The sequence below is a fragment of the Aquimarina atlantica genome (assembly GCF_000626715.1).
GTDB classification, from domain to species: Bacteria; Bacteroidota; Bacteroidia; order Flavobacteriales; family Flavobacteriaceae; genus Aquimarina; species Aquimarina atlantica.
This window is the reverse complement of record NZ_AQRA01000005.1, coordinates 403,701-516,440: the sequence shown is the minus strand read 5'-3', so window position 1 is coordinate 516,440 and position 112,740 is coordinate 403,701. Positions and strand designations below refer to the sequence as shown.

Below are 112,740 nucleotides of genomic sequence, written 5' to 3'. Positions count from 1 at the left end.
TTATTATAAAATAACTCAATACGCGCTGTCAATCAATATGTCTATGAACTTTTGTAATCAATAAAGCAATCTTCATCGCTATCAATTATAGATCGTAAATCAAGGAATCGAACCTCAAAAATGTTACCTAAAACACCCTAAACCATTACTACTATTTTTATGAACTATGCTTTGTTTTGCTAAGCGGGTGCAAATATACAACCCTTTTTATTTCTACAAAGCTTTTTTTAATTTATTTTTTAGAAAAAATTAAAACTAAATAAAACCTCAATCAACACACAAAACAAAACCCCGTTTTGAGGGCGCAAACATACAACCCTTTTTTATTCTGACAAGAATTTTTATACAAAGTTTTTTAAAATCTTTCCCTAAACAAAAATCAAAAAAATTAACTCTCAATGAACTCTCAAAACAGCATCCCGTTTTGCGGGTGCAAACATACAACCCTTTTTCTTTCTAACAACAAAATTTAGTAACTATTTTGAAACTTTTTTTTAACAATCTGATATCATAAACTTTACACATAAATAAAAACAATAAACAACAACACAACTCCTAATACAAACCACCCCAAAAAGTATCACAACATAAATAAAAACATACTTTTTAATTATCTCTGAAACATAATATTTATACGATCTAATTCTTTATTTTAAATATCAACAAAGAATTACATTATCTACATTTTATTTAATAGAGTTGCACTTAGATATAATCCTATCCCGAAAATAGTATGAGCAAGCAAGCTTTTTATTCTACCTGTTGCTGGATTTGGTATATCTGATAATGCAATTCCTAATCCAAATGCAGGCTGCATAATAAAAAAAGGAGCGACAATAGTAACAAGGCCAATTAAAATCGCTGGTTGAAGAGTTGGATTAGTTAGCCAATCTTTACTACAAACAAACACCAATAAAAATGCAAATGATATTCCTATTATATAATGTGACAACCAACCTATGATCAATTCATTTTTTAATGAGGGTGAATTAAAAATTTTATCATGAAAGAATTTTCCTTTGGGTATATAACCAACCCAACGACCAAGAAGACTATAATCAAGTGATTTTATTTTAAACAAACTTAATATAAATGACCAAATGTCCATTGCAAATGTAGCACCAACACCAATAATTATTGTTTTTAATATCCAATTCATTTCATGCCTGTTTTCTTGATTAGCTTACAACGATAAAGAGAGGTAACAAAAGTATTATTAACACTCACAAAATTAGGCTCCATATAGGAAACTCTAGTAGGACAAAATTGTGATTTACCAGGACTTATCTAAAATTATGTCTAAACACTTTGGGTGAACACCCCATATGTTTTTTAAAGAATCTGATAAAATAAGATGTATCATCATATCCTAAATCATAAGCTATACTGCTTACTTGATTAGATGTAGCCAAAAGATACCTTTTGGCTTCTAAAATTATATGTTCATTAATTAATTCTGAACATGTTTTATCTAATGTAGATTTAGTGATAGCATTAAGTTGATATAAAGAAAGATTCATCATTTCTGCGTATTGAGCAGCTCGTTTACAGGTAATGCTATGTGTTTCTAAAAGCTCTAAAAATTCTTCGAGTCGTTCTTGTGAATATGGTGTACCGTTATTATTATTATTATTATGATCTTTTCCTATTTTTCGACTAAGTTCAGTAAGCAATATACTTAGGTTAGCATTAATGACTTCCTGATATCCCTCATCTTTATTTGTAAATTCCTGAAAAATCGCTTCTAAAACAGATATTGGTTTTTTAAAATCCTCGTTATCAAACCGATAGTAATTCAAATTACTTATTTTTCTTAACAATTCTACCTTTGCCCTATCATGAGCAACATAAGAATTGGCATTAAAATTAAGTAAATATCCAGTGCTTTCCTTATTTAATGTAAGCTGATGTACCTGACCCGGACGAAGAACAAATATCGAATGCGCACAAACATCATAAGGAACAAAATCTATCTCATGAAAACCCGAGCCTTGCCCTAACGCAAGTAAAAAGAAAAAATCATGCCTGTGAAGATTTTGGATCATCCGTTTTCCACTCAACATCTTCTCAACATTTTTAATTGCGAAAATAGATTCGTTTGAGTTTGCATTACCTTTTCTTACCGGAATCTCTTGCATTATATGACTTTAAGATTTTAGTTCAACAGGTCTTTTTGAAAATTATATTATTTTTCTACTAACCTATATTTATACATGAGAGTAAGAAAATCTCATACTAAATTAAATGTTATACAACCTTTCTTACTCCCCTGCACAAAAGCTTTATATCAGAAAAGCACATTAGTACTTTTTCGCATCACTAAGATAACTAAACCAACACAACGTAGTTCTGTTTATTTCCCTAATTTATTCCAGATTTTCTTAAACTCTTCTAAATTATCTGAAATTAGATCTTCGTTTGCCATTAGAATCTGCCCTATGTTTGTTTTGGGATCAAACATCATAAAAGCAGATACTCCCAGATCTGAACCGGTATGACCTATTTTACCAGATTTAAAATACGCCATAAAAAGACCAGTATTAGGCTCTCCTAAGCTAATATTTTGAACCTTGTTCTTTTCGTTAAAATTCTTAGCATATAACTCTCTCCATGATTTTTTAGTGAGCAACGTACTGTTTCCATTATATCCTTTTATAAGCTCAATTAAGTAAAGCGATAGGTCTTCTATGTTTGTTTTTAAGCTTCCATCTGGATATGTGACACAAGAATAAGGTTGTATAGCCTTATCTTTTTCATCGTATAATATACTATGCAGCGTACTGTCTATATCTCTATAAAACCAACCAGTATTATTCATGTTTAGTGGTTTGAATATATGGTCTTCGGCAAATTCATTAAAAGGTTTATCACTAACTTTTTCTATGATATAAGCCGCTAATGCTGCTCCAATATTCGAATATTCATATTCCACACCTGCTTTCTTTTTCGAGAAACTTTTCTTTACACTCTTTGTATTATGACTAAGATGTTCATATAAGTATGCTTTTAGAGGTGTCTTTGGAGAAAGCTCATAGGCGTATGCAGATTCATATATTTTTTTATTATCTATAATTCCGGAGGTATGGGTTGCCAGATGTCGTAATGTAATGATGTTCGAATCATCGACATGTGGATTAACAATCTTAAAATCCAGATACTCATTAATATCTTTATCTAAATCAAGTAATCCTTTCTCTTTAGCTATCATTAAGGAAATCCCAATAACAGTTTTACTCACCGATCCAATAGGTTGAATTGTATTTTTTGAATACTTCTTCTTTTTTTCTGTATTGGCTAATCCAAATGTTTCAATTTTTAGGACTTTATCCTCATTAACTACAGCAGTGGCATAGCCTGTAAATTTTCTGTCTTGAGATATACAATTCTGGATACTTAAAAAAATAATTAAAATAAAAGTAAAATAAGATTTCATAGTTATTGTTTTTTTGATTGATATTGATTTTAAGATTATGCTTTTCTTAAGCATATATCACACACAAACACCTTAGTTTTCAGGCTTTTTTATCTTGTATTGCCTATTTGTATTATCTATGTATACTAAACAGTCTTTAAAAAAACCTATTCCGATTCTTGGTTGACTAGATACATTAATTGTTGTTTTCACATTTTCAAATTCTATTGTTTCTAAGGTAATAAGAGGTACTATGCCTTTTTTTTCTGTTATCGTCTGAAGTCCACCAATAGTATATCGCTCTCTTTGGCTGTCTTTAAAATTATACATATCCAAAAGCTTCTTAGCCAGTTTAGAGTTCTTAGGTAAGTTAAAATCAGATGAAGATCCAAAGTCTACAAGTACTTTATGGGTATTACCGTTAATAGAGATTAATACGTAAGGAGCACCATCTTCTCTTATTATTTTTATAGATTGAAAAGAATCATCAGACATGTCTTTATCAGAAACTTCGATGATCTTATTCGGATAGTCAATGAGCCAGTTTCCTTTTGATATTATAGATTGCCCAATAAGTCCTCCAAAATTAGGAATTTGCTCTTTTAAACCTTTTAAATCTGCATTTACACCATAAGTGTCGACAAAATTTACATTTCCAATTTTCATAGATTTAGTTATTTCACTTCCCATTTTCATTTTGCGTTTGCTTGCTCCACTGTACATTCCTTTTTTACCTATTATTGCATCTCTTTGAATTAGGTTATAATCTGCACCAGTATCGAAGAGAAAATTCTTTTTAACCCCATTAATTTGAAACGGCAATACTATTACAGATTTTACTGTAGTAAATTTGGTTTTATAATAAAATCCTTCGGGCAAAACATTTCCTTTTCTTTGCTTGTAATGTATAGAGCAGGCCGAAATCGAAAAAGAAAAAACAACAAACCATATCACCTTGGTAATTTTCATGTCTAGTAATTTATATTAGACACAAATGAATATGAAAATGAAGATTCAAACGCCCCAATGCTTCTATTGGCACCTATTTTTAAAGTGTTTCTTGAAGTGAGGATTTAAATTGAGAAGGGGATAAACCAGTTTCTTTTTTAAATATTCGATTGAAGCTGGTCTTGGATTTAAAGCCAGATTCGTATGCAATACCCAGAAGTGTGATATTGTTATACTCTGGTGATTTTATTTTTTCTTTGACAGAAGCTACGCGATACTTATTCACATAGTCATAAAATGTAGTCTTTAAATATTGATTTAAAAATGCTGAAAGTTTTTTATCAGAAATTGAAATAGCATTTGCCAATGTACTTAAGGTAAGATCTTCGTCTAAATATTTTTTATCAATAGACATCACATGTTCTAGTGACAATTTCAATGTATTCAATTCTTCATCACTTATACCAGATAAATACTCATTCTTTTTGTCTTCTTTATCTTCTTTATCTTTTTTTTCTGGTGTGTTAATCAAGAAATCTGGTAGTAAAATTTTTGACTGCTTAACTCCATAATACCCTAAGTACACGATCAACACAATTACTGAGATTAATGTTAAATACGAGGTTTCAAAATTTAGTTCTCTAATAGTAGACTCATACAAAGTAAATATCACATCCAAACATGAAATCACCAGTACACCAATAAGCATTCGTTTTACCCAACCAAAATCATTTTCAGAAATGTTTGAAAAATTGAGTTTCATTACATTTTTATATCTATTAAATAATTTTAATGAATATAGTGTGTAGAAAATAAAATACAACATCAACAAAATACCAAATAGATCTCCATGATCATTGATCACTTTTAAATAGTTAAACACAAACTCTTTCTTAATGATCGAGATCAGAAAAGGAATTGACACACATAGTAAATAGAGTATCGTAGGAACAAAATGAATGTAGTACTTCCTTATTAGTTTTGTTTTATTTTCAAATAGAGATTTGATATAAACAAATATCAAAGGCCCGGTAAAAAACTCAATAATTTCATTAAACACAAAAGTGCTTAGAAATAAAAATTTTAATTTATGAATTTGTGCATATCCATGAATAATGTAAAATAGGGTTATAGAAAAAAATAAAAGAAGTAATCGCTGCGGTGTTTCTTTGGTTTTAGATTTTATTAATAACAGAAGTATAATAGTATTGATAACAATTCCTGTGGTTAAAAAAAAGGTAATTACTAAATTCATAAACTAAAAATGCTGTAAATTATCTCTAATTATGTAGCGAGTATTGGGGTATTTTACAAGTAAACCAAAATAACAATATCAATATCTTTTCTATTAAATTCACTTTCTGCCTATGATTATAATGTTTTAATCATTTGTTCATATTCTTCTATCTTTGATTGTAATCTCTTGTTCAAATACTCATTTTTATTCTTAAGATGAGACGAAATTAATTTAGCTTCTTCGCAGTACTTAATTATTTTGTTTTTAGTCCAATGTTCTGGTGGGGTTTGAAGATTTGTGATTCGATCTGCTATTTTAACAATGCCAACTTCTTTTTGCAATTTATTTATACGAATCAAGCTATCCATCATTTTTTCTTCTTTGGATGGCAACTCTTCATTTTTTGTTAGCGCTTGTACTGCTTTAGCAATAGGTTCCCCAAATATTTGTTTGATTTCTTCGACACTTGTATCTGTATCTTCAATTGTATCATGTAGAATTGCTGTTTGTATGGCAAAATCAATATCAAATGAAGGGTCAAAATTATACCCAAATAATACTTCCATAGCTACATTTGAAATATGCAAAAGATAGTTAGCATTTGTTCCAGGAACTTTTTGTTTGCTATGTTTTTCTCCAGCGAATTTGATTGCTTTTTGATATAATTCTTGTGTCATCGTAGTTTTATCATATGCATAGTGCTTTCATAAATGAAAAGTAGTAGTTTTTCACACACTAATTCTATTTTTATGTTTATTTTCTTTGTCCCTTAAAAACATTACTAATATCTACCCAATGCACTTCTCCTTTAGTTACCCCTTTCCATCCACTCTTCGGAGGGTTACTGTATCTTTTTGAAAAGAAAAAATACTTGCCGTCTGGTGACATATATGGGCAGAAATAAATCCAATCTTTCTTTAGCGGCTCACCAATATCAAAATGAACCGGAGTTTGCCATTTGTTATTTTCTTTAAATGATATTGCAAAGCCATTCTCATCTGTATATGTGTTTCCGGTAATCAAATAACTTTCATCAGGAGAAACATAGGTGCCACGTTGGCCTTCTTCAGAATTCACTTCAGAACCAACATTCATTGGAGTATCGAATTTTCCTTCTCCTAGATATTGAGCTCTATAAATATCTCCTTTACCAAGACCACCAGGGCGATTTGATGTGAAATATATACTTCCATCTGCGACAACTACCGGATACGATTCTACATACTTTTCTGTTGATACGGGATATCCAACCTTTGAAGCGATTTGCCATTTACCATCAATTTTTTGACTTCTATATATGTCTGGCTTACCTTTTTTTAAACGATCTTTGGGGCTAACACCAAGAAAATACATGGTATTGCCATCTTGTGTTATTGATGGATCGATGGCAACAGATTCGCTTTCTTTATCGGTATACATTTGTATTGGTTGTGGTGCAGTCCACTTACCATTAACAAAATCAGAATGATGTATAATAAAACTACCATCGATAATTCTTGTAAAAAACATTTCGGTAAACGAAGCATTAAATACTGTATTAATTTCTATCGCATCTGTATTTACAAAAGAAGGAGCAAACAGTTTGGGAGTAACTCCTGGTAGTTCTTCATCTATATATGGGTTATTTGAGTTCCTTGTTTCGCAACCTTGCAAAACAAAAACGAATGCGATCATTAATAAGAAATAATACCTTCTATTCATATTCTCTGGCTTAAATAATTGTTAACGGTCTTTGTATATGGTTGGTTGTGCAAGTTAGGACTAAATTAGAAAAAGAAAACGAACCAAAGGTAAATCTGTGAAGTTTTCTTGGCGAGTACAAAATGGATAATTAACTATACCTGTTTTAGTTTGCATGTTTGATTTCAATATTCATTCAGGAAGAATTTCTTATACATGGTACGACTTAATGATACTATTTCTCCGCTCATTAATTCTAAACCATATTTTCCTCCACCATGTTTAAGCACTTTATTGATTTTAGATTTTTCAACAATATATGAACGATGAACTTTAATAAAACTATCAGGAAGTATTTTTGTAAGTTTTTCTAAATTTTTGTCGTGTAGAAAGCGACGTTTATCAACCGTATATATTTCTGAATAGTTCCCCGAAGCTTTAATGCATTCGATATCCTCAATATTAATTAAACTAATTGCTTTTTTGGATTTGACGGCTAAACATTTTAGTCTTTCGCGATGTACGCCATTACTATTAAGAAATCTGTTAACAGCAATCTTGAATCGTTTTTCTAAAATAGGTTTGCTTATAAAGTCTAAAACACCAAAGTCAAAAGCTATAGATGCTTTTTCTCTATTTGCAGTAATTATAATAGTTTGGAAAGATGATGACGCAACTAATTTAAGAAGTTTAAAACCATCTTCACCGTTTAAGTTAAGATCTAAAAATAGTAAATCATATACTTCCTCGGTAATACAATACTTTGCGTCCTCTAAAGTATGTGATATTTTAACTTTGCAGCCTACTATATACTTTTTTGCTAAATCAGAAATGCGGTCAGCAACAAGAGTGACATCTTCTACAATTAGGACTCTCATACATTATGTTTTATTTCAATAACGGATTCCCAACCATTTTTAATTTTATTCGAATGCAGTTTCCATTTTCCGGGATAACATTCTTCTAATCTAGCTTCTACATATTTTAGCCCTGTCCCAGAAGTAGTCATCATATCTATTTTTTCTATAGTACTATCATTAAAAAGACGATACAATATCGAGCTTGATGTTTCTTGCTTACTTAATTCAAAGTTAGCATCTTGATTACCCGAATATCCATGAGTAATTCCATTTTCTACTAGAGTATGAATAATTATTGGGGGAATCATTTCATCACCAATAATCCCGTTTACTTTCATCTTATAACTAGCTTTTTGTTGAATGCTCATAATTCTAAGATGCGCTTTACATATTTCAATTTCTTGATGTATAGGAACAAGTTTCTTTTTACCCATTATAGATAATAAATGAAACTCTTCTGATAACGCTTCGATCATTTTACTTGCGGTTTCAGGCTCTTTTGATATCAATTGTTGTAATGACATTAAAGAGTTTATTATAAAATGAGGCAAAATACGCTTTTGTAAAAATTGGTATTCAAGACGTTCTAATTTAAGTTTTGCTTCATTAAGAGACTTTGTTTTATGCAATATCCCCTTTGCCGAAATAAAAATCATAACCAGAGCAAAAATAATCATGCCGAGATTATCTAACTTATACACTAAAGATGTAATGATAAAATTGCTATATACAAAAGCGTAACTTTCAATACTATTACTATCATCCAGATAATTCAAAAGAAATAAAACAAATAGTGATATTGTAATAATAGCTCTGTTCTTCACTTTTTTCGACGAGGCAAGTAAACTCATAACAAAAGGTAAAAAGCTAAGAGTAACTGCAATATTTGTGTTAGTCGAAGCAGCAATAACATAAACTATAATGAAAGCTAGAATTGAAAGAAAAAGAGTTTTCTTTTGATATTCATATTCAAAGTATAAAACAAAAAGTAAAATGAAATAAGTGATATGTTCTAGCCCACTTCTAAGGGTGTAACTATGTATAAAAGAAGTAGATGAAACAAAACCGTTCCAATACAGCACTTCATACGCAACTAATACACTATTAATCAAAAATAAAAGAGCTAACAGAAGAAAAACCTTTTTCTTATTTAGAGAAAAATACAGCACTACGTTTATAAGTAAGAAGAAAATGAATATTCCAAAAAATAAAATAGGTGCTGTTGTCATTACAGCTGTGTGTTTTTGAAATGCTTCTAAACTACCGATAGACACATCTCTAAAATTTGTATTTGTTTTATTTTTATAGTTAGTAAATTCTATTTCAATTTTGTTATATCCATTTACCAGGTAATCTTTTGGAATTCTTTTTTTTACTAAGTTTTTACCTCCAATTTTTGCTTGAGAAGTATTTTCAACTCTTCCATTTCTAAAAAGTAATTTGTCATTTAAATATAGATTTACAGCATTAATATTAGTACGAAACTGCATCCAAATATCACCATTGTTTATCGTCTCTTCTGTAACTTTAAAATCCAGAGTCACATACCAAAGCCCTTCTTCTTTACTTACGTGCTCATAAATACCTTTGGCATTTAGTTTATCTGCAAGAAATTGCTTTGTATTTCCTTTATATAAAGTAGCTATATCAAATGTGCTTAAATCTATAACATTGCCAGAATATTCGGGAATATTATTGATTGTCTGCATGTTTAAAAGAAAACTTATGATTAGCAGTAATTTCATTTTTACTTAAAAGTCTTATTTATGATAAAGATACTTCTTCTATATTTATATATTATTTCACTTAATCCACCAACAAGAAGCGAGTAACAATCATATCAAATCGGCCTCCTAAAAAAGTAGTTTGTATTGGATGTATTGTTGGAAAATCAATCGAATTTGATGCTCCAGAGACAGTTAACGAACCATCGGCTCCTATAGCAAGACCTTCGAATATATCCTGACCTTTTCCGCCGATTAAAGCAGAATAACGAAGAAACGATCCGTTTGGATCAAGCATAGCTATAAATGCATCATCTTCACCTTGCAGATTATTTTCTTGATGATTAACTATAGGGAAATTTTTGGAAGCTGTACTACCCACAATAAACACATAACCTTTCTCGTTGACTGCAAGATTTCTGGGGTCTTCGTCTTTCTCCCCACCTAAATACGTCGAATATACAACCTCTCTTTTATGTAGATTTAGTTTAGTGATAAAGGCATCTCTCGCTCCTCCAAAATCAGTTTGAAACGCCTTTGTAGTTGTTGGGTAGTCTACAGAATTTGTAAACCCCATCACGAATACATTACCCGAAGAGTCAAGATCAATGCTGTAAAGTCGTTCGGTTCCTTTCCCTCCCAAATAACTGGCAAAGTTAATGACTGATCTAGTTGAGTCAATTACAGCTAAAAAAGCATCGTCTTCTCCTTTATTTTCACTTTGTATAGCATTTTTAACAGGAAAGTTAAGTGAATTCGTTGTACCGGCAATATAGAGTTGTCCCATACTGTCTAACTTGATTGAGAAGCCAATATCGTCACCGGATCCCCCCAGATAAGTTGATGTCAACATTTTTCCATTAGGATCAAGGGTAGTAATAAAAGCATCTATTCCTCCATTCGATTTTGGCTGTAATGCTCCTTTTGAAGTAGGAAAATCTTTAGACTTAGTCCTACCAACAACATGAATATTACCCTGCTGATCAATACCTATACCTCTACCATCTTCATCTTTATTACCTCCTAGAAAAGTTGACCAAACGACTTCACCTTTGGGATTAATTTTAACAACAAAAGCATCGCTCTTTCCTCCAAAATTGGGTTGAAATCCATTAGAATTTATTGGAAAATCAGACGAATATGTAGTTCCTACAGCATAGATATTTCCTATAGAATCTGATATGAGTCCCTGGATAGCATCCCATTTTGACCCTCCAAGTTTAGTTAAGTAGATAACCTCTGTTCCTTTTTTGTTTAGTTTCACAACAAAAGCATCCATTCCTCCACTAAGGGTGTATGGGTGTCGATGAGCTCCTGGTAAATCTGCAGAACTTGAGTGGCAACCAAGATAGGTGTTTCCTTCAGAATCAACGGCAACAACATCGGCGTCATCGGTTCCGTTGCTCCCATAATATGTTGAATAAAGAGTTGAAGTTGACAGTTCTTGACTATACAACTCATCTTCTACAAAAATTAAGAAAATGACGATTGTAATTAATAGTTTTTTCATAACATGATTTTATTTTAAAATCAAAATTAATTACAAAGCACCCTTCTGTATAAAGGTAAATGATGAAATGCACGAGGATCGTGTGAATATCATATGAGATTATTCTATAAAAAAGGTATTAAATTCTGGATAGTTCCATCAATCAGATTATATACTCTACCATACTATAACGCTTATTTTTTTTGATCAGTTCCCAATCACTACTAGTATTCCGATTAGTAAAAGAACTATCCATCCCGGGTGTTTTCCTTTAGTACCTACTAAAACCAAAAGAGACGTCAGGAACATGGTGTATATGATGGACTGTATTATAAAGTCAATACTAGTTGATTTCAGCTCATTGTATTCTATCGAAATTTTGATCAATATCGCACCAATACACCAGCCAAATACTGAAGCTAAATGCCAGGTTGCCCATAATATCCTTAAATGCCTTCCTTTTAATGCTTCGCTTTTTTTTGAAGGAACTAAGTTTCCTTTATTTCTTTTGCTATTAAAAATCAAATATTCTCCAAGAATGGAATGAACAATCCCCAAAAGAAAACACAGGATTCCTGCTATACATAAATACGTATTCATTACTTATTTTTTAGTAAACTCATCTTAAGTTCTTTGTTTGTTCTTTATTTCCCTATTAAAATATGATATTCTGTTGGTATTTTAATTCCTCTATATCCATTTGTTAATCCATAAAATAATACCAGCGTTACTATTACACCAAGTACAAGTATTAAAACAGATTGTTTTTTAGGGGTAAGCCCTAATACGTTATTTTCAATTTTGGCATAATGAATGGCCGAAATGTGGCCAAAAAATGAAAGTATAGCAAGCGCATAATAGGGTATAAAAAATAGATTTATCGGAAAAGTATTCAACCCTGCTACTCCAAAATAAATATTAGTATCTAAATCTAAAAAAAATCTACCTGTGAATACTGCACCAAGATGAAATACAAAGAAAATAGCCATATATAATCCGCTCCATAGCTGTAATTTTTCAAAAAAGCCGGTGGTGTTTTTCCTTCTTCTTAAAAATAGTCGTACTCCAGAAAAAATTTGAATAAACACTGCTATTAATAAAAGAGTTTCGGCAAAAATATTTCTATATACCAATCGAAATTTATCCATTAATCGGATGTGTTCCTCTACTCCAAAAAGACTATAGCTATGGTTAAATAAGTGAAAACTTATAAAAATTGCAATTATGATCCCTGAGGTATAATGAATTCGTTTCATTATTTTTTATACAAAGGTCAATCTAAATTACAACGTATCATTTGATTTATATCAAATTCGGTTTTAGGATTTTATTGGCTACTCATGCATGGCTATAATTTGTTAGTATTAGTTTAGTTTTTCAATCTTATCTAACATTTTTAGTGCATTCTTATTATCTGGATTTAGCCTTAACGATTCTTCATAGCTCTGTTGAGCAAGTTTGTATTGCTTATTCATAAAATATGCTTCACCTAAACTATCAAATGCATTTGCCGAATTGGGGTACTCTTTTGTGTAAAACTTAAAAATAGAAAGTGCTTTATCAATTTTATTATCAAGAAGGTAATGGTATCCCACTGTATTTAATGCTCTTTCAAAATTAATCTCTTTGTTATCAGCTTTTATCTGATTGTATTTTTTTAAGGCATCATCATAGTTATTCAAAATAAATTCTAATCGAATATCTTCATTTAACATTCTTTCTTTTCTAATTAAACTAGAATCTACTAACCCCGAAACATAAGTAATAACATTACTTATTACGGGTCTACTCTTAAACCCATTAGACAAAATAATAATTGTTAAGTCATGATCTACAAATTTCATAAATGCACTAACTCCACCGCCTGGAAAACCATAGTATTTTTTATTCTCCGGGCCAAATATACCCCAGCTATAGCCAAATAAGTCATCTGAGTTCTGAAAATTAAATGGCGTTATCATTTGAGCTTTGGTCTCTGATGTAATGAGTGTATTATCATCGAGTTTTTTATTCCAATTTATCAAGCTTTCCAGGTTTGTATTAAGACCATTGCCTGCCAAAGATCTTTCCCCAGCTTCAAATGAACTTATTTCATAAGCATTATGTTTTTTATTAAATTGATATTTAGGCACCCTGTTAGGAATAACCAATAAGCTATTAGAGGCATAAACAACCTTATTATCTTCACTGTTAAACTGATTTTCTTTAACAAATTTCTCAAATTCTTTGCCAGTTACTTTTTCGACAACTAATTTCAAAAACCAGAAGTTAGTTTGATTGTACGAATATTTACTCCCTTTTTCAAATTGTATCGATTTCTTTGTTACTATTTCTAACACCTGATCATCAGATAATTGAACCTGATTCTCAATATCCTTATATTCTGGAAGTCCTGAGGAATGAGACAGAAGGTGTTTTATTTTTATTTCATTCCATGTGTCTGGTAAATTGTCTATGAAATTATTAATATCATCATCAAGAGACAGCTTACCGCTTTCTATTAATTGAAATATTGCAACAGAAGTAATCAACTTGGATGTAGAATAAACTCTAAACAAAGTGCTATCGGTTACAGGAACTTTGTGAGCGAGATTGGCGAAGCCATAATTTTTTTTATGAATTATTTGCCCATTTTGAATTACTGCTATAGCCATTCCAGGAATTTCATCTGCCTGAATTAGATGAGTTATATAATCATCTATTTTCTTATTATAATTTGAAGTTTCTTTTTCGGGGTTTCTTTTCTTTGAGCAAGAAAAGGTAAATAGTACAGTAAGCAAGAGCCCTGTAAAAATTATGGTTCTTGTATTCATGATTTTCTTTTTTTGATTGATGATGAATTGTTGTGTAATGGGTCTAAAATGGGATATTTTTGTTACAAAATATTTACCATTCTCTAACTTTTCCTTGATGCCAAAAATTCCCACTTTTTGGTTTTTGATTCAATAAATCTCTGATATCGTTGGCAACTTCGATAGGTTTTCTTGATGCGTCATTTCCTCCCATATCAGTTTGAGTCCATCCTGGGTCAAGAGATGAAACAATCATATTTTGTTTCTCAAGTCTTTTAGCGAGTAATTTTGTGTACATATTTAAAGCTGACTTTGACATTTTATAATGTGGTTGAAATTCATCAAAGTTCTTTTCACTAAAAGAACCCCAATCAGATGTAATGTTTATTATTTGTCCATCTTTCTCAAAATTTGGAATCAGCTTTTCGGTTAGCTCAATGGTTCCGAAGAGATTTACATTAAATGTCTGTTTTAATTGCTCAATGTTAATTATTGCATCATTCCAATTTTCAAGTAAAATTCCAGCATTATTAATAAGAAAATCAATTTTAAGGTTTCTAATCTTATCAACAAAATCGTTTATCGATTTACTTTCTGAAAGGTCTAATGGGTAACATTCAAAATTTGATTTAGAAATCGAACAATTTCCAGAAGTTGAAGTACCAATAATTTCAAAATTTGGATCGTCTTTTAATAACTCTGCAGTCGCTAATCCAATTCCTCTGCTACATCCTGTTATTATACCTGTTTTCATTTTTGATTAAATTAGTTTTTGTTGTGATATCCTATTTTTTTTCCAAATTCGTAACTAGTTCTGGTTTTTCATACCTCCGATTGTAAATCCAATAGACAGTCCTAAATAGCCACTATTAACTGTTCCTATGATTTGGCCACTTGGTAGTTCTATACCTGCTTTTGGTATGAGATTATATTCTAATCCAAGTCTTGTCTTACCAAATTCAATTCCTCCTCTTAACAGAAAACCTATCTGGTTATTAACACTTCCTTCTAATGCATCTGCAGAGCCGATTGGGGAAACATCTATGTAACTCAACAAATAATATCCTAGGCCTAAACCTATATAAGGACGAAAATTATTTTCATTTAAATAATAATCGAAAGTCGGCACAAATGAAATGACAGCATTATCAGATTGATCATCAATATTAAATTGAGTACTATCCTTGTTTTCAAATTTTTGAGAATTTAATGCAACCCCAAATCTTAATCCGATAACCATATTTTCTGAAATCTTAATTTTGGGTTCAACATTAAGTAATAATTCTAAATTTCCAGATTTCGAAAATAGGAGAACCCCAGGTTCTATCCGAAAAGTTATATTACTCTTTTCTTGAGCATTTAGATTGAATAAACAGAAGACTAATGTTATAAGTACTAACTCTTTCTTAAGCATAAACTAACTCATTGGTTTTGTAACAATTTAAGTTAAAAACGTTTGTTAAATTAAGTTATTGAGTAGCCGTTTATCATATAGTTATAACTTATGTTTTTAATTCATAACAACTAACTCCTGATAATCAACATCATTACTATTTTCTAAATTTATAGTTATACTTTCTCCGGTTTCGATATTAACGCTAAGAATACTGTTTTCTACAATCCCTAAAATATTTTTTTCTGAACTATCAAAAATCAAATCTTCATAATAGGTCGAACTAATATTTAGATCAGCAACAATGGTTTCTCCTCCGGTTTGTTTGTCTATTTTTATGATTTGCTTAATATAATTATTAGGGTCTGTATAGTTTCGTTTGTAAGCATATAAATTACCATTATCATCTAAAACTATTTCTTGATAATCAATACCACTGCTATTTTCCAAATTTATGATTGTGCTTTGCCCGGTTTCGGTATTGACACTAAGAATACTGTTTTCTACAATCCCTAAAATATTTTTTTCTGAACTATCAAAAACTAAACTTTCATAATAGGTTGAATTAATATTTAGATCAGCAACAATGGTTTCTCCTCCAGTTTGCTTGTCTATTTTTACGATTTGCTTGATATAATTATTAGGATCTGCATAGTTTCGTTTATAAGCATACAAATTACCGTTATCATCTAAAACTATTTCTTGATAATCAATACCACTGCTATTTTCCAAATTTATGGTTGTGCTTTGTCCGGTTTCGGTATTGACACTAAGAATACTATTTTCTACAATCCCCAAAATATTTTTCTCTGAATTATCAAAAACTAAACTTTCATAGTAGGTCGAATTAATATCTAGATCGGTAACAATGGTTTCGCTTCCAGTTTGTTTGTCTATTTTTATGATTTGCTTGATATAATTATTAGGGTCTGAATAGTTTCGTTTATAGGCGTATACGTTTGAAGTAGTATTAATTAAAATACTCCCTATAATTTCTGTTTTATTATTGTGGGTTAAGGTGATGTCACCCGAAATAGCTTTTTCCGGTACTTCTAGTTTAAGATAATTACTATTTATTTCAATTATCTTAGCAATTTCGTTATCGGTAAAAGTTACTATATAAGTCTCGCTAGTTAAAAATCCATTACCATTGATTGTTAAAATATCTCCAACCCCAGCAGTAGTTTGTGAGGCTATGGCAATATTAGTCGGAAATTCATTTTGTTGTGGTTCTGTAGAATCATCACTTGAGCAGGAAAATACAATTGTCAAAATTGTCAATAAACTTAAAAATTTTCTCATTCTTTGTTTCTGTTTAAATGTATAACAACGTTTTACACTATGTGTCAAAGCACGATAAAATGTTACCCTGGTTTTTGATTTATCTTTTTGATGTCATGATATAGTTAGTTCTTCATATTTACCAGTCCAAAGTTCTTGTCGAGAATAGCTAAAAAAGGATAATCCGATTTTCATGTTTAATACTTTTCAACATGTAAGGATTATGATTTTAGAAAAGTAGTCAAATGCATCACAATGGTGTTACATGTGTAATAATACATACCGGTTCGTATTTATGTATAAATATTTAGTTTTACAAATGCTGTGCAAAAGATATTTGGTTACAAAAAGAAATTCCAAACCAAACCGAAACGCAATACAGCATCACGTGTAGCATATCCTGGTGCAGAAAACTCGTTGTTTTGTCTAAAGGCTTCACCAAAATTTTCGACTTTAAAAAAGATTCTTGTCTGCCGTACTTTAGCATTAAAAAAGATATCAAACTGAGGGTAGCCACCAATTTCTTCGGTATTTTGAACATAAAACTCAGACAATACAGGGTCGTATGCATCAGCTTTATAGCTTGTAAAGTATTTAAAGGTGACTCCTGTTTGCAAATACAATGCTTTTTTAAACCAGTGATCGTGATAATACAAACTGTTTCTGGTGGTAATCTCGGGTACATTATATATTTGATCACCTCCCTCTACGTTTTGGTACATTACTGTATTATCAAGACCTAGTTTCCAGTACTTAAGTCCTTGCGAGAGTTTTACCTTCAGTACATCAATACTTTCTGAAGCTTGTAGGGGCACAATTGCAGAATTAGCATTCTTTGTAAAATAGGTATATTTACTAATTGTAGCATAGCTTGCTTCTACTTCTACTATTTTTCTGGCTTTGATATTAACCTGTATTTTTTTGGTTTCGGTGTTATCAAAATTATTTTGCCAGTTATAGTTTACATAATCACTTTGATAGAGTAAAAAATTATAGTTGGGAGCAACAGATGTAGAACTTATTTTGGCCTGGATACCATATTTCTCATTAAGGTCATACCCTGCACCTGCATTAAAATAATTTCCTGTAAAATCACCAGAGACAATGGTCATTCCATCGGCAAATAGCTTAAATCCTTTATAGGTATTCTTATACTCCCCACCAACAGAATATATATCTCCTTTAATACGATTTGTTATGTTTATTTGAGCACCAGAACTGTTTACCTGATTTACAATTGTATTATACCCATAATTATAATTAGAGCTCCCTCCCAATATACGCAGGTTCCCCAACCACTTATTGGTAAAACCTACAAACACCTGATTGCTAAAATCTTCTAAGGCTACATTATCAGAAATATTTGTAGCTACATAGGACTCCCCCAAGAGATTATTGGGAGCAACTGCTGCCTGATCATATTTAAATCTTTTATCTGTAAGATCCATAATATGTCCTACAGACAACGCGGTAGAAGAACTATCTGTTTTTTTAAGTATTGCGTATTCGTGATTTAGATAAAATCGTTTTCCGAGCAATATACTTTCGGCATTTTGAAAATTAACAGACACCGAGCCCCGATCTGCAAATTTATCATCTTGTCCAACAAAATCGCCTGTACCCAAATACTGATTTAACCCTTCTTCCGATAATCCTCCGTTTTCTTCATTAAGTAAATCTTGTGAAACAAAATGTGTGCGTACTTTATATCGTTCATTTTTGGTCGAATAACTAGCCGTAGCTCTAAAATTACCTGTACTCGTTAAGGCATGTTGGTATTTTCCCAAAGATCGTACACCTTTATAAGCGATCGAAAGATTGAGTCTTGGCGAGGTATTTACTGTAAAAAAAGCATCTAATTGCTGTCCTTGTTCGAAGGTAGTTCTAAAATACAGCTCGGTAAGCGGAGTCGGCACATGATAATATCTGATATCTTCGGCTTCCATAAAATTGAAATGCCTGGCTCTGGCTCCCATAAGTGGTAATATATGGTCTCGCTCTTCTCGCTTTGCCAAACTATTATAGGTTTGCCCAACATTATGAATAGGAAGCAACTCAAAATCATCTCTACGCAGATAATTAAACTTATAATCCTTTTGTATTGTTAATGTTGTATCCTGATACGTTGTATCATTTTTTATCGTAATGATCTTATAGTCTGTAACCGGAGGTTTCTTTTTTTTAGTCTTTGGTTGTCTTAACGATTTTCTGGGTTCTTGAGATCCATCTGCGTTAGAAGCATCACCTATTCTCTCCTGGTCTCTTTGTGCCCAGACCATCGAAACCGATAACAGTGCAACTATAAATATTATGTTTTTTCTCATTAGAATGCTAAACTGTGGCAAAAATATACTTTTTTAACGAAAGTAAATGACACTCATTGTTTGTTTAATTTAACTTTTTAATCAATTTATAAAAATAGTTTTCTGGTATTCTATGCATACTGTATCTTCGTAATATGCTTACATTACAATTAAACCCAGACATTCTCGAATGTGGTACCGATGAGGCAGGGCGAGGATGCCTGGCAGGTCCGGTCACAGCAGCTGCGGTAATCTTACCCGACGATTTCAATAATTCGATTCTTAATGATTCTAAACAACTTACCGAAGCCAAAAGAAATCAACTAAAACCTATAATAGAAGACTCCTCTTTGACCTATGGTGTTACACATATCTTTATGGAAGAGATTGATGAGATCAATATTTTAAATGCTTCTATTCTGGCTATGCAAAGATCAATCGAGCAATTAAAACCTCAACCAGAACACATCATTGTAGATGGAAATAGGTTTAAACCATATCATAATATACCCTATACTTGCGTTATAAAGGGAGACGGAAAATATTTAAATATTGCAGCCGCCTCGGTATTGGCAAAAACATATCGTGATGAGTTTATGGAAAAAATACATGAAGAGTATCCTATGTACAACTGGAAAAAGAATAAAGGATACCCAACAGTAGAGCATCGTGATGCGATTCGAAAATATGGGATTACCAAATATCACAGGAAAAGCTTTAGGTTATTACCAGAACAACTTACACTAGACCTTAAATAATTATATCTTTGAAAAGATAAAAAAAGAATTTAACAAACAGATGGAAATAAACTTTAGGTCAAAAGAAGAGAGTAATCAAATACAAAGAGATAGATTTTTAGAGTTATCCCCTGCCAATAGAATTTATTCTTTTATTGAATTGGCTTATATTTTTAATAGTTTCCCTTCTCATTCAAAAAAAAATGAAAAAGGAAATAATTTTGTAATTAACCTTTAAGATGGATAGTATAACTCAATGGAAAGAAAAAATAGATACTTTTATAAAGCTATCTAACAAACATAATGTTAGAATGATTATGGTTGGAGGTGGTGCAGTTAATTTTCATGGTTATCAGAGGCATTCTGCAGATGTTGATTTTTGGATAGATGTTACTCAACAAAACTTAAATGGTTTGATTAGGGTTTTTAGAGAAATGGGATATGAAATTAATGACTTCCCAGATGATGTTAAGGAACAAAGGCAGAATATTTCTATCAAATTTTCACCTGTTGATATAGACCTTGAATTGATAACTAATTTCTCTTCTGATAAAACTTTTGAAGAAGCATATAAGGATAGTGAATCTGTAGTCATAAATAATAATGAATTCTTAAAGTGGAATGTAATCTCTTATGAAGATTTGATCAACAGTAAAATTAAGGCTCAGAGACCAAAGGATTTGCTTGATGTTCAGCAATTACAAGAAATCAAAAAAGACATAGAAAAACGTAAAGGTGAAAAATGAATTTTAGATACCTTAAGTTAAATAAATTATTAAATTAGACTTTATATTTTGCAAACCAGGAAATTGAACTTTTTTATTTTGATAACCAAATTAAAGAATACAAAACGCATTGGCATAATGAAAAAGATAGCGGCTGTTCTTCTAATTTTTATAGCTATTTCTTGTGAGGACACCTCAAAAAAATCAAATTCTTTATTGGATCACATCCCAAGAGATACTCAAATTATTATAAAAATTAATGACCTTGAAGGTGCTGCCAGTAAATTAAGGGATAATAATTTTATCAAAAACAATAACCAAATTGCTTTTGTTGAATATTTCAAAAATTTATCTATCCTGGATCAAACTCATCAGACAGAAAGCATATTATGCTTCTCTCCATTAGGAAAAAACGATTATGAATACACTTATATTTCAAAATTCGACCCTGCAGTAATCAATACCGATTCGCTAAATACAAAACAGATCGAAACAATAAATTATTCTGAGAATACTATTTATAAGGTGACATCAAAGGGAAAATCGTTTTTTGCTACCCGACAGGATAGCCTGCTTATTGCCTCTTCTTCTCAATTACTGATCGAGAATGCAATACGAATGCAAGCTGCTCCGATTCCTATTGATAAAGATTTACAAAAAGTATATGAAGTGTCTGGTACCGAAAATACCTTATCTGTACTTGTTAATGGGAAAAAACTACAAAACATCCACAATGCATTACTGCCTAATACAGATCTCGAAAGCTTACAAAATTTTAGCGGTTGGATATCTGCTGATGCCACTATAGGACAGGATGCAATGTATCTGGATGGTATTGCTATAGAAAAAGATTCATTATCCAGTACCATTGGGATTTTTGATAATACTATTGCCCAGGAAAATGAAATTTCAAAAGTGACACCTGTTACTGCAAAAGGATTTATCTCTTATACTTATGATGACTTTGATATATTGAAAAAAAATCTATCTGTTGCGCAGGATAGAGAATTAGAAGATATTCCAGGGGATCTAGACGATATATTATCGGGTGTTTCTGAGATCGGTATGATCTTTCTAGAAAAAGAAAATATATTAGTTCTAAATTCTCTAAACCCCGAAACGGCCCAGGAAAGTCTGGCAGGAGATAAAATAGATACTTATAGAAATATACCTATATACAGTTATAAAAGCTCCTCTGCTTTTTCGCAAATCCTTACTCCTTTGGTAAACGATTTTGACGCCAAGTTTTATTTTGTTCGGGATGATTTTATCATTTTTGGGTCTTCTACCGCAGCTCTTAAAGATATTATTGCTAATATCCTAAATCAAACTCTACTCTATGATCAAGAGTATTACAAAGCCACTGTAAAAGATTTATCCGACGAATCTTCGATATTAATAGCGGGTACGATCAAAAACATAAAAGAATACATTTCTGAAAATGTTGAAGAAGAATATTCGTCGCAATGGGAAGCACTTAAGGATAAAGGATATCAAGTAGGAATAGTACAGATTATAAAAGAAAACGATTTTGCTCATGTGCATAGTATCCTACAAAAAAGTAGAGCTAAAGGTGCAGCTACATCTGTTACACAAACCGCATCAACTACTCTGGAGAATAAAGTATTAACCAGACCTGTTCTTGTTAAAAACCACAGAACCAAAGGTATGGATGTGGCAGTACAGGATATCGAAAACAACGTATATTTAATTTCTGATAAAGGTGCCATTTTCTGGAAAAAACAAGTCGATGGTGAAATACTAGGCGATATTCAACAAATCGATATCTACAAAAACGGCAGATACCAACTATTATTTAACACTGCCAATACCCTATACCTCGTTGATCGCGATGGAAAAGATGTAAAACCATACCCTAAAACATTTGAAAAACCAATTACACAACCACTTGCGTTATTTGATTATGACAAAAGCAAGCGTTACCGCATTGTTATTACCCAGGGCAATGAAATCAAAATGTTTGATGCAGAGGCAAAAGCTGTAACTGGTTTTAGGTTTAAAAATACTGAAACAGATCTTATTTTACCGCCAAAACATATCAGGATAGGAACTAAAGATTATATTTTACTTTCTGAAAAAAATGGAACATTAACTATCCTGGATCGAATAGGTAAACCGCGAGTTAATGTAAAAGAAAAAGTTGATTTTTCTAAAAACGAATGGTACCAGTATCTCAACAAATTTACCTCTACTACCAAAAGTGGAAAATTAATTCAAGTACAAAACGATGGTAATGCTGTAGAGCAAAACCTAAGTTTGCATGAGGATAATAGAATGGTAGCTACCAATAAAACTCTGGTTACTTTTTCTGAAAATAAGCTTACTATAAAAGGTAAAACCCTTGAACTTGATTTTGGAGTGTATACAGAACCTAAACTTTATTTTATTAATAATAAGATCTATATTACTATCACTGATATACAAGCCAAAAAAGTATACTTATATGATAGCAATGCTGAGCTATTTCCTAATTTCCCGGTATATGGTAACTCTGTATTAAGTTTAGGGAATATGGATAAGGATCCTAATCTCGAATTTGTAGTTCAGGGAGAAGAAAATGGAGTACTCATCTATCAAATAAATTAATCCATTGTTAAAAAACATCGATAAAAGAAAACCCGAAATTTAGATTTCGGGTTTTCTTTTACTAGAATTCAATTTACACATAACTCTATAATACAGAGTGTTTTCTCACTTCCCTCCTTACTGTTTTAAGAAAATACGTTTATATATTTTTTTTAACATTAATTTAAGATTTTGAGATGGTTATTATTATTTTATGTTAAATGTTATTTTACAAGTACTAAATTTCATGATTAGGAGTTGTACAGCCAACGACTATAGATTTACTAACACAAACCAAACTCAATTATGAAAACAAGTATTTTTAACAAAATACTGGTACTCTCGTTCTTATTCGCGAGTATTAGTGTTAATGCGCAGCTATGGAGTCCCGTATCGCCTGCTAAAGCACAAGCCAAATCCAAAGAGCTTAGAAAAACAACTCCAACACAGTATCAACTATTTAACTTAAACACTACAGCGTTGAAATCTATTTTGCAACGTACACCATCAAGAGTACAACAAAAAAGTTCTGGTGTTGTAATCCAACTCCCTACTGCAAAAGGAGTATTACAAAAATTTAGAATCCTCGAAGCTTCTGTTCTTGAAGAAGGGCTCGCAAAGCGATTTCCAAGTATCCAATCTTTTGTTGGCTACGGGATTGATGATCCTACATCTATTGCCAGATTTAGTTTTTCTAAAGTTGGTTTACACGCCATGATAACTTCTGGAAATCATTCGACTATCTATATTGATCCGTATACAAAAGATAAAACGAGTTATATCTGTTATGCTAAAGCAGATCTACCCGCTGACCCTAATAGTTTTGAGTGCCTGGTTGAAGAAAATGTTAAATCAAACTTTTCTAATCAGCAATTCAATGCTTTAAGAAATGCTAATGACGGTAAGCTAAGAACTTTTAGATTAGCTATCGCATGTACCGGAGAATATTCTCAATTTCATATTAACAATCAGGGAGTTAGCTCTGGCGCCTCTGATCAGGTAAAAAAAGAAGCTGTACTTTCTGCCGTAAATACTACTATGACTCGAGTAAATGGTATTTTTGAAAGAGACCTTGCTCTTACCATGGTATTAGTAAATAATAATACAGATATCATTTTTTTAGATGCTAATACTGATAATTTAAGTAACAGTAACGCCAATGCATTAATTAATGAAAGTCAGACTGTTTGTGACAATGTTATTGGTTTTAACAATTATGACATCGGACATGCATTTAGTACCGGAGGAGGAGGATTGGCACAGCTTAGATCTCCATGTACCAACTCTAAAGCACGAGGAATCACAGGAAGTGGTCGTCCTATCGGGGATGCATATGATGTAGATTATGTTGCTCATGAAATGGGGCATCAATTCGGCGGAAATCATACTCAAAACAATAGCTGCCAGAGATCTAATGCATCTGTAGAGCCAGGAAGTGCTTCTACGATTATGGGATATGCTGGTATTTGTTCTCCAAACGTACAAAACAATAGTGATGCTTATTTTCATGCGATTAGCATCCAGGAAATGTGGCAGAATATTTCGCAAGGAAACAGTACATGCGGTGCTCAAAGCAATACTGGTAATGCTGCCCCTACTGCTAATGCAGGACAGGATTATACGATTCCTGCCTCAACACCATTTGTACTAAAAGGTAATGGATCCGATGCTAATTCGGGAAACAATCTTACATATTGCTGGGAGCAAATGGATGCACAACCGGCAACTATGCCACCTGTTGCCACTTCGACCAACGGACCTGCTTTTAGATCTTTGACTCCAACTGCTTCGCCCGACAGATATATGCCGGCATTACCAACAGTTATTTCGGGGCAAACCTCTTCTACATGGGAGGTTGTTCCTTCTGTAAGCAGAACAATGAACTTTAGACTTACAGTAAGAGATAATGCATCTGGTGGAGCGAGCACTGCCAGTGACGATACAAAAATAACCGTTGCCGGTGCAGCAGGACCTTTTGTTGTTAATGCTCCTAACACCAATGTTAACTGGGCTTCGGGATCAACGCAAACCGTTACCTGGGATGTTGCAGGAACAACTGGTAATGGTATTAATGCTGCCAATGTAGATATTTTACTATCTACCGATGGAGGAAATACATACACAACAACAATTGCCTCGGCAGTACCTAATGATGGTTCTCATAGCATCACTGTACCAAATGCGGTAGGAACGCAAAACAGAATAATGGTTAGAGGATCCGGACATATTTTCTATGATATTTCTAATGCCAATTTTGAAATCTCTGGAGGAAGTGGTGGAGATACACAAGCCCCTACAACTCCAGATGGTTTAGCTGCTTCGAATATCACACAAACTACGGTTGATCTTAACTGGAACGCCGCAACAGATAATGTAGGAGTTACAGGATATGATATTTACCAAGGAAATAGTGTAATTACAACAGTAACCTCTACTTCATACCAGGTTACAGGATTATCGGCTAATACATCATATAGTTTTAGAGTAAAAGCAAAAGATGCAGCAGGTAATGAATCTAATTTCAGTAACACTGCCAATGCTACTACGCTTTCGCAACCAGATACTCAAGCACCAACAGCTCCCGCTAATTTAGCAGCTTCTAATATTACAAAGACCACGGTTGATCTTTCCTGGGATGCTTCTACCGATAATGTAGGAGTTAGCGGATATGATGTTTATAGAGGGACTACAGTCATCTCTACAGTTACGACTACTTCTTATCAAGCAACTGGATTATCACCAGATACTGCCTATAGCTTTAGCGTAAAGGCAAAAGATGCTTCTGGTAACGAATCTAATGCCAGTAATACTGTAAATATTACAACTCTTCCGGATACAGGAGGTTCTTCTTGTACTGCAGAGATCTCATCATTCCCATATACCGAAGGGTTCGAAAATACTCTTGGAGCTTGGAAACAGGCAACGGGAGATGATTTTGATTGGGCTGTAGATGCTAACGGAACTCCATCCAGAAACACTGGACCTTCTAGCGCTTCACAAGGCACTTATTATGTGTATATGGAATCGTCTACACCTAATTATCCTACTAAAAGAGCAATTCTTAATTCTCCTTGTTTTGATTTAACGGGTCAGACAAAAGCTAATTTCTCATTTAAGTATCACATGTATGGTGCTTCGACTATGGGTAGCCTGGCATTAGAAGCCAGTAATGATAACGGTGCTACATGGACTTCAGTTTGGTCTAAATCAGGAAATCAAGGAAACTCATGGCAATCGGCAACTGTAGACTTAAGTACGTACTTAGGTGGCACAGTACAATTACGTTTTAATGGAGTTACAGGTAATACCTGGCAAGGTGATATGGCTATAGATGATGTGAGTTTAAGCGAAGGAGGGTCACAAACTACCTGTACTGATGTTGTATTAACGCTTAATTTTGACAATTACCCAGAAGAAACCAGCTGGCAAATTACAGATAGCAATAGCCAGGTTGTAGCATCAGGAGGAACTTATGGCTCTCAACCCGATGGATCAACACTAACAATTACAGAGTGCTTAGAACCAGGAACCTATACGTTTACACTTAATGATTCGTATGGCGATGGTATCTGCTGTGCCTATGGTAATGGATCCTATACGCTTACTTCAGAAGGAACTACAATCGCTTCTGGAGGGTCTTTTGGATCTTCTGAAGCAACAACATTTACAATCGGCAGTCCTTCTGCAAGATCATTAGTAACCGTAGATGGTACAACAACTACAAAACAAGTAGAAATATCTGCATTCCCTAATCCTGTAGGAAAAGATCGTTTACTACATGTGATCGTTTCTAAAAAAGATACCTCTTATGAAATTGTAAGTATTCTTGGAAAAATCGTAATGAAAGGTAAGTTAGTTCAAAAAACAATTAATACCAGTGCATTACCATCGGGATTATATATCCTGAAACTTAACCCGGGAGGTAAAGGTAAATACAAATCTTTTCAATTTGTACAAGAGTAAATATTCGATAATAGTTAATTATGGTAAGCGATGCATTGAGAAATGCATCGCTTACTTTTTTAAGTTAAACCTGATTAAAGTTTTATTTTTTCTTTAATGTTGAAGATTTTATGAGAAACCTCGGGTATACTAAACGATATATCAATATTGATGTTTTCTTTTGATTTTTGAAGCGTCAAATTCCCATGTTTTATTTTGTAATATCCTGCCTCTCCTCTACAAAAACAATGTTTCCCAAAAAGTAACTGTACTTGCCCTAATGCCTCCCCTTTTATATTTAGAGTTTCTATAGCTTTATTGATTTCAAAATGTATGGTTTCAGAATAATCCCCATCTGCAGTACCTTCTGGCCCTTTGATTAAAAATTCAAATTCGACAACTACCCCTTCTCCTTTTTCGATAACAGGATAATAGCTATCTGCGGTATCTTTTTTTAGCACCAGCGAAGAGTTTTTATGAAGTTTTACAGTACAGTTTCCGCTTTCAGGACAATACCCTTCTTTATTTTGAGGTTCTGAAACTATCGCAATTTCTTTTGAAGAATCGACTGTATTTTGAGTTTTGCATGCGCATACCAGCATAAGAACACTAAGAAAAGTATATACCTTCATTTGTTTATAATTTTAATCATTTCTTTTATACAAAAGATCAGATTGCTATTTTGAAGGGAATTAAACTTTTTTCAATAATTCGAAAATGTTTCTTTTTTCTACCTAGATTTTTCACTTCAATCAAAAAAAATTAAATCACCTCTGCATATAAAACCCAGGATTAACTTTTTTAGTATGAAATAAGCTATAGAATGTAGTTAATATAATCTAGCTCGGGATTAAATTTCGGCCTTTTGCTGTATGAATTCAGCTTCAAAAAGAGTTGTAAAATGTTTTAGCAACTTTGCTTTAACCTCGTCAATATCTACATGATCCACTCCTAATTCGACATGTAAGGATGTAACGGTTTTGTCTTTTATTCCACAAGGGATAATATGATCAAAATACCCCAGGTTGGCATTAATATTTAAGGCAAAGCCATGCATGGTAACCCAACGACTGGCCCGAACTCCCATAGCGCAGATTTTACGGGCAAACGGAGTGCCCACATCAATCCATACTCCAGTTTCACCTTCGCTTCTTGTGGCATTAATATCATACTCTGCCAAAGTAAGAATCACCATTTCTTCCAGAAAACGAAGATACTTATGGATATCAGTAAAGAAATTATCAAGATCAAGAATTGGATACCCTACAATCTGCCCGGGGCCATGATAGGTGATATCTCCTCCTCTATTAATTTTATAAAATGTGGCTTCTTTTTCTTTTAATTGTTCTTCTGATAATAACAAATTGCTAATATCACCACTTTTACCCAACGTATATACATGTGGGTGTTCTACAAAAAGAAAGTGATTTGGTGTACTAAGCCCTGCATCTTCTCTTCGATTTTTTATTTTTATATCTAAAATCTCTTTAAAAAGAGTTTCCTGATACTCCCAGGTTTCTTTATAATCTTTACGGCCAATATCCTGGAGTTGAATTTTTTTATTCATAGTTCACAAAGATACGTCATAAAAAAAAGTGAAATAATATTTTTTTTAATTTTCGAGCTCGACTTCGACATCTAATATCTTAGGGTTTTCCATAAACTCGATAAACCCGACTTCGAGTATAAAACTTTTCATATCTAAGCTAAATGTGGCTTTATCAGATGACATTTTCACTATTTTTCTCGGAAAAGTATACTTTAATTTATATTTAGAGCTCGCCAAAAACATTCGGGTCTTCTCTAAGCTATCCATGCTTTTTTTAACCTTCTCGGCATCAATAATCTCTGTAATCCTACTAAACTTATTGTTTTTAAAACTATAGCTTACTTTGGTTCCTCCTTCTTCCGATGTTAATGTTTCGAGAGGATCAAACGTACTCCCATTTCCCGGAGTCTTATTATTCTTACCCTCGATAACCATAGCGGTTTTAAAATCACTAAATATATCACCTAACTCAGAAACATCTTTAAAGTCTTTGTACATATCCATATTCATTTCTTTAGCTTCAGAATTGACCACGATATGCATTTCAAAATCTTTTAGCCTTTTCAGTCGTTCCTGCATTTCTTTTGATAATTTTGAAATACTATCCTTATGCTCCTCTAAAAAGTCATTAAAAACCAGTAGCGAGTCTATTTTTTCTTTCTTTTCTGCAACCTGTCCTTCGCCCATCTTCATAAGCTCTGATCCATCAAAGTTTATGGTTATTTTTCCTGTTCCATCTTCATTCAAATTCAAATGCTCTGAAAATTGACATCCTACCATAAGTAAAGATGATACCATAGTTAACACATAAAGGCTAAATCTTTTCATATATTTTATTATTTATTCGAACTAGAGTACCAATGCTAACACATCTATTTTCATTAAGATTATCGATAGTACCTAGCTAGCGTTTCCTTACACTTTTGATTTATGATGTAAAAGTAAATTAAATATTATAAACTATACTCTAGAATAGATAATAGCTGTACTTATTACTTTATATAGTATCTATACTATTCATTTTTAACTTCCTCAAAACCTTTTTTACTGACATTTACTTCTAATTCTTCATGTTCTACAGGGGTTTCAGAAAAGCTTTGTTGTTCTGAATGGGCTTTAAATTGAATCTGAAGAGTAGCATTTCCATTATACTCAAGTGAATCAATTATAATTCTATCTCCTAAAAAATAAGAATCAATTTGTTTAATTGTTTTATCCTCATAATTTAAAACAAACATGCCTATATAATTAAAAATACCCGAACCTTGATTTGAAACTTTGAAAGGGATCATGAAATATTGTTCGTTTTTAGAAGATTGATTTAAGGTTGTTATTTTTAAATAATCGATAACAACTTCTCCCCGTTCTTCTCCATCCACATAAACACCTTTTACCACATGTAAAGAATCTGTATCAACTTCTGAAATCTTACATTTAGCATTTGTTTCAGGAATTGTAATAACCCAATCATTAGACGTTTTTAAACTAAACAATTTTAATAAAACGTCAGATTGCGAGGATGTGTCTTCATTCTTACAACTTTGTACTATAGCAACTACCACAATAAGGATAACTACCCTACCTACTTTAGCTATTCTTTCTTTGACCATATTGTATTTATTATTTTATTTATTGACATCCTGTAGTACCCACTCAAGCTCTTTATCTATCCCTTTTTCAGATTCGATATAAACATCTGGCTTAATCCCAAAACCATCGGGTTCTACCGTATGAGGAGCATTTATTTTCATCAATCCTACTCTCATATTTATCTTAGAATTAGGAAGCTCTACATAGGCAAAAAATCCTGCAATAGTACCGTTATATGCCCCGCCTGTTTCTTCTCCTACAAAAGTGGCACGTTTGGTTGCTTTTAGATGAGTAGATAAAATACTACTTGCAGAAAAGCTTTCTCCATCTATTAAAACATAAAGCTTACCGGTATACGAATTTGATTTTGGTGTTCTAAGTTTGCTATACTTAAATTTAAAATAAGGGTCTCCTTTTTCTTTTTTAACTTTAAAAAACTGGTATGTTGTTAATACCGGAGAGAATAGGATAGCTCCTGTTTTTCCGATCCAGGATTTGGTATGAAAAAGCGGATATAAGAAGCTCGACCGTTTCGTCATTTTTGCCTTTTCGATAAACACATATTCTTTATCGGTCAAATACGAATAGAGTTCTTCTATTTCTGCTAATCTACCTCCCAAATTTCCTCTTAAATCTATAATAAGATTTTTACTACTTGCAGAATCTATTTTTGAGAAACTTTCTTTATAAAAATCTTTATAATTTCCATTCGTAAAACTTCTTATTTTCATATAAGCAATAGCAGCAGTGGTATCTGATGTGATAAACTTAAAATTTCTATTGTATTCTTTTTTATACGCATCAAAACCATATTTATTATGCTGTTTACGTATCTCTTTATTCTTTTTTCTGGCTATTTTTTTATTTGATTTACTTTTCTTTTCTACAGGAATGGTGATAGTGTCTTTTTTTATCTGTTTTTTCTTTTTGCTATACCCTGCATGTATATAACGAGAATAAATACTATCTCCTGTTTTTAGCTTTACTAGTATACTATCTTTTTGTTGATGTGTTCTGGTATAGAATATTCCAAAACCATGACCAATATACTTTGGGATAAATGTTTTATTATAACCATCCCCTGTATGTAATCTTTGAAAAGATACCAATAAATCACTTGTTTTTTGATCATCTACACTCAATACCTCAGAACCCACCACGAGAGTATCATTTTTTTCATAATCCTTTTCGACATATACCTTATTATCTTCACCATAAAAAGCTAATGATTTAAAAGGGTAGCTCCTTTTGCCCTTTACTTTTTTTTCTTTTCTTGTTTGCTTTTTATACGGAGGATAAATTGCAGTATGCCCCTGTCGTATACTCGCAACTACCGGAGCTAATTGTTTATAAAATGTAATACTAGATACAGGTTGTTGTATGCTTTTCTTTAATCTATCTATTTTTTTGTCTAATGAATCCTTACTAATATACCAGTACAAATCCGGATGTAGTTTTTGTAATTTACGATATGCAAAATCTATATCATCACGTATTTCTTCTGGGCTATGAAGTTCGCTGATTTGTTGATTATAATTTTTTACCGAAGAGCAGGCTGTTAACAAGAGGACGAACACGTATAAAAATAACTTTCTAATCATAAAGATTTGATTTTGGATCCGAAAGTGTACCACTAAATGTATGCCACAATTATTGTAGTTATGTATTAATCACAATTATCCTGTTTTTATAACGTGTCGATTAGCTTTCTGTAGAAAAATCAGAAGTGCTTTTTATCATTTTGGATTATTAAGTATAACCAATGCTGCTATCACTCCAGGTACCCAACCGCAAATAGTTAACAACAATACTATTACGACAGACCCACAACCTTTATCCAGTATTGATAACGGTGGAAAAAAAATAGCTAATATAACTCTCCAGATACTCATAGTTTGTAATGTAAAATAAATTAAATGTTATACTTATAAGTAGATGACAATTTTATTATGTTACAATATTACTATAAAATTAATTTCTATATTTTTAACCTGGCTTGAAAATTAAAAATAAATAAAACGAACAATACCAAATGTCAAATAGGTTTAAATGCATAAAATTACCATTTCTAATACTATACTTTAGTGTATTGATTTGCCCTAAAATACTTTTGGCACAATATGAATTTTCTGGCTATGTCGACAAAAAAAACTGGTCGGGAGATATTTACTTATCATTGATAGAGGATTACAGAAAGTTATCAGGAGTCTATCCCGAGCAGATTATTCAGAAAACGGTAAGTGACTCTATGGGTTATTTTAGCTTTTCGGGAGATAACCTTCCTTTACAAAATCATATGTATCGAATTCATATCGAAGGGTGTTCTGAAAATGAAAAAAAGCCAATTCATTTTAATGGGTTTTGCCCTTATAGTAAAGAAATCTTATTTATTGCCAATAATACAGATACGCTTACCTTGCCCTTTTCTTTTGATAATGAAATGTTTTGTAAAATTGTTTCGAATAATGAAAAAAGTAATGCTTTTATTAAAGTCGACTCTATTATTGATGAAATGCGTTTTGCCTTTGCTTCGTATAGAAGCGAAGCCAATCGTAAGATCAATGAAAAAAAGTGGTTTACTACATTACAACGTTTTGTAAAAAATCAAAACGAACCCCTTACAGAGCTTTATGTTTATGCTTTTTTATCCGACAAATCCAACAATCTGTATGCGCACTATCTCGAAGATTTAAAACAAAACACATATTATGATAATCTATTAGAACGATTACAAAAAAAATATCCCAATAGTACATATACCAAACAATATGAAACAGAATTAGCTTCAGACAAATTTATAATCAGTCCCAAAGAAGTTTCATATAAAAATTGGTGGTTATGGATAGTATTAGCATGTGCTATAGCGCTTAACATTTTTCAATTTCTCTACTATCGAAAAAAGATAAATGCGTCTCATAATAGTTCAGAAAAAAATCTTACACAACAAGAGCAAAAAGTATTAGATCTTATTCTTGATGACAAGACCAATAAAGAGATTGCTTCTACTATGTTTGTAAGTATTAGCACTATAAAAACTCATATTAACAATCTGTATAAAAAACTTGAAGTGAGTTCGAGAGACGAAGTTAAATCCCTGTATATCAAGAAATAACAAAAAATCCACCCGGGGTCTAGTCCTCTTTTCAAACCTGTTTTTATTGATTTTATTCCTTTATGTTTTGATTTTTGATAATCTAATCCAAATCAAAATAAATGTATAAAATATCTGTAAAGACAATTCTTATTTCAACACTCTCTATTGTATCACTATATACTCTAAAAGCACAAACCAGTTCTGTGCAAATTCTTCAAACCACGAGATTACCAAAGGATACAACCATAACCAAAACGTTAATTAAATCATTTGATGGATTTCTTAGCTTAAAAGAGAAACCTAATAACCAAAATACATTTGTCTTACCGCAAAATCTTTTGGCAACCTCGGCATTACTAGATGAGCTAAAAGATATAGAAAAGAGTAACAAATTTAAAGATGACAATTTTTATAAATGCTATGTAAATAATATTCTCAAACTTAATGATACCGAATATTTAATTCAATTTTATTATATGGGTACACATCAAAACAAGCCCATTTTAAGAGCTAACTATAGTATACTTGCGCAAAAGAGAAATCATCAATTTTATTTCTATTCTCCACTACATCAAAATACAGTATCATGGCAAACAAAAACAATAGGAAATAACACCTTTTATTTTAAAAACAATTTTGAAATCTCTAAAGCACTGGCATATACTTCAAAAATTGCAGAATATGATAGCATACTAAATATTCCTAAACAGTCCACCAAATTATATTGTGCCGAAAATTTTAATGAGGTACTAAGATTAGTGGGTGTAGATTTCAAAGTAGATTATAATGGATACAGTCATAATACACTTATTGCCAATGAAAATACTACTAATCTAATTATCGATGGTGTTCTAGCTTCTAACCCTGAAGGTTTTGATCCACATGATCTATGGCACAGCAGATTACGAAAAATACTTCCTGCAGAAAAAACATACAAACCAGTCGATGAAGGTTGCGCTTTCTTATTTGGTGGCAGCTGGGGATATAGTTGGGAAGAAATTCTTCAAAAATTCAAACGATTTATAGCTTTAAACCCAGATGCCGACTGGATAACCCTTTATAACGAAGGTAAAAATTATGGAGACGAAATTAATAAGGCTTTGAGAGTGGATTATACCCTTAATGCTTTATTGGTAAAAAAAATAAACGCAGAAAAAGGCTTTTCTCCTATCCTCAAATTACTGAGTTGCGGTAAAAAAAATGAAGATTATTTTCCTGTATTGGAAGAAGTAACCGGTATAACCAAAAATAATTTTAATCAAAATATAGCTAAACTGATTAAACAGATTAAATAATTGTAGATAGTACTATCTACAACACTACAAAAGAATTAAACCGAGAAGAATAATACCTCTTCTCAACAAATAATGTTTTTAACCCTTTTAAATAATTAAAAAATCGAAATCATGAAAAAAGAATTCCTAATCTTAGCTAGCCTACTAGTAATGGCTGTAGTATCTTGTAAGGATGATGCTACCAAAAAGATAAACGTAGAAAACGTAGCCGTTTCTGAAAGTCGAGATGCAAAAATCTCAGATTTTCCGGTAATGGATTTTGCCGAAACCAATCACAATTTCGGAACTATTAACGAAGGTGATATTGTAGAACACAAATTTACTTTTACCAATACCGGTAAAGCGCCACTAGTTATTATTAGTGCCAAAGGTAGTTGCGGTTGTACTGTATCTAAATGGCCAAAAGAACCAATAGCTCCGGGAGCTACAGGAGATATGATGGTTACCTTTAACTCTAATGGTAAACCCAATCTGCAAAACAAGCAGGTAACGATTACGGCAAACACCGAAAAAGGTAAAGAAATACTTAAAATCAAAGCTATGGTTACTCCCAGAGCTAAGGCCGTAAGCGGGGCTCCGATAAGCAAATAATCACTCTATACAGAAATCGCTTATACAACTCGAAATCAACCAACTCTTAATAAGAGGAGCTATGGTTACACTCGGGTTTAACCCAAAACGATGAAGCTTTCTGAAAAAATAGAATTTTAATGTCTGACTGAACTTGTCGAAGTTTTTATACTATTAATAAGCAATACATCTTCGACAGGCTCAGACTGACAATTCATTTTCAAACAATCTCATCATTTACATCTTATTTCCACTAATTTAAACCCAACGCAATGAAAACAATTGTATGTCCTATCATAGCTATGATCTTATCCATAATGACACTTTCTGCTCAATCTTTTAATCATGAGATCAAAACAGAGGGAAGTTCTCCTATGCTTCTTGGTAAGATCAATAATCAGGGATTAGCACAAGCTCCTTATAACGAGTGGTTTTCAAAAAATTATAAAGAATATGTCCCGAAACAAAGCAGTATAGATTCGTTAGCAACACAACTCCCCTCCTATACGATTACTCTTTTTATGGGTACCTGGTGTGGAGACAGCAAACGTGAGGTTCCTCGTATGTATAAAATATTAGAAGAAAGTAATTTTCCTCTGGATCGACTTACTGTTGTTGCTGTAGACCGAAGTCGGGAAGCCTATAAACAAAGTCCGGGAGGAGAACACGAAGGGTTGAATATACACCGGGTGCCTACTCTGATTTTTTATAAAGACGGAAAAGAGATCAATCGTATTGTAGAATCTCCCAGAAAAACACTGGAAGAAGATATGCTTTCTATACTCTCTAAAAACTACACTCCAAAATATAGCTCGGTAATGCTAATGGATGATGTCCTTACCAAAAAAGGAACATCTTATATCGCTAAGAACACCAAAAAACTAATCAAACAATTTAAAGATAAGACCCAGAGTTTATACGAATTAAACACCTATGCCAATGTTCTTTTCTATGCGGGTAAGCAAAAAGAAGCTATAGCAATATTAGACTTTAATACTGCATTGTTTCCAAAGGAAGCGAATACTTATGTAAGTCTAGCCAATACATATCTTTACCTTAAGGATACTACCAACGCAATCAAATACTACCAAAAATCATTAGAATTTGAAGATAATAAAGAAATACAGGATAAAATTAAAGAACTAAATTCGATACCAAATTAATTTGGGTTATCAATTCAGTACCATCTGATGAGTTTATATTTTTTATCCAAAAACCGCTTTGGATTACGTTTTTTTTAAAGTCATAAAATTGAGGTCAAAAGTTTTTAATCAGACCTTTCTTTAAATTCTTCAAATAGGCTATTTTTGTGCCTTTAAAATGACGAATTTATGCAATTATCAGAACAAGAACTTGTAAGAAGAGAGAAATTAAGCGCATTACGCAATCTAGGTATCGATCCGTATCCGGCTGCATTGTATCCGGTTGACTATACCTCGAAACAGATAAAGAACAAGTTCGAAGAAGGTAAAAAGGTGATTATTGCAGGTAGATTAATGTCTAGAAGAATACAGGGTAAAGCTTCTTTTGCAGAATTACAAGATGCCGATGGTCGCATACAAGTTTATTTTAACAGAGACGAGATTTGCCCAGGTGAGGATAAACTCTTGTATAACGAAGTTTATAAAAAGCTATTAGACATAGGTGATTTTATTGGTATCGAAGGAGAGCTTTTTACTACTCAGGTGGGTGAAAAGACCGTATTGGTTAAAAACTTTACGCTATTAAGTAAATCTTTAAAACCTCTTCCTCTTCCAAAAACAGATAAAGAAGGAAATACTTTTGATGAATTTAATGATCCAGAGTTAAGATATCGCCAACGTTATGCTGATCTGGTGGTAAATCCAAAAGTTAGAGATACATTTATTAAACGTACACAGATTGTAAATACCATTCGTAATTTTTATAACGAAATGGGCTTTTTAGAGGTCGAAACTCCTATTCTTCAGCCTATACCAGGAGGTGCAGCAGCACGCCCGTTTATAACGCATCACAATGCTCTGGATATTCCATTATACCTTCGTGTTGCCAACGAACTGTATCTAAAACGTCTTATTGTAGGAGGTTTTGATGGGGTGTATGAGTTTGCAAAGGATTTTAGAAATGAAGGTATGGATCGTACTCACAATCCAGAATTTACCGTAATGGAAATGTATGCTGCTTATAAAGACTACCATTGGATGATGGATACGACAGAGAAGTTATTAGAAAAAGTAGCCATCGCACTTCACGGAACTCCCGAAGCCCAATTTGGAGATAACGTCATTAACTATAAAGCGCCTTATAAGCGTATTGGTATTCTTGATGCGATAAAAGAACATACAGGATACGACCTTTATAAAAAGAGCGAAGCCGAAGTTCGTGAAGCAGCTAAGGCACTGGGTCTTGAAGTTGATGAAACTATGGGGATCGGAAAAATGATAGATGAAATTTTTGGAGAAAAGTGTGAAGCCAATTATATCCAACCTACGTTTATTATCGATTATCCTGTAGAGATGAGTCCGCTTACCAAAAAACACCGTTCTAAAGAAGGCCTCACAGAACGTTTTGAGCTTATGGTAAATGGTAAAGAATTGGCAAACGCCTATACAGAGCTTAATGATCCTATCGATCAACGCGAACGCTTTGAAGATCAACTCAAATTATCTGAAAAAGGTGATGACGAAGCTATGTTTATCGACCAGGACTTTTTACGTGCTCTCGAGTATGGTATGCCTCCAACCTCGGGGATTGGGATAGGTATTGATCGATTGGCTATGTTTATGACCAATAACCAATCTATACAGGAAGTACTATTTTTCCCTCAAATGCGTCCAGAGAAAAAGCAAGTAGAACTTAATGATAATGAAAAAGCCATCTTTGAGATTCTTAAAAAAGAAAAAAGTATGGATTTGTCAGAACTTAAAAGTGCTACAGGCTTAAGTAACAAAGGCTGGGATAAAGGTATCAAAGGACTTTCTAAATTAGGATTAACCAAAGTTACCAAGACCGATGATGCCCTAATCATAGAGGTTACCGAATAGACAAAAAACAAGGGTCCTTGTTTCATAATAAAGCGTTAACATTTTTTTAACTATATTTGCGGCTATTTATTTAAAATAACCTCAACTATTATGAAACAAGGATTACTAACATCTATTACCCTATTGTTTTGTCTAATTTCGTTTGCACAAAGTGCAGATTTGGATAAAGAAAACTTTAAAGTTTCTTATGTAAAATTGCCTACAAAGCCCATTCTGGACGATACCAAAAGAACATATTCTACGAATCATAGGGGAATTTCAATTTCTGGATTCTCGAAAGTAAAGTCTGAAGGAACATTAGATTATAATTACACGTTTAACGGTACAGAAATAGGAGAAGTCAATATCAATAAAAACAAAATTGAGAAAAAGGACAAAGAAGGAAAAGTTATTTCTGTAAGCTACGAATATATGGTAGTTGTTACCTATTCATCTTCTGCTTCTTTATCATTTAACAATGCAGAAACTGCAGAAAATTTCCAAAAAACATATTCAGAAAGTACCACCTATAAGAGTAGTACTTTTGGCAGCTATACCAAAGCAAAAGATTATTACAACAATAATCGACATAACTTAAGAAACAAGTATAGAACTGCTCATAAGAACACAATTATAAGCAATATCAATAGCTATGCAAATCGTGCATATGGATACATTCCTTATACAACCGAATATGAATATTTATGGATTTTAGGCTCGAAAAAGCATCCAGAATTTCAAAAACACCACGAAGCATTTGATAAGGTAAAAGCTTCATTTGATAAAATCAAATACGATGAACCTATCGATGAGATCAAAAAAGAGATGGAGCCTATTATCGAATATTTTAATAGTGTAATCCCAAACTATCCTGGTGATAAACGTAAAATAAGAAAGGTACGCTATGCCAGTTATTATAACATCGCAAATTTATACTACTATCTAGAGATGCCTGAGAAAGTAAAAGAGTACGCTCAGAAAATCATCGATAATAATTATGATAAAAAAGATGGTAAATATTTTATCAAAAAGGCAGATCAGCTTATCAAATCTTTAGAAACTAATAAAACAAATACTCGGCATATGAAAGTACTTACCGAGGATTTAAGTAATGTTTCAGAAGAGGAAGAGCAAGAAGAAAGCGAGACTGCAGATATAGAATTAAATAAAGCATATTTGATTACCAAAGAAAATGATACTACACTGGTGGATATCAAGTCCAGTGATATTGCTTCAATCGGATATAAGCTAAAAACCGTAGAGTATGACCAAAACGGTACTCCGATAGGAAGCAGAGTAAAAAGTGCAAAAAAATGTAAAGAACTTGTCTTTGTCGATGGGCTTCATTACAGAAATATTAAGTTTAAAGAATCTTCTATTAAGTCTGGAGCTGTAGATGCCGGGCAAATGGTATTAGGTGGGGCTACAGATAAGCTTTGTAAAGTACTTTTTGAATCTGATAAGATTAATTTATATCTATTTAACGAATCTGAGTTGGTGATTCTTCCTGCCGGAAGTGAAAAAGGAAAATCAACTATGGGTGCTGGTTTTGTTTTTGGTTTTAAAAAGAACCTTACCAAATATGCTGAAGGTTGCCCAACAGTAATCGAAAAAGTAGCTAATAAAGAGTACAAGAATAATCAGGAAAGTTTATTGAAGTTTTGTAAAGAACTTACCAAATGTAGTTCGACACCGACCCAGGACGGAAACTAATTGTAAAGACAAATACTGTAAAAGATAAAAAACGCAACCTTACCGGTTGCGTTTTCCCCTCAAACAATTTCGATTATACGAGAATTTCCCAGTTGTCTTCGAACATACTTTTCTAACAATGCAATAATGACATCCTAGTACACCCGGGCAATCCTTGCCGAAAATGTTATCCTTACGTATTCTCCACTTTAAAGATTTGGATACCACAGATCATCAATATCCAAAATCAAATAATTCCCTTTCAATCATTTTTATGAACAGCAAAGGTATCTATACATTTATGTATGAATGTTATCTATATATTAAATAACCTTATAATTTTTACGTTTATACCGTAGTATTTTAGATTTGCAATATATAAATATTCCTAAAACTCACAAAACCTTGAAGTTTTATAATAATCAATTATATTTGAATATCTAAACACAAATCAGATGCCTTTTATAACAGACGAAGAATTACAGGGTTTTAAAGACCAGATAGAAAAAGCCGAAGAGTCTAAACGTGCTGTAGATTATGCACGTAACAAAGCTGTAAAAGACGAAAAAGAAAACTCTCGAAAGTTTAAGATCGCAACCATCATACTAGGTATCATTGCATTACTAGGCGTTGCAGGAACTGTGTATTTCATGAATTTTAATACTCCAGAAAACATGATTACCCAGAAAAAACACAAATCCGAAATGACTACACGGGATACCAAAATCGCTGAGCTAACAGAAACGGTTAAAAACCTATCCATGAATCAGGAGTTAGATTCAAATAGTACTGGAGTAGGAAATGGTCGTTCCTTGCAAGATGAATTGGTATATGCTGTACAAATCGGAGCTTTTGAAAGTATCGATTTGTCTATGTATTCTGAGAATTTTGTGAATTTCAGACAAATTAAAAGCGGAGGATTTAATAAGTATGCTTTAGGAAATTTTGAAACGCTTAATGAAGCCAAAAAATTTCGTAGAGAATTGGTACGACTCGGATTTAGAAATGCTTTTATCGCTTCATATCAAAACGGAGAACGACTACAGATCGAAGAGGCCTGGTAATTACAGGTTTTAATATAACAGATACCCCGGCGTGAAAATGCCAGGGTATCCCCATCAAAACTAACTAACCAACTCAATGCAACAACTATACATGTACTACAATATATCTTTTACCTGATCTCTTGTAGTATACTCCTTTACAGGTATAATACTTTACCCCTCTTACTTTTACCGTTTTATATCCTCTAGGCAAGGTAGTCACCCGTACTCCGGCAGGAACGCTAACTCGTTTATACACTCTATTCTTTTTTATATACCATACACCCCCGCTTCTGTAATAGTTTACATTTTTATGTACTATAATTTTAGGGCGATGTACTTTGGCAACTACAACTCCTCGTGCCGGACGCACTTGTACCGTAGTAGCACAAGACGTCATTAAAAATCCAAACAATACAACCGGCACCACTATTTTCATTATACTTTTCATATCCTTACTATTTTGATTTCTAATTATAAGACTTCAGGATTACTAAAAGGTTTAATGGCGATATATTAAAAATTTGTGTTGGATATAATTTTTCACTTTACTTAACCTTTCATTTTACTTCTTACGATTTACCGATTATCTAGCAAGTGAATTCAACTTTTTATGTTTTTGTTTCTTTCGATAAAACCCGAATCGAAAACCTACAGCTTCAGCATAAACAAAGCTTTGTAAGATAATATCATACTCTATCGGAGCATTTAAAGTTCTCATAATATCGATAACACGGTAGAGTTTGGTTTTTGAGATCTCTAAACTAGACGCAAAATCTTCTGGGGTTCCAGTAGCTTGTAGACGAATGAGCTGATCCATCCGTTCCATAATTTTAATCTGTTTAATAATGATATTCATAATTTGTTTTCTCTTTGAGGTTATACTTTATTACAACTTTTAATGTTTAGATTTACTTAACTATCAACGATAATTATTGACTTCTAAAGACAGATTGTTTAAAGTCAAACACTTTTTGATTTGTAGAAAGGCTAGACTTTAAATCTAGATTGCACTTATCATTCTACATATTCCTGTATTGGTATCCCTTCGATAATTACATCTTTTAAAACCGATGCGCCATCCTTAATATATACCAGGGCATAGACATCATCTTTTTTATTATTTCTATTCATATCTCTATAGGCTTTTTCTGCATCGTATGCTTTGGTTTCTTCCATATAAAATCTATCAAACGGGAGTTCGAACATGATTTTATTGTTGTACGTATTCGTTACTTTGGCCATAACATAATCGCCACCAATATCAAGAGACTCCTTGCTTACTCCAGCAACTTTTGCAAAGCCTTCATCATCATTTTCTATATACACTCGTACCTTATCTCCATACACATAAGTAGTATCTGATGTTGCAAAAGAGTCCATTTCAAACTGAAGCCTAATATATTTTCCTCTAAACGGATCTGTAGGATCAATCGGCATGGTTTTAAATTTATAAGCTGTACCCGAAATCAGGATATCCTCCTTATCAAAAATCATCTTTAGCGGAGTACCAATTTGTACTACGGCCAGGATTACAAATACTATAAAATAAATCGGTTTCATCTGTTCTTTTTTTATTGTTTTTAATATCTCTTGTCACACTGAGCCCTTCGATAGACTCAGACTAACAATTAAAAGCCTAATTAAATAGACATTACATTATTTATGTTAGAGTATATCATCAAATTACTTCTTAATACGTTGTTGTTTTTTTAGCATGATATAATTGGTTAAAAAGAATCCTGCTCCTACCATCACAAATAAAATTCCTCTAACAACAAAGCTCATTCCGGTATCAAAAAACCTGCAAATGATCAGAATCGAAATGATCAATAATCCATAGTTAAGGATCCCGAAGTTAAATTTATCTGCTCCGATCTTTATGGCAGACATGCCCAGGGCAAACACTAATGCATTCATTAAGACAACCGGTAAAACGCCCGTATCCTGCAGTAAGAAATACACCAATAAGAAGATCACAAAAGCCACCTGAAACAGATTAACAGCTCGTATTCCCTTTTTTATAATGGCATATCCCAACACAGAGATACTCAATACGACTATTACTACTGTTGTATAAAGCTCCTGGGTATCATAAGTAAATGTATCCGGGAGTTCGTCCCATATCCAACGAAACGAAAAGATCATTAGTGATACCACAGTCCCTAGTGAGCCAATGATCAAAAAACCATTTCTAAGTGTTCGTAACTCTTTAAATACAGGAAGTCTCCCTATCGTATATAAGAAGCCAAACATAGTGATATACATCACAAAACCAAGATCTTCGCTACGACCGATAAATGCACTTAATGCAATTGCGATACTTACCGGTAAAATCCAGGTAAAAATAGTAACCGTATTACTGGTCGTATTTGTTGTGATAAGCCTGTAGTAATATGGTAGCATAGCTCCTATAAACGCAATATACAACCAGGGAGTTTCTGTATTTCTATAGTTCCATAATCCAACCTCTACAGCGTAGTATGTACTTAATAGTATAGTAAGTAAAGCTACCGCATGTGATCGTAACAGGTATACCAATGGCAAACAAAGGATAATCCAGGTAAGCAAAAAAGAACCTAATTCTCCCGGGATGTTATAGATCTGGCTTACCAGTGCCATACAGGCTCCCACTGCAAAAAAGAGAAAAGTCCCCGAAGCCTCTTTCCAGGTGATGCTTTTATCTTTTAGTATTGAAAACCCTGTCAAGATCTGCCCCAATAACAGAGGTCCAAATGCTAAGATTGTTTTTGTTAATCTCGAAAAATCATCCCAATTGTGTGCCAGCATTAAAATAATACCAGACCCCACTAATAACGCTCCAAAAATCCCAAAGATCATAAATAGCTTATTTGGCTTTCCTACATCTTTGGTAGCATAATATTGCTCTATTTTATCTGCCAACTCGGGAGAAATGATCTTATCCCCTACCAGTGTTTGCAGCTCTTTATTAAATTTTGAACTCATAATACATGATTATTAATTAAAAGTGCTTGATATAATTATAGATTTGTCTACAGCGTACTTAAGAAGAAGCTTCCGATAGTAATAAAAGTGCTGGTAATTAATAAAACAACACTAAACAGAGTAAAAACACGAATCCTTTTTTGTTTTATTAGAAAGAGTATATCAAATAGCAAAAACACTATTTGACCAATTAGAAAAGGAATAGTGAGTAACTCTCTAAATACACCTACCAAAACAAAATCTATTGTAAACAAATTAACTAGATATAGTGCTACAAAATATGATACGATCACAAGATTAATAATGGTCAATCTCTTTTCATTCAATAGTACATTCATCGTAGGTAAATTTTGTGATTAATTATAAATAATTAAGTAGTCTATTTTAATAAAAAGACAGCCGCAGCCACACGGCTGTCTTCTTTAATCATCAAAACAAGAGACCTCAAGCCCCCCTAAGGCCCCTTCTTTTGATTTCACTTTGTTAACCTTTTATATCGAAGTGCTAATGCACAATTCGGGCAATGTCGTTTAGTTAAGCTTTTAATTGTCAGTCTGAGCCCTTCGATAGACTCAGGATAAACCTGTCGAAGACATTTGAAAACATACTTTTGAAAAGCATTTCGACAAGCTCAATGTGACATAAATTTTTAAACTTTATCCTTAACTTAACGTCATTGATAATTCGGGTTTAATTACTCTTCGCTGTTTTCGATAAACTTTTTATCTCTGGTATTCTTCTGTACCGCAATGGCAGCAAATAAACTTAAGGTAAAAGACATCCCATAAAACCCTTTTTCACTAAGCTCCAGGTCGGCATTCCATAAACCGATAATCAGCAATAAAATAGAGGTAAGCGTGGTAAACCAACTAATCCCGTAATAGATATCGGTAACAGGGATCCCCTCTAGCCTGTCTCTAACACTTTTTTGTACAGATACCGCAGAGAACAATCCAAATAGCAGGATGGTAAAGTAGTATCCTTTTTCGTTAAGTACCATCCCTGCATTCCATAATCCGGTGCAATACGATATCATTCCTATAAATAGTGCAGACCATGATGCCGATATAAAAGCCGGCGTTGGCTTTTGGTCATATACTTTGTTTTCTTTCTTTTCTACATTTTCGATTACGGTATCCTCGGATACATCGTTACTAAATTTGTAATTCATAATTATTGTATTTTGATGATTCAATAAAAATTCAATTGTTCATTCGAACAGGACAAATGTGCGATGATATGCCTTGATATAAAATTCGATTTATCAAAAAAACTTACGATACATTTATGTTAATAATCTAATCATTTCAATATTCATAGTATCTTTATCAAAATTATACTTACGATACAATGCATGTTATTTCTTCTATAATCCACACCTTATCTGACGAATCGAAGCGAAATTTCATTGCGATATTGCGGCAAAAGAATAAAAGAAACGATACCAAAAACATACAGTTGTTTAAGCTTTTGGATACCACATCAATGGTTAAAGACCTCGATATCCAGATTTATGGCAAAAGAGCCAAGGGTGCGTATCACGCCCTATGTAAAAGACTGCATGACACGCTCATTGATTTTATTGCTGCCAAAAGTTTTGAGGAAGAAACTTCAGAAGAGATGGAAACTCTTAAGCTCCTTAGAGCCAGCAGGAGTTTCTTTGAGCAAAAACAATATAAAATTGCTTTTAAGACCATTGCCAAAGCAGAGCAAAAGGCCAAAACTTATGCACTTTTCAGTATTCTAAACGAGATTTATTACACCCAGATCCAATATGCTCATCTTAATCGTGGGATAGCAATAGAGACATTATTTGCTAATTTCAGGAGTAATAAAAAATCACTACAGCAAGAAGAAAACCTAAACCTGTTTTATGCCACCGTACAGCACGAACTCATGAAACAACGAAGAGATGCTGTACCGATTATAAAAAACACCTTATCCAAATTCGGGTTATCGATTACACAAGACCTTACGTTTCGATCCTTATTTAAGATCCTTGAGATTACAAACCAAACGGCTCATATCACCAGGGATTATCGTGCTATACTGCCTTTTGTAGAAGAAGTCTATACACAGATAGACACCAAAGAAGATGTAATCGACAAACACCTTTTTTACCATATCCAAATCTTGTATTATGTAGCCAATTCTTATTTTAGAAGTAAAGAGTTTACCACCTCGCAGCAGTACCTGGTCCTTATGCACGAGCAGATGAAAAAACACCAGGACAAGTATTACAAGCGGTTTTTTCCGCAATACACCTTACTACACTCGCTTAATCTTAACTATACAGGCCGGGCAAAAGATGCTATTATGATCTTAGATACTTTTGATTATGAGAAATACAAAGACCAGATTGCCTATATCCTGGATCTTAAGCTAAGTCATATCGTATATTATTTTCAGCAACAACAGTGTAAAGAAGCCCTGGGTATTCTTAATGATTTTTATCATAGTGATCACTGGTATACCGAAAAAGCGGGACTTGCCTGGGTAATTAAGAAAAACCTGATCGAGATCCTGTTGCGTATAGAGTTGGATCATATCGATATTGTAGAATCCAGGGTCAACAGTTTTAAAAAGAAACACGGCACTTATCTTAAGAGCAATAAAGAAACGCGGGCATCAGAATTCTTAAAACTAGCGATTACCTACTACCATAAACCAGAGGTCGCCACTACGGCAGCATTTAAGGATAAGATGTATACCACACTCACCACTCCTACCCCCCAGGACGAAGATATTTTTGATATGAGTTTTTATGCCTGGATAAAGACCAAAGTCGAAGGCACCCCATTATACGAAACCACTTTAGAACTGGTACATCAACGATCCTAAACTTTTTTTAACTTCCTCGCTTACTACGTTGTTACCCTTCCTGTACCCTTCGACTACGCTCAGGGTACGTGAAGAGTGCATGTTTTGATGATTCATATCCGTACCCTGAACCATATCGTACCCTGAGCGTAGCCGAAGGGTACGCCTAACACCTAAAACCTCAAACCTGATACCCGATACCTCACACCCCAAACCCAAAACCTAGATCCTATACAAAAAACTTTCTCATCCACCATGTGGTTTCCCGTAACCGTAATAAAAAAGGTAGCAGTAGTTTTAGGGGGTTAAAAAATACAAACGTTTACACATATTTAAACCCGTTTGTTAGCCACAATTAGACAAAATGAAGATAGAAAGTATAGAAATAGAGAACTATAGAAGTATTGAAAGTTTAGTAATACCGATTACTAAAATCTCTAATAAAAAATGTCAAATATTTTTAGGTAAGAATGAATCGGGTAAAAGCAATATTCTCAAAGCAATCTCTTTACTGAATGAGGATGCTAATTTTGACTATCAAACAGACTGTAACAAAAAAGCAAAGAAAAAAGAAGAGTCCATACAAATAAGTCTCAATTTAAAATTTGACAATTTTGAACATTACAGAAAGCAATTTGACAATTTTGGAATACCCAAAGTTTTACACTCGAGAATTAATCCTTACAAAATTCAAAGACACACAAAAATAAACTCTGATAATGACAGAAAAGATTATCTACATATATGGATAAATGATGACAAGGAGTTCTCTAAATATGTTTATAATAGTTCAGATTCTTCATTTCACTTAATAACCGATAAGTATAAAGAGAAAGAATCTTTGACAAAGGATAATATTAAGTCACTTTTAGGTCCTACATATACTCTATTAACGAAATCAAAGATTGAATCTCACTTAGAAGAAAAAATGTTGGACAATGTGACTCACAATACACCAATGCCTATAATTTGGAGACCTTCAAGTGAATTTCTTGTCAATAAATCCATAGACTTAAATGCTTTTTCCACTAATCCAAGTACATCATTACCGTTAAGGAATATTTTTAATATTTCAGGGATAACTGATATAGAGAAAAGGATTGATTTAATAAAAGATGACATCGAAGAAAGAGCACAATTAAAACAAGAACTTTCTACTTCAATTACAAACTACATAAACGAAAGATGGCCTGAACACAAGATTAATATCTTTATAGAAATAGAAAATATGTTGTGTTCAGTTATGGTCGAGGACAAGGATGATACACTTCCCAAATATAAAATGGAACAAAGAAGTGAAGGTTTTCAACAGTTTATTTCTATACTTCTAAATTTATCTATTGAAAGCAATACCGAAAAAATTAAAAACAAGATTATTCTATTAGATGAACCTGAAATTCATCTGCATCCAAGTGGTGTCAAATATTTGAGAGAAGAATTATTGAAAATTGCATTATCAAATATAGTTTTTATAGCATCCCATTCAATTTATATGGTTGATAAGCTAAATTTAGATAGACACTTCAAAGTATCAAAAGAGAAGTCTTTAACATCAATAAAACAAATTGAAAAAGACAACCCTTATGAAGAAGAGGTCATATATGAAGCTTTGGGAACTTCTGTATATGAACATATCCAGCCTAATATGCTAATTTTTGAAGGAAAAACTGATAAGGATTTGTTTGATGGATTTCTAAAGAAATATCAGAGAGATATAAAACCTGTAAGAATAGGGACTTTATCAGCTGATGGAGTAGAAAAAATATCAACTTATGTGAAATTTATGGAAGGACGCCTTGTTAAAGGTTTTGTAGTTGTGGACTCTGATTCTGATGGGGTAAGAATTAAGGAGCAAGTAAAAAAAGAAAGCAAGTCTTTTAACACTAAAAACACTTTTGAAATTAATGACATTTCTAAAACAAATAAAGCTTCAACACTTGAAGATTTGTACCCTATTAACTACATTATTTCGGAAATAAGTAAAAACTATAATGTTGAAATAGAATTGGACGATAAAAAGCCAGTAATAAAACAAATTGAAACCAAAAATAAAAACCTACAAGGAAAGATAAATGTAAAGGAATTAAAGGGAATATTGGTAAACGGAATACTTAGTGATATTAGTAAACTAAATAAAGAAGATGCAAAAAATAAATATAAAGCTTATCACGACTTCATAGTTAATCTGAATGAAAAACTGAAAAGTTAGTGAGTTCAAATCTACTACTAATACACGAGACCGTGAACAAGCTGAAAAAACTACAGAACTATGATTGGACATACCGAGTCTTTTAAAAACCTGAAAAAGGAACAACAACGCATTCTTGATTTCACAGTTTTAGTTTGCTATGCTGTTCCGAATTTAAAAAAGTCTATAAAAGGGTTTAAAGAAAAAGTTCCGAATTATGAAAAGCTTGCTAATCCAGATTATTTCAAAGAAACAGCTGATATTGGAAGACTTGAATCTCTTTCAGGTAAATACAAAGAAAATTTATCTAAATATACTTTATTAAGTGCTTTTAGCTTTTTTGAATCTTATTTTAGAGATGTTGTAAATGAGTTAATTGAATTTCATGGAGGGAAATCTGAATTTATAGAAACTGTGAAAAATAGACATCGTACTTTTTTACAAAACCAGAATAGTACAATTATAGAAAGTAAAAAGAAATTAAACGAACCACTAAAAAAGATAAAGTGGGAAAAGTACCAAAAACATATCAAGATTTTAGACGATGAACCTAATTACAGACATCCAAGTGAGTTGTTAGCAACTTACGGATTAAAGTATTTCATTGAATCTGTGGTTGGAAATGGATTTAAGAGTGTTATGATTCCCGAAATTTTAGAATACGGTTTAGGATTAGATATGTCCGAAAAAGTAAATAAACATCCTGATTTAATTGATAAAAATTTAAAAGAAACATTTGACATAATGCGTGATTTAAGGAATTCTATTGGGCATGGAAATCCTCACTCAATCGGGTTTGAAAAAGTAATGGATTTGATAAGATTTTTACGCCATTTTTCATTAAAAATTGACGAGCATTTAACCAATAATTTCTTTATTTTAGAGAGGTCAAGATAAAATTGTCGTTTGGTCCAATTGGTAAGACGCTTGTAAGCATTGTGGATTGATAAATTTACAATGCGTACAAGAGATGGAGTTCGAGTCTTCAACGACAACAATAAATAAAGCCAGCTCATAATAATGTATCCTATAACCAACTACTTGTTCTCACCTGAAAGTGCGGATTTGCACCTTAAACCATACAATACCCAATACAAATAAAAACACCTTGTCAACTTTTTGTATGACAAGAATGTGGTGTGATTGACTGATATTTGTTTTGTCATAAAAACAGATACCATGCACCAAAACAATGAGCAGCTTATCATCGATTTGATACAACAAGATCTAAAACATTGCCAATTAGTATACGGCTTAGCGCAATTGGGATTAGAGGGATCAAATACACACCATCTAGAGATCTTAGAGATCATTTACCAGCTTATGCATATCCCCAGTGAGAAAAAAAACGACTACCTGGCCGAGACCTATGCCGCTTTTATGAGTATGGCTACCGATTATGACATCACCCCCCTGGGAGAATCCCTACGCCCCCTGGCAAAACAGTGTTATCATCGGTTAAAATATCTTATAGAATTGGTGTGATTGTACCCTTCGAGAATCTATTATGTTATCGTTTTCAAATGCATCTCGATACACGCTCGTTCCTCACGCACTCGATATGACGTAGCGTATTAGCCCGTCAGTTCGAGTGGTTTTTCGTAATGTAATGGAGAAAAATTGTACTTCGACAGGGCCTGTCCTGAGTTTATCGAAGGGCTCAGCAGGACTATCGAGAACTCATCATATTATCGTCTTTAAAAATGGATCCCAGCCTTTAGTTTATCCTGAGCTGGGCCGAAGGGCTGGGATGACAAGTTGTGATGTACCCTGAGGTGTAATACTAAACTGTCGAAGTGTACCCTTCGAGTGCCTCAGGGTACGTGAGTACGTGTTTTTTTTTACTCATACCGCACCCTGAGGTGTAATACTAAACTGTCGAAGCGTACCCTGAGCGTAGTCGAAGGGCACAACCTTAACAAAATCAAAAAGTTAGCTAAACCTTTCTTAAAAAAATCTCAGTTCCGAAAAATGAAACTGGGGTACTATATTCTTGTGTTATAAATATTTATAAACCATAAAATATAGTAAACATGGCATTAGAAAATTTAATTAGTGTAACCTTTACAGAAGACGAATTAAACAAATTAACCCAGGGGATCGATACCATAAAAGAGGTGTTGTTGGGTAAAACGGTAAATCTTACTCCCGAGCAACGGGCACAATACGGGCGTATCGCCAATCAAAACAAACTTATCGTAGATAAAGCCAAAAACTATATGGAGCAGCATCCTAGCTGGATCCCCAATTTTTTGGATAAAGAAGAGTTTGATCGCGATTATAGTACCCGCCAACAGATAGAAACTCACGTACAGTTATTAGAAAACCTATCCCAGCAATTGGTAGATACCAAAACCCTATTAGACTATGATAATTACTCTAATGCATTAAGTTTTTATCGTATGATGCGTTTTCTGGCTGGCGAGAACGAACCCGGTGCCAAATCGGTGTACCAGGATATGAAAGTCCTTTTTAAAAAAAATGGAGGAATCACACCCGATACACCCGACACAGAACTATAAATCGATATCCACATCGTATCAAAACTGCACCAGCCAGAAGGCTGGTGCTTTTGTTTTTATAGTAGTTACCCCTTATCGGGATGCTTCTATCCCTTAAAGACACGCTTCGAAGCGTTACCGAAGTCCTTCGAAGACTCCCTTTATGGCCTCGAGCCCCAAAACATATCACTTTTATCCCTACTGCCAAGCCCTCTAGGCCATACAATATCAGCTCGAACCCTGATCGTATCACTTCGAAGGGTCATCATCACCCTTCGAAGCGTTAAAATATCAGCTCGAACTACCTTTTGATAGGGTACCCCCCATATCGATAAGGGGGTACCCCCTTGGTAGAGGTTGTGTTGTTACCAAAATAAAAGTAACTTTATCGACATCAATCAACATTTTATGAGAAACCAAATTATATTAGTAGCTTGTTCTTTTATTTTTATAACCTGCAACAAAAACGAAACCACCCCAACCCTATCAAAACCCAAAGAGATCAAAAAAATAGAAGGAGCTTGGAAAATGGTGTATGGAGAGATTAGAGAAGGAGATTCTGTAAAAATTAAAGATATGACTGTATCAGATTTTATAAAAATCATCGGTAAGGATCATTTTGCATTTTTTAATCAAAATCATACCAACCCAGATGATTTTTATGGAGGCGGAGGCACATATACCCTGGAAGGAAATACCTATACAGAAACATTACAATATTGTGCGGTAGAAGCTGTAAGAGGTCACAAATTTCCGTTTACCATAGAAATAAAAGGAGATACTCTTATTCAATATGGGCTGGAAGAGGTAAAAAAAGCCAACATAAAAAGGTATATTGTAGAAAAATATATTAGAAAGAATAAATAGTATACTCTTTTTTGGGGTCAATTACAGGCTCTATAACCCGACAGCATGATAACTTTGGATGAGTAAACTACTATACACATACTATTTATTATAATCAATGTAACTAATAGATTAAAGATGGATAAAGCATTACAAACTATGATTGACAACATTCCTGAAAAAACAGGTAAGTCATTAGAAGAATGGAAAGCTATTCTTAAAGAAAAGTCCTTTGCTAAACATTCTGAAGGGGTTAAGTTTTTAAAGGCAGAACATAATGTGACGCATGGATTTGCTAATACCATTGTGACTTTATCCAAACAAGAAAATAACTCTCCTGATGATTTAGTAGACGCTCAATATAAAGGGAAAGAAAATCTGATTCCAATTTATAAGAAACTAATTGATTATGTTACATCATTAGGCTCTGATGTAACCATTACACCAAAAAAAGGAAGTGTTAGTATTATTAGAAAAAGACAATTCGTTCTAATTAAGCCGGCGACTAAAACAAGAATTGACTTAGGGTTTAAACTAAAAGACAAACCAACTACAAATAGGCTTGAAAACTCAGGGCCATTCGGAACAATGTGCACGCATAGAGTTCGGCTATCCGAAGAATCAGAAATTGACAAAGAATTAAAATCCTGGATTTCTGAGGCTTATGAAAAATCAATATAACTAGGTATAACTACAAAATATAACCCTAACTCGATAAGGCGGATTTGCAATCCGTGTAATACAATCTAGCATCTAAATAAAAAACCTTAGCACTTCAATGATATCGCAAAAATCTCCTACCCCCATACATTACCATTGCTATATCAAAAAGATAATAGTAGTTTTGGGTGAGTAAACAATTATAAACTCTTATAAATAGGTATATGTATATACTATTGTTGTAATACATTCTAAAAACTGAACATCATATGAATTCAAAAAAAGAGATAGTCAGCCTCATTCATGATGAATTTGGAAAAGAAGAATTTTTAGTATCCAAGGCCAACTACAATTTGATTGAAGTAGAATCTGACTTATGGGAATTCACTATTTATTTTGAGACTAAAGACTCACTAAGTAGAGTTTCTGAACTTGAAGAAGCAATATCGGAACCTAATCCTCATTTTGAAGCTACCGCATTATTGGATAAATCTTCTTTAAATCTTAACGAAGGAGCAGTGATTGAACAAGTTGAATCTTGGGATGAAAATCGGGAAGAAAACCTTTCTAATGTTTATTACTTTGAACATGCCAGTCTGGAAAATTTAAAAGTTGAAATATTGAAATCTGATACTGAGTTTATTGAAGCCCTAATTTCTGGTCGAACTTTGATTAATGGTTCAAATGGGAACAAACCGGACGCAACTGTTAAAACGACACCTATCACTTTTAAAAAGGACAAAAACTTAGAACGAAGCGTAATGTAAACGCATTTTACATTAAATATTATATAAGCAAGAAGAAAAATAGATGGAAATACTAATAATTACCGGACCTCCTTATTCTGGAAAAGGAACACAATGCGAAATTTTAAATAAGCAATTAGATTTTAAGCATATTTCGACTGGAGACCGATGTCGATTTGAAAAAGAAAGCGGAACAGAAATCGGAAAAATAATGTCTGAATATGAAGAAAAGGGAGATTTGGTTCCTGATTCTATAATGAAAGAGTTGTTTGGACAAATCCTTGATGAAAATAAAGCTAATGCAGGAATAATTCTAGACGGCTATCCCAGAACAGATGCTCAGGTTGATGATCTAATTGAATTGGTTGATCAAAAAAATATGGAAATTGGAAAAGTTTTAAATATCGATGTTCCGAAATCCGAACTTTTAAACAGAGCCAGGAAAAGAGCAGAAACATCGGACAGAAAAGATGATAAAGATCCTAAAATTCATATAAAACGAATAGAGGTTTTTGAAGATTCTACAAGACCCGCTATTGAATATATGAAATCAAAACTTGAGGTCAAGACTTTTGACGGACTTGGATCAATTGACGAAATAACCGAACGAATAAAAGCAAGTTTATAACACGATATAACAATCGTACATATACCAATGTTAGTAAACATTTGAGAATGAAGTTTACGATTAATATATTATTCCTTTTCATCTTTACGTTTTCGTTTTCACAAAATCAAATTACGTATGAAAAAACTCTTTCTGACATCAAGAAATCTTCTAAGGTTTTATGTACAAATTTGATAATCCCAAATAATGATTTTTCAATAGGAATCTATACAAAGGAATGGGAAGTTGAAGATTTGACAATAGAACAGTGTGGAGATATAAAAACGGATTCAATAAAGAGCTCGAAAATTATTGAAATTTTGAGTTCAGGAAAACTATTGGATAAGTTGTATTTGAATATGGAAAATAATAAATATGAAAGTATAAATTCGTCTGACAAATTTGAGTGGAATAAAGCAAATCTGATTGTTGAACTTAACTTCACTCATAACTGGAATAGTGCTAATAAAGTTTATATTCCAATAAATAACAAAACACAAACCCGACAGCGCGGATTTGCAATCCGTGTAATACAACACTCAATGCCTACATAAAAAACCTTAGCACTTCAATGATATCCCAAAAAATCTCCTACCCTATACAGTATCATTGCTATATCAAAAAGATAATAGTAGCTTTGGGTGAGTAAATAAATAAACTGCTTATAAACCCGACAGCGCGGATTTGCAATCCGTGCAATACAACACTCTACGTCTAAATAAAGACCTCAGCACTTCAATGATATAGGAAAAAACCTCCTACCCTATACAGTATCATTGCTATATTAAAAAGATAATGGTAGCTTTGGGTGAGTAAATAAATAAACTGCTTATAAACAACGACAAACAGGTATATATGTACAAGGATGCATATACCAGTATGGTGTATAATTATGATCAAAATGAAAAGAAAATACCCGTTTTTTGCTTTTTGCATTGTAATATTGATCGCCATAGGATGTGCAAAAAAAGAAGTAAACAATATGCAAATAGATCATATTATACTGGCTATAAATGACCTGGATTTGGGTATTAAGCAATTCGAGGAATTAACCGGGGTAAAAGCTATATACGGAGGAGGGCACCCAAACAGTTATACTCATAATGCTATAGTGCCCATGAACGATATGATCTATATTGAAATCCTGGCCCCAAAGAAGGAATTAGACACAATCCCCGAGTTTTTTAAAAATATGGATGTTTTAAAACCTATTGGTTTTGCAATAGCTACTGATACGATAGAATTTCTGGAAAAAACAGTAGTAGACTCCCAATTTGAAACCAAAGGAATTGAAAACTGGTCAAGAAATAAGCCCAGCGGAGAGGAATTGAAATGGAAGTTATTACGGATAACTAATCCAGGGTTAAACATTAATCCCTTCTTTATAAGTTGGTCTGATAAAACAACGCATCCTTCGATTCAAAAGAATACGCTTTGTGTTTTAAAAGAATTTCAAATTAAAACTCCGCATAAGAAAGATATAACAGACATTTTATTGAAAAACAAATCAACGATTCCATTCATGAAAATAGAAGACAGTGATACCATACAACTCAAATTGACCATTACAACCCCAAAAGGAGAAGTAACCTTTAAATAACTATTTGCAATTGCTACTAAATTACTCTAAAAGAATTCGTTATAATTTTGTTATCTTAGTGACTTATCAAAGCGTTTCCTACAGAAAATTTTGTAACACCCCATATACTAGACATTAGCTGCAATTTGTGCTTCACTATAGTTAATTTTCAAACTTAATCTTAAATTATGAAGATAAACAAATTACAATTTTCAATAGATATTAAGGCAGAAAAAACCAAGATATGGGAAGCACTATGGAACGATAGTTCCTATCGTGACTGGACTAGTGTATTTTTTGAAGGTTCTTATGCCATTACTGATAATTGGAAAGAAGGTAGTAAAGTATTATTCCTTTCTCCTGATCAAAGTGGTATCTACAGCATCATCGAAACACATATTCCGAATAAAATCATGAGGTTTAAGCATATCGGAAATGTCGTAAAAGGAAAGGAACAACCCGTTGATGATGAAACAAAAGCATGGTCGGGCGCTACAGAAATTTATACCCTTACTGGTGAAACAGACAGTATTACCCTTAATGTTGAAATAGATGTCCTTGATGAGCATCTGGATTTTATGAAAACTACATTTCCAAAAGCACTAGAAAAGGTAAAGGATAACTGTAGTTAACAACCTACATAATTCATTGCAAATAGTGTAATACATCTCGTTCTGTACGTCAAGATGTATACACACTCAAAAGCATACCACTTAATCTTAAGAAAATATCTTTATGTACCCTGAGCCCTTCGATAAACCTGTCCTGAGTTTATCGAAGGGTACAACACGGACACAATCCTAATAAAATCGAAAAAGTAGATTTGAAAGCACTTCGACAAGCTCAGTGTGACAAATTATAGTGCACCCTGAGGTGTCATACAGGCCTTGTCGAAGTGCTCTCGAAGGGTACAGTATAGTACATCAGTCGAGTCATTACAGTATCCTTATCCTGTTATTCTGCACTTCATCCGAAATTAAAAGAAAAGATCATACCAGAATAGAATGCATAAAAGAAAGATAAGTACCTTAGTAATAATTCATACCCTCATTATTAACATCAACACTAGAATAAACAACATGAAAAAACTAATTTCAGAATTTATCGGAACCTTATGGTTAGTATTAGGTGGGTGTGGAAGTGCTGTATTAGCAGCGGCATACCCAGAGTTAGGGATAGGATTTGCAGGAGTTGCTCTTGCATTTGGTTTAACCGTTGTAACCATGGCTTATGCCATAGGGCATATTTCGGGTTGCCATCTTAATCCTGCAGTATCTATTGGGTTATGGGTAGGCGGTCGTTTTGATAAAAAAGAACTGCTTCCTTATATCGTTGCCCAGGTATTGGGTGGTATTGCTGGTGCAGGGATTTTATACCTTATTGCTACAGGAAAATCAGGATTCGAAATCGGTGGATTTGCTGCCAATGGATATGAGGACCATTCTCCCGGTGGCTATTCTATGCTTGCAGCATTAGTAACCGAAATCGTAATGACATTTATGTTCTTGATTATTATTTTGGGCGCTACACATTCTAAAGCTCCTAAAGGTTTTGCTGGCCTTGCCATAGGATTAGGGCTAACCCTTATTCACCTTATAAGTATACCGGTAACCAACACTTCGGTAAATCCTGCCAGAAGTACAAGCCAGGCATTATTTGCAGGAGGTTGGGCAATAGAGCAACTATGGTTATTTTGGGTAGCCCCTATCATAGGAGCTATTTTTGCCGGATTGGTATACAAGTTTATTTCTCCCGAAGAAGCATAATAAAAAACACCATAAACCTATAATACAACCCTTGCATGATGATTCGTGCAAGGGTTTATTATGATAGGTGTGGCTCAATCCCAAAGGAATATCTTTCACGTACCCTTCGCCTGTCCAGAGCCCTTCGATAAACTCAGGACAGGTTTATCGAAGGGCTCACGGTACATACTCGTTAGTTTAGATGATGTAATGTGCTATAACTTATCCTGTCATTCCGGATTTGATCCAGAATTCAGAATCGCGCATTTCAAAAAGTGGATCCCAGATCAAGTCTGGGGTGACAAGTTGTGCCGTACCCTTCGATAACCTCAGGCTACGGTATGGATAAACCGAAGGGTTCAACAGAGCCATCGAGAAGCTATCTTTCTGATACCATGAGGTTTCCCGTAAGTTTTTTACAAATGGTAGTTGTACTTTTATAAAAGAAATACTGAGATACTGTTACACTAATAGCTTTATCCAATCACATGTAAAACATCCTATTTAGCTAATCACAACTAATAACTTGTAAAATGGGCTACGAAAAAAAAATAAAAACAATAGAACACTTTGAAGGGCATGATAACGAAATTAACATCAAAGGAATACTTATTTTAGTTCTTAACATATTCATTATTGTTAGCATCATAACCCTTATAGGCGAATTAGCAACACTAGTTTCTCCATTACATCTTTCTCCGCTTAAAGTAGTCACTAGTTTAATACTTCTTTTTTCGATTTTTTCGATACTCATTACGGTGTATACCATAACTCCATATTTAAATTCTTCTAAAAAATCTTTTTTGTTTTTTAACAACATCCCAAATAGCCATAAAAAAGAGGAGACAACACAAGATATCAAAAGTCAAATCAATGATTTGGAAAAAGGTTTAAAACGAAAACATCAAGTCGTTAAAATGGCATTACTTATTAATATTATTCAACTGCTTTTTCTAACCTACATCACCTATATCACTGTATTGTAAATACCACACTCTGGATAGTACGAGAAAAAAGTGTTGGATTATAGCTATAAGTACGTAATACAAACAAGTATAAAAGGTATATTTACTATATACAAGTTCTATTAAATACATGAAAATACTCCTAACAGGTGCTACAGGCTACATCGGTAAACGAATGCTTCCTTTATTAGTAAATAAAGGATATCATGTGGTATGTTGCGTAAGAGACACCTCTAGATTTCATCCTCCCCAATCACTGAACTCGAGTATTTCTGTACTAGAAATTGACTTGTTAGATGCTCCCTCGCTTTCAAAAATTCCTGTTGATATTGATGTAGCTTATTACCTGGTACACTCGATGTCGACATCAGACAATTACAAGTCATTAGAACAGAAATCCGCTGTCAATTTTAGAAATGCGCTATCCAATACAACAGTCAAACAAGTAATATACTTAAGCGGTATCGTTAATGAGTCTAACCTATCTAAACATCTGTTATCAAGAAAAACTGTTGAGGAAGAATTAGGAAAAGGGAATTATAACCTAACGTGTTTTAGGGCTGGAATCATTGTTGGATCTGGCAGTGCATCTTTCGAGATCATGCGTGATCTGGTAGAAAAGCTTCCTATAATGATTACGCCCAAATGGCTCCTTACCAAATGCCAACCTATAGGCATAGCAGATGTACAACGTTTTTTAATCGAATGTATCCTTAAAGAAGAAACGTATAACAGGAATTTTGATATTGGTTGCGATGATATTCTATCGTATAAAGAAATGCTACTTGGCTTTGCAAAAGTTCGAAATTTAAAAAGAAGAATCTGGACAATCCCTGTAATGACCCCGAGACTATCTTCTTATTGGTTATATTTTGTAACCTCTACTTCTTACAAACTGGCCAGGTCCCTGGTCGATAGTATGAAAGTTGAAGTTGTATGTAGAGATCACGAAATCAATACTCTACTAAACATACATCCCATATCTTATGAGGAAGCGCTATTAAGAGCATTTGATAAGATTAAAAATAAAGAGATCATTTCTAGCTGGAAAGATTCGTATTCTAGTAGCGAGATAACCAGTAACATATCAGAATTTATTGCGGTTCCAGAATATGGATGTTTTAAAGATAAGCGTATTCGACAAACTGAAAACTACGAATCATCACTAGAGAAAATCTGGAGTATCGGGGGTGAAAATGGATGGTATTATGGCAACTGGCTTTGGAGAATCCGTGGTTTTTTAGACAAATTATTTGGAGGAGTCGGATTGAGAAGAGGTCGCACTAATCCATCTACTATATCTGTTGGCGACTCATTAGATTTCTGGCGGGTGCTTTATGCAAATAAACAAGAAGGGAGATTATTACTTTTTGCAGAAATGAAACTCCCAGGAGAAGCGTGGCTCGAATTTAAAATAGTTGGTAACGATGTGATACAAACGGCTACATTTAGACCTTTAGGTTTGGCTGGCAGACTATACTGGTATGCGGTATACCCGTTTCATGGGTTTATTTTCACAGGGTTGATTAACAAAATAAGTAGCTATAACAAAACCTAACGAACCCAACACCTCTCTATATACAAAAAACTTTCTCCTCCTATTATGTGCCTTACTCGCTAGTGATCATATTCATGTCTCTTCCTAATAGCGTAATCAGAACAAAAGGATGAAAAGCATAAAATATTTACTATTTTAGTTATTAGCCATTAAAAATTACAATAGATGAAAAGATATATACCGCTACTACTTAGCGTTTTTTGTTTTTTGAATCAATCCTGTCAAATAACAGAAAATAAATTAACAGAAGCTCAAATACAAGAAATTACAAAATCGGCTACCGATGTAGTTAAAGAGGTATTCGAATATTCGAACAATATGGATTTTGAGGCAGGTCTAATTCATTATTCTGAAGCCGATAATTCGTATTTTATAACCGATGGAATAATCCATTCTTTAAATGATCTTAGAAAATCATATCGAGCAATTGGTCCTCAGGTTGAAGTTCTACATAATACCATTGAAAGTTGGAATACCAAGGTTTTATCAAAAGATGTAGTAACATTTACACTTCCGGTACGTTTAACATTAAAACTTAAAGGAATACCAGAATACACAGGAAAACTTATTTGGACGGCAACGGTACAAAAACAAAACGACAAATGGATGATAGTACAAAGCCATGAATCCTGGTTGAACTGTGCCGAAGTCACTGCTGCATTGACGCCTACAACTCATGAGTAAGCTAACTGTCAATATTCCTGCATATCAATAAAAAGATAAAAACATCACTGACATAAAATATTTACTATTTTAGTTACACACAAAATGTCTATGGCTAAACATATTTTAATATTAGGTATTCTTTTTTTGATAGTTTCCTGTAAACAAACAAAAGAAAAATCATTCGAAAAGCAATCTAAATCCTCAAAATTTGCCGAGAATCCTGATGATATAAAATTAATTACAAGCGATATTGATCTTTTTTGGGAATCTTACGATAAACTACTTAAAGACACCATAAATAATAGTTTCGAGGCATATCTAAGAAATGGAAGTATTGGACTTAAAGATTTTGTTCCCGATAGAATAGAGAGTGCCGAAAAATTAAAGGAACTGGTTTTATCAGAAAAACAATATTACAGCAATATCAGATCATCATCATACAAAATTCTTAACTTCAAAAAACAAATTATCGCTTCATGCTATGCTTTAGAATATGTATATCCCGAGGCCGTGTTTCCTCCTGTATACTTTTTAATAGGAAGAACAACATCTGGCGGTACTGCTAGCAAAAATGGTCTTATGATCGCCTTAGAAGTCTATTCTGATGGTAATTTCACAACAGATTACGGAAGACCATCATTAGATATTGAAATAATGCCAAATATTGTTATTCACGAACTCATTCATTTTCTTCAAAAAGATAATCCCAAAGATGAAACACTATTAAAACATTGTATCAGGGAAGGAACGGCAGATTTTATTGCAGAACTTGTTTCTGGAGAAAAAACGAGGTTAGCAAATGGTCCCGATGTATATCCATACGGAGAAAAAAATGAGCAGGAATTATGGATTGAATTCAATAATTCTCGTAACTCCAAAGAGTTATCTCCTTGGTTATATAGCCAAACACCCGATGGGCGACCTCAGAATTTGGGATATTGGATGGGCTATAAAATAGTAGAGGCATATTATCAAAAGTCAAATGATAAAAAGAAAGCCTTGCTAGATATATTGAATATTGATAATTATGATCAATTCCTTGAACAATCAGAATATTCTAAAAAATTCGAATAAAACAGTGCTTTACAATATCTAGAAAAAACATCAAAACTTCACTTATTCGTCAACGATACGTCCCATAATCATATACTTCAAAAATGGGTAGTAATATGATTTCGTACTAAAAAGATAAAAGCATAAAATATTTACTATTTTAGTTACTTACCGATACAAGAAATATAGTTACTCTAGCACTATACTAATTGTTGTACATTATGAAATAAATGAATCGAAAAAGAATAATAACTATTGTAATACTATTACTGGGAATTAAAATATAAAAAGGAAATTGATGCTCTAATTGAAATAAAACAACGTGAGTGGAGTAAAAAAGTGAAGTAAAACGTATTTTATACTTAATGTCGTAGTCAACATAAAATGACCGGTAGCAAAACAAAGAACTCATCAAAAATAAAAGTACTAATCAATGGCCGATAACTCAACGTATATCCTTATGAATGGTACTACAACAAAATCATAACCTGGATGTTAACCACAAACAGAAGCAACAATAATGGCAGAAGAAAAACCGAGACTTGCAAGATTAACAGCAATCATAACCCAATTACAATCAAAACGGATCGTAACTGCAAAAGATATCGCTAACAGACACCATGTAAGTATCCGAACGGTTTATCGGGATATTCGAACTCTGGTACAATCAGGAATCCCCATCGTGACAGAAGAAGGAAAAGGTTATTCGATAATGGAAGGTTATAAGCTTCCCCCCGTGATGTTTACCGAAGAAGAATCTAATGCTTTAGTTACAGCAGAACAATTAATTTTGAAAAACAAAGACCATTCATTGGCAGAACAATACCAGAGTGCAATTACCAAAATCAGGTCTATTCTTCGATTTAATCAAAAAGACAAATCAGAACTTCTTGCCCAGCGAATACAAGTTAGAAATAACAAAAATAACCAAACAACGAGTAGTTATTTAATTCAATTACAATCTCATATTGCCAACTTCCAAATCGTGCAAATCGATTATTTTTCATTAGACCACAAAAAAACACGGAGACTAATAGAACCCTTTGCATTGTATACGACTAACGACAATTGGATTTTAATAGCTTTTTGTAAAAAACGAAATGATTTTAGGGCTTTTCGTCTTGATAGAATTCAAAACTTGTGCAGCACACAAGAAAGGTTTGAGCCACACAAAATAACGTTGGAACAATATTTTGAAGAATGTCGAAAAAAATGGTAGACACCCCTGACATACCTTTGACATACGGCTAATCTAAATTTGTATCATATAAAAAATAAAAAGATGCAAACCATAAAAATTGAACCGTTTAAACTCATTGGAATTGAAATTAGAACCACAAATGAAAACCAGCAAGCTTCTAAAGACATTGCTGACTTGTGGCAACATTTTTTGGGAGATCATATTTTAGAGAAAATTCCAAACAAAGAAGATAACACCATCTATTCACTCTATACCGAGTATGAAAGCGACCACACAAAACCTTATACCACCATTCTTGGTTGTAAAGTGACAAGTCTTGAAAAAATTCCTGAAGGTATGGTCGGAAAATCATTTGATGGCGGAACATACATAAAATCTTCTGCTAAAGGTGATTTGATGAAAGGACTGATTGTTAATCATTGGAGTAAAATTTGGGAAATGGATTTAGACAGAGTCTATACAGCCGATTTTGAGGTTTTTGGAGAAAAAGCTCAAAACTCTTCTGATGCAGAAATAGACTTTTATGTTGCAATAAAAGAATAGATCATGAGGAGATTGGCACTAAAAATAAACCCAAAAGTCAAAGAAGTTTTTGAAAACTACCCTAATACAATTAGGCCCAAGATGCAGTTCTTAAAAAAATTGGTAATAGAAACAGCAGAAGAAACAGAAGGTATAGACGAAATGGAAATAACACTAAAATGGGGCGAACCCAGTTTTGTAACCAAAAATGGAAGTACGTTACGAATAGATTGGAAAGAAAAAACACCTAACCAGTATGCCATGTATTTTCAATGCACAAGTAGATTAGTAGATACATTCAGGTTGATTTTTGATCACAAATTTCGGTACGAAGGTAAAAGGGCAATTGTTTTTCAGTTACATGAAAAAATCCCTATTTTAGAATTGAAGAAGTGTATAAAAGCTTCTTTACGGTATCATAATGTAAAACACGAAATGACACTAGGAATTTAAAAGTCGATATCTATATATGATAAAGTCGTAACGCCTATCCGTCGAAAAAGTTTTAAAATGAGCTCAACAGTATATTGATTAAAGACAAAAGAAAATATGAAAATTAGATGTTCTTGTAATGCTATAATAGTTGATCAAACCGACTACTTAAAAAATAAAGGTTATGTTATTTCGGATACCCAATGGTTTGATTTTTGGGATGCTATAGATGCGGCTATTGAAAAATCAGGAGAATCTAAAAAGGATAAGGAAGAAGCCTGCATGCAGTTGAGAAAACTGCATGTATTTAAAACATCCTGGGAATGTACTAATTGCGGAGCACTATTTATAAATGGAAGAGATAATGAACTAAAAACATATGCTCCGGATTCTAAAGAGTATAACGGAATATTAGATAAAATATAATGGGTAGTAATAATCTATATAACTTGTTGTGCATTTTGATATTTTTGAATCTCAAATTCGTCAATTCGAGTGCATCGATACTTCGGCATGGCTCAGTACAGGCCGGAGAAGTGTGTTTGAAAACCTGAACTATAGTTAAAAAAATTGATACAATGTAGTTACAATAACCCCTTTATGATTTTTTAAAGTAATTGATACTAATTGTTTTTCTTCTTTTACCTTAGTATTAAATGGCGGTGCTAAAATATTTAAACCACTTTGTTTTTTTAGTCTAATCCCTTGTCCCGAAATAATATCTGCATTAGGCACAAAATCGCCTTCAGGTAAATGCTCTGTTAAAATAACATATTTAAAATCAGTTAGCTTATTCACTACTCTTTGCACTTCTGTATTTGATAGATGTTGTAGCACTTGTCTTACTATAGCGCAATCCCCAGAGGGTAAATCATCTACTGCAATATCCAGGCAATGAAATTCTAAATTTTCTGCTTTAAAATTTTCTTTATTATATGATATAAGATCTGTTACTATATCTACCGCAACATATCGCTTCGTATGCTTTACCAATTCCTTTCCTACATTAAAATCCCCACAACCTAAATCACATACTGTAAGAGGGCTTTTAAAAGATGTTAAAAATGAAGTTACAACATCTACATATGGATCTACAATCTCGGGTTGATGTGACCCTGTACCCGAATAAAAATCAGATGTATTACCTCCCCAAAGTTTCATTTTATAAACCTGCTCCATAGCATCTTTAGTTGGCCAGGGCTTTTTTATTCTTTTAATTCTATCTTCTTTATCCTTCATAAACACTCTATTGATCCCATACATACTATAAAAACATTTGCAACTATTTTCACTGAAAACAGTGAGAGATAAAAATATACTTAAATTTATCTTTGTTCTAAATTAAAATTAATCATTCTGTTAACTAATTTCCTGCTAAAACTAAAAATTAAAAAAACTTCGGGAATTACACTAACATGAAATTATATAGAGAAATTTTTCAAAGAAATAGTAGAGTTAAAAATTCTATGTAAATAACAAATGATTACATTACATACAAAAAAAAACATCCTCTTTTTGCTACTATTGTTATTAGGAGTACAATATGTAGCTGCACAACATTGTGGATGGGGTTTTATGTGTCATAAGATTTTAATTTTAGAAAAAGAATCTATACATCCCAACCACCAATTTGCAATTCAATTATTAGATAGCGCTTATACCCCTATAAAAGATAGTAATAATAGGATTGTTTCTTTTTACCAACAAAAAAAGAACAATACATTAGTATCGCATACGATGTATGATGTTTCTCAAAACTTAGAAGGATTTAGCCTTAAAAATTTTTCGGGTCTTAACTATTTTGTTACGCTATTTCAGTCTTGTCATAATAAAAATTATCATTTACAAATTGAAAATAAAACAGTAAATCAAAAACAAATCATAGCCCTGGAACCAAAACATTTTCAGGCCATATGTAGTTCGTATATAAACGTTAATTTAAAAGATAAAACATTAGAAATCTTTGATACTATTGAAAAATGTAAAGACGCTATAATTAAATTAAAATAACAATTTTAGTTTTTTTACATCTTATATAAAACAAATCATGAATATTCAATTAATACACTTATTCGATATAAAGCAATTGATGCTAATTTTTCTTTGTGTTTTTTTCACTTCCTGCTCAGATCAAAAAACAAAGAAAAAAGGTGAAATAGCTGTCCGACATGAAACAAAGTTAGAACAAGAATCTAATTTTACTCAACAGAAAATAACAGATAATCTTTATGTTGTAAAATCTAATAATTACAATACAAATGTTGGTGTTTTTATAGGAAATAAAGAGATCATTTTAATTGATCCTATGACAGGATCTAATAATCACCATGCCTTATTAGAAAAAATAAAAGAACTTTCTAATCAACCTATTAAATATGTAATCAACACACATCATCATGAAGATCACACCGGGGCAAATTCATTCTTTGCAGAATTAGGAGCAACAATTATTTCTCAAGAAAACATTAAATATACCAGTGCAAAATACGGTGTTACTTTTAAAGACAAGTATACGCTCGATTTAGAGAATGAAAGAATCGAGCTTTATCATATTACTTCACACACTTTTGACGACGTGCTTATTTATTTCACAAAAAACAACACCATTTTTATGGGAGATACCTATATGACTAATTTCTTTCCTCATTTTTATTACGGAGGTGGTAGCAACCACCATATAGATTCTATAGATAAAGTATTATCTCTTGGAGATAAAAATACTGTTATAGTAGCTGGCCACGGTAAATTATCTTCTAATAAAGCAGAGCTTAATACCTATAGAAAAAATTCAATACAATGGATCGAAAGAATCAAAGAACTATCACTTGCCGGTAAAACCCCAGATGAAATAACTCAAGATGAAAAAATTAAACAATTAGCTTTGGCATTTTGTGGAAACAATACTGTACATACCCAAACAATTGAAAAAACAATTTCTGTCGATTACAATTCTAGTACTCCGCTTCCTGAAAATGCAAAGAACTACGAAGGAATGTACCAATATAAAAATGGGGAGGTTGATGAATTGATCTTTCGAGATAAGAAGTTAATGTTGCGAAGAAAAGGCGCATATATATTTGAGCTTTCTACGCTTTCTGATACCAAATTTCATATCAAAGGACAAGTGCCATACAGATATGTCTCTTTTTCTAATGATGGGAAAGAACTAACTTATTTTAATGGAAAGGAAAGTCAAATCGCAAAAAAAAATAACAAATAATAGTAATAGTTGCTGTAGTCCTACGTATATCTGATGTGTCAAAAAAATAATTCAATGCTAGATAAAATTATTGCTAAAATAACAAGCGAATATACTACCCTATCAAATGAAATTATTGAAGAGTGGAAAAGCGATATTCTAATGCTAGAATTAGAAAAAGGCACTCAATTGGTACGTGAAGGCAGTTATACCAATAAACTTTTTTATATCTATAAAGGAAGTGCAAAGGCATATCACCTAAAAAATGGAAAAGCTATTGCAGACTGGTTTTCTTTTGAGCATGAATTTATCTGTGCAATTACCGGTTATTTTTTGGGGCATCCCAGTGAGCATTATATAGAACTTACCGAAGATAGTATCTTATTAGAGTTTAACCGGAAACATATTAATATCCTTTCGAATAAATATCACGATTTTGAACGATTTACAAGAAATGCTATTACCAAAATAATGCTTCAACTACAGAAAAGAGTAGTATATCTTCAGTTCTCAACTGCAAAAGAGAGATATGACTTCCTTTTGCAAGAATATCCTAAAATCGAACTACATATTTCATTAGGTGATATTGCTTCTTATATCGGTATAACCCAAGAGACGCTAAGCCGAATTAGAGCGCAGAAATAGTCGAATTTGATCTATATCAAAGGATATGTATTTCTAAATATTGACTTTTACACAATGTAAAAGGAATATAATGGATAGTATCGCAAACTGGAGGTTTATCAGAAAACATTTTAATACTACTTTTAAGACCAGCTTATCGGTAGCCATAGCTTCTGTAGATAAAGATAACAGGCCAACAGTAACCCCAATAGGAACGTTTTTTTTAAACAAAGATCAAACCGGTTTCTATTTTGAAAAATTTCCTGAAAAGATTCCCAATAATGTAAAAATCAATAAAAATGTATGCGTTTTAGGGGTAAATAGCAGCAAATGGTTTTGGATAAAAGCGCTTTATAAATTAAAATTTGATTCTTATCCTGCTATTAGATTGTATGGAGTATTGGGTGAGAAAAGAAAAGCCACCGATATTGAAATCTCAAGACTAAACAGACGGATGAAGACAACAAAAGGATTAAAAGGAAATGCATACCTATGGGGAGATATGAAATACGTTCGTGATATAAAATTTACCATGGCAGAAGGAGTAAATATTGGAAAAATGACAGAAGCACTATGAAAATAACTAAAACCCCAGAAAGTATAGCAGTGATCCGTTTTCCTGATTGTGATCCATTTAATCATTTAAACAATTCCAGGTATATAGATTATTTTATAAATGCCAGAGAAGATCATTTGGTAAATAATTATGATTTTGATGTGTATCGGTATGCGAAAAAAACAGGTAGAAGCTGGTTAGTGACTCAAAATCAAATTGCATATTTTAACCCTGCGCAGTTAATGGAAAAAGTAATCATTCTATCAACAATATTAGAATGGAATACCAGCGATATTCTGGTAGAAATGCAAATGTGGAACCAGAAAAAAACCATATTAAAATCGGTATTATGGACAACATTTACACATTATGATTTAATTCATCAGAAAAGAAGTAAACATAATGCATATCTAAATGAAAAATTTAGTGAATATGAAAATCCGTTACCATCTCCACTTCGCTTTGAGCAAAGAATAATCAATATAAAGCAGAATGATAAATAGCAACAATACTTATTGAGTTTATTGACCTACATACCTATAACATAATTACAAGCCCATATGAAATCGACATCAAAAATTCTAAAAATAGCCATAATAGTCCCTACTCTCTTTTTGTTATTTTATCACATATCTAAGCTATACACCATCTATTTTGGGGATGATATCGTAAACTCAAATAGTTTCTTATACTCATTTAAAGATGGTATTCCTGTTTCGGCCATAATAACAATACAGAGCATTCTTAGAGGTATTATAATCATTAGTCTAACCTTAATTATTTTCAAAAAAAATATAGGGCCAGCGTTGATGTGGCTAGGCATAGGAACACTTATTTCTACTCAATTTTTTATCGTATCGCAATCAAATCATGAGCTGATCCTTTCGATTCATTCTGGATTAAAACCGCTAAAAGGTTTAATTCTCCCCATAGTTATAACGTATCTATATAACAAAATCAATCCAACCAGGATATCAAATCATATTTTCTAAAACTGTATTTTTAAAATGTGCCCTTATATATAAGGTGAATTTTTATAAAAATATAAACTGGTACGCATATTGCGGCTACTTTTTACTATGAAAAACATAGTAACCCAAACATTTTTTATTCTCATAATTAGTACATTTTGCTACGGACAAAACTCATATAAATATTCTCAGCCAAAGAACCTTGAGGATGGATGGGAAACAAGCAATCTGCATTCTCAGAATATCGATACCACAAAAATCTATCAATTATTTAACCAGGTACAGAGTAGTAAAAATAAGCTACATAGTATCTTATTAGTAAAAAATAATCAAATCGTTATTGAGGAATATTTCAACGACCATTCTGCAAATAAACAGCACGACCTCCGCTCTTCAACAAAAAGCATAAGGTCAATTTTATTAGGGATTGCAATTGATAAAGGATTCATTGATAGTATCGACGATCCCATATCAAAGTATCTCAAAAATCTGGTGCCAACCAAAAATCTTGACAAGAGAAAAGATAAAATTACAATCAGACATCTATTAACAATGTCTTCTGGATTTGATTGTAATGACTGGGACAAGAAATCAGCAGGGCAAGAGGATAGAGTGTATAAAAAAAAGGACTGGCTTCAATATACGCTTAATTTACCAATGGTTAACGAACCGGGAACAGTCTCTAACTATTGCTCTATGGGCGTAGTATTAATAGCCGAAATAATAAGTCTAGCCTCAAAAATGACAATCGATACATTTGCTCAACAATATCTATTCAATCCATTAGGCATTACTAATATAAGTTGGGAGCATACTTCGAATAAAAAGGTGATCTCTTCGGGAAAAAGATTATATATGACCTCTCGTGATATGGCTAAAATTGGGCAATTGATACTTAATAATGGAAAGTGGAATGAAAAACAAGTTGTTTCTAAAAAATGGATTGAGGAATCGACCACTCCAAAAACAAAAATTACAGGAATTGATTACGGCTATTTGTGGTGGAACATTCCATTTAAAGTAGGTGAAAAAATGGTAGTTTCTAAAACAGCAACTGGAAACGGAGGGCAATATATCATGATTTTTCCTAAACTGGATATGGTAGCTGTATTTACAGGAGGTGCATACAACTCGCAAGAAGATAAGTTACCTTTTACAATAATGAAAGACATCTTCTTACCGGCATTCGTAAACAAAAAATAAAAATTGATATCATTTAAAACTATTATCATTTTCTAATATGGAGGAAAAATCGTTTAACGAGATCTTGAGTATTCTAAAAAACCTAAATAGCTATCAATCCATAGATGAAATCGATGCATTGGTATATGGCTATCGAAAAAAACAAGCCTTGAATTAAAAACAGAAGCGTATGAAATGAAATTTATAGCAAATGGATATGTATTCGAAAATCAACGATCCTTTTTCAAATCTTTAAAATATGGATACAAAATAGAAGTGATACCTAAATAATCTAATACGGTTAGGCATGAGAGTATAACGGCTAAATAACTAGCTCAAAAGTTCTTGTATATTTGCCATGGATATTAAGAGAATTAGCGCTTTATTCTTGCACCCATTTTAATCAGGTATCAATGTAGAGTTATTGATGGTTTGCTAACCAATTTACCTGATATAATATATATCTATAACATGATCAAACGATAAAAATGATATTCAAAAAAAAGTTTCTCATTTCAGTATTAACCATATGCTCATTAATAGTACAGGCTCAGGAAGGAGTTTGGATTAATGAATATGCTATTAATCCCCAAACTAATAAAAAGAGTAATGAGTTTTCGAATAGATTAATGTTTAAAATTGAAAAAGATTCTATATTCCCATTTGATTCGGGAAAAGAAGAATGGAAAGGCACTTTTAACAATGGATATCGTTATCTTAAAGACAAAAATAAACTTTCAATCCCATCTATTGGAATTAAACTAGAATACCCAAACAAGGATCGGATAATTCTTCGAAATAAAAACGAAGTGTTATATTTCAGAAAAGTCGAGCCCAAAAAAATAGCTTTAAAAAAATTAAAAAAACTAATTCTAAAAAATATATTTATAAGCGATTTAGGATATCAGAAAAAAGATACTATTTCCTTTTATGAAAACTCTAACTTACCTCAATATAGTTTTAATAATATAGAAGTTCGTTTTATGAAATTAGATAATATGTCTCTTTTGTTAGCTAATTTTAAAGGGGCAGGTGTTTATGAAATAAATGATGTTAGAAAAAACTATTTTTCTTTAAATATAAATTCGAAAAAAGGGATTAAGGAAATTGAGTTTTATGGTATAACGTTAAACAATATCAACACATTCATCATTAAAAAAGAAGCTTTAATGATAGAAAAATAGATTCAAAATGTATCACTACGAAGTCTATTAGATGTTAGAAATACCAATCAAAAGATCATACCCTATATTGTAAAACCCTATTTTTAACATACACTTATGCGGTGTATTAGATGAGTTTTTAGAATAAATTTAAACTAATATATGCATACTCAGTACATATAGTTTAGCTAGATAACCTTAAAATAACCGATGGATCATAAACTTTACATAGAAACTCCAATTTATAGCTCACATAAATTAAAAAGAGAGCAACAAAAAAACATATTTTATAAACTAGACTGCTATCAACCAACCGGCTCTTTCAAAATTAGAGGTATGGAAGAATTGTGTCGCTTTCATTTCGAAAAAGGGAAAAAAAATTTTATTGCCTCTTCGGGCGGAAATGCAGGATATTCTTTGGCATATGTTGGGAAACACATTGGTGTAAAAGTTAAAGTGGTTGTTCCCAAAACTACCTCAGCGTTTATGATTAACAAAATAGCAAATTTGGGTGCCGAAGTCGAAGTATATGGTAATGTTTGGGATGAAGCGCATAGGTATGCCCAGAAAATTTCGGAAGAAACCGGTGCTGTTTATGTTTCTCCGTTTGATGATCCTTTACTTTGGAAAGGCCATTCTACTATTATAGACGAATGTGCAAAGCAAATACAACAACCCGATAAAATTGTAGTATCTGTTGGTGGTGGGGGTTTACTTTGCGGGATATTTGAAGGAATGAAAAAAAATGGATGGAAGAGCACTCAGGTAATTACAACCGAAACCACGGGCGCAGCATCATTCTATAAAAGTTGGCAAGCTAAAGAGATCATAGAATTAGAAGAAATATCTTCTATTGCAACCAGTTTGGGGGCAAAAAAAATTGCCGAAAAGTCATTAGAACTAGCATCTCATTTCAATGTTAAACCCATCACTGTTAGTGATAAAGAAGCTATTGATGCTTCATTTAATTTTTTGGATGAATATAATGTAATCGTTGAACCGGCATGTGGAGCAGCACTTTCTGTTCCTTATTTTTATCCTGAATTGATAACAGAAAATGAAACTGTTTTAGTGATTGTATGTGGTGGAGCAAATACAGAAATAAAAACATTACTCAGCAAAAAATAAGCTCGATATAACAACAGTATTAAAATGCTATAAATACCTATCAAAAACAACACATTCTATTTTGTAAAACCGTATTTTTGATATACGCTCTCATTAACCACGTGAGATTCTAAAATAAAAATAAATCATTATACATATTTAGTACAGATACTGCAGTTATCAGTACCAAATCGAGCCCTATGAGAATAACCATATCTTTCCTTTTTGCACTACTTATCGGCACTTCTATCCATGCCCAAAAATCTTCATACACTCTGGCAAATGACAGAACAGGTAATCAAAGTGTTATCGAATTTCTAGAAGAGTTAATCGATAAAAAGGAATATGTAGAAGAACTAGATTTATCTCATGGAAAATTAGATAGTATTCCTGAAATCATCGGGAGTTTTAAAAACTTAAAAGTACTAAAACTCTATGGTAATAATTTATCTACTATAACCAAGCAAATATGTCAACTCACCAACTTAGAACGTCTTGACTTACGGTTAAATATGCTTGAAAAACTACCCAAATCTATAGCATGTCTAAAACAATTAAAAGATTTAGACCTGCAAGAGAATTTATTAACCGAATTACCCGAATCACTCGGAAATTTATCCAGCTTAACCGATTTGCATCTACAAAACAATCCGATAAGAAAATTACCCAATTCAATAGGAAATCTTAAACAACTACAAAATATATATTTAAGGAATAATGCGGTCAAAGAGCTTCCGGATTCTTTTATCAACTTAGAAAAATTAGAAATTCTTTTTATCGTAAATACCCCTCTGGAACAACTTCCTGATGCTATAGGAAATCTTAAAACATTACAAAGTATTTCTATCTACGACAATAAAATTTCGAATTTACCTCAATCGATGGAAGAGTTAACCAAATTAAGATATTTAGATCTTCATGGAAATAAAATTAACCCTGCCGATATAGAAAGTCTAAGGAAGAAATTAAAATATTGTGAAATTGAGCAATAATGACTTGTCTTACATTTGTTGTAGTAGCCAATTAAAATTAAGATACGCAAACACTACTTACATATCTTTTTTCATATAACAAAAAACCCTGTTAAATTTACAAAACATTAGCAATTTTTGGGTTGTAGCACTTTAGAAATAGTTAGACATTTGAATACATATTACCTAAATGAAAAGAGTATGAAAATTGAAAATTGCACAATAGATGATATCGATGAAATATACAGGCTATACAGAATAGCTTCTGCATATCAGAAATCAAAAAAAGGAGTTGTGGTTTGGCCAGAATTTGAGCGAAAACTTGTTGAGGATAGTATTGCAGAAAACAGGCAGTGGAAACTTATCATTGACAACAATATTGCTTGTGTATGGACCATCACATTTAGCGACGAGCAAATTTGGGAAGAAAAAAATGGTGATGCTGCTATCTATATTCATCGTATCGCAACAAATCCCGATTATAGAGGTCAAAATTTTGTAGCTATCATTGTAGAGTGGTCAAAAGAATATGCCCGAGAAAGTAATAAAGATTACATACGATTAGATACCTTAGGTAACAATGTAAAGCTTATAGAGCATTATAAAAAGGCTGGATTTGACTTTTTAGGACTTTTTGATTTAAAAAACACCAAAGGATTACCCGATCATTATGGTAAAGCCCCAGCTTGCTTATTCGAAATAAAACTTAATTAGAAACTTAAAGAAGAAAAAAGCAACTCATCAATTTCACTGAAAACAGGGAACTAAAAAAGAGAAATGTAATCTATATTTGAGACAAAATAATAGTAATTCTACCTGACACATGAGTGACTTAAAAAATTTAATTATAGAAGAGATTAAAGAGTATGAATGGGACAAAATCGATGGTGTTATAAAATCAATTATCCCTAATATTATTTTCTCGGTCGATGAGAACAAATCTACTCAAAGTTTGTTAAATTCAAGATTTGGAGGAAAACCTGTAGCTCCTTCTGGTTTTACATGGCCTATACAATCTTTAGGGCAAAAGGCTCCGCTTGCTTTCTTTTTTCAGCTCAATTTTGAAGAAATAAAACCATTTGACGTAGAGAACATATTTCCAAAAAAAGGAATTCTTTTATGTTTTGCTTCTGTAACAGATGATATCATGTGGGAAGACGATTTGGAAGATGCTTTTAAAATCTATTTCTTTCCGGATACAGAAAACCTCGAACCTGTTGATATTCCAAACAACATCCCAGATGATCAAAAACTAACTACAAGAACGATAACTTTCAAAAATAGTTTTCAACTTCCTCGTTACCCTTTTAATTTTGCATTACTAGAAGACGGTCATATTTCTGAAGATGATGCTGACGGAATTGACCAGGTTTCAAATGATATGATGGACGAAGCTATCAATATCCAAATGCGAACAAAAATGGCTCTTGAGTCTGGTTTAAAACCACCAACTCCAAAAAATGATTTACACACGCTTTTTAGTCACAATATGTTGTTAGGTGTTCCTTTTTCTGTTCAACATTATATTGCCGAAGAATGGGCCGAAAGACATCATGAAGATGATGATATGAGCCAAAATTATGTCAACTTGATTTCCTTTGAAATGAAAGGCCATGAAGGATATGGGTTTAGTTCTAATGGTGCTCATCTTTACCTTTGCATAGATAAAGAAGATCTAAAAAATAACGACTTTAGTAATGTCATTGCCTTAGTTCAGAACACATAAACCCTTGTCTTTATTCCCAATTATATATAGTCTAAAATTGTTAATAAACACAAGGGGTTTTAACATGTAAAAAGGGATTAAACAATCACTACATCATGATATATCGAAGAAATAAAATTATCTTAGTAACACTATATACAATTAGGGTAACATAAGACTAAAAATGATGAACTTAGAAGAAAATAAAAAGAATGCCATCGCATTCTACAAAACCGCCTATACCGGAAATCCTAAAAAAGCGGTAAAACACTATGTTGGTGATCAATATATTCAGCATAATCCAGATGTCGAAGATGGTACCCAGGGATTTATTGATTACTTCGAAAAAATGCAAGTCGAGTATCCCGAGAAATCAATAGAATTTGTACGTTGTATTGCCGAGGGAGACTTGGTAGCACTCCATACGCATCAAACCTGGCCCGGAAATGACGAATATATAACTATGGATTTTTTTAGGTTTGATGAAAAAGGAAAAATTGTAGAGCATTGGGATGCCATTCAGCAAATCCATGAAAAAAGCGCTAATAAGAATACCATGTACTAATTAACGCTACCATCGGTATCCTACTAAAACCTTCTTAACGAAATCAATCTAGTTAATATGCAAAACCTGGTATTACAAAAACATATGCTGTTTACCCATAATGATCACACTGGTTTTTTTCTATCTTAGTCTCAGTATAACATGTTGTTATAAATAACTATAGAAAAAGAATATCATACCCAATGAAAAAAGGAATTATAATTCTGGGGAGTTCAAATAGCAATGGAGATACATACAAAGCAGCTTCGTTCGTTAGCCAGCAAATGAACTATTCTATAATAGATTTAAAAACAAAAAACATATCAGAATTTGATTACGAATTTAAAAACAGAGATGATGATTTTCATCCTTTAATTCGTGAGATCGTAAATCAATATGACTTCATTATTTTTGCAACTCCTGTATATTGGTATACTATGAGTGGAATTCTGAAAACTTTTTTAGATAGAATTTCTGATTGTTTGAAAATAGAAAAAGAAACAGGTCGAAAACTAAGAGGAATGGAAATGGCAGTACTAAGTTGCGGTTCGGATAAACAATTAAAAAACGGATTTCATATGCCATTTGTAGAAACATCAAAATACCTGGGCATGAAATACATCGCAGATGTACATTGCTGGGTCGAAAACGACACTCTTCCTGATGTAGTAGAAACAAAATTGAAGGATTTTATAAATCAAATACAGTAATGAATATTGATCTCTATCTAGAACGAATAAAGTACAAGAAGGACGTGAGTATTAATGAAAAAGTACTTTTCGAACTTCAGCGATCTCACTTAAAAAATGTGCCTTTCGAGAATCTGGATATTCATTACAATAGAGAAATCACACTTAACGTTGATGCTATTTATAATAAAATAGTAGTTCAAAAAAGAGGAGGGTTTTGCTATGAGCTAAACGGGTTATTCTATCATTTACTAAAAGAAATTGGGTTTAATGTAAAAATGATTTCGGGCAGGGTGTATAGCACATCAAAAGGATACGGAAAAGAATATGATCATTTAGCTATAATAGCTTCTATACACAACAATGATTATCTGGTCGATGTAGGATTTGGTAAATTCTCATACACTCCATTACTGATTAAAACCGGGAACAGGTTATCTGATGATTTCGGTTACTTTGAGTTTGATAAATTTGATGATGATTATTTAAGAGTAAGTGAAGTAGTAGATGAAGTATCGACTCCACAGTATATTTTTAAAACTATAGGTCGAAATTTTAATGAATTTCAAGAAATGTGTATATTTCATCAAACCAGTAAAGATTCTCATTTTACACAAAAAAAAGTAATCTCTATGATAACTGATACAGGAAGAATTACTTTAAATGACAATCAATGTAAAATTACCAAAGGAGCAGATGCCGAAATCATACAATTTACTGAAGAAACAAAATTTAACGAACTTTTAAAAGAACATTTTGATATCGAAATACAGAAGTATTCTTAAATCAAATCATAATATCATACAAAACATAAATGGCGATTACATTTCCTATTATAGAAACAGAACGATTACAACTAAGGCAGTTTACAAACGATGATTTAGAGAATGTATATCTAGGTCTTTCGAATCCCGATGTAATCAAATACTACGGGGTTAGCTTTAATAGTCTTGAAGCTACCAAAGAGCAAATGACATGGTTTGCAGAACTAGAGAAAAATGAAACTGGCATATGGTGGGCTATCTGCTCTAAAGATGGTAATACTTTCTATGGTGCAGGAGGGCTTAATGCTATCGAAAAAGAAAACAAAAAAGCAGAGATCGGATTCTGGCTTCTTCCCGAGCATTGGGGAAAAGGAATCATGAAAGAAGTAATGCCTCTCATTTGTAAATTTGGATTCGAAAATCTTGGATTGCATAGGATTGAAGGTTTTGTAGATGCAGAGAATTCGAATTGCAAAAATGGATTAGCAAAATTAGATTTTGAATACGAAGGGACAATGGTCGACTGCGAAATCAAAAATGGAAAACACGTTAGCGTAGCAATTTATGCCATGTTAAATAAAAACTCCTCTTCTATGTAAAAAAATCCATATTTTATTATCAACTCCATTGCAAATTGGTTTTTCAAATTAAACGAATAGATCTAATCCAAACTACATAATTAAGGTCAAATACACTTTTATTAAGTATGAATTTTGAAATACTAGATTTTTTGATTTTAATAGGAGTAACTCAAGGATTTATCTTTGCCATCATAATTTTATGCTCTAAATTTTTTAAAAACAAAGCTAATTTATACCTGGGAATAAGTCTTTTACTCGGGGTTTTTATCAATATTCAATATTGGGCCTTACACTATAATTGGTATAAAGAGCACCAAAATTTTAGAATACTAGAAGATATTGAACTAGTATTGGCGTTTCCGGTAACCTTATATTTTTATTACTTAACATTATTAAACCCCACATTAAAGCTCAGAAATAAACAATGGATATTGTATACTCCTTTTGTTATATCTGTCACATTAAACCTATATATTGGCGGGCAGTTTTATTTTGACCTATACCCTATTCATAACAAAGCATGGATACCCCATTTTTATACGGTAGAATATTACTTTTCGATTCTATTTAATTTAGTGCTACTTGTTGTAGAATTTCGTTTATTATTTAAAAATACTATCAAATATCAACCCGATATCGGCTATGATCTAAAATGGATACGTCTATTTTATACTTTTCATGTGTTGCTCATCTTTTTTTGGATTATAACCAATATTATAGATTACTATTATAATAATGATTATTCTATCATTATATGGCTATTACTTAACATTCTTTTTTATTGGATAGGTTATCAGGGGATATACAAATTTACCTTAGCCAAAAACAGATTCGAAATAAGAGAGATCAACAAAAAGAAAACAAATGAAAAGCAGAAAGAGCCTGTAAAATTTAAAGAAGGAGAGGAAAACCCATATTTTAAAAAGTTTATACAACTTCTGGAAAATGAAAAGTTATATAGAAATCAACAATTAAGTAGAGATGATGTTGCAGCCCGACTAAATATAAGTATTGGTTACCTTTCTCAAATAATTAATAGTGTTACTCAAAAGAATTTTTCTGATTATTTAAATGCATACAGAGTAAAAGAAGCTAAAACCATGATTTTGGATCCTGAATTTAACAATTATGACATGGTAGCAATAGGGCTTGAAGCTGGCTTTAATTCTAAATCTGCTTTTTATAAATATTTCAAAAAAGAAACTGGCCATACTCCAACTACATTTAAAAAAATGCATAAAGAACAAACGTAATCCTAAAAAGAGTCCATAATTGTTCAATTCTAACTTTTGGAGACTTCTAACTTTTAGAACCCAACTAATTTTGTTCAAAACAAAAAAAGAAAAGTTATGAGCAAAAAACTAATTGTATTCGTTTTAATAACATTACATATTACTTTTTCATGTAATACCGATGATGATGTCGTTGGTACAATTAATAAAACATTTATTATTGGTCAATGGCAATTATCCAGTTCTACCAAAAATGGAACTACTATTGATTTAGACACTTGTGACCTTATGGAAACTTATGTTTTTACTAATGCTAATAAGGTAAGTATTACACTTTACACGTCTAATACAAGCGATGTATGCGAAGAAGATAGCAAAACAACTTATGATTATACTGTTACGGATACCCATCTTACAATAAGTAAGCATAGTACTTTTGTAATCTCAACCCCAAATGCCAGTACACTTATTCTCACATCTAAAAGTTCGTCAGATACGTATATAAATACATATACCAGGAAGTAACCAAAAAATATCTTGTATTAAAAATGTCCAGGTTTATTATCATTATAAATCTGGACATTTCTATATTTTATGAGCTGAATATACAGCAAAGAAACCTTTTATTACACTAGTAATTATGAAGATTTAACAGTATTCATAACAACAAAACTCAGGAATAGTACGTTAAGATATTTACACACGATCATGTTAAAGAACTCATGAATATATTACCTAAATACGGGCTACTGCAGTTTAGAAATGCAGCAAGAATATATAGTAAGTCTATTACTGAAAGTCTGCAACTCTTTAAGGAAGAAACAAAATTTCTTAAAACTTCTTTGTTTTTTTCTTATAAACACGACGAGCTTGAAGAACTCGATAGTGCAGTTAATTTTTTAAAAGGGTTTGGTGTACTTATCTATGCAGATTATTTGTTGCTTGATCCAGGCACCACAGAAAACCCCAATACGGTAACCGACAAAGAGATCCAGCAAAAAACAGAAGAAAAAATAAAGGATAATAAAAAGTTTATTTTCCTGGCCACAGAGAATGCCATTAGTTCTAAACGTTGTAAATGGGAATTGCGATATGCCAATACACAAAAAACCAAAGAACATATCGCTATTTTTCCTATACGAGAAGATTATACAGATTACGGTGGTGCCGAATACTTACAAAAATTCCCCTACATTCAAAAAAGTGAAATTAATCCAGAGGGGTATGATGTTAAATTTCCTAATGGAGATGTCATAGAACTAGGTGCCTGGCTAGCATCTTAATTTGACATCTAAAACCTTATAAAATACTATATCGCAATTATGTGGTTTGCTATTCAGAGTTTTGGGTTTATCAAAATCCTGAGATCAAATTCATATATGGCCAATGAGCTTAACCAATTTCTATCTTCTTTACATATATTTTTGATTTTTTTTCGATATCTTCATAGTACATCATAAAAAATTAAAAATTTACTGATTATCTACTTTTTTTAGTAAAAAAAACGAACTTCAATTGGGGGGTAATGCCCAATAGCACGTCTTATATAATAGGCACCATTATCAATACAAGTAACAATTAACATAGTGCCCAAGCTTAACCAATTTCTAGTAATTGTAGGTATACTTACCTATTTATAGTATATCTCTCTGGTATAAATCTTAGTAAAAACACGAAAAATGCTTCTAAAAAAATCATTTAGTATATCTATACTACATGTTTTATTACCCTATATGTTAATAAAACATTTTGATATTCTGTATACCCAATTGCTTTCTATATCAAAGATGTATTTCCTTTTTATTTCGGCATTTCATAAAACACTACCTACTCTAGATACTCCCCAAAATGTTCAAAATTATAATTCACCAACTAAAATGTAATAACATTTCAATTCAAGTCTAATCAAATCACAATTGTATGAGAAAACAACTCTTAATTTTAATGTGTGCAGTCCTGCTATCAAGTATTGGTTATAGCCAAACTACAATAACAGGTACTGTACGGGACGTAGTAGGTCCTTTACCTGGGGCAACAATTCTAGTACAGGGAACTAGAACTGGAACGACAACAGATTTTGATGGTAAATATACTATCGATGCCAACTCTGATCAAACATTAGTCTTTTCGTATTTGGGATATGTCACCAAAGAAATACCAATTGCTAATCAAACTACAATCGATGTTATCTTACAGGAAGATGCCGAAGCTTTAGGAGAAGTTATTGTAACTTCTTTAGGATTTGTAGAAAAAAGAGATAAGCTGTCTTCTACTTATTCTAAAATCGATGCAGATAAACTAGTACAGCCTGTGGAGAATAAAATCATTGACGGTATAGCAGGTAAAGCCGCTGGTGTAAGTATTAATGCCACTTCTGGAGATCCCGGAGCTGGCTCTAATATTCAAATTAGAGGAACCAGTTCTCTGGGAGGCTCTAGCCAACCTCTAATTATTGTAGATGGGGTACCTCTAAATAATGATACCATAGAAGGTTCTGGTAGTGGGGACACCTCTGCAGGAGTATCACAACAATCCAGACTTAATGACCTTAATCCAGATGATATCGAATCTTTTCAGGTATTTAAAGGAGCTTCTGCAGGTGCATTGTATGGAACAAGAGCACTTAATGGTGTAATTGTAATTACCACCAAAAAAGGTAAAAAGGGTAAAATGAGAGTTACCTTCTCTTCTGGTGTTTCTATTGATGAAGTTTCGTATAAGCATCCGTTACAACGATCTTTCGGGCAAGGTACAAACGGTAACTATAGCCCGACATCTGCCTTCTCCTGGGGAGATAGAATCTCAGACAGAAGCGGAGCTCCAGATGATGTAGATACTACAGGAGAATTTTTTGAATCTTTGGTAACCAACGCAACTATTTATCCTATTACTCAAAAAAATAGGACAGATCAGTATGTAGATAGTAATTTTGATAAAGTATTTGGTACCGGGGTCACACTCGATAATCGTTTCACCTTAAGTACAGGGAGTGAAAAAGGCACCTATTTCATAAGTGGAGGTCATGTAGATCAGGACGGAACGATTAAAAATAGTTATTATAAGAAAACTAATTTTACCTTATCTACTTCTCAGAATTTTACAGATAGGCTTACTGCTAATATCAAAGGAAATTACATACATACCAGCTCTAACAGAATCCAGCAAGGTTCTAATACCGCAGGGCTATATCTGGGATTACTGCGTACATCACCAGATTTTGATATCACAGATTATAAAGGAAATTATAATAATGGCTCCGGGACTATTGTACAATCACGTCATCGTTCTTATCGAAGATACCTTGGAAATAGTGATAATGTAATTTATAATAACCCTCTCTGGACGATCAATGAACAAGGAAGTACAGCCAAAGTAAATCGTTTTATTGGTACGGCAGAATTAAAATATCAATGGAATAATAATATCAACTCTATCCTTAGAGGAGGTGCAGATTTTTATTCTGATAACAGGGTATATTTCTTTCCATACTATACCGCAAGTTCTGCCAGAAGGTTTGGTTTACTAAATGACGAAACCATTAATAATGAAGAGTATACAATGGATATACTAACATCTTTTCGATATACATTAACAGAACAGTTAAACACCAATGTAATCTTAGGATATGGTATTAACGACAGAAGAAGAAAACGAGATTTTATAGAAGCAGATAACTTCGTTGCCAATTTTAGAAAACCGTTAGATCCTGTAGAAATTTCGGCCAAAGAAAATATTTCCTCAGAGATTACAAGAACATCCAGAAGAAATATCCGTTTCTACGGTACTGCCAATTTTGATTATGCCGATCAATTATTCTTAACTCTTGGAGGGGCTTATGAAAAACATTCTGTACTCCCAAAAAGTGATAATGCATTCTTTTACCCAAGTGCAGAATTAGGATGGACTTTTAGTCGATTAATCAATGGTTTTGATCCTTTATCCTTTGGTAAACTTAGACTTGCTTTTGGGCAGGTGGGTAATGTTCCTCTGGCACATAGAGAGGAAACTGTTTTTGAAGTTGGGTCTTTTTCTACTTTTTCTGATGCGATAGCACTAGAGGATTTCGGAGGAGGATTTCAATTCGATGAACGCCTTGGGAATCCAAACTTAAAACCAGAAATAAAAACAGAATATGAAATTGGATTAGATCTTCGTTTCTTTAAAAATAGGTTTTCATTATCGACTACCTATTACAACAATGAAACTAAAGATGTATTACTCGATATAGCAATACCTCCAACATTAGGATTTTCTGAAATTTATGGTAACGGAGCTACAATAGAAAATGAAGGATTTGAAGCCGAGTTGAAATATGATTTCATAAAAAACAGAGACTGGAAAGCCAGTGCTGCCATAAATTTTAGTACCAACAAAAACCTGGTTTCTAAAATTGAAGGAGGAGGAGTGGTCAACTTTACCCCCGGTAGTTCTATCCAATCTGTAGCTATCGAAGGCGAACCATTAGGAGTTTTATATACTCAGGGAGCCCAACGTAATGCTGATGGGAGCCTGGTACTAGATGCCAATGGTTTTCCAATAGTAGATACCAGTGGTAACAAAGTAGTAGGAGATCCTAATCCAGATTGGTTAGGTGGTTTACAATTAAATGTATCGTATAAAAACCTATCGATATCTGCATTATTTGATACCAGTCAAGGTAATGATATGGCTCAAAGAACTCGTTTCATCACTTCATACTTCGGAACCCATGCAGATGTAGGAAATACTATTACACTAAATGAAGATTTAGTGAATTTTAATGGAGATGTGGTACCGGCAGGTACAAGTGTAAGAGCGAATATAGGAAACTTCGGAAATGGAAATGTATTGCTAGATGAGAGTTATTATAGAAACCTATATGGTTTTGGAGATGGTAAATTAAATGAATTTGCTGTTGGAGATGCGAGTTGGACAAGGTTTAGAGAACTCTCATTATCCTACCTACTTAATTCTGAAGGCTTACAAAAGACTACAGGGCTAAGTTCGATTGAATTTACAGCTTCTGGAAGAAACCTGGTTATCTGGACCGATGTAGTTGGTATAGATCCCGACATAAATCAATTTGGTGTCGGTAGAGGAAAAGGACTGGATTATTTCTCGAATCCAGGAGTGAGAACCTATGCTTTTAGTATTAAGTTTAATTATTAAAAAACGAAATCATGAAAACTATATATAAACTAATAGTATGCTGTATCGTAATCACAATGTTCTCCTGCGAGGATTATCTGGATGTTAACGAAAATCCGAATCAGCTGGTAGAAGTCCCTTCGGGAGATCTTTTATTAAAAGGAACACTCTTAGCCAATGCCCAGGTACAACAAGGACAACTGGCCAGAACATCTATGTATTACACCGGTGGACTTATCGGGCTAAATCTGGTACAACAAACGCTCTACAATTATGATTATACCCCTGGAGATTCTGATGCCACCTGGGAGTTGATCTATAACGGAATATTAGTTCAAAACAAGGAAATTAGAAGAATCTCTCCTGAAATAGGCTTCTTGCAGGGAATGATTGACGTTAATGAAGCATTAGCCATGGGAACTGGAACCTCTTTATTTGGTGACATACCTTATAGCAAAGCGTTACCAGACAATCCAAGTCTCGAATCTCCTGATCCAGATTTGGATTTGCAAGCAGATATATATACTAGCTTGCAAACTCTATTAGATAATGCTATTCCTAAGTTAACAAATGGTGCCACTACCCTCTTACTTAATGACCCAGAAAAAACGCCAGATATTTTTTATTTATCAGATCGACAAGCATGGATAGCAGCTGCATACACTCTAAAAGCCAGATATTATTTACAAACCAAACAATACGACCTTGCATTAAATAATGTTGTAAATGGTATTAACAGTGCGTCTGGAACCATGGCATATAAACCTATTGGTAGTGTCGATACAAACAGTAACATTCTTTTTAATTTTGTAAACAGTAGTCGCGCAGGTGATATGACAGGAGATAATGCCTTTTACCGGGATCTTATGGACCCTTCTAACTCTTCTAGTAGAAACAATGCAAAGACAGATGAGACTGCCCGTAGAAACTATTCTTACATTAGCGGAGATGGAAATCAGGAGAATGGTATTGATGGACCATCTACTCCTATGAAGTTGGTAAGCTACGAAGAAAATCTATTGATCTGGGCAGAATGTATATTGCGCGTAAATAGTGATAATCAAGCTGCCATTGATAAACTTAATGAACTAAGAGCTTATCTCGACTCAGGAAATGCATTTAATCTTATCGATGCAGCCGATACATTTAATTATGACCCGTATGTCCTGGCAGATTTTCAAGCAGGTGGGATAGAAAATAGTGATAATATCGCTGTAGACAGAGCCATTTTACGAGAGATTATCGAAGAACGCTATGTAACAGGGTTTAGCACTTATATGCCATTTAACGATGCCCGAAGATTACTCAAATCTGATAGTGATGTTATGGTTCCTTTTCCGCTAAACAATACCACCACTACGATCAATCCACAACGATTTTTATATCCACAAGATGAATTAGATAGTAATGAAAATATCCCCCGACCCATTCCTGATTTGTTTACTCCAACTGCAGTAAATCAATAACTGAATTATTCTATCTTTTGGGAATGGTTAAAGCCTATGAAGTTAACTTCATAGGCTTTTTTATATAAAAATTAGAATACAAGCTAATCTGTTCTAATAAAACAACAGCTAGATAAATTTTAACATTTCTAAAATAGGGTAATCCTACTACTAAATGTTGTGTATATAAATTGAGAGGTCAAAATAGTTTCATAGATATTAAGATTATTTTTTTCAAATGATGCAACCCTTTGACTTTTAAATTGTCATTTACTATTAGGTAATATTTATATAGAAACTAATCTATAAGCATTATGAGAAATATATTTTCAGTATTCGTTTTTGTTATGATAGGATGTATTGGGTATTCACAAGAGGCACAACTCGAAGAAGATCAAAACCCTAATTATAAAGAGGCTATGAATAGATTCTTAAAAAATAGTCAGGAATATACGATACAACAAGGTACTACTGTACAGGAAACCTATAAAGCTATTGATCCTCTCGAAGAAAAAAGAGAACTACGCTCGCTACGAAGACAATACCGATCGCAAAGAGCATACTGGAGACATGAGCGAAGATTAAAACGTATCGAAAACACCAGGTATTATGACTACGGATCTTATTATAGTTACAGGCCGAATGGATATGATTGGCTAACACTTGGCATATTAGGAGCATGCATTCTTTGGTAGTATCGCATAAAACACATTATAAAAATACATTAAATAAAATTACAAAATGAGAAAATCAATCGCTGCTATAGCAGTATTACTAGTAGTATCTTTAACTTCTTCATGCGCAAGAAAAATTACACGTGTAGCTCCGGATACACAAATCGATATTAGCGGACGATGGAACGATACTGATTCACGCTTTGCAGCAGAAGAACTAACACAAGAAGTACTTACAGGAAACTGGATAACTGATCACACTCAGGAAAAAGGCAAAAAACCTGTAGTTATAGTGGGTTTAATACGCAACAAATCACACGAGCATATAGAAAGCGAAACCTTTATTAAAGACATAGAGAAGGCATTTATTCAACGACAAAAAGTTAGAGTTGTACAAGGTGGTAAAATGCGTGAAGAACTAAGAGCAGAACGTGCCGATCAACAGGATAATGCTTCTATGTCTACTGTTAAGAGATTTGGGCTAGAAACAGGAGCAGATTATATGCTTCAGGGTAACATTAATTCTATTGTTGATGCGCACAAAAGAAACAAAGTAGTATACTATCAAATCGACCTGGAGTTAACCAATATTCAGACTAATGAAAAAGTATGGATTGGAGATAAAAAAATAAAAAAGTTTGTAAAAAACTAATTCTGTAGCACTCTAAATTCACAAAACACCAAGCTTTCCCAGGAAAGCTTTTTTGATAATTGAATATGATCCATAAAAAAATGATCTTTCGCATTGTACTATTGTGTTGTTTTTTAATAGTACTTAGTAACTGTGGCAGTTATCATACCAAAAGCACCCTTTTTCAAGCTAAGATACAACAGGGAGATATGCAAGGTGCTATGGAGGTGATCGAAGAAAATAAGTTTTTAGGAAAACCCAGAAATCATCTTCTATATTTATTAGAAAAAGGGAAATTGGCATACCTGGCAGGCGATTATACCTTAAGTAATGAGCTTTTAAACGAAGCAGATCTGTTTATAGAATCTAATAAAAGAGCTATAGGAAATCAAGTTCTGGGTATTCTTTTAAATCCCGAAAAAGAAACATATAAAGGTGAAGATTTTGAAAAAGTTGCCATACACTATTACAAAGCACTTAATTATATATTTCTAAATCAATATGATGAAGCCATTGTTGAAGCAAAGCGTATTTCATTACAATTACAAAAAATAAATGAAAGTTATCCTCCCGAGAAAAAAAACAGGTATAATGATGATGCATTTGCTCATATATTGCAAGGTCTATTATATGAAGCTTCGGGAGATCTTAACAATGCGTTTATTGCATATCGTAATGCTGTAGATTTATATCTAGAAAACCAGGGTACTTATATAGGAGTGAATATCCCAGAGCAACTATGTCAGGATATGTTTCATACAGCAAGTGCTATGGGGTTTACCGATGAAATAGAACGTTATGAAAAATTATTAAACACTACCTATATACCTAAAAAAACTACTGAAGGCGGAGAAGCAATTATTTTCTGGGAAAACGGACTGGCCCCATACAAAGATGAAACTTTTTATACGTTTACCATCTTACCGGGTAACGAAATCGGGTTTCTAACTATTATCAATGAAGATCTCTCTTTAAATTTACCATTACCTATACCAACCGGAGGAGATAATAATTCCGATTTTTCTGACCTCGATATTTTTAATGTTGCATACCCTAAATATGTGAGTCAGCAATCCTTATATAATAATGCAGAAGTACAATTGGATAGTGTATCATATTCATTTCAACTTACACAAGATTATGAAGAAATTGCTTTTAAAACACTAAAGGACAGAACATTTAGAGAGATCGGAAAAATAGCTTTACGACTAGGAACAAAAAAAGTTTCAGAATACATAGTAAAAAATCAAAATAACGATTTAGGAGCTTTATTAGGTGTTTTTAATGCATTAACAGAAGGTGCCGACACCCGTAATTGGCAAAGTTTACCTAACAAAATATTTTATACCCGTATCCCTTTAAAGAAAGGAGAAAATAGCTTGACCGTTAAATTACATACAAATCAAGGGGAATTCACTTCTAAAAACATCAAGATACAGGGAAACGGAGGAATTCAATTTGAAAAAATCACAACTCCAAGAATTTCTCATCCCAGTCAATAAAATCATGTTTACCCCCTAAAGTATTTTAGCGACTTTTTGTACTGTAGCAATAGTTTCATCCAGGTCTTCATAAGTTAATGCCTCGGTTATAAACCAGGTTTCAAAAGCACTTGGTGCAATATAAACACCGTTGTCTAGCATCCCATGAAAAAACTTTTTAAAAGTATCGTTATTGCCCTTTGCCGCAGTATCAAAATCAACTACTGTATCCCCTGCAAAATGAACCGAGATCATAGAACCAATTCTGTTGATAGTATACGTGATATTATGCTCATCCAGAGTATTAGCAATTCCGTGATGCAAGTATTCGGTTTTACTGGCAAGGCTTTTAAATATCTCTGGGTTGTTATTTAATTCGTTGAGCATGGCTAATCCTGCAGCCATCGCCAATGGATTACCACTTAAGGTTCCTGCCTGGTATACAGGTCCAAGCGGTGCTAAATGGTTCATAATTTCGGCACGTGCTGCAAAAGCACCAACAGGTAATCCTCCTCCAATTACTTTACCAAAAGTAACAATATCGGCATCTACGCCTGTAAGCTCTTGTGCTCCTCCTTTTGCTAATCTAAAACCGGTCATTACTTCATCAAAAATCAATAAGATACCGTGTGTATCACATAAAGATCTAAGCCCTTCTAAAAATCCTTTTACTGGTGGGATACATCCCATATTACCGGCAATAGGTTCTATAATAATACAGGCAATTTCTCCTTGATTAGACATGATAATACGTTCTACATGATCCAAATCATTATATCTTGCCAACAAAGTATCTTGTGCCGTTCCTTTGGTTACTCCTGGGCTATTGGGGCTTCCAAAAGTCACTGCACCACTCCCTGCCTGAATCAGGAAAGAATCACTATGCCCATGATAACATCCTGCAAATTTGATAATCTTATCTTTGCCTGTATATCCACGTGCTAATCGCACAGCACTCATACAGGCTTCGGTACCAGAATTCACAAATCGTATTTTATCGATATTGGGTACCATAGAAACTGCAAGTTCTGCAATTTGAGTTTCAATTTCTGTTGGCATTCCAAAACTGGTTCCTTTTTTAGCTTTATCGACAACTGCATTTACTACTGGTGGATGTGCGTGCCCCAAAATCATTGGTCCCCATGAGTTGATATAATCTATCAATCGGTTACCATCTTCATCGTACAAATATGCTCCTTTGGCCTCTGTAACAAATATGGGATCTCCTCCTACAGCTTTGAAGGCTCGTACTGGTGAATTAACCCCTCCCGGGATTACTTTTTGCGCTGCTGTAAATAATGCGCTACTTCTTTTATAGATCATGCTTAATTAAAATCTTCTTCCTCTTCGTCGGCAGCTGCTACTTTAAGAACCTGTCCGACCTTGATATTATTATTGACCAGATTATTAAATGCTTTGAGTTCCTCTACAGAAATTTTATATTTCCTGGAAATCGAATATAGAGTATCTCCTTTTTTTACGGTATAGCCATCCTTATTAGAAATGGAAGTTATAACTGCGACAGCTTTATTTTTTTCGCTTTTTCTTCGTGGTTTCTTACCTAGTACCTCATCATCAAATTTATCTAAATCGTAACGTTCAATAATAGCAATAAGTTTTTGAGGATATTTCTTATCGGTAGCGTAACCCGCTTCACGCAGACCACGTGCCCAGGATTTATAATCCCTTTGGCTAAATGTAAATAGTCTCGAATATCGTTTTCGATCTTTTAAAAATAAAGAATGATCTCTAAATGACTCACTTGCCTTATTGTATTTTCTAAAACATTCCTGAGAGCGATCATCATCATGATATACCCGATCTCCTTCCCAATCATGACACTTAATCCCAAAATGATTTTTTGCTCTTTGGGTAAGATCTCCATATCCTGCTCCCGATTCTAATATTCCTTGTGCTAATGTTATACTAGCCGGAATCCCATATGTCTTCATTTCGCTTTTGGCAATACCCGAAAACTCATAAATATAGCGTTGCACTTTATCGTTATATGATAACGCCGGAAGCGGTTTTTTGGTCGTATGTTCTTCTACTATTATTTTTTTAGGGCTTTGCTCTATTTTGGTTATAACCGCCGGTTTTGGCTTTGGTTTAGCCGGTCTTGAAGATGTTACTTTTTTGCTTCCTCCACAAGAAATCATAATCATAGCAACACATAACAATACAATAAATTTCCTCATTTTAATATTCAATTGTAATAAGGGGTAGTTTCTTTTTCTTTAATTTTTTGTTCATTCCGGATATTCCTTGCAAACCACCAGTATGAATGGCTAAAATACGAGTATTTTTCTTAAAAACACCTTTTTGTGCCAGGTCAAAAATACCAAAAACCATCTTAACTGTATAGACTGGATCTAATGCAATATGTTGCTGATTGTTAAACTCATTCATAAACTCTACTCCTTCTTGGTTTATTTTACCATATCCTCCAAAATGATATTCGGAAATGAGTTTCCAATTGGTTTTTGATGTATATTTTTTAATCTCTTTGTCAAGAAAATTTCCTTTTAAAGCAGGAAACCCCATAACTGTCTGATGAGCTTTAGTACTATTAATAATACCTGAAATTGTACCTCCTGTTCCCACAGCGCAACAAATGACATCATAGGTATTATCCTGTGTAGTCAATATTTCTTCGCAACCTTTAACAGCCAGATCATTAGTCCCGCCTTCGGGAATAATGTAACATGAACCAAACTCATCTTTTAGCTGCTCTAAAAAAGCTGAAGACGTTTTATCTCTATATTGCTCTCTACTAATAAATTTAAGATGCATTCCTGAAGCATGAGCAAACCGTAAAGTATCATTTTCTGATAGTGTTTTATCAAGATCTTTAGCCAATTCGTCTCCTCTAATTACTCCTATGGTTTGCAACCCCATAATTTCTCCTGCCGCCGCAGTTGCCGCAATGTGATTGCTATATGCTCCTCCAAAAGTTAGTATAGTAGTGTAACCAGATTTTTTAGCTTTGATAAGATTATATTTTAATTTCCTGAATTTATTACCCGAAACGTCTTTATGAATTTGGTCTTCTCGCTTGATATCAAGAAAAACCTCAGCTTTATCCAAAATAGAATGAGTAATCGATTGGTTTTTTGAAGGTGATGTTTCCGAAAAAAAAATATGCATCTATCGATATTTAAAAAAACTCCAGAGTTTTCTTGTTTTGAGGTAATCGAGATCTTCTTCGTTAAGATATGCTTCTCTTTCAAAAGAGATATTACGATAAGCTTGATGTAAATTTCGATATTGAATCACTCTAAACAAATATTCTGTGAAATAAAAAATATAAAAAGGTATAACCAATAGTTCTGCCTGCTGTCTCAAGTGGATTTTTTCGTGATTAATAAAGACTTCATCCTCTTTAAGGAAAGAATTATTTATCACAATAAAAGGCCAAAGGGCGATGCCTACAAAACGGCGACCTATCAAATATTTGTTAACAACAATGGGCATATTACTGCAAGATACTATTTTTGTAACTATGGACAATCCTAAAAAAGTATTAACTCCAAAAGAAGGGGATTATTATATTACTCCAGAAGGGTATCGTTGTTTTACAGAACAATATCACTTACGAAGAGGCTATTGTTGTGAGAGTGGTTGCAGACATTGCCCATATGGTTATGATAAAAAAACAAATAGTTATTCTAAAAAATAGATTCGCTATCTGTCTCATGGTATGATTATTGTGGTTAAATTTGTATATAATAGCTATTGTTAAACCAATATCAAATGCTTATAAAATGATTGGCAAAAATGTATTTTCTTTTCTGATCATCGTGATATATTTGATATTATAAAAAACTAGGATTATGAAACTTTTTTCACTTTTATCATTAATCCTTATCATAACTCTTAGTTCTTGCTCCACAGTTCGTGTTGCCTCGGATTATGATAAGCAGGCTGATTTTAACACTTATAAAAGCTTTGCATTTTACAAGCCTGGAATCGACAAAGCAGAAATTAGCGATCTCGACAAGAAACGTATCCTGCGTGCTATCGAAGCAGATATGACCTCTAAAGGTTTTGCAAAATCAGCAAATCCGGATGTACTGGTAAGTATTTTTACAAAAACTAAGGAAAATGTAAACATCTATCAAAATAACTTTGGATGGGGTTATGGATGGGGATGGAATCCATGGTTCTGGGGAACTGGATACAACACAGTTTCTACAACTACAGAAGGCACTCTATACATAGATCTTATTGACGCCTCTAAAAAAGAATTGGTCTGGCAAGGAATGGGTTCTGCTGCATTAACCAAGAATGTTAACAAAAAGCAAGAAAAAATGAATGAGATTGTTACTGCAATCTTAGAAAAATATCCACCACAGGAGCAATAAAAAAATACTCTTTTATTTATATTACAAATAGCCTTTCTTTATAAGAAGGCTATTTTTTTGTGTACATTTATACTCAACTTGATACTATAAAGGTATGCGTAATTTTTTACTTGGTGCACTTTTAACAGCACTCCTGGTGTTTGCAATCAAATATGTAATTGATCGATCTAATACCCAAAAAACAGAAGTAGCATCTTCTGGTCTGATTCTGGATCAAATCAAAAACGTAGGTAAACTGGTAGTTACAGAAGGACATTTTTCTGATATCATTACTTATAAAAATGATAAGACTTATTTTAATGTAATCTCATCAAAGAAAAAAATAATTGTAATGGTTAATGCCAATGTGCAAGTCTCTTATGACTTAAGAAAGATTGAGCATATTATTGATCAAGAAACAAAAACACTAACCATAACAAAAATTCCTGCGGCAGAGATTAATATTAATCCCGAAATAAAATATCATGATATCGAAGAAGGGATCATTAATAAATTTAATCCCGAAGATCATAATGCTATACGTAAAATAGTACTAGAAGGATTAAATAAAAAAGTACAAAAATCTGCACTCGTTACCAATTCACAGAATCGACTTATTAGTGAATTACAGAAACTATATATTCTTACTAATTCTCTGGGTTGGACATTAAAATATAAGGATACCACGATAGACAGTCAAATAGGTATTCAAGAATTTATATTTTAAAACTCTTAACTATAATCAAAAAATGGGAAGAACGAATTCTTCCCATCTTTAAATTTAAAAAAATCTGAATTACAGAATTCATTTTGTCCCTTAAACTCTAGTGTTATTACAGATTTACAAATTTGTTACTTCTTTATAACGCTTTACTTTTTATATACCCTACCCCCCTTATTCAAAAAAAATAAAAATTCCCCTACTTGTAAAAAGTTATACAGCTTCCTCTATCAGATACCTTAATTCAACTGCTCCTGTAGTGTATTCTTTTGTATCAACAAGCTTCAATCGGGTTTCATTTGGGATTCCTTCAAAAAGTTCAATCCCTTCAGAAATGACTATTGGCATTACAAAAATCAGAATTTCATCTATAAGATTTTCATTAAACAACATTGTATTTACCTGCCCACCACCTATTAACCAAATATCGTCACCTTTCTGTTGTTTTAATTTTTTAATAAAATCTATGTGATTTTCAGATATAAATTGAACATGCTCGGTATTCTTTACTTTCCTATTTCTGGTTAACACAAAGTTTTTTTTATCTGAATACGGAAAATCAATACCCCAGCTCATCACCTGTTCATATGTATTGTTCCCCTGGATTGTGGTATCAATTGTTTTATAAAACTTGTAGTAACCATGATCCGTTTTATCAGGGTTTGGAATAGACTCTAGCCAATGCACACTTCCGTCTGATTTTGCTATTCTTCCATTAAGACTCATAGCAATATACATCTTGATTTTTCTCATTTCATTCTTATTTTATAAAATAAATCATTGAGTGCTTCATTTTTTTAGCGTGTACTTTCGTTCTATACTATTTTCTTTTTCAGCATAAAATTCTTCAACATAATTCATTTCTTTTTCGAGAATACGTATAGAGCCAACATTATCGGTGCTCACATATGCGGTTAACTCATTTAATTTAATCTGGTCAAAACAGTACCTAAACAATCCTTTTGCTATTTCGCTGCCAAACCCATTGCCCCAGAAACATTCTCTTAATCGATAAGCTATTTCAAATTCTGATCTATCATTTTCATATACCCCGCATATACCTAAAAACTGATTGCTATTACGTTCTATTACTGCCCAAATTTTAAAAAAAATATCAGTACTCTCATAATATCCTATAAAACGATTTAATTCTTGTTTGCTCTCCTCAAAACTCATCGTTTTTTTGATATATCTCATTACATTGGGATTACCCTGCATATCATAAAAAGATTCTAAATCACTATCCTCTAAGCGTCTTATAAACAGCCTCTTTGTTTCAAACAATATCATTTTTGCATTACAGATTACACATTAATATATAGGATTATTCTTTTTTATCACTATCTCAAACTACTTTTTCTCTATAGAGATCTTACTTATAAAAAAGTTACATGATTTTGTAACCTTTTTTCAAAAAAATTATCAAAACACAAAAGCATAAGACAAAATTTAAAATAAGTATAAACCAAACACACAAGTTATGAAATCAATCTCAAACATCAACAAGGTTCTGGTTGTGATTATAGTAATCATAGGATATAGTTGTTCTAGTGACAACGAAGATGATATTGCACCACCCCCACCTCCTCCTATGGGTGAAAAACTTACGTATACTGCCAATATCAAAAGTATAATTGATTCTAATTGTATAGGGTGTCATGCAAACCCTCCTGTAAATGGAGCCCCTTTTCCTTTAATCACTTTTCAAAATGTTAGTGGCCAGGCTTCTGCTATACTTAATGCTGTCTCAAAACAAACAGGGGAATCTGCAGCTATGCCACCTTCAGGAAGATTACCACAAGCAACAATAGATGACATTGGTCAATGGATTAAAGATGGATTATTAGAATAATGAAACAAGCCATGACAAAATTTTTGACACACACCAAAAATGATTATTTGGCGAGTTCTATGTGACTTCTAAAACAATACTATAAACATATGAAAATATTCATAACCATATTTTGCTTTTTGATCCCTGGTATTTCTCTTTCTCAAGAAAAATATATAGAAAAAGAAGGAACTATTGTTTTTGAGGCTTCTGAAAAAACATTTGAGCCTGTTAAGGCAAAAAACACATCTGTTACAGCAATTCTAAATATAAACACTGGTGAAATAGCCTCATTGGCTTTGGTAAAAGAATTTAGATTTAGAAATGCATTAATGGAAGAGCATTTTAATGAAAATTATATCGAATCAGACACCCACTCTAAAGCTATTTTTAGAGGAAAAATTATAGCTTTTAATTTTTTTGAATTATCCGAACAGGAAAAAGAATTTAAAGTCGACGGACAACTTAAACTACGTGGTAAAGAAAAAAGTATTGAATCGATACTATATATATCAAAAAAAGATAAATACATCTCTATGCGTGGGGACTTTGTGGTTGCTCCTCAGGATTTTGATATCTCTATTCCGAAAATCGTAAGGAATAAAATAGCCAAACAAGTAAAGGTGTTCGTTGATTTTAAATTACAACAACAATGAAAACCAAAAACTTTATCCTTCTTGTTCTGGCATTTATAACAGCTATAAGTATTGTTTTGCTAAGCTATATGTATAAAGAGCATAGAACCATACATACCGAAAAAGTTGACACCAACACTACCGCTATTGAATTCTATGCTGCATTTATTAAAGACAAAGTAGTTTTCAATGCGATTCATCTTGACAAAGCAGTAGAATTACAAGGTTTGATTACTGCAATAGCGTCTAATCATATTGTTTTGGATCAAAAAATATCGGTGACTTTAGAAAGAGATCCAACAGCCTTAAAAATCAACAAAAAAGTAACAATCAAAGGAAGATATGTCGGGTTTGATGACCTCTTAGAACAATTAAAAATAGATCAGGGCACAGTTATAAGTTCCCAATAAATGTATTATTATGAAAAAAATATTTCTATTGTTTTTAATTCCTCTACTATCATTCTCACAAGATGATTTACTTCAGGGAATTACTACTGAAAAAGATGACAATCAATATGCAAGTGCTGTTTTTAAAGGATTAAAAATTGTGAATTTCGAATCTACCAAACTAGCCGACAGAGGGTTATTTTATTTAGTCGTTTCTCATAGATTTGGTTCTGTTAAATCGGGAATTGAAGATTTTTTTGGGTTAGACCAGGCTGTTACCCGGTTAAATTTTATATATGGTATCAGTAATAAAATACAAGTTGGTGTATCTCGTAGTTCATTTCAGAAAACATACGAAGCTTCTCTGAAATATCGATTGTTACGACAAAAAAAGAACAGTTTCCCCTTTACCATAGTAGGTTACCATAGTGTAACTGCAAACACCGATCTGGACAAAGAAAATTTACCTGGTCTCGAGTTTAAGCATCGACTAGCCTATGTATCGCAGTTATTAATTGCCAGAAAATTTAACAAAAACCTCTCACTACAGTTAATGCCTACACTTTTACATGAGAACATGGTAAGAATTAGTGATCAGAATAATACGCAATATGTTATAGGAATTGGCGGGCGACATAAACTTACCAAAAGGTGGTCTGTTAATATTGATTATGGACTTCATCTTAACAGAGCCAGCAATTCTCCATTTAAAAACCCGCTTTCTATAGGATTTGATTTAGAAACTGGCGGACATGTATTTCAGTTACACTTTACCAATGCTCAACCTATGAATGCAAGTGGATTCTTAAGCCAGGGATCTGGTGATTGGAGTGACGGAGATTTTTTCTTTGGATTTAATTTATCACGAGTATTTTAATATAATGGTTATGGTGTTTAGAAATACAATTCCTATTCAAAATCTAAAATGTAACAATTGTGCTATAACTCTAAAAAAGAAACTATTGCAGATTCAAAACATTTCGGAGGTATATGTTCATAGTGATTATTCTCATATTTCTTTTAATCATACTTCGGTCAATGATTTATCGAATATTGAAAACATGTTAACTTTTTTAGGGTTTCCGCCTGTGGGCGAAAAAATTAAAAAGAAGAATAATTCAGGGTATTATTGTAAAGATCAATCCAGAAATTATTGTGTTTTCGAAAAAACCAATGCATAGATGTACAGTATAGATTACGAAATAATCTAATTTTTGCTCAATAAAAAGTACTTCTACTTTAGATTATTTTAATTTTATTCATAAAAGACAGTCATTTCATCCAATCCTTTTCTTTTTAAATCTGGCACATAAGTAGGAAATTTGGGATACCCAACCGGGAGTAACAAAAAGGCTCTTTCGTTAGCTGGTCTTTTAAGGATATTTGTCAAAAAATTCATGGGGCTAGGTGTATGAGTTAATGTCACCAACCCAGCATTATGAATTGCAGAGATTAACATCCCACATGCTATTCCTATAGATTCATTTACATAATAATTATTATGTTTCTCACCATTTTCTTCGAATTCATAAGCTTTTTTGAACGCAATAATCAACCAGGGAGCAACTTCTAAAAAAGGTTTATTCATATCGGTAGCTAGAGGCTCCAGATCCTTTTTCCAGCGTTCACTCATTCTGTTTTCGTAGTTTATTTTTTCTTCGATTTCTGCTTCTTTACGAATTTGGGTTTTTAAAGCTGGGTTAGAAATAGCACAAAATGTCCAGGGTTGTTTATGAGCTCCGGACGGAGCCGTAGAGGCGCTTTTGATAAGGTTTTCAATAACTTCTTTGGGAACATGTTTATCAGAAAAATCTCTTACCGATCTTCTTTTATCTAACCACTCATAAAATGATTTACTTTTTAAAACCAGTTCTTCTTCAGGGAAAACATCAGAATGGTAAGAAACATGATTATATCCATTGATGGTAATGCTACTTGGTGATTCCATTTTTATAGTTTTATGTTACTGCTTAATTACTACTTCGTCTTAGCTTATAAGTATATGGTTGTATAAAGTTAATATACTTTTCTAATGATCAATTATATCTTTAAAAAGTTTTTAATAATTTGTTATAGATTTCACTTTTTTTCTAATTTTAAGATTAAATCTACATTTTGTTTTTCTATATCGCTTAGCTTAATGTTATTTGTTCTATTTTTTAATCTCTTATACCAAATCTGCTGCGAGAAATATTTTTCCATTTCTCCTCCTTCTCTAAAAATATAGCCTTTTCTGGCAAAAATTTCATTTCGTATAATTTTTAAATCATTTTTTGAATAAGAGTTTAGGTCTTCAATAGACAATTTCACAAAACTAGCTTCAGGGTATTTTCCTTTTAACTTAATTGATTCTGGGTAATCAGGACTAAACTGCATATAATGATATTTTTTACCGTCTTCGTTCTCAAAAAAGTGTAAAACTAAACCTTTCGTTCCTTTGTTAAGAGTAAAAGATGTAGTTTCAACACACTGAAATAATTCAAAAAAAGTTTTTCCTATTTTTATTTTACCGTTTAAATATTCGATTGGATCTCTTTCATATCTTAATCCCAAATCATTTTTAAAATCAGTATATGATGAACGGGCAAAAAGTTTTCCGTTACTATATATTATCCCTAATACAGACTCTCCTTCCGATTCTCCAAAACTATAGCTTCCTTGATAATCAGAAATTTTAACTCCCATCATTTTCTCAATAGTAGAAGGGTGGATTTCTTGATTCCTACTAGAAACATATGCTTTTGCTATTGTACCATTGTTCTGAGAAAGACAAAGAACACTACAAAAGAAAAAGATGACTAAACTTAATTTTGTTTTCATTTTTAGTCTATGTTTTTTATTGATTTCTGAACCTAATAGCTACCATAGTTACAACAAAGCATTACTACATGCTCGGTTATAAATCTTACACATCTAACTTTTGATTCAATTGCATTAGAACTCGTCCTGAATGATCTCCAAAATAGTTTGATTCATTCTTTATAATTTCGAATCCTAATTTTTTATAAAAATCAACTGCAGGAGTATTAGGTTCTGTAGTCAAAAGAATACTGGTAATATCCAACTCATTAATTTTCTTTATAACGGTCGAAATTAATTTTAAGCCTATTCCTTGTTTTCTAAACCTTTTTTCGGTTGCCAAAGCGAGTATCCAGCCATCTTTCTCTTTAGGATTAATTCCTCCAAGAATATATCCTGCTATTTCTTTTTCTTCATTTTCGGCTACCAAAAAATAATCCGAAAATAAATCATAATACTGCCTAATCACAAATAGAGGATAATTCATCGGGGAAAATATTTTTTCTTCAATTTTGTAGATGGCATCTAGCTCACTTAATGTTACTTTTCTTATCGATATTTTCATTTGTTTTTCCTGAGATGAGTTCAATGATAAAAAGTTTTAACTCAAATGTACTCTAAAATTTCTACTACTAGTTAAAGGAAAGAACAAAAGATGGTTCTTCATTATTTTAGGAGTTAACCTTGAGATCTGTACTACTAGATCGTATACTCGCTATCTCACTATTTATGCAAATTGATAAAATCAATTACTTTTTCGGCAAAAAGATCTGGTTCTGTATCCATAGGGCTATGTGCTGATTTTTCAAAAATGAAGAGTTCTTTTTGATTAGACCCTAAATTGTCATAAGCTTCCTGGGCATATACCGTAGGAACACCAATGTCATATTTACCCCAAAGTACTAGTGATGGTATGGTAATTTCATGCAATCTATTGGTAAATGACACCTTCTGAAAAAGTCCTTTTTTAACCAAAATAGACTGTATTCTGTTAGCATTCCAAGTATTTGTAAAGAAATTATATTGTGAACCATTATCATCTGATATTGGTTTGTTAATCACCTTGTCATCAGCAAGTTTCTCTTCTGCTCTATACGCTTCTCTGTTCATTTTATAAAAATCATCCTCATTATAATCCGGGCCTACATTTTTTACTAGATCAAGTACAGCTTTCCAATAATCAATATTATTTCCTAAAGCAACCTGCTCATCTGCCATCTTCTTTAAAGCTATTTTATATTCGTTGTAAGATCCTTTAGGATCATGAGCACCGTCTACATCGATCCACCCTAAAAAATCTTCCTGATTTTTTAATAAAGTAGCAGGTCCCAAAGTCCCTCCCCAGCTATGTCCCATTAAAAAGAATCGAGAGTCATCACCATACTTAGCTTTTAACACCTTTACCAGGGCCAACACATCTTCTGCCATAATATCCACACTCACATCTGCTTCAGAATAACTCCCCTGCGAGTTGCCAGAGCCACGTTGATCAAAATAAACAACAGCATTGTTTTTTTCAATTTTACTTTTAATGGTGTTTTTTCTATACTGCCATCCGGATCCACCGGGACCACCATGTAGTATGATTAGAAATACTTTTTCAGACGCATTGCCATGAATATACGCAGCCATATCCGCATTTTTATGCCTTACAAAAATGGTTTCGCCTAAGTCATTAATGTTATCATCGTCTTTTGAACAGGAGAAAACATTTAAAACTATTACTATTAACACTGCTATTTTTACCTTACTAAGAATTATTTTTTTCATTATCTTTTTCTTTTAAAATTAAACCGATGACCGTAGTGCAATGATAAAACGGGTAATGTTCCGGCATTATAATTGGTTCGTAGGGTTAATTGAAGGTTTAAATACCAACCCGAACGTTTTTTCCCTTTACGAAGTTTCCCTATCCCAACAGCAATAGAAGGAGCATAATAACCTCTGCCAGGCAGGGAAACTTTAGAAACACGATCTCCTTTTACTTCATATGTTTCGGGTAAAAATGATCGATAGTATCCAAGTGGATTTAACTCTACATTATATTGTTTGCCTTTGGGATTCGTTCTTCGCCAGATAAGCCCATAATAAGTAGATAGTCCATTATCTGTTTGTGTTGAGAAGTTTGTAGAATAACCAAGGTTTCCATTAAACAAAAATTGATGTGTAATGATCTTTTGGCCTCTCTTTCTTTCTTTGATATTTATGTATTCTTTCCATACATATTCGGTACCAATAGTAAGTCCGTTATCCCAAGCAATATTTCCATAATACCCAATTTTAAATTCTGTTCTATCTAGAAAAGAAGCACCACTGATTTGATTCTGGGCTTGAAGATGCATAGTAGCTACAAGCAGAAAAATAATAGTATGTATTTTCATTTTATCTAAAACTAAATAAAGTAGTTAATAATAGTTTTTTTGCCATATATTTTTCGGTAGTCTGAGTATGTATAGGCATACTACAGAAAAGACCAATTGCAATAATTAGATATTGTTTTAAATTCATTTTAGTATTTAATTGATTTCTGTGGCAAACGTATATGTACTAAGCATATTTAAGGTATTGAAACCTTAAATTTGAACAAATTCGTACTTATTTATACTTCTTTCGATAAGCATTTGGTGTAGTGCCTGCTATTTTTTTGAAAGCATTATGAAAAGTTGATTTTGAAGAAAAACCACATTCTAGTCCGATTGCCAAAAGACTATAGTTATCGAACTCAGAATTGAGAATTAACTCTTTGACCGCCTCAACACGGTAATGATTAATATAAGTAGTAAAATTATCTCCTGTAGCTGTATTTACAAGCTGAGAAACATAACCAGTGCTAATACCAAGCATTTCTGCTACTTTATCTCTGTCTAATGTACTATCTCTATAAATGTGATGATTTGTACAAAGGTCTTCTAGCTTTTTGAAATAGGAATGTTCTTTAGTAAAAGATTCTGCTTTTTTTGCCTCATGTATTTTAGATAGTTTAAGATCGGCAACAACGTCTGCAGTACTATCGTTTTTTCGTTTATGTATTAATGCTCTAATTTCTTCCTGGTCTTTTGCTAGTCTAAATTTAAAAATACCAAAATAGCTCACCCAATGTATTAAGAATGCAACAACTACAGTAAGAATTTTCATGATAGGTGTAATATCATGTTCTAAAATAATACCAGAAAGTATAGTCAAAATCCAAGATCCAAATAATAGTACGGTTAACAACCATAAATGAGTAAGCCATCTTTTTTCCTGAGTATTTTTCGAATAACTAATAAGAACAAAAGCGTAAATTAAAATGCCCGGTATGAAAAAAAGTATTGTTAGAATTTGTATGATATTTAAGAAAAGTAGAACGAAATTATAAGGAGTATCAAGATCAGTAATTATAGTAAGCTCCTCAAAAACATCTAAAATTGTAGAATACAAATAGGGCAGAAATAACCATATTATTGTTCTGTTTTTTTTAATCGGACGATCAATTTGATGAGCAACATATAAAAAAATAAAAACAGGAAAAAGAAACCCCGAATCTATTGTGTCGATAAAGCTTAGTAATGGAATATTAGTATATACTCCAATATCATCAAGAACGAAATTTAGTAGAGAAATTGAAATTGAAAAAATGGCGTAGGCCAAATATTTATTCGCCTTACTTTTGAATATAGGAGATTTTAAAATAATTATTCCCAAGACAACTCCCTGGAATATTGCAATATTAAGAAGGGCTATTAATATCAATGGTAAGTTTTATTTTAAAATTCAAGAGTTCATTTAATCTTTCCAATACATAAATAAAACACATCTATAGTGTCTACTTATAGTATTGTACTAAAATAGACTTTTTCACAACAAAAACACTAATTATTCTAATTCCTAATAAGCCCTGATAATCAATATTATTAATCATTTTTAAACGACTACAAACGATTACAAACGAAAATAAACACTTCCTAACCGAATATGGTTATGGTCCTATTATAAGTTTGCATTGTCGAATTGAAGTAAGCTTTTCTTAAACCATAAAAGTTCTTCTCTGATTTGATAGGTATTAACTGTTTAACACGAAAAAATTAAAATTATGAACACGCTAAAAAACAAAGTACAGTTGATTGGAAACTTAGGACAAGAACCAGAAACTGTAAATCTGGAATCCGGTAAAAAACTGGTTAAATTCTCTATTGCAACAAATGATCACTATTATAACAAACAAGGAGATAAAATCACAGATACCCAATGGCATAATATCGTCGCCTGGGGTAAAATTGCCGATATTGTAGATAAATATGTAAACAAAGGGCAAGAGATAGCTATCCAGGGCAAACTTACTTCTCGAAGTTATGAGGATAACGAAGGCCAAAAACGATATATCACAGAGGTAGTTTGTAATGAGCTATTGATGTTAGGAAAATAAAAACAATTAATTTATTTGAGTAGTATAGCCAATCAAAAAACCGCTTAACGAATCTGTTAAGCGGTTTTTACAGTATATAACTTATATCTATTTACAATTTAATACCCACTCCTGCTCCAAATATCCATGGATTAATATCTACATCTGCACCTACAGTAGCTCCCAAAGCGGTTGTTGCGTTAACCGTAGCGTCTGTACTTAAAAATACTTTTTTGACATCTACATTTATAAACCATTTGTCGTTTAACATAAAATCAAAACCACCTTGAAAAGCAAAACCTACAGCAGTATCATAATCTATATCATCGGCCACCGGTCCTTCATCTACTCCATAAAAAAGGGTTAGATTAACACCAGCACCAATATAAGGAACAAATTTACCTCCAGTAAAATGGTATTGTCCTAGTAAAGTAGGTGGTAATAACCACACATCACCTAAATCTATGTTTCCTGCAGCAGTACCTACAGCTTTCACATCATGTTTTGTAGTTGCCAAAATTAACTCTGCAGACCAGTTTTCGGTAAAGAAATAAGTGATATCTAATTCTGGAACAACAGCTGTAGAAATATCCACATCTCCTCCTATAGCTTCTATTGTAGCACTTTCATCTGGTGATACAACGATTCCTCTTAATCTGATTTGCCATTTGCTAAAATCAGTATTGTCATTTGATTTTTCTTGTGCATACGCAAAATTAGTCACTCCTAACAGTACAACCAATACAGTAATTATTACATTTTTCATCTTGAAAGAATTTTGAATTATGTAACAAAAATATCTACAAGAAAAAGGGCTAAATATGACTTTTATCATTGCTCGAATCAGGCTTTCCTGGCTTCAAAAAAGGTTGTTTTCATACACTTATAAATCAACATATTACCTCTACAAAAAACATAAAAAAGAATGATTTTAAATATCATTTTTATTCAGCAAATAGCATACATTTGCGTTTTGAAAATAAGTACACTTAGCACATCAATTTTCACATCAATTTTCACATCAATTTTCACATCAATTTTCACATCAATTTTCACATCAATTTTCACGTCAAAAAAGGTAAAAAATAATGTACTTTTGTACTTGAATTAATGAACAAAATATGACCCCTACAGGAACAATGGAATTAATGGCACCAGCTGGTAATTTTGAATCTCTACAAGCTGCCATTGATAATGGAGCAGATTCTGTTTATTTTGGCGTAGATCAACTAAATATGCGGGCCAGAGCCAGCATAAATTTTACGATTGCCGATTTACCTGAAATAGCGCGTCGCTGTACCGAAAAAAATGTACGTACTTACCTTACACTTAATACCATAATCTATGATCACGATTTATCGATTATAAAAACGCTATTAGATGCTGCCAAAGCAGCAAATCTAACTGCTGTAATTGCGATGGATCAGGCCGTTATAGCCTATGCCAGACAGATCGATATGGAAGTTCATATTTCTACTCAAATCAATATCACCAATATTGAAACGGTAAAGTTCTATTCTCTTTTTGCAGACACTATGGTAATGAGTCGTGAATTAAGTTTACGACAGGTAAAGAAAATTTGTGATCAGATAGAGAAAGAACAAATTAAAGGCCCTTCGGGGAGATTAGTTGAGATTGAAATTTTTGGCCATGGAGCACTTTGTATGGCTGTATCTGGTAAGTGCTACCTAAGCTTGCATTCGCATAACTCCTCTGCCAACCGTGGTGCCTGTAAACAAAATTGTAGAAAAAAATACAGTGTTGTTGACCAGGAAACTGGTTTTGAAATGGAATTGGATAATGAGTATATCATGTCTCCAAAAGACTTATGCACCTTAGATTTCTTAGATCAGGTTATAGACACCGGGGCCAAAGTATTAAAGATTGAAGGTCGTGGGCGAGCCCCCGAATATGTAGCCAAAGTAATTAAGACCTATCGCGAAGCCATAGATGCCTGTGCTAATGAAGACTTTACTAAAACCAAAGTTGATCATTGGATGAAAGAATTAGAAAAAGTGTATAACAGAGGCTTTTGGAGCGGGTATTACTTAGGACAAAAATTAGGAGAATGGAGTGATGTTTCTGGATCCAAAGCCACACAAAAGAAAGTATATATCGGCAAAGGTGTTCATTTTTTCCCTAAACCCAGCATCGCAGAGTTTAAAATTGAAGCTTATGATATTAAACTAGGTGATACCATTTTAATTACAGGTCCTACAACAGGAGTAGAAGAGTTTGAACTCAAAGAGATGATGGTAAACGATGAGCGATTAGATATTGCACAAAAAGGAGATTCGTGTACTATCCCTACCAATTTTAGAATACGCCCTTCTGATAAACTTTATAAAATTGTTCAGGAATAATGGTAGTAGTAACTCTGCAACGCGAAAAATGTATTGGTTGTAATTATTGCGTAGAAATGGCTCCCACGCAATTTCAAATGTCTAAAAAGGATGGAAAAACAGTACTACTACATGCTACAGACAAAAAAGGGTTCCACACCCTGAAATCTCCTGACAATACTATTTATGATGATTGCGTGCAGGCTCAAAAAGCCTGCCCAGTAAAGATTATTACGACAAAGATGGTATAACCCCTCCTATCTTTAATAATGTAACGTTTCTTTAAAGGGCAGCCTATTCTTTCTATTAGTACATTGCTATAATGTTCCTCGTCTTGCCTGTTCTGCTTCTATAGATTCAAAAAGAGCTTTAAAATTTCCTTTCCCAAAAGATTGCGCCCCTTTGCGTTGAATAATTTCAAAAAACAATGTGGGTCTATCAGTCAATGGTTTCGTAAAAATCTGAAGCAAATACCCTTCATCATCTCTATCTACCATAATCCCATGCTTTTTGAGGAGTTTCATATCTTCTGCTATTTCTCCCACACGATCACCAACGGTATCATAATACGTTCCTGGTACATATAGAAATTCTACTCCTCGTTTTTTCATTTCACTAACCGTAAATACAATATCATCTGTAGCAACAGCGATATGCTGACATCCTGCTCCGCCATAAAAATCTATATATTCCTCAATTTGGGATTTCTTTTTACCTTCGGCGGGTTCATTTATAGGAAACTTAATTCTACCATTTCCATTGGTCATTACTTTACTCATTAAAGCCGTATACTCTGTAGAAATATCTTTATCATCAAAGGTAATCAGGTTTGCAAATCCCATTACTTCGTTATAGAATTTTGCCCAAACATTCATTTGACCCCAATCTACATTACCTACCATATGATCAATATATTTTAAACCGCAACTTGTTGGTTTGTAGTGAGATTCCCATTTTTCGAACTTCGGAAGAAATGTTCCCATGTAGTTTTTACGTTCAACAAAAACATGTACTGTATCTCCATAAGTGTGTATTCCTGATCGCACTACTTCTCCGTCTTCATCTTTTTCTACTCTTGGTTCAAAATAAGATTTTGCACCTCTTTTTGTAGTTTCTTCCCAGGATTTACGGGCATCTTCGACCCATAGTGCAATAACTTTAACTCCATCACCATGTTTTTGAATATGATCATATAGTTCTTTACTTTCTCCGCCTGGCATTGGTGTGGTAAAAACCAAACGTATTTTATCTTGTACCACAACATAGGATGTTCTGTCTTTTAGGCCTGTCTCTAAACCGGCATAAGCCAAGGATTGAAATCCAAGTGCCGTTTTATAAAAATGAGCTGCCTGTTTTGCATTGCCAACATAATATTCTACGTAGTCTGTTCCTAAAAGTGGTAAAAAATCTTCGGCTTCAGGAAATATTTTCTCTAAGCTATATTTATAGTTTTCTATATTTTTTAAATCTGGCATGTCTTTAAGTTTTTAAGTGAAAAACCTATTCGGTTTTCCAGGATTTATAATAATCATCTACTTGTAAATTCATTGCTTCTTCTGTAATCATAATAGGATTAAAAGGGTCTATCATAACTGCAAGTTCTTCTGTTGATTTTTTACCAACGCTTCGTTCTATTGCTCCTGGATGAGGCCCATGAGGAATACCTCCCGGATGTAGTGTAATTTGTCCTTTTTGGATATTATTTCTACTCATAAAATCACCATCTACATAATACAGTAGTTCTTCAGAATCAATATTACTGTGATGATATGGTGCAGGAACTGCTTTAGGGTGGTAATCATATAATCTTGGCACAAAAGAACAGACCACAAATCCTGCAGCTTCCCATTGCTGATGTATTGGTGGTGGTAGATGTATACGCCCTGTTATCGGTTCAAAATCAAAAATTGAAAACGCAAATGGATAATTAAAACCATCCCAACCAATTACATCAAAAGGATGATTGGCATAGGTATACTCCCAAAGTACATCTTGTTTTTTAGAAATGATTTTAAACTCCCCCTGCTCATCATGCGTTTCTAAATTTTGTGGTAATCTAAAATCACGTTCACAAAACGGAGAATGTTCTAAAAACTGTCCGTAATTATTTCTATAACGTTTAGGTGATTCTATTGCACTTGCTGATTCGATAAATAATATTCTATTGATTTCGGTATCAAATTCTATCTGATAGGTTGTTCCTCTTGGTATGATCAAATAATCTCCATATTTAAAAGGAATATTTCCATACATTGTTTTTAATGTCCCCGAACCCACGTGAATAAATAGCATTTCGTCTGCATCACTATTTCTATAAAAATAATCTTGCGAAAATGTTCTGGGAGCAGCCAAACCGATCTTTAGATCATTATTGGTAAATAGTATTTTTCTGCTTTCCAGAAACTCTTCTCCTTTCGGAAGAGAAAACCCCTGAAAACTCATTGCTTTCATGTTTTTATCGATAGCTATTTTTGGAGTGATATCTTTACCTCTTTTAATCTCTGATACTACTGTAGGAGGATACAAATGATAGATAAGTGATGACATTCCTGCAAAACCTGCTGTTCCGAATAATTCTTCTTGATACAACCCTCCTTTAGGGTTGTTAAAAGTGATATGTCTTTTATGAGGGATCTCTCCCAATGAATGATATCTAGGCATAAGTTATAATGCTAAAAATGATTAATATGAAATAAATAGGTCTAAGGTTAGGCAAACCTTATTCTGGGTTTCTCTTAATGAGAAAGTGCAAATAGATGAGTATGTATATCCATTGAGAATTCACATCGCTAATAAAAGTATTGCGTTTTAGAAAAAATATGATAAATATCATGTTACAACATATTTATTCTTCTGATAAAGAACATAGTAAATCCTAAAAACACTACATGTAGTGTGTCAGGGAGCATAAATTTGTTAAATAATACTTGTTATTTCCCTGATATTACAATCAGAAACATTTTCTTTGTCTTATCTTTTAAGAATATTGTTGTTGTACTATTATTTGCTATTTACAAGCCAATGGAAGATTATTTAATAGGTATCGGTAAACGTCTAAAAGAAATTCGTAAAAGCGATAAAAAAACCATTAATGATATTGCCACTAAAGCAGGGGTTAGCAATGGGCTTATTTCCCGAATTGAAAACGGAAGAACCATACCTTCTTTACCTGTTTTGTTAAATATTATCAATGCACTCGACATAGAGATTCCTGCTTTTTTTAATGGGATGCCCCGCCAGGCTAATTTTACATTTTTAGTCACCAGAGCTGCTGAGTACAGTGTCATCGAAAAAGAGGATGATGCAATTGGATTTAGCTATAAATACATTTTTGGCAAACAACTTTCTTCTATTGGTTTTGAAGCTGTCTTTTTAGAAGTACAACCAGGCTCTAAACGCAATAAAGTAGAAACCGATGCTTATGAATTTAAATATATTCTAACAGGAGAGTGCCATTATATTATTGGAGACGAAGAAGTTCTTTTGAAAGAGGGAGATTCGATTTTCTTTGATGGACGGATTCCTCATGTTCCTGTAAATCGTGGAAAAACATCTTCTAAAATGATTGTTCTGTATTTCTTTTTAGATAAAGGAAATTAAAAAGGCCACCAAAGGCAGCCTTTTATATCCAGTTTATCTTTTTTTAGTTTAAAATTCCTGGCCATGTAGTATCATCTACATTTTTTGGATACCCCGAAACCGTAGCATCTTTTTGCTTATCATATTTTATATATGTATTATCTGTTAAAAAGAAATATACATACTTCGAATCCCAATCTATAACCGATGAGATAGAAGTGGCATAACTTCCTAATCCAGGCCAGTTACTATTATTTATAGATCTGGGATAGCCAGGGTCTGCACTGTCATTCGTAATACTATAACGAATATAAGTACCATCATTTAAGAAAAAATAAGCTTTATTATTATTCCAGTTTACGGCTCCAATAATTTTATCTCTCCAACCTTCAAGTCCTGTCCAGTTGTTATTATTAATCAAAGTGGGATATCCCTTATCCACTTTATCTGCATTCATATCATATCTCAAGTACTTACCGTCTGATAAAAAGAAATATCCTTTATGATTATTCCATTTAAGTGCTGCTGTGATCAATTCTTTATAAGCACCTAATCCAGGCCATGAACTGTTATTTGTCTCTTTTGGATATCCTGAGTCTGTTTTATCTTTTAGTTTATTATATCGTATATATTGCCCATCATTTCTAAAGAAATATGCCCTGTTGTTTAGCATATCATTCCAATCTAAACATGCTATAATTTTTAAATTCTGATTCCTTGATTCTATCGATGCGGTAGATTCTTCGATTCTAATAGTGTATGTTGTTTTTCCATCATTTGTTGCTGTGTCTAGATAATTCCCTTGAGAAGCAGGCACTGTAGTAACTAATTGATTGTTTTTGTAGATCTCTGCATTACTCTCACTATTAGATACCCAGAACAATTCATTTTGATTGTTATTAACAAACAGCAATTTTCTTGGCCCATCTGCACCTATTAATGGAGCTGAACTTAGTTGCCAATTGGTTTCAATATTGATTTCCATATGCCTTAATATCGTAGGTACGATAGATGTCTGTGCAGGATATCCATACAAGCCATCAAAATCGGTATTTGGAAGGTTTGATATTTTAGATTTAAATTCCTGGTTTCCGGGTTTGTTCATCCCGATAAATATTGTTTTTTCCGATTCTGTAGTTCCTCCGTGACTATATCCTCCGTTTGAATTTCTGCCGTGATCTGTGGTAACCATAATCAACCAATCTTCGTTCTTGGTTGCTAAGCGTTGTGTAATAGCATCCATTAACTGGCCCAATTGCTGATCGGCAGCAATAATTGCATTGTCATATGCACTACCAAACCCAGATGCATGCCCTACGATATCAACATTATCTAAATGAATAAATACCAAATCATGATTACTATTTGATATTTGATGTACTCCCAGATTAGTTGAATTAGCATCACTACCTCCTTCATTTTGATAATCAACCAAAGACATATCATTCTGTAAGAATTCGTGAATAGGGCTCCAGGTTGCAATACTTGCTATTGATGTATTGTTTTTATTTTCTTTGATAAGTCTATATATACTTTTAGCTTTAGATTTATAGGTTCCCGAGCTATTATTAGGCACACCGTGTTTATCTTTCCAGACTCCTGTTAAAATTGATGTCCATCCGGGGCCACTTGATGTTGCTTGATGGCTCAAATTCCCTTTAATTCCACCAGTATAAGCTTTCGAAATATGTAGCTTATCCAGGTTTGGAGTATTGAGGGCAGCAATCCTTTCAAATTGTAATCCATCGATCCCCACGAGTAGTACTTTTTTATGTGTCGATGTTTGTTTTGATGTATTATTAGGATAGGTTGGTAGATTTTCTTCACATCCCGCTATAGATATCAGGAAAACAAGAAAAATAAGTTTTAAAAAGAGCTTTGTTTTCATAAGTTGATTTTTTAATATTGGTAAAATTTTTAATCAAAATTATACAAATATTAAAATTAAAATTCATCTAAATAATTATTTAATCATTTGATAATTAAATTAATACAAGCATTTTGTTTTTATAAAACAAATTTTACTATTAGTTAACTTTTGCATTTTCTAATCAATACTAAAAAACCGCCAAAAGGCGGTTTTCAGAAACAAACAATTAAAGTGTTAATCTAATAAAATATAATATTGATCAACTCTATTAACTCATTTACAATAAAATCTGGTTTTGCATTTTCTAGTTGTTCTCTATTTTGCGCTCCGGTTAAAACACCAACTGTAATTCCGCAATCTGCATTTTTACCTTCTTCGATATCTATTGCAGAATCTCCTGCTTTTAATACTTTAGAAGCATCTGTAATACCAAACATTTGCATTGCTTTACAAATCATTTCTTTGTGTGGTCTGCCATTAGTTACATCATCTGCTGTGAGTAACGCATCAAAATGTTCTCCTTTTTTCCAACCTAATTTTGTAATAAGCTGATTTGCTGTCTTTGAATCGTATCCTGTATTAAGCACTACATTTATCCCGTTATTTTTCAATACATCAAATAACTCTTCAACTCTTTCGAAAGCTACAACTTCTAACGCTGCATATCGTTTTTTTAAAATAGGTTTGAAATTAGAAAATGCTCTTTTTGCAGTACTTTTTACATCTTCACAGGAAGTAACACTAGTCAAAATATCTTGTATCGCCTGATGTTTTTCTTTACCTGCTCCATATTCAAGTACATCATCCAGACTAACATCATACCCCTCATCATTAATAACTTGCTGTACGGTTTTATAGACTATATTATCTTCATTTACTGTAGTTCCTGCCATATCGAAAACAGCCAGTTCAATTTTTTTATTCATATTTATATATTAAAAATTCTTGTAATATTATCTTTTGCAAAGCCTGCACTTCCTGTCATTCCTTTTCCTCCGATCCCAGTTATGATATGAATATTATTACCTATCGTTTCCTGAAACACATCCTTTGTTTTACACTGAGAATACATCCCATACCATCGATGTTGAATATCATAAGTCGGTAAATCAATGATTTTTTTCGCTTCGGAAATCATGAAATTATCTATATCCATATCCAAATCATATCCCAAATCTTCTATATGTTTTGCATCAGCATA

Annotated in this window: 115 protein-coding genes (1 of these 115 cut by a window edge); 68 read left to right on the top strand and 47 right to left on the bottom strand. The window is 32.8% G+C overall.

Features of this window, described 5'->3' with window-relative positions; genetic code table 11:
- Window positions 1–679 precede the first annotated feature (679 nt).
- The 17 genes from ATO12_RS13560 to ATO12_RS13480 all read right to left on the bottom strand — a co-directional run bounded on the left by ATO12_RS13560 (window position 680) and on the right by ATO12_RS13480 (window position 19,140).
- Window positions 680–1,159 carry a DUF2938 domain-containing protein gene (locus ATO12_RS13560; RefSeq protein WP_034242644.1) on the bottom strand — a complete coding sequence of 160 codons (480 nt, stop codon included), beginning with the start codon at window positions 1,157–1,159 and terminating at the stop codon, window positions 680–682.
- Between the two features lie 124 nt (window positions 1,160–1,283).
- Complete coding sequence (locus ATO12_RS13555) at window positions 1,284–2,138, bottom strand: AraC family transcriptional regulator (RefSeq protein WP_034242643.1); 855 nt, start codon at window positions 2,136–2,138, stop codon at window positions 1,284–1,286.
- Between the two features lie 215 nt (window positions 2,139–2,353).
- Entirely contained in the window at window positions 2,354–3,433 is a 1,080-nt protein-coding gene (locus tag ATO12_RS13550; protein ID WP_051575829.1) for a serine hydrolase domain-containing protein, read from the bottom strand.
- A 72-nt stretch (window positions 3,434–3,505) separates the two neighbouring features.
- On the bottom strand, window positions 3,506–4,381 hold the full coding sequence (locus ATO12_RS13545) for a pepsin/retropepsin-like aspartic protease family protein (RefSeq protein WP_034242642.1): 876 nt from the start codon (window positions 4,379–4,381) through the stop codon (window positions 3,506–3,508).
- Between the two features lie 79 nt (window positions 4,382–4,460).
- Window positions 4,461–5,615: a helix-turn-helix domain-containing protein gene (locus tag ATO12_RS13540; RefSeq protein ID WP_034242641.1), complete on the bottom strand. Its 1,155-nt coding sequence runs from the start codon at window positions 5,613–5,615 to the stop codon at window positions 4,461–4,463.
- A gap of 116 nt (window positions 5,616–5,731) precedes the next feature.
- Entirely contained in the window at window positions 5,732–6,274 is a 543-nt protein-coding gene (locus tag ATO12_RS13535; protein ID WP_034242640.1) for an HD domain-containing protein, read from the bottom strand.
- Window positions 6,275–6,350: 76 nt separating this feature from the next.
- Window positions 6,351–7,298 carry a TolB-like translocation protein gene (locus tag ATO12_RS13530; protein WP_034242639.1) on the bottom strand — a complete coding sequence of 316 codons (948 nt, stop codon included), beginning with the start codon at window positions 7,296–7,298 and terminating at the stop codon, window positions 6,351–6,353.
- A gap of 164 nt (window positions 7,299–7,462) precedes the next feature.
- Window positions 7,463–8,155 carry a LytR/AlgR family response regulator transcription factor gene (locus ATO12_RS13525; protein WP_034242638.1) on the bottom strand — a complete coding sequence of 231 codons (693 nt, stop codon included), beginning with the start codon at window positions 8,153–8,155 and terminating at the stop codon, window positions 7,463–7,465.
- Window positions 8,152–9,846: a histidine kinase gene (locus tag ATO12_RS13520; RefSeq protein ID WP_034242637.1), complete on the bottom strand. Its 1,695-nt coding sequence runs from the start codon at window positions 9,844–9,846 to the stop codon at window positions 8,152–8,154. The genes ATO12_RS13525 and ATO12_RS13520 overlap by 4 nt, the downstream gene beginning before the upstream one ends.
- Window positions 9,847–9,943: 97 nt before the next feature.
- Complete coding sequence (locus ATO12_RS13515) at window positions 9,944–11,371, bottom strand: SBBP repeat-containing protein (protein WP_034242636.1); 1,428 nt, start codon at window positions 11,369–11,371, stop codon at window positions 9,944–9,946.
- Window positions 11,372–11,557: 186 nt separating this feature from the next.
- Window positions 11,558–11,950 carry a hypothetical protein gene (locus ATO12_RS13510; RefSeq protein ID WP_034242635.1) on the bottom strand — a complete coding sequence of 131 codons (393 nt, stop codon included), beginning with the start codon at window positions 11,948–11,950 and terminating at the stop codon, window positions 11,558–11,560.
- Window positions 11,951–11,994: 44 nt separating this feature from the next.
- On the bottom strand, window positions 11,995–12,606 hold the full coding sequence (locus ATO12_RS13505) for a hypothetical protein (protein ID WP_034242634.1): 612 nt from the start codon (window positions 12,604–12,606) through the stop codon (window positions 11,995–11,997).
- Window positions 12,607–12,714: 108 nt separating this feature from the next.
- On the bottom strand, window positions 12,715–14,163 hold the full coding sequence (locus tag ATO12_RS13500) for a serine hydrolase domain-containing protein (RefSeq protein ID WP_034242714.1): 1,449 nt from the start codon (window positions 14,161–14,163) through the stop codon (window positions 12,715–12,717).
- Window positions 14,164–14,236: 73 nt separating this feature from the next.
- Window positions 14,237–14,896 carry an SDR family NAD(P)-dependent oxidoreductase gene (locus tag ATO12_RS13495; RefSeq protein ID WP_034242633.1) on the bottom strand — a complete coding sequence of 220 codons (660 nt, stop codon included), beginning with the start codon at window positions 14,894–14,896 and terminating at the stop codon, window positions 14,237–14,239.
- Between the two features lie 54 nt (window positions 14,897–14,950).
- Window positions 14,951–15,382 (bottom strand): hypothetical protein, encoded by a 432-nt coding sequence (locus tag ATO12_RS13490; RefSeq protein WP_131248835.1) that lies wholly within the window; start codon window positions 15,380–15,382, stop codon window positions 14,951–14,953.
- A gap of 270 nt (window positions 15,383–15,652) precedes the next feature.
- On the bottom strand, window positions 15,653–16,837 hold the full coding sequence (locus ATO12_RS13485; protein ID WP_034242631.1) for an IPT/TIG domain-containing protein: 1,185 nt from the start codon (window positions 16,835–16,837) through the stop codon (window positions 15,653–15,655).
- A gap of 320 nt (window positions 16,838–17,157) precedes the next feature.
- Window positions 17,158–19,140 (bottom strand): putative porin, encoded by a 1,983-nt coding sequence (locus tag ATO12_RS13480; protein ID WP_034242628.1) that lies wholly within the window; start codon window positions 19,138–19,140, stop codon window positions 17,158–17,160.
- 134 nt (window positions 19,141–19,274) lie between these two features.
- Here ATO12_RS13480 and ATO12_RS13475 point away from each other — a divergent pair, with 134 nt between their 5' ends.
- The 5 genes from ATO12_RS13475 (at window position 19,275) to ATO12_RS13460 (ending at window position 27,130) form a co-directional block, all read left to right on the top strand.
- Entirely contained in the window at window positions 19,275–19,877 is a 603-nt protein-coding gene (locus ATO12_RS13475; protein WP_034242626.1) for a ribonuclease HII, read from the top strand.
- Between the two features lie 40 nt (window positions 19,878–19,917).
- Window positions 19,918–20,094, top strand: a complete 177-nt coding sequence (locus tag ATO12_RS26100; RefSeq protein ID WP_165583380.1) for a hypothetical protein — start codon at window positions 19,918–19,920, stop codon at window positions 20,092–20,094.
- A 1-nt stretch (window position 20,095) separates the two neighbouring features.
- Window positions 20,096–20,602: a nucleotidyl transferase AbiEii/AbiGii toxin family protein gene (locus tag ATO12_RS13470; RefSeq protein ID WP_051575827.1), complete on the top strand. Its 507-nt coding sequence runs from the start codon at window positions 20,096–20,098 to the stop codon at window positions 20,600–20,602.
- Between the two features lie 117 nt (window positions 20,603–20,719).
- On the top strand, window positions 20,720–23,188 hold the full coding sequence (locus tag ATO12_RS13465) for a hypothetical protein (RefSeq protein ID WP_034242624.1): 2,469 nt from the start codon (window positions 20,720–20,722) through the stop codon (window positions 23,186–23,188).
- 285 nt (window positions 23,189–23,473) lie between these two features.
- Window positions 23,474–27,130 carry a reprolysin-like metallopeptidase gene (locus ATO12_RS13460; RefSeq protein ID WP_051575826.1) on the top strand — a complete coding sequence of 1,219 codons (3,657 nt, stop codon included), beginning with the start codon at window positions 23,474–23,476 and terminating at the stop codon, window positions 27,128–27,130.
- Between the two features lie 74 nt (window positions 27,131–27,204).
- On the opposite strand, the gene ATO12_RS13455 is transcribed toward ATO12_RS13460, so the two are convergent.
- The 6 genes from ATO12_RS13455 to ATO12_RS25345 all read right to left on the bottom strand — a co-directional run bounded on the left by ATO12_RS13455 (window position 27,205) and on the right by ATO12_RS25345 (window position 32,140).
- Complete coding sequence (locus ATO12_RS13455) at window positions 27,205–27,741, bottom strand: hypothetical protein (protein WP_034242623.1); 537 nt, start codon at window positions 27,739–27,741, stop codon at window positions 27,205–27,207.
- A 218-nt stretch (window positions 27,742–27,959) separates the two neighbouring features.
- Complete coding sequence (lipB, locus tag ATO12_RS13450; protein WP_034242622.1) at window positions 27,960–28,676, bottom strand: lipoyl(octanoyl) transferase LipB; 717 nt, start codon at window positions 28,674–28,676, stop codon at window positions 27,960–27,962.
- A 45-nt stretch (window positions 28,677–28,721) separates the two neighbouring features.
- Window positions 28,722–29,486: a hypothetical protein gene (locus ATO12_RS13445; protein ID WP_034242615.1), complete on the bottom strand. Its 765-nt coding sequence runs from the start codon at window positions 29,484–29,486 to the stop codon at window positions 28,722–28,724.
- Between the two features lie 185 nt (window positions 29,487–29,671).
- Window positions 29,672–30,268: a hypothetical protein gene (locus ATO12_RS13440; RefSeq protein WP_051575825.1), complete on the bottom strand. Its 597-nt coding sequence runs from the start codon at window positions 30,266–30,268 to the stop codon at window positions 29,672–29,674.
- Window positions 30,269–30,283: 15 nt separating this feature from the next.
- Window positions 30,284–31,849 (bottom strand): S41 family peptidase, encoded by a 1,566-nt coding sequence (locus tag ATO12_RS13435; protein WP_034242613.1) that lies wholly within the window; start codon window positions 31,847–31,849, stop codon window positions 30,284–30,286.
- Window positions 31,850–31,984: 135 nt separating this feature from the next.
- Complete coding sequence (locus ATO12_RS25345; RefSeq protein ID WP_074410361.1) at window positions 31,985–32,140, bottom strand: YqaE/Pmp3 family membrane protein; 156 nt, start codon at window positions 32,138–32,140, stop codon at window positions 31,985–31,987.
- Window positions 32,141–32,280: 140 nt separating this feature from the next.
- Here ATO12_RS25345 and ATO12_RS13430 point away from each other — a divergent pair, with 140 nt between their 5' ends.
- From ATO12_RS13430 to ATO12_RS24945, 7 genes are all read left to right on the top strand, one after another.
- Window positions 32,281–33,360, top strand: a complete 1,080-nt coding sequence (locus ATO12_RS13430; protein WP_051575824.1) for a helix-turn-helix domain-containing protein — start codon at window positions 32,281–32,283, stop codon at window positions 33,358–33,360.
- A 101-nt stretch (window positions 33,361–33,461) separates the two neighbouring features.
- Window positions 33,462–34,637, top strand: coding sequence for a hypothetical protein (locus tag ATO12_RS13425; protein ID WP_034242610.1), 1,176 nt, complete (start codon window positions 33,462–33,464; stop codon window positions 34,635–34,637).
- Window positions 34,638–34,748: 111 nt separating this feature from the next.
- Window positions 34,749–35,228: a DUF1573 domain-containing protein gene (locus ATO12_RS13420; protein WP_034242608.1), complete on the top strand. Its 480-nt coding sequence runs from the start codon at window positions 34,749–34,751 to the stop codon at window positions 35,226–35,228.
- Window positions 35,229–35,479: 251 nt separating this feature from the next.
- Window positions 35,480–36,370: a hypothetical protein gene (locus ATO12_RS13415; protein WP_034242607.1), complete on the top strand. Its 891-nt coding sequence runs from the start codon at window positions 35,480–35,482 to the stop codon at window positions 36,368–36,370.
- Between the two features lie 168 nt (window positions 36,371–36,538).
- Window positions 36,539–38,230: a lysine--tRNA ligase gene (lysS, locus tag ATO12_RS13410; protein WP_034242604.1), complete on the top strand. Its 1,692-nt coding sequence runs from the start codon at window positions 36,539–36,541 to the stop codon at window positions 38,228–38,230.
- Between the two features lie 90 nt (window positions 38,231–38,320).
- Complete coding sequence (locus ATO12_RS13405; protein WP_034242602.1) at window positions 38,321–39,922, top strand: hypothetical protein; 1,602 nt, start codon at window positions 38,321–38,323, stop codon at window positions 39,920–39,922.
- 434 nt (window positions 39,923–40,356) lie between these two features.
- On the top strand, window positions 40,357–40,965 hold the full coding sequence (locus ATO12_RS24945; RefSeq protein ID WP_051575822.1) for an SPOR domain-containing protein: 609 nt from the start codon (window positions 40,357–40,359) through the stop codon (window positions 40,963–40,965).
- A gap of 85 nt (window positions 40,966–41,050) precedes the next feature.
- Here the strand turns inward: ATO12_RS24945 and ATO12_RS13395 are convergent, their stop codons facing one another.
- The 6 genes from ATO12_RS13395 to yiaA form a co-directional block, all read right to left on the bottom strand.
- Complete coding sequence (locus tag ATO12_RS13395; protein ID WP_034242601.1) at window positions 41,051–41,395, bottom strand: DUF6515 family protein; 345 nt, start codon at window positions 41,393–41,395, stop codon at window positions 41,051–41,053.
- 135 nt (window positions 41,396–41,530) lie between these two features.
- Window positions 41,531–41,803 carry a hypothetical protein gene (locus ATO12_RS13390; RefSeq protein WP_034242599.1) on the bottom strand — a complete coding sequence of 91 codons (273 nt, stop codon included), beginning with the start codon at window positions 41,801–41,803 and terminating at the stop codon, window positions 41,531–41,533.
- 158 nt (window positions 41,804–41,961) lie between these two features.
- Window positions 41,962–42,507 (bottom strand): GDYXXLXY domain-containing protein, encoded by a 546-nt coding sequence (locus ATO12_RS13385; RefSeq protein ID WP_081802064.1) that lies wholly within the window; start codon window positions 42,505–42,507, stop codon window positions 41,962–41,964.
- A gap of 123 nt (window positions 42,508–42,630) precedes the next feature.
- The gene (locus tag ATO12_RS24940; RefSeq protein WP_051575820.1) at window positions 42,631–43,911 is read right to left on the bottom strand and encodes a DUF2157 domain-containing protein; all 1,281 of its coding nucleotides are present in this window, start codon (window positions 43,909–43,911) and stop codon (window positions 42,631–42,633) included.
- A 47-nt stretch (window positions 43,912–43,958) separates the two neighbouring features.
- Complete coding sequence (locus tag ATO12_RS13375; RefSeq protein ID WP_034242595.1) at window positions 43,959–44,249, bottom strand: hypothetical protein; 291 nt, start codon at window positions 44,247–44,249, stop codon at window positions 43,959–43,961.
- Window positions 44,250–44,605: 356 nt separating this feature from the next.
- A complete protein-coding gene (gene yiaA, locus ATO12_RS13370) occupies window positions 44,606–45,082 on the bottom strand; it encodes an inner membrane protein YiaA (protein WP_034242593.1) in 477 nt (158 codons plus the stop codon).
- A gap of 179 nt (window positions 45,083–45,261) precedes the next feature.
- Between yiaA and ATO12_RS13365 the strand changes: the two genes are divergently transcribed.
- From ATO12_RS13365 to ATO12_RS13265, 21 genes are all read left to right on the top strand, one after another.
- On the top strand, window positions 45,262–46,752 hold the full coding sequence (locus ATO12_RS13365) for a hypothetical protein (RefSeq protein ID WP_034242591.1): 1,491 nt from the start codon (window positions 45,262–45,264) through the stop codon (window positions 46,750–46,752).
- A gap of 343 nt (window positions 46,753–47,095) precedes the next feature.
- Window positions 47,096–48,940, top strand: coding sequence for an ATP-dependent nuclease (locus ATO12_RS13360; protein ID WP_034242590.1), 1,845 nt, complete (start codon window positions 47,096–47,098; stop codon window positions 48,938–48,940).
- 60 nt (window positions 48,941–49,000) lie between these two features.
- The gene (locus tag ATO12_RS13355) at window positions 49,001–49,816 is read left to right on the top strand and encodes a HEPN domain-containing protein (RefSeq protein WP_034242588.1); all 816 of its coding nucleotides are present in this window, start codon (window positions 49,001–49,003) and stop codon (window positions 49,814–49,816) included.
- A 282-nt stretch (window positions 49,817–50,098) separates the two neighbouring features.
- Entirely contained in the window at window positions 50,099–50,404 is a 306-nt protein-coding gene (locus ATO12_RS13350) for a hypothetical protein (RefSeq protein ID WP_034242586.1), read from the top strand.
- 548 nt (window positions 50,405–50,952) lie between these two features.
- Window positions 50,953–51,441 carry a hypothetical protein gene (locus tag ATO12_RS13345; RefSeq protein WP_051575819.1) on the top strand — a complete coding sequence of 163 codons (489 nt, stop codon included), beginning with the start codon at window positions 50,953–50,955 and terminating at the stop codon, window positions 51,439–51,441.
- A 387-nt stretch (window positions 51,442–51,828) separates the two neighbouring features.
- The gene (locus ATO12_RS13340; RefSeq protein ID WP_034242585.1) at window positions 51,829–52,287 is read left to right on the top strand and encodes a hypothetical protein; all 459 of its coding nucleotides are present in this window, start codon (window positions 51,829–51,831) and stop codon (window positions 52,285–52,287) included.
- Window positions 52,288–52,404: 117 nt separating this feature from the next.
- Entirely contained in the window at window positions 52,405–52,947 is a 543-nt protein-coding gene (locus ATO12_RS13335) for a DUF4287 domain-containing protein (RefSeq protein WP_034242583.1), read from the top strand.
- Between the two features lie 248 nt (window positions 52,948–53,195).
- Window positions 53,196–53,693 (top strand): hypothetical protein, encoded by a 498-nt coding sequence (locus ATO12_RS13330; RefSeq protein ID WP_034242582.1) that lies wholly within the window; start codon window positions 53,196–53,198, stop codon window positions 53,691–53,693.
- A 43-nt stretch (window positions 53,694–53,736) separates the two neighbouring features.
- Window positions 53,737–54,300, top strand: a complete 564-nt coding sequence (locus ATO12_RS13325) for an adenylate kinase family protein (RefSeq protein ID WP_034242581.1) — start codon at window positions 53,737–53,739, stop codon at window positions 54,298–54,300.
- A gap of 47 nt (window positions 54,301–54,347) precedes the next feature.
- Window positions 54,348–54,833 carry a hypothetical protein gene (locus ATO12_RS13320; protein ID WP_034242580.1) on the top strand — a complete coding sequence of 162 codons (486 nt, stop codon included), beginning with the start codon at window positions 54,348–54,350 and terminating at the stop codon, window positions 54,831–54,833.
- A gap of 347 nt (window positions 54,834–55,180) precedes the next feature.
- Window positions 55,181–55,879 (top strand): VOC family protein, encoded by a 699-nt coding sequence (locus tag ATO12_RS13315; protein WP_165583379.1) that lies wholly within the window; start codon window positions 55,181–55,183, stop codon window positions 55,877–55,879.
- Between the two features lie 167 nt (window positions 55,880–56,046).
- Window positions 56,047–56,490, top strand: a complete 444-nt coding sequence (locus tag ATO12_RS13310; protein ID WP_034242578.1) for a hypothetical protein — start codon at window positions 56,047–56,049, stop codon at window positions 56,488–56,490.
- 447 nt (window positions 56,491–56,937) lie between these two features.
- Entirely contained in the window at window positions 56,938–57,624 is a 687-nt protein-coding gene (gene aqpZ / locus ATO12_RS13305) for an aquaporin Z (protein ID WP_034242577.1), read from the top strand.
- A 512-nt stretch (window positions 57,625–58,136) separates the two neighbouring features.
- Complete coding sequence (locus ATO12_RS13300; protein WP_034242576.1) at window positions 58,137–58,589, top strand: hypothetical protein; 453 nt, start codon at window positions 58,137–58,139, stop codon at window positions 58,587–58,589.
- A 109-nt stretch (window positions 58,590–58,698) separates the two neighbouring features.
- Window positions 58,699–60,126 carry an SDR family oxidoreductase gene (locus tag ATO12_RS13295; RefSeq protein ID WP_034242575.1) on the top strand — a complete coding sequence of 476 codons (1,428 nt, stop codon included), beginning with the start codon at window positions 58,699–58,701 and terminating at the stop codon, window positions 60,124–60,126.
- A gap of 165 nt (window positions 60,127–60,291) precedes the next feature.
- A complete protein-coding gene (locus ATO12_RS13290) occupies window positions 60,292–60,810 on the top strand; it encodes a nuclear transport factor 2 family protein (RefSeq protein ID WP_117590046.1) in 519 nt (172 codons plus the stop codon).
- A gap of 90 nt (window positions 60,811–60,900) precedes the next feature.
- Window positions 60,901–61,866 carry a gliding motility protein GldB-related protein gene (locus ATO12_RS13285; protein ID WP_165583378.1) on the top strand — a complete coding sequence of 322 codons (966 nt, stop codon included), beginning with the start codon at window positions 60,901–60,903 and terminating at the stop codon, window positions 61,864–61,866.
- Between the two features lie 499 nt (window positions 61,867–62,365).
- Window positions 62,366–63,064 carry a helix-turn-helix transcriptional regulator gene (locus ATO12_RS26380; RefSeq protein WP_034242572.1) on the top strand — a complete coding sequence of 233 codons (699 nt, stop codon included), beginning with the start codon at window positions 62,366–62,368 and terminating at the stop codon, window positions 63,062–63,064.
- Window positions 63,065–63,127: 63 nt separating this feature from the next.
- The gene (locus tag ATO12_RS26375) at window positions 63,128–63,589 is read left to right on the top strand and encodes a GyrI-like domain-containing protein (protein WP_034242571.1); all 462 of its coding nucleotides are present in this window, start codon (window positions 63,128–63,130) and stop codon (window positions 63,587–63,589) included.
- A gap of 3 nt (window positions 63,590–63,592) precedes the next feature.
- Window positions 63,593–64,021 carry a DUF1801 domain-containing protein gene (locus ATO12_RS13270; protein ID WP_034242570.1) on the top strand — a complete coding sequence of 143 codons (429 nt, stop codon included), beginning with the start codon at window positions 63,593–63,595 and terminating at the stop codon, window positions 64,019–64,021.
- 96 nt (window positions 64,022–64,117) lie between these two features.
- Window positions 64,118–64,426, top strand: a complete 309-nt coding sequence (locus ATO12_RS13265) for a hypothetical protein (protein ID WP_051575818.1) — start codon at window positions 64,118–64,120, stop codon at window positions 64,424–64,426.
- Window positions 64,427–64,561: 135 nt separating this feature from the next.
- Here ATO12_RS13265 and ATO12_RS13260 read toward each other — a convergent pair whose 3' ends face one another.
- Window positions 64,562–65,239 (bottom strand): class I SAM-dependent methyltransferase, encoded by a 678-nt coding sequence (locus ATO12_RS13260; protein WP_034242569.1) that lies wholly within the window; start codon window positions 65,237–65,239, stop codon window positions 64,562–64,564.
- 276 nt (window positions 65,240–65,515) lie between these two features.
- Between ATO12_RS13260 and ATO12_RS13255 the strand changes: the two genes are divergently transcribed.
- From ATO12_RS13255 to ATO12_RS13145, 24 genes are all read left to right on the top strand, one after another.
- On the top strand, window positions 65,516–66,010 hold the full coding sequence (locus tag ATO12_RS13255) for a hypothetical protein (RefSeq protein ID WP_165583377.1): 495 nt from the start codon (window positions 65,516–65,518) through the stop codon (window positions 66,008–66,010).
- A gap of 37 nt (window positions 66,011–66,047) precedes the next feature.
- Window positions 66,048–67,220, top strand: coding sequence for an MBL fold metallo-hydrolase (locus tag ATO12_RS13250; protein ID WP_034242566.1), 1,173 nt, complete (start codon window positions 66,048–66,050; stop codon window positions 67,218–67,220).
- A 54-nt stretch (window positions 67,221–67,274) separates the two neighbouring features.
- Window positions 67,275–67,844, top strand: coding sequence for a Crp/Fnr family transcriptional regulator (locus ATO12_RS13245; protein WP_034242706.1), 570 nt, complete (start codon window positions 67,275–67,277; stop codon window positions 67,842–67,844).
- Window positions 67,845–67,914: 70 nt separating this feature from the next.
- Window positions 67,915–68,400: a pyridoxamine 5'-phosphate oxidase family protein gene (locus ATO12_RS13240; RefSeq protein ID WP_051575817.1), complete on the top strand. Its 486-nt coding sequence runs from the start codon at window positions 67,915–67,917 to the stop codon at window positions 68,398–68,400.
- Window positions 68,397–68,882, top strand: a complete 486-nt coding sequence (locus tag ATO12_RS13235) for an acyl-CoA thioesterase (protein ID WP_034242565.1) — start codon at window positions 68,397–68,399, stop codon at window positions 68,880–68,882. Before ATO12_RS13240 ends, ATO12_RS13235 begins: the two co-directional genes overlap by 4 nt.
- Window positions 68,883–68,939: 57 nt before the next feature.
- Complete coding sequence (locus tag ATO12_RS25815) at window positions 68,940–69,371, top strand: hypothetical protein (RefSeq protein WP_131248834.1); 432 nt, start codon at window positions 68,940–68,942, stop codon at window positions 69,369–69,371.
- Window positions 69,372–69,458: 87 nt separating this feature from the next.
- Window positions 69,459–70,553, top strand: coding sequence for a serine hydrolase domain-containing protein (locus tag ATO12_RS13230; RefSeq protein ID WP_034242564.1), 1,095 nt, complete (start codon window positions 69,459–69,461; stop codon window positions 70,551–70,553).
- A gap of 467 nt (window positions 70,554–71,020) precedes the next feature.
- Window positions 71,021–71,716: a hypothetical protein gene (locus ATO12_RS13225; RefSeq protein WP_034242563.1), complete on the top strand. Its 696-nt coding sequence runs from the start codon at window positions 71,021–71,023 to the stop codon at window positions 71,714–71,716.
- 189 nt (window positions 71,717–71,905) lie between these two features.
- A complete protein-coding gene (locus ATO12_RS13220; protein WP_034242562.1) occupies window positions 71,906–72,823 on the top strand; it encodes a pyridoxal-phosphate dependent enzyme in 918 nt (305 codons plus the stop codon).
- Between the two features lie 179 nt (window positions 72,824–73,002).
- Entirely contained in the window at window positions 73,003–73,794 is a 792-nt protein-coding gene (locus tag ATO12_RS13215; protein WP_034242561.1) for a leucine-rich repeat domain-containing protein, read from the top strand.
- Window positions 73,795–73,974: 180 nt separating this feature from the next.
- Window positions 73,975–74,487: a GNAT family N-acetyltransferase gene (locus ATO12_RS13210; RefSeq protein ID WP_034242559.1), complete on the top strand. Its 513-nt coding sequence runs from the start codon at window positions 73,975–73,977 to the stop codon at window positions 74,485–74,487.
- A 109-nt stretch (window positions 74,488–74,596) separates the two neighbouring features.
- Window positions 74,597–75,499, top strand: coding sequence for a DUF1963 domain-containing protein (locus ATO12_RS13205; protein ID WP_034242557.1), 903 nt, complete (start codon window positions 74,597–74,599; stop codon window positions 75,497–75,499).
- A gap of 166 nt (window positions 75,500–75,665) precedes the next feature.
- Complete coding sequence (locus tag ATO12_RS13200) at window positions 75,666–76,043, top strand: nuclear transport factor 2 family protein (protein ID WP_034242555.1); 378 nt, start codon at window positions 75,666–75,668, stop codon at window positions 76,041–76,043.
- A gap of 182 nt (window positions 76,044–76,225) precedes the next feature.
- Entirely contained in the window at window positions 76,226–76,732 is a 507-nt protein-coding gene (locus ATO12_RS13195; RefSeq protein WP_034242553.1) for a flavodoxin family protein, read from the top strand.
- Entirely contained in the window at window positions 76,732–77,496 is a 765-nt protein-coding gene (locus ATO12_RS13190; protein WP_034242551.1) for an arylamine N-acetyltransferase family protein, read from the top strand. Before ATO12_RS13195 ends, ATO12_RS13190 begins: the two co-directional genes overlap by 1 nt.
- Window positions 77,497–77,525: 29 nt before the next feature.
- Window positions 77,526–78,074, top strand: coding sequence for a GNAT family N-acetyltransferase (locus ATO12_RS13185; RefSeq protein ID WP_034242549.1), 549 nt, complete (start codon window positions 77,526–77,528; stop codon window positions 78,072–78,074).
- A 107-nt stretch (window positions 78,075–78,181) separates the two neighbouring features.
- Window positions 78,182–79,309 (top strand): helix-turn-helix domain-containing protein, encoded by a 1,128-nt coding sequence (locus tag ATO12_RS13180; RefSeq protein WP_034242546.1) that lies wholly within the window; start codon window positions 78,182–78,184, stop codon window positions 79,307–79,309.
- A gap of 96 nt (window positions 79,310–79,405) precedes the next feature.
- Window positions 79,406–79,813 carry a lipocalin family protein gene (locus ATO12_RS13175; RefSeq protein ID WP_034242544.1) on the top strand — a complete coding sequence of 136 codons (408 nt, stop codon included), beginning with the start codon at window positions 79,406–79,408 and terminating at the stop codon, window positions 79,811–79,813.
- 197 nt (window positions 79,814–80,010) lie between these two features.
- Entirely contained in the window at window positions 80,011–80,571 is a 561-nt protein-coding gene (locus ATO12_RS13170; RefSeq protein WP_051575816.1) for a toll/interleukin-1 receptor domain-containing protein, read from the top strand.
- Between the two features lie 637 nt (window positions 80,572–81,208).
- Window positions 81,209–84,436: a SusC/RagA family TonB-linked outer membrane protein gene (locus tag ATO12_RS13165; RefSeq protein WP_081802062.1), complete on the top strand. Its 3,228-nt coding sequence runs from the start codon at window positions 81,209–81,211 to the stop codon at window positions 84,434–84,436.
- An 11-nt stretch (window positions 84,437–84,447) separates the two neighbouring features.
- Window positions 84,448–85,881 carry a SusD/RagB family nutrient-binding outer membrane lipoprotein gene (locus tag ATO12_RS13160; RefSeq protein ID WP_034242539.1) on the top strand — a complete coding sequence of 478 codons (1,434 nt, stop codon included), beginning with the start codon at window positions 84,448–84,450 and terminating at the stop codon, window positions 85,879–85,881.
- A 293-nt stretch (window positions 85,882–86,174) separates the two neighbouring features.
- On the top strand, window positions 86,175–86,555 hold the full coding sequence (locus ATO12_RS13155) for a hypothetical protein (RefSeq protein ID WP_131248833.1): 381 nt from the start codon (window positions 86,175–86,177) through the stop codon (window positions 86,553–86,555).
- 46 nt (window positions 86,556–86,601) lie between these two features.
- The gene (locus ATO12_RS13150; RefSeq protein WP_034242536.1) at window positions 86,602–87,186 is read left to right on the top strand and encodes a penicillin-binding protein activator LpoB; all 585 of its coding nucleotides are present in this window, start codon (window positions 86,602–86,604) and stop codon (window positions 87,184–87,186) included.
- Between the two features lie 80 nt (window positions 87,187–87,266).
- The gene (locus tag ATO12_RS13145) at window positions 87,267–88,667 is read left to right on the top strand and encodes a COG3014 family protein (protein WP_240486133.1); all 1,401 of its coding nucleotides are present in this window, start codon (window positions 87,267–87,269) and stop codon (window positions 88,665–88,667) included.
- A gap of 15 nt (window positions 88,668–88,682) precedes the next feature.
- Here ATO12_RS13145 and hemL read toward each other — a convergent pair whose 3' ends face one another.
- From hemL to ATO12_RS13130, 3 genes are read right to left on the bottom strand one after another with little or no spacing between them, the layout of a single operon-like run.
- The gene (hemL, locus tag ATO12_RS13140; RefSeq protein WP_034242532.1) at window positions 88,683–89,969 is read right to left on the bottom strand and encodes a glutamate-1-semialdehyde 2,1-aminomutase; all 1,287 of its coding nucleotides are present in this window, start codon (window positions 89,967–89,969) and stop codon (window positions 88,683–88,685) included.
- A gap of 2 nt (window positions 89,970–89,971) precedes the next feature.
- Window positions 89,972–90,844, bottom strand: a complete 873-nt coding sequence (locus tag ATO12_RS13135) for a glucosaminidase domain-containing protein (protein WP_051575814.1) — start codon at window positions 90,842–90,844, stop codon at window positions 89,972–89,974.
- A 1-nt stretch (window position 90,845) separates the two neighbouring features.
- Complete coding sequence (locus ATO12_RS13130) at window positions 90,846–91,793, bottom strand: 1-aminocyclopropane-1-carboxylate deaminase/D-cysteine desulfhydrase (RefSeq protein ID WP_034242530.1); 948 nt, start codon at window positions 91,791–91,793, stop codon at window positions 90,846–90,848.
- A gap of 355 nt (window positions 91,794–92,148) precedes the next feature.
- Between ATO12_RS13130 and ATO12_RS13120 the strand changes: the two genes are divergently transcribed.
- From ATO12_RS13120 to ATO12_RS13110, 3 genes are all read left to right on the top strand, one after another.
- On the top strand, window positions 92,149–92,325 hold the full coding sequence (locus ATO12_RS13120) for a DUF5522 domain-containing protein (RefSeq protein ID WP_159025630.1): 177 nt from the start codon (window positions 92,149–92,151) through the stop codon (window positions 92,323–92,325).
- Window positions 92,326–92,479: 154 nt separating this feature from the next.
- Complete coding sequence (locus ATO12_RS13115) at window positions 92,480–93,010, top strand: DUF4136 domain-containing protein (RefSeq protein WP_034242525.1); 531 nt, start codon at window positions 92,480–92,482, stop codon at window positions 93,008–93,010.
- 94 nt (window positions 93,011–93,104) lie between these two features.
- Window positions 93,105–93,716 (top strand): DUF4230 domain-containing protein, encoded by a 612-nt coding sequence (locus ATO12_RS13110; RefSeq protein WP_034242523.1) that lies wholly within the window; start codon window positions 93,105–93,107, stop codon window positions 93,714–93,716.
- Window positions 93,717–93,923: 207 nt separating this feature from the next.
- Here the strand turns inward: ATO12_RS13110 and ATO12_RS13105 are convergent, their stop codons facing one another.
- Both ATO12_RS13105 and ATO12_RS13100 read right to left on the bottom strand, forming a co-directional pair.
- The gene (locus ATO12_RS13105; protein WP_034242521.1) at window positions 93,924–94,463 is read right to left on the bottom strand and encodes a dihydrofolate reductase family protein; all 540 of its coding nucleotides are present in this window, start codon (window positions 94,461–94,463) and stop codon (window positions 93,924–93,926) included.
- Window positions 94,464–94,499: 36 nt separating this feature from the next.
- The gene (locus tag ATO12_RS13100; RefSeq protein ID WP_034242519.1) at window positions 94,500–95,000 is read right to left on the bottom strand and encodes a GNAT family N-acetyltransferase; all 501 of its coding nucleotides are present in this window, start codon (window positions 94,998–95,000) and stop codon (window positions 94,500–94,502) included.
- Window positions 95,001–95,190: 190 nt separating this feature from the next.
- Here ATO12_RS13100 and ATO12_RS13095 point away from each other — a divergent pair, with 190 nt between their 5' ends.
- The 4 genes from ATO12_RS13095 (at window position 95,191) to ATO12_RS13080 (ending at window position 97,442) form a co-directional block, all read left to right on the top strand.
- Complete coding sequence (locus ATO12_RS13095; RefSeq protein ID WP_051575812.1) at window positions 95,191–95,562, top strand: cytochrome c; 372 nt, start codon at window positions 95,191–95,193, stop codon at window positions 95,560–95,562.
- Window positions 95,563–95,651: 89 nt separating this feature from the next.
- Entirely contained in the window at window positions 95,652–96,197 is a 546-nt protein-coding gene (locus ATO12_RS13090) for a YceI family protein (RefSeq protein WP_034242517.1), read from the top strand.
- Window positions 96,194–96,586, top strand: a complete 393-nt coding sequence (locus ATO12_RS13085; protein WP_034242515.1) for a hypothetical protein — start codon at window positions 96,194–96,196, stop codon at window positions 96,584–96,586. The genes ATO12_RS13090 and ATO12_RS13085 overlap by 4 nt, the downstream gene beginning before the upstream one ends.
- A 10-nt stretch (window positions 96,587–96,596) precedes the next feature.
- A complete protein-coding gene (locus tag ATO12_RS13080) occupies window positions 96,597–97,442 on the top strand; it encodes a DUF5777 family beta-barrel protein (RefSeq protein WP_034242514.1) in 846 nt (281 codons plus the stop codon).
- Window positions 97,443–97,820: 378 nt separating this feature from the next.
- Here ATO12_RS13080 and ATO12_RS13070 read toward each other — a convergent pair whose 3' ends face one another.
- The 6 genes from ATO12_RS13070 to ATO12_RS13045 form a co-directional block, all read right to left on the bottom strand.
- The gene (locus tag ATO12_RS13070) at window positions 97,821–98,513 is read right to left on the bottom strand and encodes a nitroreductase family protein (protein WP_034242511.1); all 693 of its coding nucleotides are present in this window, start codon (window positions 98,511–98,513) and stop codon (window positions 97,821–97,823) included.
- Window positions 98,514–98,644: 131 nt separating this feature from the next.
- Window positions 98,645–99,385, bottom strand: a complete 741-nt coding sequence (locus ATO12_RS13065; RefSeq protein ID WP_034242510.1) for a YARHG domain-containing protein — start codon at window positions 99,383–99,385, stop codon at window positions 98,645–98,647.
- Between the two features lie 85 nt (window positions 99,386–99,470).
- Entirely contained in the window at window positions 99,471–99,953 is a 483-nt protein-coding gene (locus ATO12_RS13060) for a GNAT family N-acetyltransferase (protein ID WP_131248832.1), read from the bottom strand.
- Between the two features lie 134 nt (window positions 99,954–100,087).
- Complete coding sequence (locus ATO12_RS13055) at window positions 100,088–101,134, bottom strand: alpha/beta fold hydrolase (protein ID WP_034242508.1); 1,047 nt, start codon at window positions 101,132–101,134, stop codon at window positions 100,088–100,090.
- The gene (locus ATO12_RS13050) at window positions 101,134–101,745 is read right to left on the bottom strand and encodes a hypothetical protein (protein ID WP_034242507.1); all 612 of its coding nucleotides are present in this window, start codon (window positions 101,743–101,745) and stop codon (window positions 101,134–101,136) included. The genes ATO12_RS13055 and ATO12_RS13050 overlap by 1 nt, the downstream gene beginning before the upstream one ends.
- A 214-nt stretch (window positions 101,746–101,959) precedes the next feature.
- Complete coding sequence (locus tag ATO12_RS13045) at window positions 101,960–103,096, bottom strand: helix-turn-helix domain-containing protein (protein ID WP_034242506.1); 1,137 nt, start codon at window positions 103,094–103,096, stop codon at window positions 101,960–101,962.
- 340 nt (window positions 103,097–103,436) lie between these two features.
- Here ATO12_RS13045 and ATO12_RS13040 point away from each other — a divergent pair, with 340 nt between their 5' ends.
- On the top strand, window positions 103,437–103,769 hold the full coding sequence (locus ATO12_RS13040; RefSeq protein WP_034242505.1) for a single-stranded DNA-binding protein: 333 nt from the start codon (window positions 103,437–103,439) through the stop codon (window positions 103,767–103,769).
- Between the two features lie 91 nt (window positions 103,770–103,860).
- Here ATO12_RS13040 and ATO12_RS13035 read toward each other — a convergent pair whose 3' ends face one another.
- Entirely contained in the window at window positions 103,861–104,514 is a 654-nt protein-coding gene (locus ATO12_RS13035) for an OmpW/AlkL family protein (RefSeq protein ID WP_034242504.1), read from the bottom strand.
- Window positions 104,515–104,869: 355 nt separating this feature from the next.
- On the opposite strand from ATO12_RS13035, the gene ATO12_RS13030 reads away from it, so the two are divergent.
- Together ATO12_RS13030 and ATO12_RS13025 are read left to right on the top strand one after the other, a co-directional pair.
- Window positions 104,870–106,111, top strand: a complete 1,242-nt coding sequence (locus ATO12_RS13030; RefSeq protein ID WP_034242503.1) for a peptidase U32 family protein — start codon at window positions 104,870–104,872, stop codon at window positions 106,109–106,111.
- Window positions 106,111–106,341: a ferredoxin gene (locus ATO12_RS13025; RefSeq protein ID WP_024771809.1), complete on the top strand. Its 231-nt coding sequence runs from the start codon at window positions 106,111–106,113 to the stop codon at window positions 106,339–106,341. The genes ATO12_RS13030 and ATO12_RS13025 overlap by 1 nt, the downstream gene beginning before the upstream one ends.
- A 66-nt stretch (window positions 106,342–106,407) precedes the next feature.
- Here the strand turns inward: ATO12_RS13025 and hppD are convergent, their stop codons facing one another.
- Both hppD and ATO12_RS13015 read right to left on the bottom strand, forming a co-directional pair.
- The gene (gene hppD / locus ATO12_RS13020) at window positions 106,408–107,565 is read right to left on the bottom strand and encodes a 4-hydroxyphenylpyruvate dioxygenase (RefSeq protein ID WP_034242502.1); all 1,158 of its coding nucleotides are present in this window, start codon (window positions 107,563–107,565) and stop codon (window positions 106,408–106,410) included.
- Window positions 107,566–107,590: 25 nt separating this feature from the next.
- Window positions 107,591–108,751, bottom strand: a complete 1,161-nt coding sequence (locus tag ATO12_RS13015) for a homogentisate 1,2-dioxygenase (protein ID WP_034242500.1) — start codon at window positions 108,749–108,751, stop codon at window positions 107,591–107,593.
- Between the two features lie 360 nt (window positions 108,752–109,111).
- Here ATO12_RS13015 and ATO12_RS13010 point away from each other — a divergent pair, with 360 nt between their 5' ends.
- A complete protein-coding gene (locus ATO12_RS13010) occupies window positions 109,112–109,690 on the top strand; it encodes a helix-turn-helix domain-containing protein (RefSeq protein ID WP_034242499.1) in 579 nt (192 codons plus the stop codon).
- Between the two features lie 43 nt (window positions 109,691–109,733).
- Here ATO12_RS13010 and ATO12_RS13005 read toward each other — a convergent pair whose 3' ends face one another.
- From ATO12_RS13005 to ATO12_RS12995, 3 genes are all read right to left on the bottom strand, one after another.
- Window positions 109,734–111,557, bottom strand: a complete 1,824-nt coding sequence (locus ATO12_RS13005) for a hemopexin repeat-containing protein (protein ID WP_051575811.1) — start codon at window positions 111,555–111,557, stop codon at window positions 109,734–109,736.
- Between the two features lie 221 nt (window positions 111,558–111,778).
- Window positions 111,779–112,465, bottom strand: a complete 687-nt coding sequence (locus tag ATO12_RS13000) for a phosphonatase-like hydrolase (protein ID WP_034242498.1) — start codon at window positions 112,463–112,465, stop codon at window positions 111,779–111,781.
- A gap of 2 nt (window positions 112,466–112,467) precedes the next feature.
- On the bottom strand, window positions 112,468–112,740 hold the 3' end of the coding sequence (locus tag ATO12_RS12995; RefSeq protein WP_117590045.1) for a TIGR03364 family FAD-dependent oxidoreductase. The gene runs 885 nt beyond the window's last position; 273 of the gene's 1,158 nt are visible here — the last part of the coding sequence; its start codon lies beyond the right edge, outside the window — the gene reads right to left on this strand; its stop codon occupies window positions 112,468–112,470.

Coding starts and splice junctions, on each gene's coding strand:
- ATO12_RS13560 (WP_034242644.1), bottom strand. CDS start 1,159: ATGAATTGGATATTAAAAACAATAATTATTGGTGTTGGTGCTACATTT.
- ATO12_RS13555 (WP_034242643.1), bottom strand. CDS start 2,138: ATGCAAGAGATTCCGGTAAGAAAAGGTAATGCAAACTCAAACGAATCT.
- ATO12_RS13550 (WP_051575829.1), bottom strand. CDS start 3,433: ATGAAATCTTATTTTACTTTTATTTTAATTATTTTTTTAAGTATCCAG.
- ATO12_RS13545 (WP_034242642.1), bottom strand. CDS start 4,381: ATGAAAATTACCAAGGTGATATGGTTTGTTGTTTTTTCTTTTTCGATT.
- ATO12_RS13540 (WP_034242641.1), bottom strand. CDS start 5,615: ATGAATTTAGTAATTACCTTTTTTTTAACCACAGGAATTGTTATCAAT.
- ATO12_RS13535 (WP_034242640.1), bottom strand. CDS start 6,274: ATGACACAAGAATTATATCAAAAAGCAATCAAATTCGCTGGAGAAAAA.
- ATO12_RS13530 (WP_034242639.1), bottom strand. CDS start 7,298: ATGAATAGAAGGTATTATTTCTTATTAATGATCGCATTCGTTTTTGTT.
- ATO12_RS13525 (WP_034242638.1), bottom strand. CDS start 8,155: ATGAGAGTCCTAATTGTAGAAGATGTCACTCTTGTTGCTGACCGCATT.
- ATO12_RS13520 (WP_034242637.1), bottom strand. CDS start 9,846: ATGCAGACAATCAATAATATTCCCGAATATTCTGGCAATGTTATAGAT.
- ATO12_RS13515 (WP_034242636.1), bottom strand. CDS start 11,371: ATGAAAAAACTATTAATTACAATCGTCATTTTCTTAATTTTTGTAGAA.
- ATO12_RS13510 (WP_034242635.1), bottom strand. CDS start 11,950: ATGAATACGTATTTATGTATAGCAGGAATCCTGTGTTTTCTTTTGGGG.
- ATO12_RS13505 (WP_034242634.1), bottom strand. CDS start 12,606: ATGAAACGAATTCATTATACCTCAGGGATCATAATTGCAATTTTTATA.
- ATO12_RS13500 (WP_034242714.1), bottom strand. CDS start 14,163: ATGAATACAAGAACCATAATTTTTACAGGGCTCTTGCTTACTGTACTA.
- ATO12_RS13495 (WP_034242633.1), bottom strand. CDS start 14,896: ATGAAAACAGGTATAATAACAGGATGTAGCAGAGGAATTGGATTAGCG.
- ATO12_RS13490 (WP_131248835.1), bottom strand. CDS start 15,382: ATGGTTATCGGATTAAGATTTGGGGTTGCATTAAATTCTCAAAAATTT.
- ATO12_RS13485 (WP_034242631.1), bottom strand. CDS start 16,837: ATGAGAAAATTTTTAAGTTTATTGACAATTTTGACAATTGTATTTTCC.
- ATO12_RS13480 (WP_034242628.1), bottom strand. CDS start 19,140: ATGAGAAAAAACATAATATTTATAGTTGCACTGTTATCGGTTTCGATG.
- ATO12_RS13475 (WP_034242626.1), top strand. CDS start 19,275: ATGCTTACATTACAATTAAACCCAGACATTCTCGAATGTGGTACCGAT.
- ATO12_RS26100 (WP_165583380.1), top strand. CDS start 19,918: ATGGAAATAAACTTTAGGTCAAAAGAAGAGAGTAATCAAATACAAAGA.
- ATO12_RS13470 (WP_051575827.1), top strand. CDS start 20,096: ATGGATAGTATAACTCAATGGAAAGAAAAAATAGATACTTTTATAAAG.
- ATO12_RS13465 (WP_034242624.1), top strand. CDS start 20,720: ATGAAAAAGATAGCGGCTGTTCTTCTAATTTTTATAGCTATTTCTTGT.
- ATO12_RS13460 (WP_051575826.1), top strand. CDS start 23,474: ATGAAAACAAGTATTTTTAACAAAATACTGGTACTCTCGTTCTTATTC.
- ATO12_RS13455 (WP_034242623.1), bottom strand. CDS start 27,741: ATGAAGGTATATACTTTTCTTAGTGTTCTTATGCTGGTATGCGCATGC.
- lipB (WP_034242622.1), bottom strand. CDS start 28,676: ATGAATAAAAAAATTCAACTCCAGGATATTGGCCGTAAAGATTATAAA.
- ATO12_RS13445 (WP_034242615.1), bottom strand. CDS start 29,486: ATGAAAAGATTTAGCCTTTATGTGTTAACTATGGTATCATCTTTACTT.
- ATO12_RS13440 (WP_051575825.1), bottom strand. CDS start 30,268: ATGGTCAAAGAAAGAATAGCTAAAGTAGGTAGGGTAGTTATCCTTATT.
- ATO12_RS13435 (WP_034242613.1), bottom strand. CDS start 31,849: ATGATTAGAAAGTTATTTTTATACGTGTTCGTCCTCTTGTTAACAGCC.
- ATO12_RS25345 (WP_074410361.1), bottom strand. CDS start 32,140: ATGAGTATCTGGAGAGTTATATTAGCTATTTTTTTTCCACCGTTATCA.
- ATO12_RS13430 (WP_051575824.1), top strand. CDS start 32,281: ATGTCAAATAGGTTTAAATGCATAAAATTACCATTTCTAATACTATAC.
- ATO12_RS13425 (WP_034242610.1), top strand. CDS start 33,462: ATGTATAAAATATCTGTAAAGACAATTCTTATTTCAACACTCTCTATT.
- ATO12_RS13420 (WP_034242608.1), top strand. CDS start 34,749: ATGAAAAAAGAATTCCTAATCTTAGCTAGCCTACTAGTAATGGCTGTA.
- ATO12_RS13415 (WP_034242607.1), top strand. CDS start 35,480: ATGAAAACAATTGTATGTCCTATCATAGCTATGATCTTATCCATAATG.
- lysS (WP_034242604.1), top strand. CDS start 36,539: ATGCAATTATCAGAACAAGAACTTGTAAGAAGAGAGAAATTAAGCGCA.
- ATO12_RS13405 (WP_034242602.1), top strand. CDS start 38,321: ATGAAACAAGGATTACTAACATCTATTACCCTATTGTTTTGTCTAATT.
- ATO12_RS24945 (WP_051575822.1), top strand. CDS start 40,357: ATGCCTTTTATAACAGACGAAGAATTACAGGGTTTTAAAGACCAGATA.
- ATO12_RS13395 (WP_034242601.1), bottom strand. CDS start 41,395: ATGAAAAGTATAATGAAAATAGTGGTGCCGGTTGTATTGTTTGGATTT.
- ATO12_RS13390 (WP_034242599.1), bottom strand. CDS start 41,803: ATGAATATCATTATTAAACAGATTAAAATTATGGAACGGATGGATCAG.
- ATO12_RS13385 (WP_081802064.1), bottom strand. CDS start 42,507: ATGAAACCGATTTATTTTATAGTATTTGTAATCCTGGCCGTAGTACAA.
- ATO12_RS24940 (WP_051575820.1), bottom strand. CDS start 43,911: ATGAGTTCAAAATTTAATAAAGAGCTGCAAACACTGGTAGGGGATAAG.
- ATO12_RS13375 (WP_034242595.1), bottom strand. CDS start 44,249: ATGAATGTACTATTGAATGAAAAGAGATTGACCATTATTAATCTTGTG.
- yiaA (WP_034242593.1), bottom strand. CDS start 45,082: ATGAATTACAAATTTAGTAACGATGTATCCGAGGATACCGTAATCGAA.
- ATO12_RS13365 (WP_034242591.1), top strand. CDS start 45,262: ATGCATGTTATTTCTTCTATAATCCACACCTTATCTGACGAATCGAAG.
- ATO12_RS13360 (WP_034242590.1), top strand. CDS start 47,096: ATGAAGATAGAAAGTATAGAAATAGAGAACTATAGAAGTATTGAAAGT.
- ATO12_RS13355 (WP_034242588.1), top strand. CDS start 49,001: ATGATTGGACATACCGAGTCTTTTAAAAACCTGAAAAAGGAACAACAA.
- ATO12_RS13350 (WP_034242586.1), top strand. CDS start 50,099: ATGCACCAAAACAATGAGCAGCTTATCATCGATTTGATACAACAAGAT.
- ATO12_RS13345 (WP_051575819.1), top strand. CDS start 50,953: ATGGCATTAGAAAATTTAATTAGTGTAACCTTTACAGAAGACGAATTA.
- ATO12_RS13340 (WP_034242585.1), top strand. CDS start 51,829: ATGAGAAACCAAATTATATTAGTAGCTTGTTCTTTTATTTTTATAACC.
- ATO12_RS13335 (WP_034242583.1), top strand. CDS start 52,405: ATGGATAAAGCATTACAAACTATGATTGACAACATTCCTGAAAAAACA.
- ATO12_RS13330 (WP_034242582.1), top strand. CDS start 53,196: ATGAATTCAAAAAAAGAGATAGTCAGCCTCATTCATGATGAATTTGGA.
- ATO12_RS13325 (WP_034242581.1), top strand. CDS start 53,737: ATGGAAATACTAATAATTACCGGACCTCCTTATTCTGGAAAAGGAACA.
- ATO12_RS13320 (WP_034242580.1), top strand. CDS start 54,348: ATGAAGTTTACGATTAATATATTATTCCTTTTCATCTTTACGTTTTCG.
- ATO12_RS13315 (WP_165583379.1), top strand. CDS start 55,181: ATGAAAAGAAAATACCCGTTTTTTGCTTTTTGCATTGTAATATTGATC.
- ATO12_RS13310 (WP_034242578.1), top strand. CDS start 56,047: ATGAAGATAAACAAATTACAATTTTCAATAGATATTAAGGCAGAAAAA.
- aqpZ (WP_034242577.1), top strand. CDS start 56,938: ATGAAAAAACTAATTTCAGAATTTATCGGAACCTTATGGTTAGTATTA.
- ATO12_RS13300 (WP_034242576.1), top strand. CDS start 58,137: ATGGGCTACGAAAAAAAAATAAAAACAATAGAACACTTTGAAGGGCAT.
- ATO12_RS13295 (WP_034242575.1), top strand. CDS start 58,699: ATGAAAATACTCCTAACAGGTGCTACAGGCTACATCGGTAAACGAATG.
- ATO12_RS13290 (WP_117590046.1), top strand. CDS start 60,292: ATGAAAAGATATATACCGCTACTACTTAGCGTTTTTTGTTTTTTGAAT.
- ATO12_RS13285 (WP_165583378.1), top strand. CDS start 60,901: ATGGCTAAACATATTTTAATATTAGGTATTCTTTTTTTGATAGTTTCC.
- ATO12_RS26380 (WP_034242572.1), top strand. CDS start 62,366: ATGGCAGAAGAAAAACCGAGACTTGCAAGATTAACAGCAATCATAACC.
- ATO12_RS26375 (WP_034242571.1), top strand. CDS start 63,128: ATGCAAACCATAAAAATTGAACCGTTTAAACTCATTGGAATTGAAATT.
- ATO12_RS13270 (WP_034242570.1), top strand. CDS start 63,593: ATGAGGAGATTGGCACTAAAAATAAACCCAAAAGTCAAAGAAGTTTTT.
- ATO12_RS13265 (WP_051575818.1), top strand. CDS start 64,118: ATGAAAATTAGATGTTCTTGTAATGCTATAATAGTTGATCAAACCGAC.
- ATO12_RS13260 (WP_034242569.1), bottom strand. CDS start 65,239: ATGAAGGATAAAGAAGATAGAATTAAAAGAATAAAAAAGCCCTGGCCA.
- ATO12_RS13250 (WP_034242566.1), top strand. CDS start 66,048: ATGAATATTCAATTAATACACTTATTCGATATAAAGCAATTGATGCTA.
- ATO12_RS13245 (WP_034242706.1), top strand. CDS start 67,275: ATGCTAGATAAAATTATTGCTAAAATAACAAGCGAATATACTACCCTA.
- ATO12_RS13240 (WP_051575817.1), top strand. CDS start 67,915: ATGGATAGTATCGCAAACTGGAGGTTTATCAGAAAACATTTTAATACT.
- ATO12_RS13235 (WP_034242565.1), top strand. CDS start 68,397: ATGAAAATAACTAAAACCCCAGAAAGTATAGCAGTGATCCGTTTTCCT.
- ATO12_RS25815 (WP_131248834.1), top strand. CDS start 68,940: ATGAAATCGACATCAAAAATTCTAAAAATAGCCATAATAGTCCCTACT.
- ATO12_RS13230 (WP_034242564.1), top strand. CDS start 69,459: ATGAAAAACATAGTAACCCAAACATTTTTTATTCTCATAATTAGTACA.
- ATO12_RS13225 (WP_034242563.1), top strand. CDS start 71,021: ATGATATTCAAAAAAAAGTTTCTCATTTCAGTATTAACCATATGCTCA.
- ATO12_RS13220 (WP_034242562.1), top strand. CDS start 71,906: ATGGATCATAAACTTTACATAGAAACTCCAATTTATAGCTCACATAAA.
- ATO12_RS13215 (WP_034242561.1), top strand. CDS start 73,003: ATGAGAATAACCATATCTTTCCTTTTTGCACTACTTATCGGCACTTCT.
- ATO12_RS13210 (WP_034242559.1), top strand. CDS start 73,975: ATGAAAATTGAAAATTGCACAATAGATGATATCGATGAAATATACAGG.
- ATO12_RS13205 (WP_034242557.1), top strand. CDS start 74,597: ATGAGTGACTTAAAAAATTTAATTATAGAAGAGATTAAAGAGTATGAA.
- ATO12_RS13200 (WP_034242555.1), top strand. CDS start 75,666: ATGAACTTAGAAGAAAATAAAAAGAATGCCATCGCATTCTACAAAACC.
- ATO12_RS13195 (WP_034242553.1), top strand. CDS start 76,226: ATGAAAAAAGGAATTATAATTCTGGGGAGTTCAAATAGCAATGGAGAT.
- ATO12_RS13190 (WP_034242551.1), top strand. CDS start 76,732: ATGAATATTGATCTCTATCTAGAACGAATAAAGTACAAGAAGGACGTG.
- ATO12_RS13185 (WP_034242549.1), top strand. CDS start 77,526: ATGGCGATTACATTTCCTATTATAGAAACAGAACGATTACAACTAAGG.
- ATO12_RS13180 (WP_034242546.1), top strand. CDS start 78,182: ATGAATTTTGAAATACTAGATTTTTTGATTTTAATAGGAGTAACTCAA.
- ATO12_RS13175 (WP_034242544.1), top strand. CDS start 79,406: ATGAGCAAAAAACTAATTGTATTCGTTTTAATAACATTACATATTACT.
- ATO12_RS13170 (WP_051575816.1), top strand. CDS start 80,011: ATGAATATATTACCTAAATACGGGCTACTGCAGTTTAGAAATGCAGCA.
- ATO12_RS13165 (WP_081802062.1), top strand. CDS start 81,209: ATGAGAAAACAACTCTTAATTTTAATGTGTGCAGTCCTGCTATCAAGT.
- ATO12_RS13160 (WP_034242539.1), top strand. CDS start 84,448: ATGAAAACTATATATAAACTAATAGTATGCTGTATCGTAATCACAATG.
- ATO12_RS13155 (WP_131248833.1), top strand. CDS start 86,175: ATGAGAAATATATTTTCAGTATTCGTTTTTGTTATGATAGGATGTATT.
- ATO12_RS13150 (WP_034242536.1), top strand. CDS start 86,602: ATGAGAAAATCAATCGCTGCTATAGCAGTATTACTAGTAGTATCTTTA.
- ATO12_RS13145 (WP_240486133.1), top strand. CDS start 87,267: ATGATCTTTCGCATTGTACTATTGTGTTGTTTTTTAATAGTACTTAGT.
- hemL (WP_034242532.1), bottom strand. CDS start 89,969: ATGATCTATAAAAGAAGTAGCGCATTATTTACAGCAGCGCAAAAAGTA.
- ATO12_RS13135 (WP_051575814.1), bottom strand. CDS start 90,844: ATGAGGAAATTTATTGTATTGTTATGTGTTGCTATGATTATGATTTCT.
- ATO12_RS13130 (WP_034242530.1), bottom strand. CDS start 91,793: ATGCATATTTTTTTTTCGGAAACATCACCTTCAAAAAACCAATCGATT.
- ATO12_RS13120 (WP_159025630.1), top strand. CDS start 92,149: ATGGACAATCCTAAAAAAGTATTAACTCCAAAAGAAGGGGATTATTAT.
- ATO12_RS13115 (WP_034242525.1), top strand. CDS start 92,480: ATGAAACTTTTTTCACTTTTATCATTAATCCTTATCATAACTCTTAGT.
- ATO12_RS13110 (WP_034242523.1), top strand. CDS start 93,105: ATGCGTAATTTTTTACTTGGTGCACTTTTAACAGCACTCCTGGTGTTT.
- ATO12_RS13105 (WP_034242521.1), bottom strand. CDS start 94,463: ATGAGAAAAATCAAGATGTATATTGCTATGAGTCTTAATGGAAGAATA.
- ATO12_RS13100 (WP_034242519.1), bottom strand. CDS start 95,000: ATGATATTGTTTGAAACAAAGAGGCTGTTTATAAGACGCTTAGAGGAT.
- ATO12_RS13095 (WP_051575812.1), top strand. CDS start 95,191: ATGAAATCAATCTCAAACATCAACAAGGTTCTGGTTGTGATTATAGTA.
- ATO12_RS13090 (WP_034242517.1), top strand. CDS start 95,652: ATGAAAATATTCATAACCATATTTTGCTTTTTGATCCCTGGTATTTCT.
- ATO12_RS13085 (WP_034242515.1), top strand. CDS start 96,194: ATGAAAACCAAAAACTTTATCCTTCTTGTTCTGGCATTTATAACAGCT.
- ATO12_RS13080 (WP_034242514.1), top strand. CDS start 96,597: ATGAAAAAAATATTTCTATTGTTTTTAATTCCTCTACTATCATTCTCA.
- ATO12_RS13070 (WP_034242511.1), bottom strand. CDS start 98,513: ATGGAATCACCAAGTAGCATTACCATCAATGGATATAATCATGTTTCT.
- ATO12_RS13065 (WP_034242510.1), bottom strand. CDS start 99,385: ATGAAAACAAAATTAAGTTTAGTCATCTTTTTCTTTTGTAGTGTTCTT.
- ATO12_RS13055 (WP_034242508.1), bottom strand. CDS start 101,134: ATGAAAAAAATAATTCTTAGTAAGGTAAAAATAGCAGTGTTAATAGTA.
- ATO12_RS13050 (WP_034242507.1), bottom strand. CDS start 101,745: ATGAAAATACATACTATTATTTTTCTGCTTGTAGCTACTATGCATCTT.
- ATO12_RS13040 (WP_034242505.1), top strand. CDS start 103,437: ATGAACACGCTAAAAAACAAAGTACAGTTGATTGGAAACTTAGGACAA.
- ATO12_RS13035 (WP_034242504.1), bottom strand. CDS start 104,514: ATGAAAAATGTAATAATTACTGTATTGGTTGTACTGTTAGGAGTGACT.
- ATO12_RS13030 (WP_034242503.1), top strand. CDS start 104,870: ATGACCCCTACAGGAACAATGGAATTAATGGCACCAGCTGGTAATTTT.
- ATO12_RS13025 (WP_024771809.1), top strand. CDS start 106,111: ATGGTAGTAGTAACTCTGCAACGCGAAAAATGTATTGGTTGTAATTAT.
- hppD (WP_034242502.1), bottom strand. CDS start 107,565: ATGCCAGATTTAAAAAATATAGAAAACTATAAATATAGCTTAGAGAAA.
- ATO12_RS13015 (WP_034242500.1), bottom strand. CDS start 108,751: ATGCCTAGATATCATTCATTGGGAGAGATCCCTCATAAAAGACATATC.
- ATO12_RS13010 (WP_034242499.1), top strand. CDS start 109,112: ATGGAAGATTATTTAATAGGTATCGGTAAACGTCTAAAAGAAATTCGT.
- ATO12_RS13005 (WP_051575811.1), bottom strand. CDS start 111,557: ATGAAAACAAAGCTCTTTTTAAAACTTATTTTTCTTGTTTTCCTGATA.
- ATO12_RS13000 (WP_034242498.1), bottom strand. CDS start 112,465: ATGAATAAAAAAATTGAACTGGCTGTTTTCGATATGGCAGGAACTACA.